Below are 114,991 nucleotides of genomic sequence, written 5' to 3'. Positions count from 1 at the left end.
GTCCATGGTCGTCTCTTTGAGCTGTTCGGCGCGCATTTCGCCAAGGCCTTTGAAACGACCGATTTCCACTTTGCCACGCCCGGTGAACACGGTCCGCAGAAGCTCGTCCTTATGTGCTTCATCACGCGCATAAGCGACTTTTCCGCCTTGGCTCAAGCGGAAAAGCGGAGGAACTGCCAGATAAAGATGACCGTTACGGATCAAATCGGGCATTTCCTGATAGAAGAATGTGATGAGCAGTGATGCGATATGTGCACCATCGACGTCGGCATCGGTCATGACGATGACGCGGTCATAGCGCAGGTCGTCTTCTCGATAGTTCTTACGTGTACCGGAGCCGAGAGCCTGAACCAGATCAGCAATCTGCTGGTTTGCCGTCAGTTTTTCGCGTCCGGCGCTAGCAACGTTCAAAATCTTGCCGCGCAATGGCAGAATGGCCTGATTGGCACGGTTACGCGCCTGTTTCGCCGAACCACCTGCCGAGTCGCCTTCGACGATGAACAGTTCTGCACCGGCCGCTGCGTTCTGCGTGCAGTCAGCCAGTTTGCCGGGCAGGCGCAGTTTGCGTGTCGCGCTTTTGCGAACGGTTTCCTTTTCCTGACGGCGGCGTAAGCGCTCGTCGGCGCGGTCGATCACCCAGTCCAGAAGGCGAGATGCTTCCTGCGGAGAGGCGGCAAGCCAGTGATCGAACGGATCACGGATCGCATTCTCCACGATGCGTTGTGCTTCGACGGTGGCAAGCTTGTCCTTGGTTTGACCGACAAACTCCGGTTCGCGAATGAAAACCGACAGCATCCCTGCGGCTGACACCATCACGTCATCGGTGGTGATGATCGAAGCGCGCTTGTTGTTGGTTAGTTCCGCATAGGCTTTCAGCCCTCGCGTCAGGGCAATACGCAAACCCGCTTCATGCGTGCCGCCATCGCCAGTCGGGATGGTGTTGCAATAGGAGTGGACGAAACCGTCCCCACCAAACCACGAAACTGCCCATTCGACAGCGCCATGGCCACCCTGCTTTTCGGTTTTGCCTGCGAAAACCTCACGCGTGACCTGATGTTCCTTGCCGAGCGATGCCTCAAGATAATCCTTCAGGCCGCCGGGGAAGTGGAACACGGCCTTTTCAGGCGTTTCCTTCTTCGGGTCGAGCAGGGCAGGATCGCAGTTCCAGCGGATTTCAACCCCGCCGAACAGATAAGCCTTCGATCGTGCCATGCGATAAAGACGGTGCGGATCGAACTGCGCCGTCTTGCCGAAAATATCAGGATCGGGATGGAAGCGAACGCGGGTACCGCGACGATTGTGCACTTCACCGAGCTCTTCCAGCCCGCCTTGTGGGATACCGCGTGAGAAGCGCTGGCGATAAAGACGGCGATTGCGTGCGACTTCCACTTCCAGCACGTCGGAAAGGGCATTCACCACCGAAACACCGACGCCGTGCAAGCCGCCTGATGTTTCATAGGCCTTGCCGTCGAACTTGCCGCCCGCATGCAGTTTGGTCATGATGACTTCGAGCGTGGACTTTCCGGGAACCTGGGGATGTTCATCAACAGGAATGCCGCGTCCATTGTCCGAAACCGTTACAAACCCGTCGGCATCGAAGCTCACTTCGATGAAATTGGCATGCCCTGCGACAGCTTCGTCCATCGAGTTGTCGATGACTTCGGCGAAGAGATGATGCAGTGCCTTTTCGTCTGTGCCGCCGATATACATGCCGGGACGCAGGCGAACCGGCTCCAGTCCTTCCAGAACACGGATAGATGATGCATTATAGTCGTCGCCTGCCGATGAAGCAGGTGGCGCCTTGGTCGTCACCTGCTTTGGAACAGAGAGCGACGGCGCTGCCACTGGCTGCGCAACAGGCTGTGGTGCCACAGGTTTTTCCCCCTGGCGTCCCTGTTCTTGTTCCCGTTCTCGGGCCCGGGCATTGTTGACCACTCTCGAGAAGAGATCGTTGCTATCGTCCATTTGTTCCGAAAAGCTCTCTATCTGAATTTCAGGAGGTCTGTGTCGAGCTTGCTCGCCATCGACCGGAAAATACTGTTCGCGAATCACCTGAATGATGCCATGTGCGCTCGCGAAAGGCGAACAAAGTTCGCCTTACGTTCCATTTTCACACTGCTTTTTCAAAGGGTTTTGTTCAGAACCGAAATGATTTGCACCAGAAAGAAGGCGAAAGTCAAACAAGTGGGACATTTCGGATCAAATTGGATGGAAACGCTATCACAGTTCGCATAGAGCGATAGCGGGGAATATTCAGAATACCGAGAGTTTGAAATGCAAAACAGCGCGACAAGTGGCATGGAAGCGCACGTAAAGGGCATGGCGATCATGGTGCTCTCGGTGCTTTTGCTGCCACTGATGGACGCCATCGGCAAATGGCTCGCCATGGTGGACAACATGCCTCCGGCCACTGTCACGTTCATGCGTTTTTTCATTCAGTGCTGGCTGATGTTCTTTATCCTGCTAATTGTCGGTGGTTTCGCTGCACTGCGAACACAATATCTGGCGGGAAATCTCATCCGCGGCGCATTGATGGGGTTCGGTGGGCTCTGCTTCTTCACGGCGGTCAAATATATGCCGCTGGCCGATGCGATGGCCGTCTTCTTCGCCGAACCGCTTATTCTGACGCTCTTTTCGGCAATTTTCCTCAAGGAGAAGGTAGGCTGGAGAAGGTTTAGCGCAGTCGGCATCGGTCTTATCGGCACGATGATCGTGATCCAGCCGAGTTTCGAGATTTTCGGTGCTGTTTCGCTTCTGCCGTTGGCGACAGCTGTAACCTTCGCAATCTACCTGATCCTGAATCGCAAATACGGTGCCAAGGAAAGCCCGCTTGTCATGCAGTTCTATGCGGGTGTTGGTGGCTGGATGTTCGCCGGGGTCGCCATGATTTTCGGAACAGCCGCGGGGCTCGGTGACTTGAGTTTTGGTCTGCCGCACGGCATTCAGCCTTGGCTTCTTCTGCTGCTTCTGGGAACGATCGGAACGGTCAGCCATTTGATGGTCGTGCAGGCGTTCAAGCTGGCACCGGCATCAATGCTGGCTCCGTTCCAGTATCTGGAAATTGTCAATGCCGTTCTGGTTGGCTTGATCGTGTTCGGTGATTTCCCGACACCATCGAAATGGTGCGGCATCGCGATTATCGTCGGATCCGGGTTCTATGTTTTCATGCGCGAGCGCCGCGTGAAAGCCGACGCTGTGGCTTGAGACAGAGTTAAAAGCTATTTGAGCTGACGCGCGCCGAAGACCGTCTCGAACGCTTTTCCCAAAGCGACATCCATGTCGCCCATTGTTACCGGCAATCCAAGGTCTACAAGGCTGGTAACGCCATGTTCCGAAATTCCGCAAGGAACGATGCCGGAATAATGGCTGAGATCGGGTTCGACATTGATGGCGATGCCATGAAAGCTTACCCAACGACGGAGGCGGATGCCGATAGCCGCGATCTTGTCTTCGCACATGCCTCCATTGGCAAGGCGAGGTTTTTCAGGCCGTGTAACCCATACACCGACACGATCTTCACGACGTTCGCCCTTGACGTTAAACTCAGCAAGGCTCTCGATAATCCATTGCTCAAGAGCTGTTACAAAAGCACGCACGTCCTCACGGCGGCGTTTCAGGTCGAGCATTACATAGGCAACGCGCTGGCCTGGCCCGTGATAGGTATATTCCCCGCCGCGTCCCGTGTTGAAGACAGGAAGACTATTTGGGGTCAGGAGATCGTCTGCATTGGCACTCGTCCCCGCTGTGTAAAGCGAGGGATGCTCGACCAGCCACACGAGTTCATTGGCGGTGCCTTCCCGGATGGCCTGGACGCGCGCCTCCATGAAAGCGAGAGCCTCTTCATAATCCGTCAACCCTTCGGCAACGACCCAATCGACGGGAGCCGCATCTGCAACGACAGGCAGGAAATATGCTTCCAGCGCATCGCGCTCACGCGGCTTTTGAGAAGCTGTCTCGAAAATGGGGGAAGCGGAGTTATTTGTCATGATGGCAGCATATGGCGGTTTTGCAGTGTAACCGCCAGATGTCAAAATGCCTCTCCGATCAATGAATCGCGAGCGGCACTTCCTTTTCACAGCGATTGCGTCCTGCCTGTTTGGCCCGATAAAGAGCACGGTCTGCGGCGTTGATGAGATGACTATAATCCGGATGACCGTTGAATGCAGCTACGCCGATGGACAGCGTGACCGTCTGATGTGCGCCATCCGGGAGGTTCAGTGGCTGATGCGCAATCTGTTTGCGCAGTTCTTCGCCAATTGCAAAAGCCTTGTGCTCGTCGGCCTCTACAAGAGCGACCAGAAATTCTTCGCCACCATAACGGAACACGAAGTCGCTCGGGCGGCAAAGCGACAGGATCGCTTCAGCCACCTGCTGGAGAACGGCATCGCCACTACTATGCCCGTATGTATCGTTGATGTTCTTGAAGTGATCGATGTCGATCATCAGAACACTCAGGTTCATAGCCTTCTGCGAGGCCATGCGGACCTCGCGGGTCAGGATCGAAGGCATGAAGCGGCGATTGAGCGCACGCGTCAGTGGATCGCGTCCCGTTTCCATGGCCGCCGCCGTCTGAAACAGTTCGGACAGCAGGAATTTCACTTCACCGATCTTGGTTTGAAACTGTGCGAGCAAAGCGGGGAGTTCAGCCGGGTTATCTTTGCGAGCCTTGCTGATGGCAGCCAGCAGCACTTCATCGATATGCTCTACGTTCCGGCGGATGTTCTCCAACGTGCCAGAGTTGGAAAACATCAGATCAGCCTTATGCTGTAACCACAGCCCGAAATCTGAGCTTGCGAGCGCGTGAAGCGGATTGTCGGAATTGCCATAAAGGTTGAAGAGAAGCGACTGGCTCCATTCCATAAGCGCTGCACGCTGCGATTCTCGCTCCAACGGAAAATCATGGCTTAGCGTGAAAGCCCGATAGGCTTCGTCGGTCTGGGCGCTTTCACGTGCATCTTTCACAAAAGCCTGGCTCATGATTTCAATCGCGATGTCGATGGCATTGCTGACATGCACGATCAGGCGCGCCAGAGCCTCGCGTGATGCAACCTCCAGCTCCAGCTGACGAACGATTTCGTTTTTGAGCAGGCGTGCCCCCTGCATGACGACGTGGATCGGCACGTCGATACGGGCGTGAACTTCGCCAACCTTGCGCTGTTCATGAAGGAATGCATCAACATCGTCAGCGGTTCTTTGAAACATTTTCAGAAGCCAGTCGCTCAACGAATTATGCAGTCGCTCCTGTACTATCTTTTGGGACAGAAATGTTGCCGCATCGCGATTACTCATCAGGCGGTCATAGAAAACGCCGACAAATTGCTCACGGTGACGGTTGATTAAGTCACGGAGAAGGACGGCGTGTTCTTCGGAGAGGCCACCAACCAGTTCGACCCATTCGGCCTGGCTGGCACCCAGCCCGGTTTTCGACCCCCATGTAGCGGTGATTTCAGAGGTCGAATAATTCATGTTCCTACTCCTTGCCATGACCGCAAGGCTCCGCCCGCGACCGGTTTGAAACCAGCGCCTGATCGGCTTTGCGGATTGGAGATTCTGCGGTTTTGCCCTTGCTTTAGATGGGCAGTGTGCGAACTCAACAGGCTCCTGATATCGTGACTTTCTTAAAAATCTTTCCGCAAAATCGTAGCTTAACAATTGGGGTGCTTTCGAAGGCGTTTTTTGTTGGCCGCGCTCGAGATTGATAGAGCATCGTAAGATTAAGTGACTTTACCGGATAACCGATTGGCCTACCTATCTGCGGGCAAGATTCCAATTCTGGCCAACTCTGGAAAGGAACCCAGAATGAGATTGACACTACTTTCTGCGGCGCTCGCGCTTTTCGCGGTGACCGCTTCTGCCGAAGCGGGCGCCCCCGTTGCTCCAGCAGTACCGGCTGTTGCTGTCGATGGCGTTGGCTCCGCCATTCAGGTCGATTATCGCTGCCGTCGCGGGATGGTCCGTACGCCGAGCGGTCGCTGCGTTACTGATCGCCGCTGGCGGGATGATCGTCGCGGGTGGGACCGCCATTCACCACGCTACTATCGCGAACGCGACCGTGATCGTCGCTGGCGCCATGAGCGCGACCGTCATCGTGATCGTGTTTATATCGAACCGCGTCGCCGCGGCCCACATAACTAAAAAGAAAAAGAGCAGCGGTTTCGCTGCTCTTTTTTATACTGGCTCGGCTTGTGTGTCTGAAAGACTGTCGAGTTGCGGAAATACATCCGGTGTCATAGGGGCCAATACATCAATTATCAGTCCGTCTGGTGCAAAATTGATATCGCATTTGGCCCTGAGTTCACCCGTCAGAACGGAATAGAGCAGCCGCTGGCCGAAACCGCGGCGGGTAGGGCGTTCGACCTGGGGCCCTCCGCCTTCAACCCAGCGCATATGAAATTTCCGTTCGCCCTGGTTTTCGACGACATCCCAGTTGAACTGGACCGTGCCGTTATCGTTGGAGAGAGCGCCGTATTTTACGGCATTTGTTGCCAGTTCATACAAGCCAAGCGAGAGCGAGACCGTTACGCGGTCGCTTACAATGAGCTCTGGACCACGGGTTCGGATTCGATGGCCGAATGTGCTGTTGAAAGGAGCGAGTGCGGTTTCACAGATCTGGCCGATCGTTGTGCCCGTCCAGTCCTCCCTGAGCAGCATATCATGGGCCTGACTGAGAGCACGCAACCGCTCGCTGAACAGTTCGTTTGCGGTTTGTGGATCGGTGGCATTCCGCAAGGTCTGGTTGGCGATCGATTGCACCATCGCCATCGAGTTCTTGAAGCGATGAGAAATTTCGCGTGTTACGAGTGCCTTGTCCGCCTCGGCTTTTTTTCGTTCGGTGACGTCGATGACGATGCCCAGAAGCGTAGGCGATTTGCCCGGCAGGGCTTTTGCGCGGGTTTCCACCCAGCGCACCTGACCCAGCCGGTTGGTGATGCGATATTCCACCCGGAAAGACTTGCCGGTCGTGAAAGACTCCTGTGACCGCTGGATTAGCGTTATCCGGTCTTCAAGCACCACCATGTCGATGATCTTGTCGTAGTTGACTGGCTCGTCCGGCGTCAGTCCAAAAATACGCCTGTATTCCGCCGAACAATTGATTTCACCAGTATGATAATCTCGCGTCCAGAAGCCGACATTCGCCACTTCGACGATATATTGCAGCTGGTCATAGCTGCGCTGCTTTTCGATTGAAAGCGTTTCGCGTTCTTTTTCGAGTTCAACGAGTTTTCCGAGTTCCAGCGTCACGTCGAGCTGCGATGAAACGAAGTGATGAAGCTCACCTGCCTCTGTTTTGACCGGGGAGATATGAAGTCTATTCCAGAATGGTTCGCCTGACTTCTTATAGTTCAAAATATCGACATCGATTGACTGTTCCGCTTCCAACGCCGTGCGGATGGTCTCGATATGCTTCGGATCTGTGCCAGGTCCCTGAAGGAAGCGGCAATTCTTTCCGATGATTTCATCGGACTTATAGCCGGTCAGGTTCTGGAAAGCCTTGTTTGCAAAGACGATAGGATTGTCCGGCAGACGGGGATTTGTGATGAGCATTGGCATAGGCGTCAGTTCAACTGCCGCCGTGAAAGGATTCGCTTCCTGGGAAAAGGATGCTCCCAACACTGTTACGGACGGCTGTACTCTTGTTGCCAATGCAAACCCCACTCGCTGAAAACGCTTACAAGCTGCCCTACTTCACGCAAGTTATCCGATTGTCGCTTAATTTGCTAACAAAAATAATGGAATAGCCAGAACGAATTATTGCCTCTTCCGTTAAGCAGCAGAGGAACCAGCTGTGTGTTGCAAGGTGAAAATAAGGTGCGCGCGTAATTTTCCGACAATATTCAGCGGGCATTCATAAACGAACAGCAATGATGGCATCATTGAAATGGAGAAGCACAGGATGAACACCTTCAAAAAGATGATGGTTGGCCTTGTCGGTACAAGCTTTCTGATCGGCGCAATGGTTCCGGTCTCGGCTGCACCTGTCATGCCAACTGCGCCTGCGGCAAGCAATGAAAATGTTCAGCAGGTTCGTGACGATCGCTGGCGTCGTGGGCCGGGACACGGACATTGGGGTGGACACCGACCTGGTTATCGTCCGGGCTGGCAGGGTCGCCCTCACTATCGTCCGGGGCCGGGTTACTGGAATGGCTATCGTGGCGACCGCTATTATCGCCACGGCTATCGCCGCCATAATGACGGATGGTGGTATCCGCTCGCAGCATTCGGTGCTGGCGCAATCATCGGTGGTGCGATTGCCGCTCCGCCACCGCCGCCTCCAGTCTACCGTGCACCGGCTTACGGTTACAGCAACTCGCACGTTCAGTGGTGCTATAATCGTTATCGGTCCTATCGGGCGTCCGACAACACTTTCCAGCCGTATAACGGTCCACGTCAGCAGTGTTATTCACCATACTGATAGTGGAAATTCGTTAAATTCAATGGAGCCGCCCTTTTATGGGCGGCTTTGTTTTTGTGGACTAAGTCTATCAACTGCATCGATCAGTAATTGTCATCCATATCAGTGCATTCTAAAAGGCGGTCGGGGTAAGATTCCGGGGTGCATTTGTTGTATCGCTTTCGGTCTCCCCATTTCATAACGAAGCGCTAGAGGAGACGGGATGCGCCAGATTTTACCCAAAGCATTGGCCGGTATAGTTATACTCGGCATACTGAGCGTAGTACTTGGTTCCTGGTACACGATTGACGAAGGTGAGCGCGGCGTTGTTTTGCGCTATGGTGCTGTTTCCGGCGTTGCACAGCCGGGGCTCGGCTTCAAAATTCCTATGATCGATTCGATTGTGCGTATATCGGTGCAATCCAAGGCTGCGATCTACAACAGCATGGAAGCCTACAGCCGCGATCAGCAGCCTGCCACGATGAACCTGTCGGTCAACTATCGTATTCCACCAGACCGAGTGGAAGAAGTCTATGCGACTTACGGTGGTGAGGAGGGCCTGTTGTCCCGCCTTGTCGAGCGGCGCGTTTTCGAGGAAAGCAAGACCGTTTTCGGCAAGTTCAATGCTGTTGAGGCGATTCAGGAGCGTAGCCGTCTCAATCAGGAAATCGCCGAGGCGATTCAAAACAGTGTTCGCGGTCCGGTTATCATCGATACGGTGCAGATCGAGAATATCGATTTTTCGGACTCCTATGAACAATCCATCGAACAGCGCATGCTGGCCGAAGTTGAGGTGCAGCGTCTCCGTCAGAATGCAGAGCGCGAAAAAGTGCAGGCTGAAATCACCGTGACGCAGGCAAAAGCGCAGGCCGACGCACGCCGTGCCGAAGCCCAGGCTCAAGCCGATGCCGTTCGCCTCCAGGCTGAGGCCGATGCGGAGGCGATACGGGTAAAGGGTGAAGCGGAAGCAACCGCAATCAAGGCGCGCGGCGATGCACTTCGTGACAATCCGGGTCTTGTGGCACTGACACAGGCCGAACGATGGGACGGCCAGCTGCCCAGCACGATGCTGCCGAACGGGGCTATCCCCATGTTGAACCTGAACAGTTCCCAGACACAGCAGAAATCACCCGATTACTGATCGGTGAAGCAAAGAGCAGCGTGGCGGTAATTGTTTGATTTGAAACGCATCTTATCCGCCGCGCTGTTCATAGCCTTCGACTTTTTCCCCATCCATCTTCTGACGCAAGTGCTGCTTGAGCTTATCAAGCTTGTCTGTGTCCCACCCAGTCACGCCGGTGACCTCCAGCCACGCATCGACATAATGTTCTGGAGCATAGACATGCCCGTGTCCTATCGGTGTGGTGGTGCCAAACGCCATGTCGAGCGCCAGTTGCAGCATGGTGACAACCGGATACCATCGTAATTCCGGCGAAACGTCGGGCCCGCGCGGCGTCTGCATCCAGTCAGGCTGACGGTAGAATGATAGGCTGTCGAAGAAAGTCACCGGATCGCTGGCATATTGCAGATAAACCACGCGCATCGGTCCCCAGCGCGTTCCGTTTCCTGGCGCTTCGCCATTCTGATTCATGAAACGCGCAAAGGAGCCGTCACGGAATACGGGCAGCCATTCAGGCGTTCCCGGATTCCTTCGCCTCGTCATGGCTTTCCAATCGCGGCTTGGGAAAGGGGGGCCGCTCCACAAAGCGCCGTTGATTGGATCGTCGAGCATTTCGAAAAGCTCGGAGGAGACTTCCGAGTTCATTGCGCCGAGGCTCAATCCATAAAGATACAGGCGAGGACGCTGATTGTGCGGCAGCTCTTTCCAGTAATTATAGACGGTGATGAACAGGGCTCGGGAAGCTTCTGCTCCGTATTCTGGTTGAAACAACAACGACAAAGGACTGGAAAGATAGGAATATTGCATGGCAACGCTGGCTACATCGCCATTGTGCAGAAACTCCAGTCCGTCCATGGCTGCGGGATCGACCCAGCCCGTACCGGTTGGAGTGATGACGACCAGCACAGAACGTTCAAAGCCACGCTGACGTTTTAATTCCTCCAAGGCCAGTTCGGCCCGTTGTTCAGGTGTATCGGCAACTTGTAGACCCGCGTAGACCCGTATCGGATCGATGGCCTTTTCACCGGTCAACGCAGCAATATCGGCAGCCTTGGGACCTGAGGAAACGAACTCGCGTCCGGCCCGCCCCAGCTCGTTCCAATGCAAAAGCGAAGCGGCGCTACCAGTCTCGTTCGATGCTGTCGGTTGTGGGCGATCCGGTTCGATCAAAGCGTCAAATTCGCGAAACGAACGATCCAGAACCTTGAAAGTGGACTGGATGAGCAGGCCGTTGGAGATGGTCCAGATGAGCACGACTGTGATCGTGACGCCCAGGACATTGGCTAACCGCCGAGGCATGACGAGTTGCACTTTGGCGGAAACGAACTTCCCCAGTCGAATGAGAAGGCGAACCAGAATCAGCAGAAGCAGAAATGTAAGCACAGCCAAAGCAGAGACGCTCATAGGATAGGCGCTCGGCACCGGCTCCATATCCATGACTGCACGAACTGAGTTCTGCCAGCCCGCGGCAAAATAAAGTGCTGCGATGGCGACCGCGAGACAGATGACACCAACAATAAGATTGACCCGGCTGCGTAGCCGGTTTCGGGGTTCTGGCAATTCGAGATAGTGCCAGAGCCAGCGCCACAATACACCGATGCCATAACCGGCTCCGAAGGCAACACCTCCCAAAATTCCCTGCATGACATAGGTTCGCGGGATGAGGCTTGGGGTGAGGGCTGCGGCAAAAAACAGCGTTCCGAGCGCGATGCCCACGCCGGACAAGGAACGTCGGAAATGAGAAAATGCCTTGGTGGCCAGAGACATGAAACACCGCGCTGTTCGATTATCCTGATGAAACTAGCTTTAGCACGACCGCGCGGCAAGGTCCTGCCCCAGGGGAAAGCGAAAGCGGATAGTCTTGTTTGTGCACATCGGGATTCGGAATCGCTTTCCTATCAAGGCGTATTCAGTAGTCCAACCAGCATTAAAAACACCAGTTCTGTAACGCAACGCGATGAGACGTGTCCCTGACCTGTGATTTTTTGAATTTATGTTGGAGAAACCTCATTTTATGGTGTTGACCAATCCGTAAGTCGCCCTTATGTTCCGCCGCACTTCCGGGGGCGATTTGCTCCTTCAGGGAGCGCGTAGCTCAGCCGGTAGAGCAACTGACTTTTAATCAGTAGGTCCAGGGTTCGAATCCCTGCGCGCTCACCACTTCTTCCTCCAGTTTGTTCGTTTCACCTTTGTCGCAGTGACTTTGTTCAGCAAGAATGTCATGAGTTATCATGACCTTGCGTAGACGAATTATTGGCGATCGGTCGGATACAGCCCTTTGGGTCGTATCGATGGCGCTTGTTATTCTTCTACAGGGGCTGGTAACGGCTTATGCGCAAGCTTCCATGGCTGCGTGGAGTGCTGACCCTTCATCTGTGATCTGTTCGGTTCACTCGACGCCGGTCGATGCAGAGGCTCCCCTGAAGGACCTCGCCAGGCATTGCTGCTCGACCCTGTGTCAGGCTGCATGTGCTATCGGAACCGGGCTGATGGAGCAACCAGTCGCGGTATGTTTCGATTCGATTGTTACGAAAGACACTGTCGCTTTTTCTTTGGCCGTTCGTGCCCCTCCTGGCCAGTTTGTTACGGCTACGCGGGCCAGAGGCCCGCCCAGTTTGCACGATCTTTGAAAAACGAAGCCGCCGCTCCGCGACGGCAATTTCATATCGTTTGGAGATATCGATGCAAAACCATCGTCCTATCGTGGTGGCCGAGGCTGGCTGCACACGCAATTGCACAGATCATGCGCTGCGCTTCCCTCTATGTTCAAGGAGGGTTCCATGACGGATATGCTTCTTGAAGGAAAAGGTGAGGCACACGTACAGCATAATGCCACGAGTTCTACGAGCTCCGGCTTCCACGCCTTTGTCACACGACTTCATTTCTATGTCGGCCTGTTTGTAGGTCCTTTTATTCTGATCGCAGCTGTGACAGGCACACTTTATGTCCTCACGCCGCAGCTCGAAAATTATATCTATCGTGACCAGTTGCGTACCGCGTCGCTTGGAACAGTGCAGCCGCTGGCAGAACAGGTGAAGGTGGCCGAGGCATATATAGGCGATGGCCCAAGACTTTTCGCCGTGAGGCCCTCAGCCGGTCCGGGCTGGAACACACGGGTTATGTTCAACCAGCCTGGATTGGGAGAATCTGAAAGTCGGGCAATTTTCGTTGATCCCGTCACACTGGCAGTGAAAGGTGATCTCGTCGCCTATGGCACAAGTGGAACATTGCCGTTTCGCGCGGCAATTGACTATCTGCACCGCAATCTCATGCTCGGAAACTTCGGGCGTTATTACAGCGAACTTGCGGCATCCTGGCTTTGGATAGCAGCTCTCGGTGGTGTGTTGCTTTGGTGGTGGAAGCGGGATATCCGGCGAAAACAACAACAAACGAAAAACCAGCATCTGAAGACCCGCCGTTTTCACGGTCAGGTCGGTATCTGGATCGCTGTCGGGCTTTTGTTCCTTTCGGCAACCGGCATGACGTGGTCGCAACTGGCCGGTGGAAGAATTGACCAGTTCAGAGCAGCGGTTGGTTGGATTACGCCGTCGGTCTCAACCGCCCTGAACAAGGCAACAGATTCCAAGCGAGAACATAGCGCGCATCAAGGCCATGGCGATACGTCGGTGCCGTCCAGCGCGAGTGATGTGAAGGACTATGTTGGACAGCTGGATAACGTTTATCTGGCTTCGCGACAGGCGGGGCTGGACTCACCCATGGTCGAAATTCGGGTGCCCCGTTCATCGGATCAAGGCTGGCTGGTGCGTGAATACGATCGGTCCTGGCCGACGCAAGTAGATACGATTGCTCTGGATCCAAGCGATATGAGTGTTATCAGCCGGGCAGATTTTGAAACCTTTCCCATCATCGCAAAATTGATCCGCTGGGGCATCGATCTTCATATGGGCATCCTGTTCGGGATCGCCAATCAAATTGTGATGGCTGCACTTGGCTTGGCGCTCATTGTGATGATCGTTTACGGCTATCGCATCTGGTGGCAGCGGCGCCCACCGACGGGATCGAAGCCGAGAACATTGATCGCAAGCTGGAAGCGCCTCTCTGTCGCGCAGCAAGTCGGGGTTGTAATCGCTTCTCTTGCTATCGGCTGGGCTTTGCCGCTGATCGGAATCAGTCTGATTGCATTCCTGTTGGTTGATTATGCGCGTTGGCAACTTGACGGTCGAAAGTCCGCTGTCGGCTGAACCCTCAAACTGGCGTCCGTCATGCGGATGCCAGTTTCGACAGAGCTGTCAACTGGCTGGCCGTGGTGGCAATCCGGCGCGGGCACGCATCTTTTCAAGCAAGCTGGCGGCGATAGGCTCATAGTTTTCATCAAAGTGATGACCGCCTGCCAGTTTCATGACTTCCATGCCTTTCAGCTCTGTAGCAGTACAGGCGGTATCGTCTTCTTCTTCGCCGTAAACACAAACCACCCGGTCAAGCGGAATGGTCGAAATGGCCGGAACAACATTCTTGTCGCCATCCATTCCAAGCCAGCCCTCGATGGATACCTGAAAGGTCGTCGTTGTTTCGACACCGAGAAGCCCGATCATTTTCGTCCGGTCCTGTATGGTGGGGTCGAGATATTTCCACGCAAAGGGGAATGTATCGGCACCGAACGAATAACCCAGGACTGCAACCGGCAATTTGTTCGTTGGGTCTGCCTTCTTGATCATGGCCGTCGTGTCATTGGCTATTTCTTCCGGCGTTCGCTCTGACCAGAAATAGCGCAGCGAATCGACGCCAATGACGTGAACGCCATGAGCCTGCAGCCATTCACCAATGGATTTGTCGAGGTCGCGCCAGCCACCATCGCCCGAATAGAAAACCGCAACCATTTCGGCTTTCCTACCCTTTGCGGGAAGGTCTACGACAGGCAGGGCTTCATTCTTGGCATCTTGATCCGCCATGGCAACGACATTGTCGACGGCCATTTTCAGACGTGCCGGAAACTCGGGCGCGGATTGGAGCACGGCGAAATTTTCCTGACGGGCCGTAACCGGATTGTTTGTCGGCGATCCGGCGGGACTGATCACAAGGGCAGGGGCCGGAATGGCGGCATTGAAGCCATAGGTGAAGCCACCATCGGGAGCCTTGGTTGCATCAGCTTTCTCCGTGCACGAAGGCAAACGGGTCTTGGCCGGAACAGGATCAAGCGACACAGCACCAGCAATGGTCGCATCCGGTGAATCCGAGGCAGCCGCGTAAGCGATAGTGCCTCCCTGTCCAATACCTGCCAGGACAGGGTGAAAATAGACGCCTAGATCAAGCCCGCGTAAGGCTTCCTTGGCGATGGCTTCGAAATCGGAGTCCAGATAGTTGCACTCGCCGTCCTCCTTATCGAGCGCGGCGCGCCATGGGCCAAGCTCGACGGGCAGAACGATCATGTTCCGGGCAAGCATGGCATCCATGAACTTTTTTTCGCGATCACCGATGCCGCCGTCGTCGCTCAGCAGAATCGCAAGGCCGACGGGGTCGTTCTTCGGCATATAAACCGGAATATTGGACAGTCTTTCAGCACTTGCATGGATAACCGGTTCGTCGGAATCGGTTATTTTCGTCCAGAGCCTTGCGATTTTACCGGTATGCATCGCGCCGTAAACGCCCGCAGCAGCCACCAGAACCAATCCGAGCACAGTAAAGAGAACACGTCTTTTCGTCATTTGCGGATGAACTCCAATGGGCTGCCATTGATAAGGGTTGTGGCATCAAGAAGTGCGCGCGGGGTATCAAGCCCGCCGGGGCAAACCATGTAATGAGGGGTCCAGACTGGATCGAATTTCTCCTTGAAAGCTTTTAGGCCGTCAAAGTGATAAAGATCGGCGCCGCGCTTGTAGATGAAGGAACCGAAACGGTTCCATCGGGATGCCAGCCTGCTGCCGCTCAGGCCGGAAAGCGGGGCGGCGCCAAGATTGAACCACTTGTAACCCTCTTCCTTGCTGGCCATCAGCAGTTTTGCAAACAGCGCGTCCATCAGGAGCTTGTGCACGTTCGGCATATAGCGCATGAGGTCGACAGTAATTTCATGTTTATCCGCACCACGCCACATATTGGCGAACGCCACGATTTCTCCGTTACTTTTCAAGACGGCGACATCGAAACGTTTCATATATTCGTCATCGAAGTAACCCAACGAGAACCCCTTTTCGCTGCCCGACTTGAAATCGAGCCAAGCGTCGGAAATCTCTCGCAGGCGAGGAATGAGCGGAGGCACGTCGGCTGCCGGGATGATTTCAAACGTCAGGCCGTCCTTGTCGATCTTGCGGGCGGCGTAGCGGAATGGCTGGCGACGGGGGCTGTCGAGCGAGAAATTGGTGAGGTCGACGCGAGCCACTTCACCGAGCTTCAATGCAACCAGTCCCATATCCAGAAACAGCGGCAGGCTTTGCGGGCCAACGCCGTAAAATACGGTTCGTAAGGCAAGCTTGTCAGCCAGCGCGTGAAATGACCATGCAAGCTCCCTGGCCGTCTGTTCGTTGCCGATAGGGTCGCCAAGCGCAATCAGGCTGCCGCCGGATTGCGCATACATGATGAAGGCGCTGTTGTCGGGAGCGAGAAGGAACTGCTTGTCTCCAAGCAGTGCCAGTGCCGCATCTGTGTGCGGCCATCGAGCGACCAGTTCGGGCACGGCATCGGGTATAGAATAATCCACCTTCCGTTTGCGGTGACCGTTTCGGTTGATAAGCGAATAGAGGCCGGCGGCGGCGACCACGGCAAAAACAAGCACAGTCGCCCGCAGGAACCGGGGTGCGTTGCCGTTCCAAGCGAAATCCCACCAGAGGTCATTGGAATATTCCACATGCCGATAGACGAAAAAGCCAAGCCATGTGGAAACGAGGACGGTTGTGCCGACGGTTGCGATCCAGTTCCAGCTCAAGTCGAACGGCCCGGAAATGGGTCGTCGATAGAACGAATCCCTGAACCCCCAGAGCGTGAAGGCGAAAATGCAGAGAATGGTCGCTTCCTCCCAGTCGAGGCCCTTAGCCAGGGAAAAGGCAGCGCCACTGAGGAGAAGGATCAATGCGGCCACCCACGCTCGCGCAAGCCGCTTCGACAGGCCACGCGCCACGATGAGCAGCGCAACGCCGACGAGGCTGGCAGCAAGATGCGACATCTCCATGAGAGATTCAGGAACGATGTCGGAGAGGACTTCCACGCGGTAGCGAAGGTCCGGCGTTGCACCGGAAATGAGAAGGATGATGCCGCCAAGAAAGATGATACTGGCAGAAAGACTCGGGATAAGCGGTTCCACCAGACGTTTGGCGAAGCGCGCCTGTTTGCCGAGCATATGGCGACGGCGCATGATCTCCCATATGAGAATGCCTGCCGTTGCCACAACAAGCGGCAAAACGGTGTAGATAAGCCGGTACGCGAGAAGTCCTGCAATGGCATCCGGTTTTCCGCCCAGGCCAAGGCCCGCAATGATCGTCGCCTCAAAAGCTCCAAGACCACCTGGAGCATGACTGGCAATGCCCAGCACAATGGCGATCACATAAACCAGTGCAAATACTGCAAAGCTTGGCACTGCATCGGCAGGCATGAGGACATAGAGAGTAGCAGCTGCAGCACCCACATCCACCAGTCCGGCAAAAATCTGGGTCAGCGCGCCTTTGGAATTCGGCAGGCGCAAGCTGAACGAGCCTATCATGAAGCTGCGCTGTTCATGCGACAGCCAGTAGATCAGCCAGCCGATACCGCCCAGAATGGCGATGCCAGCGACAATATCTATGCGGGAATCGATGGCGGAGAGCCATGGAACATCTTGCGGGTCAATGAGAAGTGCCGCACCGACCATAATAATCAGCGCGAACCAGATGGCGAACCACGATGTTCCAACGATCTTGCCTATATCGGCGAGACTGACGCCTTCGGCCGCGTAGATGCGATAACGCAGAGCGCCTCCGGTCAGCAGGGAAAAGCCGAGCGCGTTGGAGATGGCGTAACCGGCTGCACCGGCCACGGCGGCAATACGGCGCGGTATCTGGTTGGGCGCAATCGTATCCACTGCCACAACGTCATAGAGAGCAACGGCTGCATAGCTCACCGCCGTGAAGAGCACAGCCAGACCAAGCGTCATCCATGATATGTTGTGAAAGGCTGCGAGCGTTTCCGTGCGAGACGTGTGCTGAAGCAGATTCTCCAGCACATAGATCGCCAGCAATGCAATCGCGATGCCGGCTATCGGAAACAGGAAATGTTGGTAGCGTTTGAACCAGCCCGAATGTCTTGTCGACGCCGCAGATGGTGTTGAAGGCACTTCATCATCAATAAGGCTCATAGGAACGTCGTCCGGTTGGAGCAATATATTATAAATCGCGCAATGATCTCGATTTAGGGCGAACTTGTGTTCGAGCGAGATGCCGCATTGAAAATATTCTAAGTAGAGCAGAAGTTGGTCTATATAAGCCTGCGGTTGGGCCAGACCGCAAGTGATTTGATAGATTGAAAGAGGTATTGGTGCTCGATATTTCATATATGACCGCAGCCGGAGCCGGTGCGTTGTCGTTTCTCTCTCCCTGCGTCCTTCCGCTGGTGCCACCCTATCTGTGTTATATGGCGGGTGTGAGTGTTGAAGATTTTCGTGCAGAGAAGGCGACAACCGTCGCGGCAGCACCTTCTGCGCGCCGTTCCTTGGCATTTGCGGCAATTTGCTTCGTTCTCGGTTTCACAACGGTTTTCGTGGCGCTTGGTGCCGGAGCGTCTTCCATCGGCGCCTTCCTGCGCGCATGGCAGCAGGAGATCGCAATCGTTGCAGGTGTCGTCATCATTTTGATGGGACTGAATTTCCTTGGCATTCTGCGTCTGTCGTTCCTGTCCCGCGAAGCGCGGTTTCAGGCACGCAATGCCCCTGCATCGCCGCTTGGAGCCTATGTCATGGGGCTGGCATTCGCCTTCGGCTGGACGCCGTGCATCGGGCCTGTTCTTGGGCCGATCCTGACGCTTGCAGGTGGCAGCAGCACCGTCGGTGAAGGCGCGTTACTGCTTGCGATCTATTCGCTCGGCCTTGGCATTCCGTTTTTGATTGCTGCCCTTTTTTCCGGCGCATTCATGCGGTTTCTTTCGCGCTTCCGGGTGCATCTCGGCAAGGTGGAAAAAGCGATGGGCGCGCTTCTGGTCGTAGCGGGTATTCTGTTCTTGACGGGTGGCATGCAATCCTTCTCGTACTGGATGCTTGAAACCTTTCCGGCACTAGGACAAATCGAAGGTCTTTTCCTGAAGACCGGCGCGTAAGTTTTCATAGACGCTTTGGTGCTATGAGCGAAGATCATCTCAATTTTCTGGACGATATCATGACAGACCGTTCCTGCCTTTCCATCGTACTTGCCGCTGGTGAAGGCACACGCATGAAATCCAGCCTGCCGAAAGTGTTGCATCAGGTGGCAGGCCTGCCGCTGGTTTCTCACGTGGTCAAGGCAGTTCAGGGCACCGGCAAAAGTGACGTTGCGCTGGTCGTAGGGCGTGGTGCAGAGGATGTGCGTGCTGCGGTGGAAAAAAATGCAGGCCCGGTGTCGGCTTTCGAGCAGAAGGAACGTCTCGGTACAGCACACGCTGTCCTGGCAGCGCGCGTAGCAATTGAGCGCGGCTATGACGATCTGCTGATCGTTTTCGGTGACACGCCGCTGATCGAGGCGCAATCTCTGCAAAAAGCCCGTGAACGACTGTCCGATGGTGCCGATGTTGTTGTTATCGGTTTTCGCCCGGATAATCCGCACGGCTATGGTCGTCTGATCGAGGAGGGCGACCAACTTGTCGCCATCGTTGAGGAGAAGGAAGCAACAGAAGCGCAAAAACTGATCGGTTTCTGCAATGGCGGGCTGATGGCCGTTCGCGGTCAACACGCTCTGGCGCTTCTGGATGCGGTGGGCAATGACAACGCCAAGGGTGAATATTACCTCACCGATATTGTCGCCATTGCCCATGGCAAGGGTATGAACGTGACTGCCATCGAAGTGCCGGTCGATAACGTCATCGGCATCAACAATCGTGTTGAACTGGCCGAAGCAGAAACCATCTGGCAGCAGCGCAAGCGCCGCGATATGATGCTTGCAGGCGTGACGCTTATCGCTCCGGAAACTGTATTCTTTTCGCACGACACGCTGATCGAGGCGGATGTCGTCATTGAACCGAACGTCTTCTTCGGTCCTCATGTGCGTGTGTCGACAGGCGCCTTGATCCATTCGTTCTCACATATGGAAGGTGCCGATGTTGGCCCGAAGGCGGAGATAGGACCATTTGCGCGCCTGCGTCCGGGCGCAAATCTTGGTGAGAAAACCAAGGTTGGCAATTTCTGCGAGGTGAAGAATGCGACGGTGCACAAAGGCGCGAAGATCAATCACCTGACCTATATCGGCGACGCGACAGTCGGCGCATCAAGTAACATCGGTGCAGGCACGATCACCTGCAATTACGACGGTTATAACAAATACAAAACGGTGATTGGCGAGAACGCATTCATCGGGTCGAACAGCTCGCTGGTTGCTCCGGTAGAAATTGGCGACAATGCGTATATCGCGTCGGGCAGCACGATTACCGACGATGTTCCAGCCGATGCATTGGCCTTTGGTCGCGCTCGGCAGGAAACGAAAGAGGGGCGGGCGAAGATCCTGCGAGAGAAGTACGCCGCCATCAAAGCGGCTAAAACCTCCACCAAATGAATCATCCAATTGTTTAAGCGAACGGCGATCCTCTGGGTTGCCGTTCTGCGTTAGAATCTTTAAACCGCGAAGCAACGCGCCTGAACGCTGGATTTGGAGCAGCCTATGTGTGGCATTATCGGCATTATCGGAAATAACGAAGTCGCTCCGCTTCTTGTGGATGCATTGAAACGGCTTGAATATCGCGGCTACGATTCTGCCGGTATAGCTACACTGCAGAACGGCAAGCTCGATCGCCGCCGCGCGGAAGGCAAGCTGGTCAATCTGGAAAAGCGTCTGGCCGGAGAGCCGCTTCCGGGCGTCATCGGTATAGGGCATACCCGCTGGGCTACGCACGGCAAGCCCGTGGAACGCAATGCGCATCCGCATGTTACCGAGCGTCTTGCGGTTGTTCATAACGGCATCATCGAGAATTTCGCCGAGCTTCGCACGATGCTTGAGGCAGAAGGCTACAATTTCCAGACGGAAACCGATACCGAAGCTGTTGCCCATCTGGTGACCCGCGAACTGACAAAGGGCAAGTCCCCGGTTGAAGCCGTGCGCGATAGCCTGCCGATGCTGCATGGTGCCTTCGCACTCGCCTTCCTGTTCGAAGGGGACGAAGAGCTCTTGATCGGTGCACGTCAGGGGCCGCCGCTCGCCATCGGTTATGGCGAAGGAGAAATGTTCCTCGGTTCCGACGCCATCGCACTTTCGCCTTTCACGGATACCATTGCCTATCTCGAAGATGGCGATTGGGCTGTTCTGACGCGCAAGGGCGTGACTGTTTACGACGAAAACAACAGTGAAGTTGAGCGTCCGATCCAAAAGACGCAGACGGCAAACATGCTCGTCTCCAAGGGTAATCATCGTCACTTCATGCAGAAGGAGATGTTTGAGCAGCCGGAAGTGATTTCCCATACGCTTGCCAACTATCTCGACTTCACGACGGGTAAGGTGCGCCAGGAAGCGATTGGTATTGATTTCAGCAAGATCGACCGCCTGACGATTTCTGCCTGCGGCACGGCTTACTATGCGGCATCCGTCGGCAAGTACTGGTTCGAGCAGATTGCGCGCCTGCCGGTCGACAGTGATATCGCTTCCGAATTCCGCTATCGCGAAATGCCGCTCTCGAAGGATTCGCTGGCGATGTTCGTGTCGCAGTCAGGCGAAACGGCTGATACGCTGGCATCGTTGCGCTACTGCAAGTCGCAAGGATTGAAGATCGCCGCCGTCGTCAACGTCACCGGCTCGACCATTGCGCGTGAATCCGATGCCGTTTTCCCAACGCTTGCGGGCCCTGAAATCGGCGTTGCTTCCACCAAGGCCTTTACTTGCCAGCTGTCGGCCATGGCCTCGCTGGTAATTGCGGCTGCGAAATCGCGCGGCGCTATCGATGACAAGCGGGAACAGGAACTGGTACGCCAGCTTTCCGAAGCGCCACGGTTCATCAATCAGGTTCTGAAGCTTGAAGACCAGATCGCAGCGGTTTGCACAGAACTCGCCAAGGTCAATCATGTGCTTTATCTCGGCCGCGGCACGTCCTTCCCGCTGGCGATGGAAGGTGCGCTTAAGCTGAAGGAAATTTCCTATATTCACGCCGAAGGCTATGCTGCTGGTGAATTGAAGCACGGCCCGATTGCGTTGATCGATGAAACCATGCCGGTGATTGTCATCGCGCCGTCTGATCGTCTCTTTGAGAAGACCGTTTCCAACATGCAGGAAGTCGCAGCGCGCGGCGGTCGCATCATTCTTATCACCGACAAGAAGGGCGCTGAAGCTGCAAGCATCGACACGATGGCGACCATTGTTCTGCCGGATGTGCCGGAATTCATTACGCCGCTCGTCTATGCTTTGCCGGTCCAGATGCTGGCTTATCATACAGCCGTACTGATGGGCACCGATGTCGATCAGCCGCGCAATCTGGCAAAGTCGGTAACTGTCGAGTAAATTCAGCTTGTTATAGAAAAAACTTTATAAGTTAATAGAAATGGCGGCGGATTGCCGCCATTTTGCTATCCAGCTCTTAAAAGTCTGATCGCTTCATCGCGCCCGAAAAGATAAAGCAGGACGCGCAACGCCTGTCCGCGCTCGGATTCCAGATCGGGATCGTTTGTCAAAATATAGCGCGCATCCTTGCGGGCGATTTCCAGAAGATCGCCATGCGCTTCAATGGATGCCAGACGGAAACCCGGCGTTCCGGATTGCCGCGTGCCGAGCAACTCGCCTTCGCCGCGCAGTTTCAAGTCTTCTTCAGCGATACGGAAACCGTCTTCCGTCTCTCGCATGACCTTCAGTCGGGCTTGTGCAATTTCACCCAGCGGCCCCTTGTACAGCAGCAGGCAGGTTGAAGGTTTGTCGCCGCGACCCACGCGACCGCGTAGCTGGTGCAGTTGCGACAGACCGAACCGTTCTGCATGCTCGATGACGATGATCGTGGCGTCGGGCACATCCACGCCGACTTCGATCACGGTAGTCGCGACGAGAACCCGCGTTTCGCCTTGTTTGAATGCCCGCATGGCCTCGTCTTTTTCAGCCCCGTTCATGCGGCCATGGATAAGGCCGATGCGCTCGCCGAAGACGGGCTTGAGGCTTTCGAAACGTTCTTCCGCCGAAGTCAGTTCAACGACTTCGGATTCCTCCACGAGCGGGCAAATCCAGTAGATTTTTTGTCCTTCTGCCACGGCCTTTCGGATGCGCTCGACAAGTTCACCCATGCGTTCCATTGGCACAATGGCAGTCGTGATGGGCTGGCGTCCGGCAGGCTTCTCAGTCAGTTTCGACACGTCCATATCGCCGAAGGCTGTAAGCACGAGGGTTCGCGGGATGGGTGTAGCCGTCATGACCAGCATATCCGGTGCGGAACCCTTTGCAGTCAGCATCAGGCGCTGATGCACGCCGAAGCGGTGTTGTTCATCGATGATGACGAGAACGAGGTCGTGATACTCGACCTTTTCCTGAAAAAGAGCGTGCGTGCCGATGATGATATCGATTTCGCCGCTTTTCAATCCTTCGAGAACGGCATTCCGGTCACGGCCCTTTTCGCGACCGGTCAGCAGCGCTGCTTTCAATCCTGCCTTCTCCGCAAGCGGAGCGATGGTTGCAAAATGCTGGCGGGCAAGAACTTCCGTTGGGGCCATGAGTGCTGACTGGCCGCCGGATTCAGTGGCGTGCGCCATGGACAGCAATCCAACGACCGTCTTACCAGAGCCGACATCGCCCTGCAAAAGCCGTAACATGCGCTCAGGCGATTTGAGGTCTGTGATGATTTCGCGGACCGCCTGATCCTGCCCCTTGGTCAAACGATAGGGCAGGTGCCGCATGATCTCGGCAACGATGCGTCCTGTGCCCTCCAATGGGCGACCGGAAAGCCTGCGCGTCTTGGCACGCACGAGGGCGAGCGCCAGTTGTCCGGCCAGAAATTCGTCATAGGCGAGCCTGCGTCGCGAAATGCTTTCAAGCGCGATGTCCGACGGATCTTCGGGCAGGTGAAGCGTGTTGAGCGATTGCTGAAAACTGGTGAAGCGCTCGCGCGTCAGCAAGGATGGGTCGATCCATTCCGGCAGCGGGGGCACGCGACTCAAGGCTTCCTTGACGGCGCGTGCCAGTGTCTTGGGCGATAGGCCCGCAGTCAACGGATAGACTGGCTCGACCATTGGCAGATTGGCCGCATCCTCAAGGCTTGCAATATAGTCCGGGTGGACCATGGAGGCCCGACCGTTGAACCATTCCACCTTGCCTGACACGATAACGGTTTCGCCTTCGGGTAGCATTTTGTGCAGCCATGGCAATTGCGCATGGAAGAAGGTCAGCGCGATTTCGCCCGTATCGTCATGGGCGAAGACGCGATGCGGAACATTGCTACGTCCGGGTGATGCAGGCTGATGCTGGTCGACGGTGACTTCCAGCGTGACGATTGCACCTTCCTGCGCAAGCGCGATGCCGGGCCGATTGCGCCGATCGATCACACTGTGCGGTGCCAGAAACAGCAGTTGCCCGACCCTGGGCTCTGCGCCCGGTATATCTGTACCAAGCAGTTTTCCAAGCAAAGCAGCAACTTTCGGACCAATGCCGGAAAGCGAACGAACGGAAGCAAAAAATGGATCGAGCATGGATGGACGCATGAGGCAGAGCATTAACTGCTTCGCCTCACGGTGCAAGGGCAGTGCATAATCTTTCTGTGCTCTTTTTGTTCTTGTTGGATAAACGGGTTCCCGTTTGCCGCGCAGATGCTATATACCAGCAGCAATTTGAATGATTGGAGCTTACCGAGGATGACTGGCAGCACATTGGCGACGGAAAATCTGGATGTACGGCGCCGCAAGCTTCTATTTCGCGCGTGGCATCGTGGTATGCGCGAGATGGATCTGATCCTCGGGCAATATGCGGATGAATATATTGTGGGTTTCACCGACCCGCAGCTCGATGAGTTCGAGCATATTCTTGAAGTGCTTGACCGCGATCTTCTTAAATGGGTGACGGGTGAAAGCCCGATCCCGGCAGATTACGACACGCCTCTGTTCCGCGATATTGTCGCTTTCCGCGACCGCATAGAATTCTGAGTTCAAGGTTCCCATGCCCGTTTTCAGCAAACTAGGTCTCAAGTCCTCCAGCGCGCTTGGGGCAAATAGTCATATCGTGATCGACGGCGTTGCCGACGGTTACGAGGCGTTCTGCCTTATCCGTCTGGCGGAAGAGATCGGCGAACGTGGGCCGATCATGTATATCGTGCGCGACGGGCAGCGCATTGCCGATCTGGAGCAGGTCTTGAGTTTCGTGGCGCCGGATATGCCGGTTCTGCATTTGCCTGCATGGGACTGCTTGCCTTATGATCGCGTATCGCCCGGTGCCGATGCATCCGCGCGCCGGCTAGCTGCTCTCAGTGCACTGTCCCAGCTTAAAAAGACGCCGCATCCGGCGATCATCCTCACGACTGCCAATGCCGTTCTGCAAAAACTGCCGCCGCAGGAGGCTATTGCCGAACAGGTGATTTCGGCGCGCCCCGGCAACCAGCTGGATATGAACGATCTGGCATCCCGACTGGAGCGCAACGGTTTCGAGCGCGTTTCTACCGTCCGTGACATTGGTGAATTTGCGGTGCGCGGCGGCATTCTCGATCTTTATGCGCCGGGTGCGGAAGAGCCGCTGCGGCTTGATTTCTTTGGCGATACGCTGGAATCTATCCGTGCTTTTGATCCGGCCTCGCAGCGTACCACGGGCACACGCAAGGAATTCGTGCTCCAGCCGATGAGCGAAATCACGCTCTCGCCGGACATAATTAGCCGTTTCCGCAAGAATTACGTTGCGATGTTCGGTGCGCCGCAGCGCGACGATGCGCTCTATCAGGCAATCAGCGAAGGTCGCCGTTTTGCAGGCATGGAACACTGGCTGCCTTTGTTCTATGACAAACTCGAAACTGTCTTCGACCATGTGGGCAATATGCCGGTGGTGTTCGACCATCTGGTGCATGAGGCGCTGACCGAGCGCCACACCATGGTTGTCGATCATTACGAGGCGCGGCTGAGACAGGCGGAAGGCAAGGAGCCGGGCAGTGATGCCGTGCCTTACAAGCCGGTCAAGCCGGAAACGCTTTATCTCACACCGTCCGAGGTCGAGAAGCACGCCGAAACAGGAGGCATGCGCATCGACCTGACGCCATTCGGTGCGCCGGAAGTTACTGGGCGGACGATTGTTCATGCGGATGTGCATAAGGGCCACAGCTTTGCTGAGGAGCGTGCCGCTACCGACGTGAACCTGTTCGAGGCGGTGGTGAAGCATATTGCCGAACTGCGTGCAGCGGGCAAGAAAGTGCTGGTTGCTGCCTGGACTGAAGGTTCTCTCGACCGTCTTTTGCAGGTCCTTGATGAACATGGGCTGGAAAAGATCGAGTCGGTTGACCGGCTTTCTACGGTCAAGGCGCTGTCGCGCGACAAGGTAACGGCGGCTGTGCTGGCCGTCGAAAGCGGCTTCGATGCTGGCGATCTCGTCATTGTGGCCGAGCAGGATATCCTGGGTGATCGTCTTATCCGCCGTTCCAAGCGTCGCAAGCGCGATCAGGATTTCATATCGGAAGTCGCCTCGCTAAACGCTGGCGATATTGTCGTCCATGTCGATCATGGTATCGGCCGCTTCATTGGTCTCAAGACCATTACCGCCGCTGGCGCTCCGCATGACTGTCTAGAAATCCATTATGCGGGTGATGACCGGCTGTTTCTGCCGGTCGAAAATATCGAGCTGCTCTCGCGTTATGGTTCGGAAGGCTCCGATGCGGTTCTCGACAAGCTTGGCGGTGGCGCATGGCAGATGCGCAAGGCCAAGCTCAAGAAACGCCTGCTTGAGATTGCCGGGCATCTGATCCAGATCGCCGCCGAACGGCAGATGCGCGGTGCGCCGGTGATGACGCCACCGGACGGACTTTATGCCGAATTCTCCGCTCGTTTTCCCTATGATGAAACCGACGACCAGCTAACGGCTATCGAGTCCGTGGCGGATGATCTGGCTGCAGGCAAGCCGATGGATCGTCTGATCTGTGGTGATGTCGGCTTTGGCAAAACGGAAGTAGCGCTGCGCGCAGCCTTTATTGCTGCGATGAGCGGTGTTCAGGTGGCGGTCGTCGTGCCGACGACGCTTCTGTCACGCCAGCATTTCAAGACCTTCTCGAAGCGCTTCCATGGCCTGCCGATCAATCTTGCTCATGCCTCGCGTCTTGTCGGCACGAAGGAGCTTGCGGCTGCCAAGAAGGGGCTGGAAGAAGGAACCGTCGATATTGTCGTCGGCACGCATGCGCTGCTCGGCAATTCGATCAAGTTCAAGAATCTCGGTCTGCTCATCATCGATGAAGAGCAGCATTTCGGCGTCAAGCACAAGGAGCGGCTGAAAGAGCTGAAGTCGGACGTGCATGTGCTGACATTGTCCGCTACGCCAATCCCACGCACCTTGCAGCTTGCGCTGACCGGTGTGCGAGAACTCTCGCTCATCACCACGCCTCCCGTCGACCGTATGGCGGTGCGCACCTTCGTCTCGCCGTTCGATCCGCTTGTTATTCGTGAAACGCTTTTGCGTGAACGCTATCGCGGCGGCCAGAGCTTCTACGTCTGTCCGCGCATTTCCGATCTTGGCGAGATCGAAGAGTTCCTGAAAACGCATGTGCCCGAACTGAAAGTGGCCGTGGCCCATGGGCAGATGGCGCCGGGCGTGCTGGATGACATCATGAACGCCTTCTATGATGGTCAGTATGATGTGCTTCTGTCTACGACCATCGTGGAATCCGGCCTCGATATTCCGACGGCTAACACGATGATCGTGCACCGCGCCGATATGTTCGGCCTGGCTCAATTGTACCAGCTACGCGGTCGAGTCGGTCGTTCCAAGCAACGCGCCTTTGCGCTGTTCACCCTTCCGGCAGGTAAGATGCTGACGCAGACGGCGGAACGTCGCCTAAAGGTTCTGCAGTCGCTCGACACGTTGGGAGCAGGCTTCCAGCTTGCCAGCCACGATATGGATATTCGCGGGGCAGGCAATCTGCTCGGCGAGGAGCAATCGGGCCATATCAAGGAAGTTGGATTCGAGCTTTATCAGCAGATGCTCGAAGAGGCGGTGGCCACGCTCAAGGGGACCGGCGAAGTGGAAGACAGCCAGTGGTCGCCGCAGATCGCGATCGGCACCGCCGTGATGATCCCCGAAGCCTATGTGCCCGACCTGCAGCTGCGTCTTGGTCTTTATCGCCGTTTGGCTGATCTGGAAGAGCCGCAGGATATCGATGCTTTCGGTGCCGAACTCATCGACCGTTTTGGTCCGATGCCCGACGAAGTGCAGCATTTGCTCAAGATTGTTTATATCAAGGCGCTTTGCCGCCGTGCGAATGTCGAGAAGCTTGATGCCGGTCCGAAGGGCGTGGTCATCCAGTTCCGCAATGCGACATTCGCAAATCCGGTCGGGCTGGTGAAGATGATCGGCGAGCAGGGCTCTATGGCCAAGATCAGGCCGGATCAGAGCATTGTCTTCATCCGCGACTGGCCGACACCGGAAAAGCGCCTCAACGGTTCTGCCGTCATCATGACGCAACTGGCGAAGATTGCGGCGGGTTAACCCGCCGCTTCGCGCCTTTTAGCGATCTTCAGAAATCCCCGGCTCAAAGCCTTCTGCCGTCTGACGGATGGCGTCAGCAAGGACACCTGCCGTCTGCGCACCCATGACGGCATATTTCTGATCGATGATGAAGCAAGGCACGCCGCGCACGCCAATGCGACTGGCAGTGTCGATTTCCTCGCGAATCGTCGCCTTGTCGGCCTCGCTTTGCAGGAGCCGGGCCACCACTTCGGCATCCATGCCGACACTTGCCGCCGCGTCGATCAGCACTTCATGATCGCCGATATCCTGTCCCTGCTCGAAATAGAGCGAGAACAACATGCCGACCATCCGGTCCTGCGTATCAGGAGCAGCCTGTGCAGCCCAATGGATGACACGATGGGCGTCCAGAGTGTTTGGTGCGCGGGCGATGGCGTCGAAATCGAAGACGATGCCGTTTTCCTCGCCAAGCTGCGTCAGTTGCTTGTGGATGTCATCGATCTTCCCGCCTGTGCCGAATTTCTCGCGCATATAGGTCTGGCGATCCTTACCTTGCGGAGGCAGGGTGGGGTCCAGCTGGAAGGGACGCCAGCGTACTTCCGCCTCCACATCCGGCACCATGGCAAGAGCCGCCTCGAGGCGCTTGCGCCCCAGAAAGCACCAAGGGCAGACGACGTCGGACACGACATCGATAGTTATCTTTCTGGTGGCCATGGCAGTGTCTCCATACTGGAACCAGAGGCGTGGCCTCCGGTTGAATGCTCATCATATATTGGTGCATGTAGAGCGAATTACATCAACGTTAAAGCCCGATCATGGCTTTGCGCGCCACCAGGTTGGCAGTTGATAGCCATAGAGCGAAGTCTTTTTCGGGTGATCGATGCGATCCCAGCGCGCTACCCACTGATAGGGCAGGTGGTAAAGCGGAATGTAGTAATCCCCGGAGATAAGCACACGATCAAGGGCGCGGACCGCACTCACGAAACCGGCGCGGCTTCTGGCTGCCAGCAGCGCTTCGATCATCGCATCTACCGCCGGGTCGGCAACACCCGGATAGTTGAAACTTCCCTGAACGTCACGCGAAGCTGCGCCCCATCGCATCCATTGTTCATTGCCGGGTGAAAGTGATCCGGTCAGCGCGCCGAGAATCATGTCGTAGTCGAATGTCTGGAGCCGCTGCTGATATTGAGCGTCGTCCACAGTGCGTATTTCGATTGTGATGCCCAGTCGCGCGAGATTACGCTTATAGGCCAGCGCTACTTTTTCCTCGTCGGGCGAGCGCGTCATGATCTCGAATTTAAGCGGTTTGCCAGAAGGATCAACGGCGAGGCCGTGTTCAAACTGAAAACCCGCTTCAGTCAGGAGATCATAGGCTTTTTTCGCTGGCGTGCGGTCATGACCGCTACCGTCCGTTACCGGTGGGTGCCATGTACCATTCATGACATCGTCGCGAACTGCTTCGGGGAATGGTTTCAGTAACTGCTTCTCGCGGTCATCGGCAGCTTTGCCGACGGAGGAAAGCTCCGAACCTTCCCAAAAGCTCTGCGTGCGGCGGTATTGATCAGCGAAAAGGTTGCGGTTAGCCCATTCGAAATCGAACAGCAGCCCCAGAGCCTGCCGTACGCGACGGTCGGCGAAAATTGGGCGGCGTGTGTTGAACACGAAGCCAAACATGTTGGCAGGCGTACCTTTTTCAAAGCTGTCCTTGATAACGCGGCCCTGTTTTACAGCCGGGAAGTCATAAAGCTTTTCCCATCGAGTAGGGTTTGCCTCAATGAAGACATCGAGCAGCCCCTTCTTGAAAGACTCAAACAGGGACGTCTCGTTTCGATAATATTCAATCGTCAACATATCGAAGTTGTTGAGACCGCGCTGCGAAGGCAAGTCCTTGCCCCAATAGTCTGGGTTGCGCTTGTAGATGATACGCTGGCCGGGCTGCACGCCGGAGACGAGATAAGGGCCGCTGCCGACAGGTGGTTTCAGGGATGAATTGCCGAAGGTTTCGCGATCAATGCTGTGCTTTGGCAGCACGGGCATCGATGAGGCGATTAGCATCGGAAATTCGCGATCCGACTTGTCGTTGAAGGTGAAGCGAACGGAACGCTCCCCCGTCTTTTCGATCTTATCAACTCGACTCATCCGGTTGTTGTAGGGAGGGCGTCCCTTTTCCGTCAGAATGTCGTAGGTAAAGAGGACGTCGTCCACCGTTACCGGCTGGCCGTCGGACCATTTTGCCTTCGGGTTCAGGGTGAATTCGACCCATTTGCGATCTGGATCGACCGCAACCTTTTCAGCCAGCAGACCGTAAAGGGTAAAGGGTTCATCCCGCGACCGCTGCATGAGCGTTTCATAAACCAGATTGCCGAGGTCAACATCCCCGAACAGACCGCGCGCCGTCGTCCGCATGCTTTTCAGCACAAATGGGTTGAGACTGTCGAAAGTACCGACAACGCCCATTGTGATGGCGCCGCCCTTTGGAGCGTCAGCGTTTGCGTAAGGAAAATGGGTGAAGTCAGCCGGCAACGCCACATCTCCATGCATGGAGAGCGCATAGTCTGGCTGTACTTCGGCTATCGCCTGTACCGGCGTCGCGCCGCCGACTGCTCCGATAAGGCTCGCAAGAACCGATTTGCGGAGAAAGGCAATCAATCCGTTCAACTTCAATCGTCCATTGTAAATAAGTTTGATGGTCGCCGCCGGAAGCGTCGATTCGGAACCGGAAACTAGCATGATCGTACATTAAGTGCGGAATTAGGGCGTGTCCGTCACGCGACAGTAGGGGCTAAAATAAAGATTTTGGCGGATTCCGGGCATGGAATGTCGAAACTCATCTGGATTCATACCCCTAGTCGTTGTAACACGGCTGCGGATTGGGGCCCGGAAGGGTCCGGATGGGGGCTAAAATCCCCAAGGTCACGCTGTTGCCGCATTTTCAAACCAGTGACGGTCTATCGCTGACTTATAATACAGAACGGGAACTATAGATCAGAGCGTTGAAAGGAACCTGTTGATCATGTCCAGCACTAAGACAATCGCTGCCGCATCTGCCATTGCTGGCGCGTTCGCCCTGCTTGCCTCCGCGACGATGCCTGCATCGGCGCAGCAGCCGCCACAGGGCTGGTTCAAGGTCTGCTCGAAGCAGGAAGACAATGATATCTGCAACACGCAGAACATCGTCACTGCAGATTCCGGCCAGCTCCTGACCGCCGTTAATCTCATCGAGATCAAAGGTAAGATCAACCGCAAGATATTCCAGGTGACTGTTCCTATCGGTCGTCTGATTCCTGCCGGTGTCGGCCTCCAGATCGACAACAACAAGCCGGTCAAGCTTGAATACGGCATCTGCTTCCCGGATCGTTGCATCGCAGAAGCTCCGCTGACCGACGATCTCATCAATGCGCTCAAGAAGGGCGGCAAGCTGACCCTGACGTCGGTCAACTATCAGAACAAGCCGAATCCGATTCCGGTTGCACTCACCGGCTTCTCTGGCGCCCTGACCGGTCCGGCTCTCAAGCAGTCGGAACTGGAAGAACGCCAGAAGGAACTTCAGGACGCCGTCCAGAAGCGCCAGAAGGATTTCGAAGCCAAGATGAAGGCTGAACAGGACAAGGCAAAAGGCGCAGCTAACTAAGCTGCTCTCCAGTCTGTTATAAAAAGGGGCGCTTCGAGCGCCCCTTTTATTTTGAAAATTCACTTTAAAAGAAAGCTCTATCTCAATTCGAATGCTGTGATTTTACGCGATATGCGCCATTGTCGAGCCGGTCGAACATTTCTGCGATCTGAGGGTGACGGAGAGGCTCGCCACTTAAATCTGGAACAAGGTTCTGCTCCGATACATAGGCGACATACTCGGAATCCGCATTTTCAGCCAGCAGATGATAGAAAGGCTGGTCGCGATGCGGGCGTGCTTCTTCTGGAATGGACTCGTACCATTCTTCGGTATTCGCAAATTCAGGGTCCACGTCGAAAATAACGCCACGGAATGGGAATAACCGATGCTTGACGACCTGACCGATCTGAAATTTCGCGTGCTTTATCTGTGTCATACCCATGCAACACTATGTAGTTCACCGCGTGACAAATTAAAGTCGGCGGCAACCGGCAATTCTGTCTGTTCGATGTCTCGGATGATCTGAAAACGATCTTAGCTAGAACGTTTCCCGTCGCTTCGTTGCGGAAGGCTCGGCAGTTTCGGAAGAAAATGTGAGAAACCGCCGCCGGGACGAAGCCCCTCACGCATGAAGAATGCACGCAGTGGCGCAAATGAACGAAGCATTTCCAACCCGATTCCACGCACGATCTGGGCTGGAAGCATACCGGAGAGAAGCGAACGATTGAGCGCATCGACCGAACCGGTTCTGGCCAGAATGTCTGGACGACGTGCGCGGTCATAGGCGCGAATGACTCGATCTGAACCCGGATCGACTGGATCGCTTTCGATAGCCTTGACCAGCGTTTCAACATCGCGTGAACCAAGATTGAGGCCTTGTGCGCCAATCGGTGGAAACACATGCGCGGCTTCACCGATCAGGATCGTGCGCTTGGCCGCAAAGACATGGGGCACGAGGCCGGAAAGGGGCCAGGCTTGCGGCTTGATTTCGAGCTTAATCTTGCCCAGCATGGACTGCATCATGTCTTCGATACGCTGAGCGAGCGTCGTTTCATCAAGCGCGAGAAGTCCTTCGGCGCGACCGGGATTCACTACCCAGACAAGGCTTGAGCGCTTGCCTTTCAACGGCACTTGAGTGAATGGGCCTTCTTCGGTGTGGAATTCGGTCGAAATATTCTCGTGGTCGACACTATGCGAGAAGGAAAGCACAACGGCCGTCTGCGGATAGCTCCAGCGGCGTGTGCGGATGCCTGCTGCTTCGCGAGCCATAGAATTGCGCCCGTCTGCAGCCACGACCAGCCGCGTATGCAATGTGTCGCCGCCTGAGAGCGTGATGGTCATATGGTCGCCATTGTAACGATACTCTATGACGGAGGCATTGATGCGTTGAATATTCGGATTGCGTGCGACGGCTTCCGCCAGTTTCTCGTTCAGAACGGCGTTGGGAATGTTGTAGCCAAACGCAGTCTCGTCGATTTCCCCGGCGCGGAAAGTCACGACAGGGCTTCTAACAAGGCGTCGCGTCGCGTCGATAATGCGCATGGAAGCAAGAGCCGCCGCTTCCGGCTCGATATCCGACCAGACGCCCAGTCCCTCCAGCAATCTGATAGCAGGCATCATGAGCGCTGTGGTGCGGCGATCACCCTTGTCGGTCTCCGGTCCCAGCAACACGGTGCGATAGCCTTTTGCGCCGAGCGCCAGCGCGGCCATCATTCCTGCAGGTCCGCTGCCGCTGATGACAATATCAGTGAGAGGCTTGTTCACAACAAGATCGTTCATCGTGTTTCATCCCTGGTCCGACAGTGCGGACCTCGTGCACCGTCTGATGATTCCAGCTGCACTTAAACCGAATTGCAGCCAAAAGGCCATTCTTCCGTGGGATTATGGCGGATTTGCCTCACGCCTTACTTGCTCTTTTGTGCTTATTCAGGGAAAGCTGCTGCAGGATCATGGCTGTTCCTAGAGGAGAAGCTATTCAACGATCTTGAGGGTTGGGGACGTCAGTTTGTTTGGTGTACGCGTTTCCCGTTTGATGAAATGTACTCGCTGCCTTGGGGAATGTCCTGGGCGGGATATGCGCGGCGACAAACTGAAATGGCGGACGGCGTGAAAACCAAACTGACCGGAAAACTCAAAGCCAAGAAAGTCACCGCGCCGCAAGCCAAGGCGTTTTCGGTTCATCTTCTGACGGCATCGGGTTCGTTTCTGGCGTTCCTTTCCATCGTGGCGGCCAGTGACGGGCGCTATACGGCCATGTGGTGGTGGCTGGGGCTGGCGCTTTTCGTCGACGGTATCGACGGTCCCATCGCGCGCAAGCTCGAGGTCAAATATGTTCTGCCAAACTGGTCTGGCGAACTTCTCGACAACATCATCGATTACGTTACCTATGTTCTGATACCGGCCTTCGCGCTTTATCAGAGCGGATTTATGGGGACGTATCTGTCATTCATCTCCGGCGCGATCATCGTGGTTTCGAGCGCGATTTATTATGCTGACACCGGCATGAAGACGAAGGAGAACTTCTTCAAGGGCTTCCCGGTCGTCTGGAACATGGTGGTCTTTACGCTTTTCATAGTCAGGCCGGGAGAGTGGGTCGCCTTTGCAACGGTCGTCGTGTCGGCAATCCTGTCGTTCCTGCCGATCAATTTCCTGCATCCGGTGCGCGTTGTGCGCCTGCGACCACTTAACCTGACGGTTTTCCTGCTCTGGTGTGCCTTTGGTGCGGCTGCCCTCTATTATACTCTGGACGCGCCGCTGTGGGTCCGCGTCGGCATATCCGTGACGGGCCTCTACATCTACTTCATCGGCGCTGTCATGCAGTTTTTCCCGGGATTGGGGCGAACTGCCACCGTCATCGCGGCTGAGAAAGCCGCTGCCGCAAAGAAGACTGGAGAAGCATGATGATCAATGCCATTCGCGTCCATCAGACCGGTGGACCTGAAGTCATGAAGTATGAACAGATTGATATAGGTGAGCCTGGTCCGGGTGAGGCGAAGGTGCGCCATGAAGCCGTTGGTCTCAATTTCATCGACGTCTATTTCCGTACCGGGCTTTACAAGGCGGCCCAAATGCCGTTTACGCCCGGCAACGAAGGTGCTGGCACGGTCATAGCGGTTGGTCCGGGCGTGGGGGATGTTCAAGTCGGTGACCGTGTTGCCTATGTGGCAACGCCGGGTTCTTATGCGGACGAGCGCATTCTGCCAGCCGACCGGCTGGTCAAGGTTCCGGATAATGTTGACCTGAAAACCGCCGCCTCCATGATGTTGAAGGGCATGACGGCGCAATATCTTCTGCGGCGTACATTCAAGGTGGAGCCGGGGCAGACGATACTGTTTCACGCGGCCGCTGGCGGGGTCGGGCTGATTGCCGGACAATGGGCGAAACACCTTGGCGCCAAGGTCATCGGTACGGCGGGATCGGAAGAAAAGATCGCGCTGGCCAGAAAGCATGGCTACGACCATGTCATCAACTACCGTACCGAGAACTTTGCCGAAAAGGTGAAGGAACTGACCGACGGAGCGGGGGTTGACGTCGTCTATGATTCCGTTGGGCGCGATACCTATATGGGCTCGCTCGACGTGCTGAAGCCGCTTGGCATGTTTGCCTGCTTCGGGCAATCGTCTGGCGTCATTCCACCGTTCGATCTTGGCATTCTGGCGCAGAAGGGTTCGTTGTTCGCCACACGTCCAACGCTATTCAATTACATCGCCAAGCGGGCGGACCTCGAAAAGACGGCTGCAGAGCTTTTCGATGTGGTCGGAAGCGGAGCCGTCAAGATCGAGATCAACCAGACCTATGCGCTCAAGGATGCGGGCAAGGCACATGAGGAATTGGAGGCCCGCAAGACGACTGGAACCACCATTCTGCTTCCGTGATAAGGCTGATGATTGCAGCGGTGTGCATATGTCCGCCGCTGCTTGCTTTTAGGCTTTTCAAGAGCAGGCTTGCTGGATAAGGTCGCACAAAAATACAATTGGGGAACAATGACAGCGCCTTTAACCGACCGGCCTCTTCTGGATGTCCGCCGGCTCACGAAAGTATTTGGTCAGCTGCGGGCCTGCGATGGTGTCGATCTCACCATCGGGGAAGGCGAAATTCACGCGCTTCTGGGTGAAAACGGCGCCGGAAAATCCACCTTTGTGAAAATGCTGTTCGGCGCATTGCAACCTCTCGAAGGCGAAATTGTCTGGAAGGGGCAGCCGGTCACCATAGATGAACCCGGTGTCGCAAGAAAGCTCGGCATTGGCATGGTTTTTCAGCATTTTTCGCTGTTCGACTCGCTTACTGCCGCTGAAAATATCGCCCTGTCGCTAGACCGTTCGTTGCCGCTTTCAGATGTTGCAAAGCGTGCGCGTGAGGTTGGCAAGATGTACGGTCTTCCGGTTGATCCGCAGGCCCATGTTGGTGATCTGTCGGTTGGCGAACGCCAGCGTATCGAAATTGTACGCTGCCTTCTTCAGAAGCCGGATCTCATCATTCTGGATGAGCCGACTTCGGTGCTGACGCCGCAGGAAGCGGACAAGCTGTTTGAAACGCTGGAACGCCTGAAAGCCGAAGGCAAGTCGATCCTCTATATCAGCCACCGTCTCGAGGAGGTGAAGCGCCTCTGTGACCGCGCAACCGTATTACGGCATGGCAAGGTCGTTGCGCACTGCGATCCGCGCAAGGAAACTGCTGCATCGCTTGCCCGTATGATGGTTGGTAATGATATCAATGTCGTGGCACGCAGCCCCATTGTGGCAGTAAATGCCGGGAATGATGCGCTTTTTGAAATCCGGTCATTGTCGCAACCGCCGCGTGGACCATTTTCGACGGCATTGAGGGGTATTTCTCTCTCGGTTGCCGCTGGCGAAGTCGTTGGCATCGCCGGTGTGGCAGGCAACGGGCAAGGTGAGTTTTTCGAAGCTGTTTCAGGGGAAGTGCTACAGTCGATTCCATCGAATGTGCGTATTCGCGGAAAGGATGCGGGCAAGGCCGGTATCAGCGAAAGGCGCATGATGGGCGCGGCTTTCGTGCCGGAAGAGCGGCTTGGTCACGGTGCCGTTCCGACCATGACGCTGACCGACAACCTGTTCTTGTCCCGATACAAAACCGATGCAAAAATGTTTCTGCGTGGCGGCAAGATGAAGCTGATCGCAGAGAGTGCGCTTCGGTCGGCCGCAAAACGCATTATTGAACGGATGGATGTGCGCAAGAGCGCTGAAAATCCGCCTGTCTCTGCCCTTTCCGGCGGAAACCTGCAGAAATTCATTATAGGGCGTGAGCTTGACCGCTCACCGTCGGTCATGGTCGTGAACCAGCCGACATGGGGCGTTGATGCCGGTGCCGCGGCACATATCCGGCAGGCGCTTGTCGATCTTGCGCGCTCCGGTTCGGCGGTTCTCGTCATCAGCCAGGATCTTGATGAGCTTCTTGAAATCAGTGACCGCATTGCCGTGATGAATCATGGCCAGCTTTCCGATCCTCTGCCGATTGCCGATGTAACGCTGGAAAAGATCGGCCTTCTAATGGGCGGTATCTCTGGAGAGGCGGGAGCTGCATGATGCGGATCGAACTCGTCAAACGCCCGCAGCCGTCGAGACTTTTCAGTGCCTTGTCACCATTGCTTGCACTGTCGCTGACGCTGATTTTCGGTGGACTTGCTTTTGCGCTGATGGGCAAAGACCCATTACATGCGCTTTACGTCTTCTTTGTCGAACCGTTATTCGACATCTGGTCATGGCATGAATTGCTCGTGAAGGCCGCCCCGCTGATCCTGATCGCGGTTGGTCTCTGCGTCTGTTTTCTATCCAACAACTGGAATATCGGTGCCGAGGGGCAGTTTATCGCCGGTGCCATAGCGGGATCGGTCCTGCCTGTCATGTTTCCCGACCTGCAGTCATGGGTGGTTCTGCCCTTGATGATGCTGATGGGGATGGCGGGTGGCGCGGCTTATGCATCCATTCCGGCATTGCTGAAAGTGCGCTTCAATACCAATGAAATCCTGACCAGCCTCATGCTTGTCTATGTCGCGCAACTGCTCCTCGACTGGCTGGTGCGCGGGCCGTGGCGCAACCCGGAAGGATATAATTTCCCGGAAACCCGTCAGTTCAGCGATAGCGCCATTCTGCCGGAAATCTGGAGTGCATCCGGTCGTGCGCATTGGGGCTTCATTTTCGCGCTCGTTGCAGCGATTTTCGTCTGGTTCCTGCTCAAGCATACGCTGAAGGGCTTTGAGGTCAAGGTTATCGGCCAAAGCCCGAGGGCAGGGCGTTTTGCAGGTTTCAGTGCAGGCAAGATGGTGTTCTTCGTCTTTGCGGTTTCGGGTGCTCTTGCCGGCCTCGCGGGCATCGCGGAAACCTCCGGTGCCATTGGCCAGCTTCGTCCGGTCATATCTCCGGGCTACGGTTTTACGGCGATCATTGTCGCATTTCTGGGGCGCCTCAACCCGCTGGGAGCAATAGCAGCCGGTCTGGTGCTGGCGCTTTCCTATCTTGGCGGCGAAGCTGCACAGGTTGCTATCGGCATCTCCGAAAAATCTGCGCGCGTGTTTCAGGGCATGATCCTATTCTTCGTTCTCGCTTGCGATACACTCATCCTTTATCGCATTCGCTTCATATCCGGTCGCCAAGCGGGAAAGGCCTGATCTCATGGATTTGACGCAGGCTATTCTCCTCACGATTGCAACAGCAGCGACGCCACTCCTGATCGCCGCCATTGGCGAGCTTGTCGTGGAACGCTCCGGCGTGCTCAATCTCGGCGTCGAAGGCATGATGCTGATGGGAGCCGTGTCTGGCTTCGCCATTGCACAAATGACTGGCTCCGCTTGGTTGGGCTTGGTTGCTGCCGTTCTGGTCGGTGTGCTTTTCTCCGCCGTTTTTGGCTTTCTGACGCTCATACTCGTCACCAATCAGGTGGCAACCGGGCTGGCACTGACGATTCTTGGCGTCGGGGCATCGGCCTTGCTTGGCGAAAGCTTTGTCGGGCTTCCCGGCGTCCGGCTTGAAGCTATTCATATTCCCTATCTCACCGATCTGCCGCTTGTCGGGCGGTTCCTCTTCGGTCAGGATCCGATCTTCTATATGTCTATCCTGCTGGTTGCCGGTGTGGCATGGTTTCTGTTCCGCACGCGAGCAGGGCTTACATTGCGCGCCATCGGCGACAGCCATGGCTCGGCCCATGCGCTCGGCGTGCATGTGGTGCGCACGCGCTATCTGGCGGTTCTGTTCGGCGGTGCTTGCGCCGGTCTTGCAGGCGCGCAATTGTCGCTCGTCTATGTGCCGCAATGGGTGGAGAACATGACAGCCGGGCGCGGCTGGATCGCTCTTGCTCTTGTCGTTTTCTCTTCGTGGCGACCATGGCGCGTATTGATCGGTGCTTATTTGTTTGGCGCGGTGACCATCGGCCAGCTTCACGCGCAGGCGCTTGGCTTTGGCTTGCCGTCGCAGTTTCTGTCTGCGCTGCCTTATCTTGCGACGATTGTGGTGCTGGTCATCATCTCGCGCAACAAACGCCTGACGATGATGAATACGCCGGCTTCGCTCGGCAAGCCGTTTGTTCCTGACCGATAGAAAGAACGGCTGAGGGGTAGACGTAAACCGTCCCAAGGGTTTTCGTTTTGGTTAGTGGGTAAAAACAAGGAGTGCAGGGAACATGAAAAACACGCTTATGGCTATGGCCACTGCAGCCAGCTTTATGCTTGGCGGCGCAGCTCATGCAGAAGATAAACTCAAGATCGGTTTCATCTATATCGGACCTCCGGGCGATTTCGGCTGGACCTATCAGCACGATCAGGCCCGCAAGGAGCTTGTCGAGGCGCTTGGCGACAAGATCGAAACCACATTTCTGGAAAGCGTTCCGGAAGGCGCCGATGCCGAACGTTCCATCGAACGTCTGGCACGTGCTGGCAACAAGCTGATCTTCACGACGTCGTTCGGCTATATGGACCCGACCCTTAAGGTCGCCAAGAAGTTCCCGGACGTGAAGTTCGAACACGCAACCGGCTACAAGACCGCCGACAACATGTCCGCCTATAATGCGCGCTTCTATGAAGGCCGTTATGTGCAGGGCGTGATCGCTGCCAAGATGTCGACAAAGGGCGTTGCAGGTTACATCGCATCCGTGCCGGTTCCTGAAGTCGTGCAGGGCATCAACGCATTCATGCTTGGCGCACAGTCGGTCAATCCGGACTTCAAGGTCAAGGTGATCTGGGCTAACTCTTGGTTCGATCCGGGCAAGGAAGCCGATGCAGCCAAGGCCCTGATCGATCAGGGCGTGGACATCATCACACAGCACACCGATTCTACCGCCGCCATTCAGGTGGCGCATGATCGCGGGATCAAGGCTTTCGGTCAGGCTTCGGACATGATCAAGTTCGCGCCCGACACGCAGCTTACCGCTGTCGTGGACGAATGGGGGCCGTATTATATCGATCGCGCCAAGGCTGTTATCGACGGTACGTGGAAAAGCCAGAACATCTGGTGGGGTATGAAGGAAGGCCTCGTGAAGATGGCGCCTTATACCAACATGCCGGACGACGTGAAGAAACTGGCCGAGGAAACCGAAGCCAAGATCAAGTCGGGCGAACTGAAGCCTTTCACTGGCCCGATCAAGAAGCAGGACGGCTCCGTCTGGCTGAAAGAAGGCGAACAAGCTGACGACAAAACCCTGCTGGGCCTGAATTTCTACGTCGCTGGCGTGGACGACAAACTACCGCAGTAAGTTTCTCCATACTGAAACAGAAAAAGGGCGCTCAAAGCGCCCTTTTTATTTTCTTACAATGGATTAAATCTGCCTGTTAAAGCGATAGCTTAAGGCCATCGTGACTATCCGTGAAGCCGAGCGACTGATAGAAACGCAACGCGTCGGAACGCGATTTATCCGTCGTCAGTTGTACGAGACCACAGCCGCGCTCACGGCACTGCTCGATTGCCCACCCGATCATCTGGCGGCCTATTCCACCGCCACGAATGTGGCTTGCAATCCGCACACTTTCGATCTGTCCGCGCCACATGCCCATTCGCGACAGGCCGGGTATGAAGCTGATTTGCATGCAGCCTATGATCTCGCCATCATGTTCAACGACAGCCAGAAGCTGATTGGGATCAGCATTGATTGCTGCAAAGGCGTTGCGATAAGAATCCCGCAAGGGGAGGCTCGCATCTTCGCGCTGTGCACCGAGTGCGTCGTCTGCAAGCATGGAGACAATCGCCGCCAAGTCAGCCGCTGCGGCTTTTCTGATCGCTATGGCAACTCCCGCCGCCATCAGACCGCCATGCCATGCAGGTCGTAAGCGTCGCTCGCTTCGATCTTCACCGTCACGATGTCGCCGACGCGAAGCGGACGGCGCGACTGGATGTGAACGCTGCCGTCGATTTCCGGAGCATCGTAGCGCGTACGGCCCTTGGCAATCGTGCCGTTTGTCTCATCGACAATGACAGGCAGGCGCTTCCCGACCTTCTTCTTGAGGAGATTGGTCGAAATCTGCTGCTGCTTGGCCATGAAACGATGCCTGCGCGCTTCCTTGATTTCTTCCGGAACCTGCTCAAGGCCGAGATCATTAGCCTTCGCGCCCTTCACCGGCTCATATTTGAAGCAGCCAGCGCGCTCGATTTTGGCTTCGTCGAGCCAGTCGAGAAGCATCTGGAAATCTTCTTCCGTTTCGCCGGGATAGCCGACGATAAAGGTGGAACGCACGGCCAGATCCGGGCAGGTTTCACGCCAGGCCTGAATGCGGCGCGAGGTCTTTTCCTGATGTGCCGGACGGCGCATGTTTTTCAGAACTGCCGGTGAGGCGTGCTGGAAAGGAATATCCAGATAAGGCAGAATCTTACCTTCAGCCATCAGCGGAATGACTTCATCGACATGCGGGTAGGGGTATACATAGTGCATACGCACCCATACGCCCATATCGCCCAGCTCGCGCGAGAGGTCGAGGAACTTGGTACGAACCGTGCGGTCCTGCCACATGGCTTCCTGATATTTGATGTCGAGGCCGTAGGCACTCGTATCCTGCGAGATGACGAGGATTTCCTTCACGCCTGCGTTGACCAGCTTTTCCGCTTCACGCAGCACCTGATCGATCGGGCGCGATACCAGATCGCCACGCAGCGCCGGGATGATGCAGAAGGAGCAGCGGTTTGAGCAGCCTTCAGAAATTTTCAGATAGGCGTAGTGGCGCGGGGTAAGCTTCACGCCCTGTGGCGGCACCAGATCGACAAAGGGATCGTGCGCGGGAGGGGCGGCTTCATGCACCGCGCTCATCACGCTTTCATAAGCCTGGGGGCCGGTGATGGCCAGCACGTTCGGATGGCGCTCACGGATGACATCGGGTTCGGCGCCAAGACAACCAGTTACGATGACCTTCCCGTTCTCGTTGAGTGCAAGGCCGATCGCATCGAGCGATTCATCACGTGCGGAATCGAGAAAGCCGCAGGTATTGACGATGACCAGATCGGCTCCGTCATGCTTGCGGGAGATTTCATAGCCCTCGGAGCGGAGGCTGGTGATGATGCGTTCCGAATCGACAAGCGCCTTCGGGCAGCCGAGTGAAACGAAACTGACGCGCGGTGCGCTCATGGTGATACCTTGCGAATTTCGGAAAATTGGGCGCGCAATATCACGATAAAGGGGCAACGGTAAAGTTGAGATGATAAAAAAAGCCGGAGCGCAAAGCCCCGGCTTTTGTTTACTCGGCGAGTTTGGCTTATTCAGCCTGATCGGCCGGAGCTGCGTTGAGCTGGCCGTAACGCTCTTCGCCGATCTTGGCGAGGAGGTCGAGCTGGGTTTCAAGGAAGTCGATATGACCTTCCTCATCAGCCAAGAGTTCATCGAAAAGCTGTTTGGAAACATAGTCGCCCAGTTCGTCGCAGATTTCGCGAGACTTCTTGTAGGAAGCGCGTGCGTCGTATTCACCTGCAAGGTCGGCTTCCAGAACTTCCTTGACGTTCTGGCCAATGCGCAGCGGAGCTACGGTCTGCAGGTTAGGAAAACCTTCGAGGAAGATGATGCGGTCAATCAGCTTGTCAGCATGATGCATTTCTTCGATGGATTCTTCACGTTCCTTCTTGGCAAGACGCGTGAAGCCCCAGTCGTTGAGGAGGCGGTAGTGAAGCCAGTATTGGTTTACAGCGCCAAGCTCGAGGAACAGTGCCTCGTTAAGCCGCTCGATGACCTTTGGTTCGCCTTTCATTCCATGAACTCCCGAATTTGTCGCGTAGAGAACGTACACGATCCATGAACTGGACCACGTTTTCGTCCATTTGGTTATGACGAAGATGATACTCTTCAGTCACCCTTATGATCGTTTCCACGACGTTTGGGAAGCAGCCACAGCAACGGCCGCGCTTGGACATGATATTATAGACGGTGCCGGGAACGATAAGTTGCCAGCAATCCTGATCGAGAAGCTCGATAACAACGGCTTCAATGTCTTTATCGGTAATAACGTTGCAGCTGCAAACTAGCATGAGAAACTATCTCCCATGCCTGTAAAGCAGAAACCAGATGCAAAAAGCACCAAATGGAGAGACTTTACCGGCTCACTGCGTATTTCTACTATATTGCTGGCCTGAAAAATGGACAGCTTTATTTCACTTGTGGCGCAAGGCCGAACTGAACCGGTCAATGGTTCCTCCAACTGCAAGGGTTAAAGGCCCGAACATTAAAGGCATTACTTAAGTGGTGTTTATAAAACCCACCAAATTAAGTCAGGTTATGGCCGGTGAGGCTCCAATCTGTCAATTTTTATGTTTTTGAAACGTTCTAAAAATCAATAAGTTAGAATCATTCTAAATATGAGTTAACTACCCATCTTTAAACGATAATTGTCATTTTAGTATAGCCATGGCAGCGTTCCAATGGCGCCGCCATGCCATTATGCGCTATTTCGCCGCACCTTGTGGACAGGCGTTTCTCCCGAGCGTCAGGAGCCAAGAACGGAGCTGAAGCCTTCGAACTGCGGAGGTCCGAGATAGATCGGCTTGTTGTCTCCAGCATTGCGATGAGCATCGCGGAACTGTTCGGACTTGGTCCAAGCGACAAAATCATCGCGATTGCGCCATACCGTGTGCGAGGCATAAAGCGTGTAGCCTTCCTCTTCGTTGGTCGCACCGCGCAGGAGGTGAAAGCTTTCAAAACCGGGAAGTTCGGACAATTTGGAGTCTCGGTTTTTCCACACAGTCTCAAAATCGGTTTCGCTGCCGACGCGAACTTTGAAGCGATTCATGGCTATGAACATTGCTGATCCTTTTCCATCAGGTTTGGGACTGGCTACTTTATATAACTTTTGGCGAGTGCAGCGGTAGGGGCTGCACTCGCCGCGTCACATCTCGGGATCAGAAGGCCGCCGCGGTCAGGTTGGTCGGTCTTCGAAGATGCGACGATCATGAACGAGAGACGAGAACGCCTCTCAAAGGTTTAGAACTGGAACTGTGTCGAGACGAGGAAAGTGCGTCCGCGACCAGAGCCATAAGTGCTGAGAGCAGGAGTATATTCCTTGTCAGTGATGTTCAGCACCTGAAGCGAAAGATCAACCGTGTCAGTGAACTTGTACTTCGCGAAGACGTCCACCAGCGTATAGGGATCGGTATCATTTCCTGTGATGCTTCTGCCGCTCGAAACATGCTGAACGCGCAGACCGCTCTCAAGCTTGCGTTCGAAGAAGCGTGCACCAGCCGTAACTGTTACGACATCTTCGGGCAGATACTGGTTTGCCCCGAGGCCCGCCGTCTGTTCCGGGAGTTCGGAGGTGGAGTGCGTGTAAGCAATGCCACCAAAGGCGAAGCCGGCATCGTAACGGGCATCAAGTTCGAAGCCTTTCACATCGGAAGTGCCATCCACATTGATGAACTGGCTGTTCGTGCTGGAGGCGGTGATGTAGTCCTCAACACGCATCATGTAGTAGTTGGCTTTGATGCGCAGGCCGTCTTCGGCTGTAAATATGCCGTCGCGTGCGATATTGACGCCGAACTCCCATCCGCGCTGCTTTTCAGGGCGTAGATCCGGATTGCCACGCAAACCTGTTGTACCCGCATGGGCCACGCCACCAAGGAAGGTTTCCTGCAAGGTTGGCGAACGCATGGAATGCGCATATGTAATATAAGGCTGCAGCCAGTCGGTCACGTTATAGGCAACTGTGACCTTGGGGCTGAGTTCGCCATCGCTGTTCGAAATGGAGCTGTCTTCGCTCTCAAGCTTGAAATAATCGTAGCGAAGGCCGGTGATGACCTGCAAGGCTTGATAGTTCCAGGTCGCTTCCGAGAAGACCGCGCTGCGATTGGAAGTGGCGTCTGTCGGGTTGACACCAGTAATGTTGCCACCAGCATTGTCGCGATTAATTTCAAAGCCGTTCTTCCACGCGACAGCTACATCACCAAAGGTGAATCGTGACGTGTTTGAGGCGGTCATCCCTGTGGTGTCTGTTGAAATTTGACGCCCGACGTAGCTGCCATTGCCGCCCACCCAGTTCTGCAGCGTGCTGTTGTGGTAGAGGTTGACGTCGAGGTCGATGAGATCGTTGTCGGACGGGTTGTAGTTATATTGTGCGAAGAACGTGCGGTTCTGCAGGAACATATCGTAGATCGTATAGGTTCCCGGACGGTAGCCGTTGGCATATGTTCCGTAGTGGTTGTTGTAGAGGACACCGCCAAGCGTCAGCTTCTGGTCTTCGCCAAGACCGAACTCAGCCTTGAACAGACCGGAGGTCAGTTCCTCGCCGGACTTCTCGACAGTCGCGCCGTCGCCGTTTTTGTAATCGCTGGAATCGTGACGGCTGATGGCCGCAACAATCCCGATGGAATTGACGCGGGCAGCACCTGCCAGCATTTCAGAGAAACCGGTGCCATTGCTGCCCCAGGAAGCGCGGCCGAGGACGCCCTTGTCCTTGCCATCCAGAATGACATCATCAACGCCGAGCGTGCGGAAATTGACGCTGCCGGCAAGGCCGGTTCCGCCTTCGGTCGTCACGGCGCCGCGCGCCACATCGATTTCCGACAGCAGGTTCGGGTCAATATAGGCATAACCCTGCGCATCGTGCGCGGTGTTGCGATAGCTTTGCGGCACGCCGTCGATCATCATGTTGACGCGGCCGGAGCCTTCGAAACCACGAATATTGACCGCGACACCCGGATTGGACGCATTTTGCAAGGTGAACACGCCAGCCGTGCCACGCAACACATCATCGAGCTTCGCGCCACCGAAACGATTGATCTCTTCGCGGTCGACCCTACCGACCGGTGCCGCCTCGGACGTCGGTGCCTGCGCCTCTGTCGCCCGGCGAATGGTGATCGTCTTCAACGCAACGCCAGCTTCTTCTTCAGAGGCTTTCTGTTCCTGCGCAAAGGCTTGTGACGTCATCGCCACTAGAATGACAGCAAGCCCCGTGCTCGCCAGAATTGACCGTTTGTGAACCCCACCAGTCGCCCGCATTTCCAATGTTTCCTTCATTAACCAGACACGCTTCATCGACCCGACGGGTGACGAAGAAACTAGAAAATTCAATTGTTTATGACTTCCCCCTCAAGAGAAGGCCGCGTGCTGGCTGGGAAGACGGTTTCTTCCGGGCTTGCGCTGAAAAAGCGAGATTTAAACTTGACTCGATTATTCCAGTAATGCAGTGATTAATAAACATGACTATTGATGTCAACAAAACAAATTTGCTGTCATCACCGTGTGGAAAGTCGATGCTGAGGCGAGAAAATGAACAGGCGAATCCATATCGACATGCAGGTGCGGTTACCGCGCGGACCCGTTTCCGACAGAACTGCAAATCGCATTCCTGAAAGCCAGCTCAGCGGCGATTCAACCGGGTCTGTCCCGGCTCAGATAAAACCTCGCTTCGGCGAGAATGCACTTGAGCCGCAACTGAAAACCTATGGCAGTCGCGAACTCTTCGACGGCTCCCGGGAAGTGGGCATAGAGCACGGCGGCTCGCTCTATCGCCTCAAGATCACCCGCCAAGGCAAGCTCATCCTAAACAAGTAGGCAACCATCAGATGACGACTCATTCCAAGCCCTCCCCAGAGCAGATTCTCAAGGCACGGGCTGATAATCCGAAAATGCGTGAACGCGATTTTGCGCAGAGCCTCGGTATATCAGAAGCCGATTTCGTAGCAGCGCATTGCGGACAAGATGCAACGGCACCGATTTCGGCGCGGCGTGTTCGCGCCGATGTCGAAACGCTGTTGAATCGTATTGGGGCCGTCGGCGAAATCATGGCGCTGACGCGCAATGAGAGTGTTGTCCATGAGAAGATCGGGCCTTTTGAAAAGACGATCTGGGGGCCACATGCTTCGCTGGCGCTCGGCAAGGAAATCGATCTTCGTATTTTCCCGAAGCATTGGGTTCACGGTTTTGCGGTTTCCAAGCAGGATGGCGAAGCAACGCGCCGCAGCCTGCAGTTCTTCGACGCCACGGGCGAGGCGGTCTTCAAGATTCATCTGCGTCCGGCTTCCAACGTTGAAGCCTACGAGGCGCTCGTCAACGATTTGCTGCTGGACGATCAGTCCCCAGTCATTGAAACTAGCGTTCTCGCGCCAAAAGGACCGAAGGTCGACGTATCGCTTCTCGATATCGACGCATTCCGTGAACGTTGGGGCGCTCTCACCGATGTGCATCAGTTCGTTGGCCTGTTAAAGGATTTCGGCGTGGATCGTCATCAGGCCGTGCATCTTGCCGGCCATGATTTTGCCTGGCGTGTCGATACGTCGTCGGTCGAGGCTATGATGAACCATGCTGTGCAGGAAAAGCTGCCGATCATGTGCTTTGTCGGCAGCCGTGGCTGCATCCAGATTCATACGGGTCCGATCCTCGAGATCAAGATGATGGGCCCATGGCTTAACGTACTGGACCCGACGTTCCATATGCACCTGCGCGTCGATCACATTGCCGACGTCTGGGTGGTGCGCAAGCCGACGAAGGACGGTCATGTGACATCGCTGGAGGCCTATGATGCCAATGGCGAACTGATTGTTCAGTTCTTCGGCGAGCGTCATGAAGGCGAAGCGGAGCTGGCCGACTGGCGCATGATCGCGGAAAATCTTCCGCGTCTGCCGCAGTCGTCTGCTGCATGAGGTGACGGCAATGTCGTTCATTTCCTTGCGCTTCACGCGCGGAGCTGCTCTGGCTGCCGTGGCATTATCGCTGGCGGCTGGTGGTGCTGCAGGTGCCGAGACTGTCGATCATTTCGGCGACACGTCGCGCATTGTTTCCGTCGGCGGCTCGCTGACGGAAATCGTCTACGCTCTCGGTGCGGAAAAGATGCTCGCCGCGCGTGACCAGACGAGTATCTATCCCGATGCCGTAAAGAAGCTGCCGGATATCGGCTATATGCGCCAGCTTGCGCCCGAAGGCGTGCTCTCGGTCAATCCGACCGGCATTCTGCTCCTTGAGGGCAGCGGTCCGCAGGACACGCTGGATGTTTTGAAAAAAGCATCTGTGCCGATGATCGTCGTGCAGGAAACTTATACCGGCGAAAGCGTCGTCAAGAAAATCGAGATCGTGGGCAAAGCTCTCGGTCTGGAAGATAAGGCCAAGACGCTTGCCGCCGAAGTTTCGCGCGATATTGACGCCGCTGAGAAGGCCGCGTCCGGCCACAGTTCACGCAAGCGTGTGCTTTTCGTGCTGTCGGCTCCTGGCGGGCGCATGATGGCATCGGGCACAGGCACGGCGGCCAACGGCATGATCGAGCTTGCCGGTGGCGAAAACGTCATCACCGAGTATCACGGATATAAGCAGCTGACCGACGAAGCTGTCGAGAAAGCCGCGCCCGACATGATCCTGATGATGGATACGGGTTCGGACGGGATGACGCCGGAATCGCTGTTGAAAAATCCCGTTATTGCCGCGACACCGGCGGGCCGCGACAAGAATGTCGTGTCGATGGAAGCAACCTATCTGTTGGGATTTGGGCCGCGGACCGGCGCTGCCATTCGTGACCTGTCAGCAAAACTCTACGGCGCTTCCTCAGCGCAATAACATGATCGGGCTTGCACGTTTGAAGGACATGCAAGCCTGATTGCAAGGAATATTCGAAATGACCAGCCAAGGTCGCGTAGCGAGCGAACAGCGCTTTGCAGCGCGTCATTCAGATAATGAAGTCACTACCTCCGAACGTGATGTCACGGGGGACCGGGCGGCTCGTGCACGGCTCACCATCCTATTGCTCGCCGTGGCTTTATGCATTGCGGCACTGTTCAGCCTGACAGCAGGTGCTTCGGATGCGTCCGTGCTTTCTGTGCTGCGCGCTCTGACCTCCTCCGGCGCAGCCGAAGGTGCGGATGCATTTCGTCGCGATCATCTGATCATCATGGAAATCCGCCTGCCGCGTATCGTCATGGGCATGTTGATCGGGGCTGGGCTCGCCGTTTCCGGGGCTGTGATGCAGGGCCTGTTTCGCAATCCGCTGGCCGATCCGGCGCTTGTCGGTGTGTCTGCCGGTGCCGGCCTTGGCGCAGTATCGATGATCGTTCTGGGTGGCACTTTTCTTGCACCCGTTATTGCGATCCTCGGTGTCTATGCGTTGCCTCTGGCCGCATTTCTGGGCGGTCTTGCCAGTACTTTGCTGCTCTATCGTGTCGCGACGCGTCGCGGACGCACATCTGTTGCAACCATGCTGCTTGCAGGTATTGCACTTGGTGCCCTGGCGGGCGCTGCGACCGGCGCGCTCATCTATCTGGCCGATGACCGGCAGTTGCGGGATCTGACATTCTGGGGCCTCGGTTCGCTTGCTGGTTCTACCTGGGCAAAGATTGGCGCTGCAGGGCCAGTCATCGCCATCATTCTGGTGGTTTCACCTTTGCTCGCTCGTGGTCTCAATGCACTGGCTTTGGGTGAGGCTGCTGCTGGTCATCTTGGCATTCAGGTGCAGCGCATCAAAAACATCGCCATCGTCACGGTGGCTGCTGCTACCGGCGCAACGGTGGCCGTTGCAGGCGGGATCGGCTTTATCGGCATTGTTGTGCCGCATATGCTGCGCCTCAGCATCGGGCCGGACCATCGTTATCTCCTGCCAGCGTCAGCTTTGTTGGGCGCTGCGCTTCTGCTTCTGGCGGATGCGGTAAGTCGCACGATTGTGGCTCCGGCAGAATTGCCGATCGGCATCATCACCGCGCTTTTCGGCGCACCGTTCTTCCTCTGGATATTGCTGCGCCAGCGCGGCCTGCTTGATCTGTGAGGCTATCATGATTGAAACAAAGGCATTGGGCGTAAGCCTGTCGGGCAAGACCATCATCAGCGACATCGCTTTTTCGGCGGAGCCGGGCGAGGTGACCGCCATCGTGGGGCCGAATGGTTCCGGCAAGACCACGCTGTTGCGCGCACTTTCCGGCGACATCGCTTACAAAGGAACCGCCTATCTGGATGGCCAGTCCTTCGCTGAAATCAAGCCGTGGCAGATGGCGGCGCGCCGGGCAGTGCTTCCGCAGGCAAGCGCCTTGTCGTTTCCCTTCACGGTTCGCGAGATCGTAAAGATCGGGCTTACCGGCGGCTATAGCGGCGTTTCTCGTGATGAAGAAAAGCGCTTGCCCGATCTCGCCCTGCAAAGGGTTGATCTCGCTGGCTTCGGTGGTCGGCTTTATCAGGAACTTTCCGGCGGAGAACAGCAGCGGGTACAGCTTGCACGCGTTCTTTGCCAGGTCTGGAAACCGGTCGTGGACGGCAAGCCGCGGTATCTCTTTCTGGACGAGCCGATTTCAAGTCTCGATATCCGTCACCAGATCGTGGTGATGGAGATTGCGAAGGATTTTGCCGCAGCAGGTGGTGGGGTGATCGCCATCCTGCATGATCTCAACCTGACTGCCATGTTTGCCGACCGTATCGCGGTCATGAACAGGGGCAAGCTCGACGCGATGGGCACGCCGCGCGAAGCATTGACCGACGAGCGGCTCGAACGTGTTTATGAATGCTCGTTGCGCGTGGGCGTTCCGCCGGAAAAGGGTGTTCCTTTCGTATTGCCGCAATCTGCGTATCGCGCAGCCGCAAAATAAGAAAGTCCGGCATAAAGCCGGACCTTTTCGTTTCTGGTCTTGCGGTGAACTATCAGCTAGCTACGCGCTCTTCTTCCATTTCATCGAGACCAAGCAAGTGCCGCACATTCGGGCGCGCCTTGACGAGGTCTGCAATGCTGTACTTCATCAGCACGCCGAAAAAGGCATTGAGCGCTTCGCGGAGCGCTGAATTTAGCGCGCAGCTATCAACGAGCGGGCATTCGGTGGCTTCATTTTCGAAGCACTCTGCCATGGCGAAGTTTTCTTCGGTTACACGCACGACGTCGAACAGCGAAATGTCTTTTGCGGCACGTCCGAGGCGCACGCCGCCATTGCGGCCGCGTACAGTTTCCACGAGTTTATGCTCAACCAGTGGCTGAAGAATCTTGAACAAAAACAGTTCAGAGACACCGTAGGCACGCGCAATTTCTGGAATGCGGCTGAGCTTGCCGTCATTGGCAGCGCAGTACATGAGCATACGAACGGCATAATTCGTCTGGCGGGTAAGACGCATCACTGTTCCTTTCAACACGTCTCGGAGCGATTCCATGCCTCGATAGTGAGGACGATGATGCTCCAATCCTTGAGTCCGCAATTCCTAACCGAAAGCGGCGTATTCCTTGTTTCGGTTTGTTTCGGAGTTGCTCCAAAATTCTGGTCTTGTCGCATTTTCGATCCAGAAAGGTTCAAGGCTCAATCGGATCATGCGCTAAAGCGGATATCTGTTTCTTAACCCACTTTAGAATCATTCTTAAAATATATGAAGTCTTTTCTCACCTTTAAAGGGGAAAAGTTGTTACCGGCATCAATTAACTGCGAGTTCCTCCCAGATCCGCTGCGACAGCCCATTTCGGCCTACTGGCAGACGTCTATCCATTCGGCACTGACCAGTTCCGCCATTTTGTGCGGAGCAATGCGTACGGCGCTGTTGGTCGCCCCGGCGGCAGGCACGACTTCCTCGAAACTCTTCAATGATACATCGCAGTAAACGGGCAGGGCGCTTGGCAGACCGAATGGACATACACCGCCGACCGGATGGCTGGTTTCAGCAAGAACGGTTTCGGCATCCAGCATGCGCGGCTTGGTTCCAAACTGATCCTTGAACTTGCGATTATCGATACGCGCATCACCACGCGTAACGATGAGTATCGTCTGGTCCTTGGCCGAAAAAGAAAGTGTCTTGGCAATCTGCCCTGGTTCAACACCATGGGCTTCGGCGGCAAGAACGACTGTGGCGGTGCTCGTCGGCAGTTCGATCACTTCGATTTCAGGCGCTTTTGCTGCAAAAAATGCCTTTACGGAATCCAGACTCATAGCTTCCCATCTTCTTATTTTGATTATTATACTCATGTTTAAGCTGCAATATGGCGAAGGACAAGCCCGGTCGCTTCCTTGCGGCGTTTTGACAATAAATTTCTATCAGATCGAGGTCTCGAACTGCAACAATGCAGAAAACCGGTGGGCAAGGCAGATGAGGTGGAAGGGGCTCATAACACGGCAGCCTTTGGCCGCGTGTTATGAGCAGGTATTGAGACTGGCTTCAGAGATCGACCGGACGGCCTGAGGCTTCTTCCTCCAGGGTTACCGCTACATCGGCATTGGCAGAAAGTCTCACCTTGTCGCCTTCGACGTCGGCAACAAAACCGAGTTCGATATAATGATGGTGGTCGCTGTGCAGGCCGGAATTATCGGTTTTTTTCAGCTTGATGCGGTTATCTTCAATGTGGTCGACTGTGCCGACATGCACGCCATCGGCGCCGATGACTTCCATGTCTTCCTGGATTTTGTGTTGCATGGGGATTCCTCCGTGTTGAATCATGCCGGAACGGCAATCTGCGATTGAGGCTGCTTGAGAGAATCTAGCGCGGTTTCTACCGCTGGCCATGGCGCTGGCATTGAAAGTTGCATTTTCGACGGCCGGATCAAGTTCCTGAGATCTAGTCCTGCTGCTAATTTCGTTTGCCGGGACAGAATGCTAGCAAATGAAACAGTGCACGTTGACGCGAGAAGAAAAACTGCTAAGAAGTCACTCGCTGAGCGATTGGGCGCAAATCGATAGCTTGCTTCGGTTTGCTGCTTTTGCACAATGCGGAAAAGCATAGATAAAACAATTGCCTGGAGGGGTGGCCGAGCGGTTTAAGGCACCGGTCTTGAAAACCGGCGTGCAGGAGACTGTACCGTGGGTTCGAATCCCACCCCCTCCGCCATTGTTTCTCACATATTGCTCATGATGCTTCTTCTTCGATCACATTCTGTGCGACCTGCTCAATACCGCCGTTGAAGCGTTCTGCGGCGAGAAGTCCGAGCCATACGGCGATCAGGCAAAGCACGACCGAAAAGCCGATATTGAATAGAGCTTTTCCGGGTTGGCCAGCGCGTAGAAGATCCATTGTCTGCAGACTGAAAGACGAGAAAGTGGTGAAACCGCCGCACACGCCAACCATAAAGGCGATGCGCCAGATTTCCGGTACAGGAAAACGGCCCTGTTCCAGCGTCAATGCGCCGAAGAACGAAATTGCGAAAGAGCCGACAATATTGATGACGATGGTTCCCCAGGGAAGCTCACGGCTTATAGGTAACATCAACACGGCCAACCAGTATCGCGCGACGCTTCCGATCGCTCCGCCGAGCGCCACCATCAGGGTTGCTTGCATTGTTCTGTGTCCATTTGCTCATGATGCTTCTTCTTCGATCACATTCTGTGCGACCTGCTCAATACCGCCGTTGAAGCGTTCTGCGGCGAGAAGTCCGAGCCATACGGCGATCAGGCAAAGCACGACCGAAAAGCCGATATTGAATAGAGCTTTTCCGGGTTGGCCAGCGCGTAGAAGATCCATTGTCTGCAGACTGAAAGACGAGAAAGTGGTGAAACCGCCGCACACGCCAACCATAAAGGCGATGCGCCAGATTTCCGGTACAGGAAAACGGCCCTGTTCCAGCGTCAATGCGCCGAAGAACGAAATTGCGAAAGAGCCGACAATATTGATGACGATGGTTCCCCAGGGAAGCTCACGGCTTATAGGTAACATCAACACGGCCAACCAGTATCGCGCGACGCTTCCGATCGCTCCGCCGAGCGCCACCATCAGGGTTGCTTGCATTGTTCTGTGTCCATTCAATAATGGATAGAGCTTCGGTCAGTTACCTTTGGAAGCTTGACATGGCATCCCGCTTCGAGAGGTCTTGCGACGCACTCTTCTCCTGTTTCAATTCAAGCAGGAGTCATCAGCCAATTGGTGGCAGTTTCGGGAGAACCCCATTCCCATCATGCACGGCAAGTACCGCTGTGCGTTTATACAGAATAGTGACGGCAGCCGTCAATCTGAGGGGCCACGATCAGCGCCGCAACTATTATAAGCGGTCGTCAGGAGAGGGCGCCCCTTTGCTGCGTCCCAGGCGCCGTCTTGCGGCATCGCTCGCCCGATAGATGAATGATGCGGGCTCTGGCAAGGTACGTCGCATGAAGGCGACCTTACGCAGATAGTTGTCGATTTTCCAGGTTGCCCATGTACCGCCGCGGAAATAGGCAACGTCGCCAGCCCGCAAAGTGCGGGTCCCGCCATCTGCGTCGGTAACGTGTACTTCGCCTTCCAGAATATAGACGGTTTCATCCCAGCCGAAATACCAGCGGAATGTGCCCGCAGTGCAATCCCAGATCGCGGTGTAGGCGGCGCGATCTTTGCTTGCCGATTGCTCGCAGGCTCGCGCCTGCGGATTACCTTCAAGTATCCAATCGGGATTGATTGGCGCGGACTTGAGTTCCATCTCCATGGCATTGTCGGAGGTCACAGCTGGTCCGGCAGGTGCAACGAAGACTCGCGGCATTGTCCGAGCTATAGCAAGGACGGCACTTGCAAACATGAATTTCCAAGCCATGGTTTTCCCCGATAGATAGGCGCATTTCAGGATAGCGGCTATTTGTCAGAAATAGGTTAAACTATTGAGGAAAATTGCTCTTTCCGGGGAGCTAATTCGTTACTTTGGGGCGGCAGAGTTTCCACATCAGCGGGACAGCGAAAATCGCGATCGCACCAAAGCAGGCAAAGAACGGCCCATATCCGAAATGCTGCGCCAGAAAGCCAGATGCGACGCCACCCGCCATGCTGACAAGAGCATCCATGCACTGGAACAAGGTGAAGTCCACACCTGCTTGTTTTGGATCTGACCAATGCATGAATTGGGCATAAAGAGCGACAAAACCGAGTGCTACCACACCTGACGAGCTAATCACTGCAACGGCAATGAGTGCAATGCCTGCGTTCTTGTCAGCTGAATGCAGAGCAAAGAACAGGAAACAGAACGCCTGAAGCAACAGAGCCGCCGCCAGAATGCTGCGAACTCCGAAAGCGCGAACCAGCCCGCCGCCTGCCAATGCAGCAGCAAGGCCCAAAAACATGCTGCCGGCTCCGTTCAGGATACCGACGGTGGTGAGATCCAGACCTGCATCGATGAGAAATGGTCCGAGCATTGCCAGACCAGTCTTTTGCGCAATCACGTAGACTGCTGCAGCTGCGAGACCGCGTCTGATCTCCGGTCGCCGCCACGCGGCCAGCAGGGAAGGGGTGTGCGAACGGTCTTCTGCTGTGTCCCGCCCGCGTGACAAGAAAGCGAAAGGCAAACCAAGCATCACCAGAACTGCTGCCATCGTCCAGATCGCAATATGCCATCCAAACCTGTCGACAAGGATGAGAAAGGCGCCGGCACCGATGGCCGACCCCAGATAGGCACCACCCACCTGAGCCGCATTGCCCCAACCGTAGTTTTCCGGCGACAGGCTTTGAACGGCATAGCTGTCGCAGGCTATGTCGACGGTGGCTGTGGCAAAGGCCACAACCGCTAGAATACCGAGCAGCAGATAGACTTGACCCGGATCGATGAAGCCGATGACAAGCAGGCAGAGAACGGACAGGAATCCGCCGCCCAGAATGATGGTGGCGGTTCGGGTTCTACCTGCTGGCGGCAGCCGGAAACGTTCCACTGTGGGTGCCCAGAGAAATTTGAGCGCCCAAGGCAGAATGATAAGCGAAACAAGGCCGATTTGGTCGAGCGATACGCCGTTGTCGCGCATGATCGCCGGTAAGCCCGTCCACGTCATGCCGCCAATTACGCTTTGGGCAATATAAAGCCCGCTGATCGTCGCGAACACGGCGACCGGCGATGGTGCTTTGTCGATCCGTTCCATCTTGTTCATCAGAAGCGGTAACGCAGACTACCGAAAACCTGACGGCCATCCTGCTGATAGCAATAGCCCGAGGTACAGACCGGATCGCGATTGTCGAAGATATTCTTGGCATTGACCTGCAGCAGAACGCCTTCAAGCTTCGGATTCTGATAGCCGAAATCGTAGGAAACGGCGGCGTCGACCATGATGCGTGAATCGTTCTTGAAGCTGTTCTGGTCGTCGCCGTAACTTGAGCTGACGTAGCGAACGCCGGAACCAAGACCAAGACCCGCGAGAACGCCATTTTCGATCTTGTAATTGCCCCAAAGCGACAGCACGTCATTCGGTGTGCCGGAAAGTTCGTTTCCAACGGTGCCTTCGGCTCCCTTGTCGATCTTGACCCGCAGGTGTGTATAGGAGGCGATAACACCGATGCCATTATCGAGCGTGGCATTGGCTTCAAGCTCGAACCCGCGTGAGTTCAGGTCGAGCTGGCGCTGTTTGTTGATGCCCGAAGACGCATCGAGCACGATGCCATCCTTTTGGTCGATATCGAAGAGGGCAGCGCTAATAACGGCATTGTAGCCGGGAATCTCGTATTTGACGCCGATCTCTTTCTGCCGACCTATGGTCGGATTTGCGACGCGCTTGTCGTCACTCATAACATCGTCATAGACGAAACCGATATTGGGCGAGAACGAGGTCGAATAGTTGACATAGGGAATGAAACCCCATTCGGTCTTGTAAGCGACACCAATGCGGCCGGAGAATGCGCTGTCGTCCTGTTTGCTGTCGGTGTAGTCAGCGTCCGTGGTCGTAGACTTCACCCAGTCATAGCGGCCGCTGCCGAACAGGGTCAGGTTGTCCCATTCGATCTGGTCGTGTGCATAGACGCCGACCTGATTCATCTTCTGCGCGCCGTTGAACGGCACATCCATGGCGCGAATATCTTCGACGGACACATAGGAGAGGCCGCTATAAGCCTTGTAATCCGACCACGCATAATCAATGCCAGTAATTGCCTTGTGGGTTAGAGGGCCGGTTTCGAAATCGAATTGCGCCATCGTATCGACGACGAAGTTCTTCATGCGCTCCTTGTAGTGGCCCCAATAGCGGGCAAGGTCGGCGCTGCCTTCCTGCGGATAATGACCGCTATATTCGAGGTCGGCGTCCACGTCGCTATAGCGGACATTCTGACGAACCGTCAGCAGATCGTTGAAGCGATGCTCGAACTCGTAGCCGATGCGACCCTGCTTTTGCACGAAGTCATTATAGTTTGGATCGCCTTCGTAAAGGTCGGAAACCTCGCCATAGGACGGATTGTAGAATGCTGCGGTACCACCGGTGACAGAGCGGGAGAATTCGCTGAGGAATGTGAAGCGCGTATCTTCATCCGGCTTTATCGTGAAGGCTGGCGCGATGTAATATTTGTCGTCTGGATAGCCGGGCAGTTCCGTATCGCTTATGCGACCTAAGCCAGTAACGCGATAGAGAAGCGTTTTGTCTTCATTGGCAGGACCGGATACGTCGAAAGCCGCCTGATAGCGATTGTGATTGCCGAATAGCAGTTCGACTTCACGGAACTCTTCATCCTTCGGGCGCTTGGTGACAACGTTGACGATGCCACCGGGACCGCTCACACCGTAAAGAGAGGAGGCAGGTCCTTTCAGGACGGTTATGCCCTCAATACCGTAAGGTTCGGTTTTCAGCCAGGCGGACGGGCCATTGATGATGCGCAAGCCATCCCTGAACATGCCGGTATAATAGGCGGGGAAACCGCGCAGATAGAACGCGTCGTAACGTGTGTCGAAACCGAAATTGTTCGGGTTGGCGCTTGCCGTATAGCTCAACGCATCATTGAGTGTGACTGGTTTCTGATCTTCTAACTGGCGCTGCGTGATGACCGAAATGGATTGGGGGATCTTGACGATGTCCGTGTCGATCTTGGTGCCTTCTCGATCCTTTTTGGCAACGTAACCGTCCTGCACGAGCGTGTCGTTACTTTGTGACTGGATCGTAACCGTATCGAGAATGAGTGGTTGTGCGCTATCCTGAGCAAGCGAAATCGCAGTCGATGCCAAAAGGGTGGAGCAGGTCAAAGCAAGATTCAGCCGACCATGATAGGAATTGAAGCGCATACGTTTCCCTCTGATTATAGGCTTATACGCCGTGAGAGCCCCGTTCCAACGACGTAAATAGGAGTTCGAGACTCCACTATAAAATGGAGTGTAAAAGTCAACAATAATTAGTGGGCAATCTATCGCGAAATGGGAGGTCAATCCGATCGTTGCGATCAATCTGCAACAGTTTGCCTGCATGGCCGCAACTCTGTCTGGTGAGGGCATAATTGCTTGCGAACAGAGGTTGTGGTGCATGCTCGACACTGATTCCGGTTTTTTCTGCCGGTAAACGTCAAAGAAGCGCTCTCCGGCAACTTAAACCGCAATGTAGCCATTTAGCGTCAGCCAAAAGTGTAGGATAGGCAGCCAAGTCAGCCACGAAAATTAGGACCATTTGGTCGAGAGCCGGGTTCCCGCGCAAACCCATTCTAAATTAAATCTATAATATCTATAGACATTGAAAACTAATTCCAGCTGCCGTAAGAATTTAAAAGATCCCTATCGTTTCAAAATCGGTATAACCATATGAAAAGACGAGATTTTATCAAGCTTTTGCTTGCGGTTGCACTGGCGGGTACGTTTCAGGTTACTTCCCATGCGCAGACGAACAATTCGACAAAACTGGTCGTCGCGGATCAGAGCGAGTTCGTGCGTAATCTGCTGGATGCAAGCGGAGAGAGAAGCAAGCTCCAGTTTGACATCGAGTTTCCCAATTTTGCCGGTGGTCCAGCGATCTACGAGGCAATCCGCGCCGGTGCGCTGGATATCGCCTATGTCGGCGACACGCCGCCCATTCAGGCACGCGCTGCAGGAACGCTTCTGCCTATTATCGGTACTTTCACCCGAGAACTGGCCACATATCGGCTGACGACCAGACCCGGTCTCGTCATCAACAAGCTCTCCGAACTGAAGGGCAAGAAGGTCAGTTATATTGAGGGCTCGGGGCGGCAGGTGTACCTGACCGAGGCGCTCAACCGTGCCGGACTCAGCCTGAAGGATGTGGAACTCGTCAATCTCCGCGTCGCAGATCTTCCCGATGCCGTTCGTTCCAGCACGGTCGATGTGGCGGTGCTGCAGGAGCCGCACATAACGCGGTTGGTGAAACAGGTCGGTGCATCTCCGGTCCTCGATCCGGAAGAACGTCGTCTTCTTCCCAGCACTTCCTATTTTTATGCCCGTCCCGATGTTCTTGCCGACCCGGAAAAATCCGCAGCAATCCGCGAATTCCTGGCGGCATTTGTCAGGGCAGCGAAATGGAGCAATGAAAACGAGGAAAGCTGGGCCAAGTTCTACTACACAGATTTCCAGCGCGTCGATCCGGCCGATACGGCAGCGATCCTAGCGGCACAGTCCCCGCTTGTCCTGCAAACGTCTGCAGAGGCAATCCCTCATCATCAGAAGCTGATCGATATTCTTTATCAGGCAGGTTCGATCAAGGAGCGTTTCGACGCCAGGCAATCCTTTGTCGATACCTATGACGACGTGATCGCCGCAGAGCGTTGAGCGCAAGATATCAGCGAGGAGATCCCATGACTGATATGATAGCCAATGTATTCGTCCCCAAGGCCGGCAGGCTACGCTCCGGCAAGGGCGAAACCCGGTCAAGCCGACGGCATGGCGGTCAGTTGGCGCCCAGGCGACTGCCCGGCGGCATGCGGCTTCTTGGACCGATAATCGTGCTGCTCTTATGGGAAGCCACTTCGCGCCTAGGGCTGGTTTCGCCGAGTACACTTGCCGCTCCCTCGACCGCATTTGTCACCGGCTATCAAATGTTTGCCGATGGCACGCTGCTACCGCACCTTCTCGCCTCTGCCGCACGTGCCTATTCCGGTCTGTTTCTGGGCGTGCTCGCTGGTGTCGCGTTGGCGCTTCTCTCCGGTCTCACACGCAGCGGTGAAGCGCTGATCGACGGGCTGGTTCAGATCAAACGGGCTGTTCCCACGCTTGCACTTATTCCTCTGGTCATCATCTGGCTTGGCATCGGCGAGGCGATGAAGGTCTTCCTGATTTTCACCGCCGTCCTGGTGCCGGTCTATATCAATACCCATGCAGCGCTTCGCGGTATCGACATCGCCTATATCGAGCTTGCCCGCACGCTTGGCCTTACCCGCAGCGAATTCATTCGCAAGGTCGCACTTCCAGGGGCATTGCCCGGCTTTTTTGTGGCTCTGCGACTGGCCGTCGCTCTTTGCTGGACAGCCCTGGTGGTGCTGGAACTCATCAATACCCAGACGGGCATCGGCTATCTCATGAACCGTGCCCGTGACTGGGGGCAGACTGATATCATCGTCGTCGGCATCATCATTTATGCCGTGCTTGGTCTCGTATCGGATGCGGTTGTTCGCTTTGTCGAAGCGCGAGCTCTGTCCTATCGGAGGTCGCTCGGTTCATGAACACTCACATCAAGACACCTCCGGCAGTCGTTCTGCGGAATATCTCGCGCGGCTTTCGCGGCAAAACCGTCCTCGAACATATTTCGCTGGAAATCCCGCAGGGGCAGTTCGTTTCGCTGCTGGGTGAATCTGGTTCGGGCAAGACAACGCTCCTGCGCGCATTGGCCGGTCTTGATGATGATGCGGAAACTGAAGGCCATTTCGTGGTTCCGGTCAGCATGTCGGTTCTCTTTCAGGATTCACGGCTGCTGCCATGGATGAAAGTGCTGGACAATGTCACCTTGGGACTGCGCAGTCCCGATCCGGCGGAAGCCGCCCGTGCCATGCTGGAAGCAGTCGGTCTGGGCGACAAGGCCGACGTATGGCCAGCCACCTTGTCGGGCGGCCAGAAACAGCGGGCGTCGCTGGCACGTTCGCTTCTGCGCGAACCGGAACTGTTGCTGGCTGATGAACCCTTCGGCGCACTCGATGCACTGACGCGCATGCGCATGCATGCCTTGCTGTTCCGGCTGATCGAGACAAGAAGGCCAACCGTCATTCTGGTGACGCATGATGTCGATGAAGCCTTGCTGCTCTCGGACCGCATTCTGGTCCTGAAAGATGGGCGTATCGCCGAAGATCACGCAGTTGATCTGCCGCATCCGCGCCGTACCCACCTCGATAAATTCACCGCTCTCCGACAGAGGCTACTGCAAAGTCTCGGTGTGGAAGGCAATGCTCTTTAAAGGAACTCGCCATGTCGAGAAAACTGCACCTGAACCTGTTTCTCATGTCTCGTGGCCATCATGAGGGCGCGTGGCGGCATCCGTCGTCTTCGCAAAAATCCCTAACCGATCTCGAACTTTATATCGAAGCGGCCCGGATCGCCGAAGCGGCCAAATTCGATGCGGTCTTTCTGGCGGATACGCTTGTTGCCCCCAACAGCAGCGGGCTCGCGGCTTCCGGGGCACTCGAACCGATAGTGTTGTTGTCGCTTCTCGCCGGAAAAACGCAACGCATTGGTCTTATCGGCACGGCTTCCACGACCTATAGCTTGCCCTATACGCTGGCACGCCAGTTTGCGACGCTGGATCATCTTTCCCAAGGACGCGCTGGCTGGAATATCGTCACATCCTGGGCTGCCGAGGCTGGAGCCAATTACGGCCTGCAGCAGAATGTCGACCATGCCGACCGCTACAAGATTGCGGAGGAGTTTGTCGAGGCCGTTGACGCGCTGTGGCGCAGTTTTCCGGCCGATGCCGTTCAAGACGATAGGGAAAGTGGGCAATATCTCGACCCTTCGCGGATAAAGCCAGTCAATTTCACCGGACGCCATTATCGGACTGCTGGACCGCTCAATGTGCCGGAAGGGCCGCAGGGCAGACCTGTCTATATTCAGGCGGGGCAATCGGATGCTGGTCGCGGCTTTGCCGCCAAATGGGCGGAGGCAATTTTCACCGCTCACATGACCAAGGAATCGGCGCGTGACTTCTACACGGATGTAAAGGGCAGGGCTGCGGCCTATGGACGGCAGAACGACGATATCGCCATTCTGCCTGGCCTGAGCGCTGCAGTTGGATCAACTGAAGCAGAAGCGGAACGTGTATGGGAAGAGCTTGATGCCTTGACCAGTACCGATGTCGGCCTCTCACGGCTGTCAGCTCGCTTTGGTGGTCACGACTTTTCTGCCGTACCTCTGGATCGTCCATTGAAGGCTGGAGATTTCCCCGATCCGGAAGCCGTGCAGGCATCAAAAAGCCGCGTCATCGGCTATATCGAGATGTCTTTGCGCGAGGGCCTCACATTGCGGCAGCTGTTGCGCAAACTCGCCGGTGCGCGTGGCCATTTCGCGACGGCTGGCACGCCGGAACAGATCGCGGGCACAATCGAAGACTGGTTCAGTTCGGGCGCTGCGGACGGCTTCAACGTAATGCCGCCAATCATCACCAGCCAGTTCGAGCTTTTCACGACGGAGGTGGTCCCGATTTTGCAGAAGCGCGGTCTTTTCAGGGAAGAATACGAGGGTTCGACGCTTCGCTCGCATCTGGGTCTGAAGCCGGTAGGCCCAAGGGAACTGCTGGCCAAGTCGGCTTGAGCCGTGCCGCCGTCAGTATTTTCGGTGTTAAAGCAAGCATATCCGCAGAGATAGCGCAGTTTTCTAAATTTCTTTCGAACTATGGAAAGAACAATCTCGGTCGGCATTTCCTCGCATGCTAGAAATTGTCGAGTTCGGTTTATGAGAGGACCTGGCGTGGTATCAACGGTGACATATCTGCGCGACAGCGCGTCCCGCTATATTGATGAACCGGAAGATATTGAGGTTTCTCCTGGTGAACTGAAAGCTGCAATGCGCCAACTTGCCGGTGGTGTCAGCGTCGTCACGGCAGGTTATGACGATGGCCGCACGGGTGCGACAGTGACATCGGCCACTGCTCTTTCAGTTGAGCCACCGACGATCATCGTAAACATCAATCGCGGTTCGTCGGTCTGGTCGGCGATTAGTCGCCACAACCATTTCTGCGTGAATGTTTTGTCCTCCGGCCAGCAGTCGATTGCTGATCGTTTTGCCGGCAAGGGCGGCATCAAGGGGAATGCCCGGTATGCAGGTGCTGAATGGTATTCGCTTGAAAGCGGAGCGCTGGCGCTGACAGGCGCTCTGGCGTCGGTCGATTGCGCGGTGGAAGACGTCATCGAGCGTCATACCCATGCAATCGTGATCGGGCGTGTTCTGAAGATCGTCACCGGTTCCGGTGAACCGCTCCTGTATCACAATGGCAGCTATCGGCTTCTGGACGTCGTATCAGGCGCTTAACCGGGCCCAGGTCGGCGCGGAACTGTCGTCTTCCAGTCCACCGTTGCGGGTAAATTGTTCAAGCGTCATCGTATCGAGAACGCCTGCTATTGCTTCGCGCACGAGCAGCATGGAGCGACGTACCTGGCAGGCGCGGTGATCCTCGCAGTCGTCGCAAGGCTCATACGCTGTGCGGCTGGCACAACGGATCGGCGCCAGAGGTCCGTCCAGAACACGGACGACTTGTCCGATGGTGATTTCGGACGCGGGCTTCGACAGGCTATAGCCGCCTCCGGGACCCTTTTTGGAGCGCAGAATGCCATTATTGCGCAATTCCAGCAGGATTGCGTCGAGAAATTTCTTCGAAATATTATTCCGTGCGGCAATTTCAGCGACGAAGGCGCTTTCACCCGGCTCAAGCGCGGCGAGATGAGCCAGAGCCTTCAAACCGTATTTACCCTTCTTGGTAAGCATGCGCACTCCGCCGATGTTTCGCCGGGATGCTTTTGCATGAAATCGAGAGAATTGATAGTCTATTGCAATTGGCCGAGTGTCGCAGGAGCGCGAGCGTTTCAACCGATTTCGCGCGATGCAACAGGTGTATGATAGTAAAGCGGAAAGATCAGGCCGTAAGGAACGGTTACGACATCCGCCATTTGATCGTCGGTTGGGCGATCATCACTCAACTTTTCGCGGCCCGAATAGCTGGCGTCCATGTCAGCTTCCGACAGCAGGAAGATAAACGCGCTCCAAAGCAGAAACGGGAGCAGGGCGATGGCGATATAAACGTAGCTCGTATCCATGCCGTGATGGTGGGCTACGGGGCCTTGTTCATCAAGGAACAGACTTCTCAAGTTTGATGGCTTTGAGGTCGGATTTTGCTTTTGTGGATCGCCACCGGAATTTTCTCCGGTGACGAAATCTCATGCGCCGACTATGCCGTCACTATGGGCAGGCAGCTCGAAGAGGCGGGCGCCATTGTCGGTTCCCTTTTCTTCGTAACCGATAATTTTGAACCATTTCACGATATCGGAACGGTCGAGCCAGCTTCGCGAATGAATAGGCAGATCGCCCGCCAAAGCCTGAATCTGCCGGATGTGCTGTTTGCAGAAGCGCACCGTATTTCGGTTGAAGAACTCTTCCTTCGCCGCAAAAAGCGTGTCAGTGGCGCCATCTCCCTCGTGCCAGGCGATGATTGCGACAACCTTGTCGTTCTGTAGTAAAGCGTGCGCCCGGCCTTCCCGCAAGTTCATCATCAGATTGTCATAGGCGGCCTTGGTATCTTTGCCGGCTGCGATGTACTCGATTGCCATGCGTCTTGAAAGGTCGTGAAAAACGCTCTCAAGATCACCGACAGTCGCTGTGCGTGCCTTCATTTTTCTGACCTCCCTTCGTTTCACTTCCGTCGCGTAGAAATCGCGACGCACCATAATGGCCACTTCCGGCCATCGCTTTCAACGTGAAAAGTCCTTGCCGGTTCCGGCTAGGCGAAGTGAATTTTGCAGTGAGAGGGGCTCGAAACCGCAGGTCTGGGAAAATAGGCAGTGAACTAAGCCGGCATTCACGCGATTGTGAAAACCGTGCTCGAAGTGGTATCACGAGGCCTGATTTTCGTCGTTCTTCGGGCCTTTCCGAATTGCGCTAAGGCTCTAGTTTTATAATGAACTCCGGTTGGTTATGCACAACTAGGGTACAAGTTATTTGAACTATTCTGGAGGTATGTGTATCCAGCGTATATGTTTCTCGTCTGCGTATCGTGGAATTTTCTCGGAAACACCTCAAAAAGTCTTACCCACCAAATCGGCAGGAAACGACAATGACCGACCTTCCCGGATATCCGAGTCGGCGCAGTTTTCTGAAAGCCTCCGCGGCAAGCGTGATGCTTTCAGGGCTCGCTGTCTCAGCCAAAGCGGAGCCACAAACTCCCCCGGTTCCGCTTGAAGAATATGAACGTCAATATTTCAATGAAGTTGAATGGGCTTTCATTCTCGCCGCGACGGCGCGACTGATCCCGTCCGAAGGGGATGGCCCCGGCGCCATCGAAGCCCGTGTTCCCGTATTCATCGATCTCCAGCTTGCCGGCGATTTCGGTCGCGCGGATGATTGGTACATGGTCGGTCCCCACGATCCTTCCGCCGATCCGACGCGTGGCTGGCAGACACCCCTCAATCCGGCGCAAATTTACCGGCAGGGCATTCCTGCCTTCAATGCGTGGTGCGAACAAAAGCATGGCGCAGCTTTCTCTGCCCTGACGGCTGAACAGCAGGACGCCGCTTTGACCTCGTTGCAGAAGGGGGAGGTCGGCCTACAGCCTGAACTGCGCGACTTCTTTACGCTTCTCTTGCAGAACACCAAGGAAGGCTATTTCGCCGATCCGATGTATGGCGGCAATCACGGCATGCAGGCGTGGAGCTATATCGGCTTCCCCGGTGCGCGCGGCAGCTACAAGGAATGGGTCGAACGCTATAATGTTCGCTATCCACTAGGCCCGATTTCGATCAAGGGCGAGAGGGCTTAACGATGGCACGTCAGGAAAAGAAAAAAGACGTGGTCGTCGTCGGCCTCGGCTGGACCGGCGCCATTCTGTCCATGGAACTGGCTCAGGAAGGGCTTGAAATCGTCGCGCTTGAGCGCGGCCACGACCAGAACACGGTCCCCGATTTCAAATATCCCAACATGATAGACGAGCTGAAATATGGCGTGCGCCTCAAGCTGATGCAGCGCGCCAGTCAGCAGACAGTCACGATCCGGCGCAACGAGAACGAAATTGCATTGCCTTATCGCAGCTTCGGCTCGTTCCTGCCGGGCAATGGCGTCGGCGGAGCGGGTACGCACTGGAACGGGCTGAACTGGCGTCCGCAGCCGGAAGAGCTGCGCCTGCGCTCCTATGTAAGGGAACGCTGGGGTGAGCAGATCATTCCGGAAGACATGCTCCTGGGCGATTATCCAATCCATTACGACGAGCTGGAACCGTTCTTCGACCGCTTCGAGCGCATTGCCGGCATTTCCGGCAAGGCTGGCAATCTCAAGGGCAAGACCGTCGAAGGCGGCAATCCGTTCGAAGGATGGCGTTCAAACGACTATCCGATGCCGCCAATGCACACGACCTGGGACGGACGGAAATTTGGAGATGCCGCCCAAAGCATGGGGTATCACCCGTTCCCGTCGCCGGGTGGTATCGCGTCGACGGCCTATGTCAACGAATATGGCATGCAGATGGGGCCGTGCAATCATTGCGGTTTCTGCGAGCGTTTCGGCTGCTACCAGTATTCCAAGTCTTCGCCGCAGACGGCAATTCTCGATGCACTGAAACGCATGCCGAACTTCTCCTATCGCACGGAGTCGGAAGTTCTGCGCGTCGAAATGGCGCCGGATGGCAAGACGGCTACAGGCGTGACCTATTTCGACGAGGCGACGCAGGAAGAGGTGTTCCAGCCCGCCGATATCGTTATTCTTGCGTCCTTCTCGCTCAACAATGTGCATCTGGCGCTGCTTTCCGGCATCGGCCAGCCATACGACCCGGCGACGGGCGAAGGTGTGACGGGGCGTAATTATGCCTATCAGATGAATGGCGGCGTGACGCTCTTCTTCAAGGATGAAGAGTTCAATCCGTTCATCGGCACCGGCGCGAACGGCATGTGCATCGACGATTTCGGTGTCAATCAGATCGATTTCGGACGGGAAGGCTTCATCGGCGGTTCGTACTGGCGCGCAGGCCAGACCAACGGCCAGCCGATCCGCAGCATGCCGCTTCCGTCGGGCACTCCAGCTTGGGGTGGGGCATGGAAAAAAGCCATCGCCGAATGGTACGGCCACGCCATGTCCATCGGCAGCCATGGTTCGCATATGTCCTACCGGACCAACCATCTCGATCTGGACCCGACCTACAAGGACCGTCACGGTCGCCCGCTTATGCGCATGACCTTCAACTGGAATCCGAACGATATCCGGATGACCCAGTACATGAAGACCAAGATGGAAGAGCTGGCGAAGACGATGAATCCGGACCTGCTGCAGTCGTCGTTCAAGAAGGAAGGCGCTCAATACGACGTGCGCCCATACCAGACGACGCACAATACGGGTGGCCATATCATGTCGGAAAATCCGCGTGAGGGCGTGGTCAACCGTTACTCGCAGGCCTGGGACAAGCACAATGTGTTCATGACCGGCGCAGGCAATTTCGTGCAGAATACGCAGTACAATCCGACAGGACTGCTCGGCGGGCTTGCCTATTCGACTGCGCATGCGATCCGCACGCAATATCTGTCCAATCCGCGTCCGCTGATCTGAGGAGAATGGTGATGAAAACTTTTCTTCGCATAATCGGCGTTCTGGTCGTTATCGGGATTATCGCGCTGCTGGCCTTCATCTTCGTGCCGGTACAACTGACCAAGCCGACCAAGGAACTGGCCGCAGACTGGAAGCCCGCTGAAGGGCAGGGCCAGTATGTCATGTATGCCTCCGACTGCATGGCTTGCCATACGGCGGAAGGCGGCAAGCCCTTTGCCGGTGGTCGCCCGATTGCAAGCCCGATGGGCACGATTTGGACGACCAACATCACTCCTGACAAGGAGACCGGCATTGGAAACTGGACACTGGATCAGTTTCGCGCCGCTCTTTATGACGGCATTCGTGCCGACGGCTCGCATCTCTATCCGGCAATGCCATATGAGAACTATCGCAAGCTGACGGAAGAAGACGTCCGTGCGCTGTATGATTATTTCATGCATCAGGTAGAGCCGGTAAACAATGTCGTTCAGGAAACCAAGCTCGGCTTCCCGTTCAACATGCGTTTCGGCATTCGCGCCTGGAACTGGCTGGCTCTTGGCCAGGAAGCAGGCTTCAAGGCCGCCGGCAAATCGGAAGCAGAGGATCGCGGACAATATCTGGTCGAGGGACCGGCGCATTGCGCCGCCTGCCATAGCCCGCGTAATCCGCTGATGGCGCAAAGTGGCACACAGGTCGGTGACAAGGACTTCCTGACCGGCGGTGTTGTCGATGGCTGGAATGCACCGTCCCTGCGCGGTGCCAATTCCGCTCCACAGAAATGGAGCATCGAGGAACTGGCGACCTACCTTGCGACGGGCCGCAATTCATACTCCACAGCCAATGGCGAAATGGGCCTTGCGGTCGAACATTCGTTGCAGCATCTCACCGACGCCGACAATCTGGCGATTGCCGCCTTCCTCAAGGGGATCGACGGCGCAGCCGTCGAAGTGCCGCAGGGTTTTGCTTCAAAGGCGTCGATGGCATTGCCGGCGGCTCCGGCGGATGCCGCCGGTGAAGCAACGACAAAGATGCTGACGGAAGCTTCTCCGGATATGCCTCTTGGTGCGCGTCTCTACATCGATAATTGTGCCGCGTGTCACTTCGTGACGGGCAAGGGCGCGCCGGAAATCTTCCCAGAGCTTGCCGGGAATGATCTTGTGACGGGTTCGGAAACGAAGCCGCTGATCTCGATCATCCTGCACGGTGCCGAGGTTCCGTCCACGGCGAAGCGTCCGATGCGTCTGGTGATGCAGGGTTATGCCGACCGCCTGTCGGATGACGAAGTTGCCGAACTGGCGACATTCGTGCGCTCGGCATGGGGGAACAGCGCAGGACCGGTAAAGGCGGCAGATGTCGCAGCGGTCCGCGGCAGCCAGACCCACTGAGAATAAAGTAACGGCGGAACACAAGTTCCGCCGTTTCTATCTATGCGGCTTCGATGTCGCGCATGGGCGGGTTTCCATAGAAGCGGCTATATTCGCGGCTGAATTGCGAAGGGCTTTGATAGCCGACGCGATGACCCGCCGTACCAGCATCCAGCCGCTCGACCAGCATCAGCCTGCGTGCCTCGTTCAGACGCAACTGCTTTTGATATTGAACCGGCGTCATAGCCGTAATCGCCTTGAAATGATGATGAAATGACGACGCACTCATATTGACGTGTTCGGCAAGCTGTTCGATCCGCAATGGCGCTGCGAAGTTCTGCCGAAGCCACCCGATGGCGCGGGCTATCCGGTTAGCCTGGCTGTCGGCGGTTGCGATGTTGATCAGGCGCTCGCCGCCCGGACCTGTCAGAAGGCGATAGAGAATTTCCTGTTCGATGAGGGGTGCCATCACCGGAATATCCTCCGGGTTGTGGAGGAGGCGCAGCAGGCGCAAGGCTGCATCCAGCAATCCCGCTGGTGCAGCATTGACGGTGATGCCCCATTGATCGCCGTCGGTTATCATATGCCTGCGAACGTCGGCGCGCCCTATCAGGTCGACGAGCTTTTCGCTGTCGATAGCGAGAGCCAGACAAAGATGCGGCGCTTCCGGGCTTGCTTCCACCACCCGCCATGTGACGGGCAAGTCGAGTGACGTCACCAGATATTCGCCCTTGGTGTAGTTGATCGTCTCGGAACCGAGACGCAGGGATTTCGCGCCCTGCAGAACCATGGCGAGACAGGGCCGATAGCTGCTATGGCAGGGTATGCTTGGCGTTGTCCGCCTGCTGATCCCCAGACCTTCGATTGGCGTGCGATATTCACCGTCCTGTCCGGTGAAACGCTCAGCCAGAGCGGCCAGCTCTTTATAGGTGTCTGTCAGTGAGGTCATAGGTTATCCGCTTGAGATGAGATAGAATACAGAAATTATTGATCAGACAGGCATGCATCAGCAATCGTGAAGCAGGCAGTTTTGCAGGATCGTGCAAGAAGCTTGCAGGATCGGTCTACCGCTTCTGCCCTCGCTTCCTGCATATTCCGCTTGCTTCCCTAATCCAATAAATGGAGTCTATCATGGCCATAGCAAGAGGTTACGCTGCTACGGATGCAGATGAACCGTTGGTTCCGTTCACTTTTGAACGACGTGAACCCAATGCGGATGACGTGGTCATCTCGATCCAGTATTGCGGTGTCTGCCATTCCGATATCCATACCGTCCGCAATGAATGGAAGAATGCCGTTTATCCAATCGTTCCGGGGCATGAAATCGCGGGCGTTGTCACTGCAGTCGGCGATGCGGTTACCAAGTTCAAGGTCGGCGACAAGGTCGGCGTTGGCTGCTTCGTGGATTCCTGTGTCGGATGCGCCAGCCGTGATGTCGACAACGAGCAGTATCTTCCGGGCCTCATCCAGACCTACAATACATTCGATGCGGAGGGAAAAGAGCGGACGCAGGGCGGATATTCCGACCATATCGTCGTCAAGGAAGGCTATGTCCTTTCCATGCCCGACAATCTTCCACTCGATGCGGCAGCGCCGCTGCTTTGCGCAGGCATTACGCTCTACTCGCCATTGCGCCACTGGAATGCGGGCCCCGGCAAGCGTGTCGCCATCGTCGGCATGGGTGGGCTTGGGCATATGGGCGTCAAGCTCGCCAACGCCATGGGCGCGCATGTGACCGTTCTGAGCCAGTCGCTTTCAAAGAAGGAAGATGGCCTCAAACTTGGTGCCCACGAATATTATGCGACCAGCGACGCAACCACCTTCGAGAAGCTGGCAGGATCGTTCGATCTCATCATCTGCACGGTTGGCGTTGCCATCGACTGGAATGCCTATCTTGCCCTGCTCAAGGTTAATGGCACGATGGTTGTCGTCGGCGTTCCTGAAAACATGGTGCCGGTGCATGCGTTCTCGCTCATTCCCGGTCGCAAGTCGCTTGCGGGATCGATGATCGGTTCGATCAAGGAAACGCAGGAAATGCTGGACTTCTGCGGTCAGCACAACATCGTTTCGGAAATCGAGAAGATCACTATTCAGGACATCAACGAAGCCTATGAGCGCGTTCTGAAAAGCGACGTGCGCTACCGCTTCGTCATCGATATGGCTTCGCTGGCAGCTTAAACCGATAAACTGCGCGGCTCCTTCCTGGTGCTGCGCAGGCTATTTTTATTCAGCCTTGGTTACATCGTTATCGGCGCCGGAGATCGAGATTGTCGGTTCGGTGGAGCCGTCGGCAAGTGACCAGGTCACCTGATGGTTCGCGCCGCTGACGTCGAATTGCGAAGGCCCGTCGACCTTTACATTGACGATATTCGCTGCGCCGGAAACCTCCAGAATTGAAGGGTCCGTTCCTTCCTTCAAGGTGGCGGATACCTGATTGTTCGACACTTCAACAATCAGATTTTGCGTTGCTCCGCCCGACACCGTGTTGTCAGTTCCCGATATCGAGAGCTTCTGGGCGTTCTCAAAGGTCACGGTATGGGAAACGCCATGAACGGTGACATGGCCGCATTCTCCCTTGAGCTTGACGTTATTTTCTGCACCGTAGATTCCGACCTCGCCGGAGGTGCAGGTGATTTCCCTGCCGAGGCCTACGCCTTCGATTGTCTGTTCGTCTGCGAACGACGATTGCGCCGCAAGAAGTGTCAGGCTGCCTGCCAGCAATGCAATTTTCAACATCTCGACCTCTTTTACCAAAACCCCGCGCGCTGATTATTAACCATAGCTCATCTGTTCTGTATAGATATGGCATCCAATGGGACGATGCCTGTCTGATGGGAGCATATTGCTTATCGCTTATTTTCAAGAGCTGAATTACACTTGGTTTCATCGCGGGCATGCGGTGGGGGAAAGGCAGCTTTGGGACTCGACCAGAACACTTTGTTTTTTGCGACTGGTATCTGCTCGCTGGCAGTAGGCCTTACGATTCTCAGCGTCTGGTATCAGAATTCGCGGGACAAGTTTTTGCTTTGGGGCTGCCTTGGCATGATCCTGCTCGGCACGGGAGCAGTGCTTTATTATGCGGGGCCTTTGTCGCTGGCTACGGCCTCGATTGTTGCTTTCAGTCTGGAAAGTATAGGTTTCATATTTCTGATTATTGGTTCTCGGCAGATTTCCGGACGTCCGATACAACGCAGCTTTCTGGTCGTTCTGGCGGTTGCCGTCATATGCGCAACGACGCTTCCTATTCTGGCCGGGCAGACGGGTACCGGCACGGCGATCTTCAATCTGACTTCGGCTCTGCTGCTCCTGCTGACGGCGAAAGAATATTTCCTTGTCTATCGGGAAGCGCCGGTCCCTGTCATAGGCATGATCGCTCTATATACCCTGACGGCGATTTCGTTTTTTCTGTGCGGCGCTGTCATCCTGCATGAACAACAGTGGGTCATGACTACGATCCCAAGCAATTGGGCCGAAGATATCAATGCCATTACCGCCATCATAGGCATTACGGGCATTGGCGCGCTGTCACTGAATTTCACCCAGTCGCGCATTGCCCGCCGTCATGCCAATGAGGCACGCACCGACAGCCTGACCGGATTGCTGAACCGGCGCGCGCTTTACGACGTGCTGGACGATAATGAACTGCAACTCGGGGATTCAGTCGTGATCTTCGATCTCGATGCATTCAAATCCATCAATGATACGCATGGGCACATTGTGGGCGATCAGGTGCTGGGCACCTTCTCCGACGTTCTGCGTAGCCATGTCAAAGGCGCGGCTCTCATCTCCCGTATCGGCGGCGAGGAGTTTGTTCTTATCTTGAGACAGAAACACAATAGCGATGTTCTCGCTCTGGCCGACATGATCCGCAAAGCCTTTGCGGCGATTGCATTCGCGGCCCCGGCGGGGGACTTCTCAACGACGACCAGTGCGGGGATCGCTTTCTGCACGCCGGGAGACGATGATTTCCAGACTGTTTTCCGCAGAGCCGATGCCGCGCTTTATCGCGCCAAACATATGGGCCGCAACAAGGTTTGCACGGAACTGCACAGCGTCGCCTGAGCTCTTCCGCATGAAAAGGGCCTGAAATCAGGCCCTTTTCGCTTTTTATTCCGTCACGACATCACGTACCAAAGCGTTCTTCGCTGAGCGCCGCCGCCATCAGGGCCTTGGTATAGTCCTCGCGCGGGTGATCGAAGACCTGTTCGGTATCGCCCTGTTCGACGATCTTTCCGTTCTTCATCACGATCACATAGTCCGAGACCGCACGCACGACCGCCATATCGTGGCTGATGAAGAGATAGGACAGGCCGTGGTCTTTCTGAAGGTCGCGCAGCAGGGTAACGATCTGCTTCTGCACTGAGCGATCCAGCGCACTCGTCGGCTCATCGAGCACGATCACGCGCGGTTTCAGGATCATCGTACGCGCAATGGCGATGCGCTGGCGCTGGCCGCCGGAAAATTCGTGCGGATAGCGATTACGCATGGCCGGGTCCATGCCGACTTCCCGCAATGCTTCTTGCGCACGACGATCACGCTCTTTCGCCGAAAGATTTGGTTCGTGGATGAGAAGCCCTTCTGTGATGATGCGTCCCACGGTCATGCGCGGGCTGAGCGAGCCGAAAGGATCCTGAAAAACGAGCTGCAATTCGCGGCGCTTCGGGCGCATCGCCTGCGATTCTGTCGGCAATTCCTTGCCGAGATAGGCGATACGGCCTTCTGACGGGAGAAGACGTAGAATGGCGCGACCGAGCGTTGACTTGCCCGAACCGGATTCTCCCACGATACCGATGGTCTGGCCTTCCTTCAGCGTCAGCGAGACATTGTTGACGGCTGTGAGATAGTTCGCAGCGCCGAGCCATGGCTTGTTGATGAGGAAGTTGACCTTCACATTGTCGGCGCGAACCAGCACCGGCGCGTCTTCACGGGGAGGCGCCTTTTCGCCTTCCGGCTCCGCATCGAGCAGCATCTTCGTATAGGGATGCTCAGGCGCAGTGAAAAGTTTTTCCGTATCGTTGGTTTCAACCACTTCGCCGGAACGCATCACATAGACCCGGTCGGCAAAGCGCCGCACGATGCCGAGATCATGCGTGATGAAGACCACCGCCATGCCCAGTCGCTTCTGCAGATCGGCCAGCAGGTCGAGAATCTGCGCCTGAATGGTGACGTCGAGAGCGGTGGTTGGTTCGTCGGCAATCAGGATGTCCGGTTCGTTGGCGAGCGCCATGGCGATCATGACGCGCTGGCGCTGTCCGCCCGACAGTTCATAGGGGTAGCTGTCGATACGGCGCTCCGGTTCTGGAATACCAACCAGCTTGAGCAGTTCAAGAATACGGGGGCGCGCCTGCTTCTTGTTCATGCCGCGATGATAGCGAAGCGGTTCGGCAAGCTGGTCGCCAATGCGGTAAAGCGGATCGAGCGACGTCATCGGCTCCTGAAAGATCATGGTGATCTTTGCACCGCGGATATTGTTCAGCTTCTTTTCGGACATGCCGATCAGATCCTGACCGCGATAGAGCGCCTGCCCGGTCGCCTTGCCGTTCTGGGCCAGAAGCCCCATCATCGCCATTGTCGTCTGGCTCTTGCCGGAGCCGGACTCGCCGACGATGGCGATGGTTTCACCGGCTTTGACATCGAGATTGATGCCGCGCACTGCCTGCACCGGCCCGTCATGCGTGTCGAAAGTGACCTTCAGGTCGCGCACGCTCAGAATGTTTTCACTCGTCATCTCAGCGGTCCTTCGGGTCAAGGCTGTCGCGCAGGCCGTCGCCAAGGAAGTTCAGCGCAAACAGGATGATGGTCAGCGTTGCGGCAGGCCAGATCAATTGCCAGCTTGCTCCGCGCATGTTCTGGGCGCCTTCGGAAATCAGCAGCCCCAGAGAGGTGAGGGGGTCCTGAACGCCGAGACCGAGGAAGGAGAGGAGACTTTCGAGCAGGATTGCCTTTGGTACCAGAAGCGTCACGAAAACGATGACCGGGCCGAGCGCATTCGGAATGATGTGGCGGGTAATGACGCCGCGCCGCGTCGCGCCAAGCGCTTCTGCCGCCTGAACGAATTCCTGACGTTTGAGGCTTAATGTCTGTCCGCGCACGATGCGCGCCATATCCAGCCATTCCGTCGCGCCGATGGCGATGAAGATGATGAAAATGGATCGCCCGAAGAAGACGAGCATCAGTATGACGAAGAAGATGAAGGGCAGCGAATAGAGAATATCCACCAGCCGCATCATCACGTTATCGACGCGTCCGCCCAGATAACCGGAGATGGCACCGAAGGACACGCCCAGTATCAGAGACATCGCCGAAGCAAGCAGGCCGATGGCAAGCGACATGCGCACGCCGATGAAGATACGCGTCATCAGATCGCGGCCAAGATTATCAGTGCCGAGCAGGAAGTAATTGCGCGTCACGTTGAGGGTCAGCTTGCCCGACAGCCCATCGGAAGCGATGTCAATCTTCGGATTGCTGAACAGGTCGGAGCGCTGGAAATAACGCAGCACACGTTCATCCGTCGGGCGCTGTGCGGTGAAATCGACAACGACATTGTTGCCGCTCAGTTCCGGTTCGCCGGCAGCTTTCAATCGCGCGCGGGCAAGTTCGCGGTCAAGGCCCGGCAGGATGGTATCCGCACGCGGATAGGCTTCCAGGCTTGGGGCCACACGCACGAACTGCGGATAAATCTTGTCGTAAGGATGCGGGCTCAGCATCGGGCCGAATATGCCCAGAAAAGCCATCAGGAAAAGGACGATAGCGCTTGCCACCGCAGCCCTGTTCTTGCGCAGACGCAACCATGCGTCCTGCCAGAGCGAGCGGCTTGGAACTTCCAGCCGGGCTGTTTCCGTCGGTACAGAAAGATCAGTCATAGCGAACCCTCGGATCAAGCCATGCATAAAGAAGGTCGACAATCAGGTTGAACACCACGACGAAGACCGAAATGACAACAACGGTACCCATGACGAGGGTGTAATCGCGGCTGAGCGCGCCCTGCACGAAATAGCGACCGATGCCGGGAATGCCGAAAATCGTCTCGACGACGACCGAACCCGTGAGCAGGGCTGCAGCCGTCGGGCCGAGATAGGAGACGGCGGGAAGCATGGCGGCGCGCAATGCATGCACGCCCACAACCACACGCGATGGTAGGCCATAGGCGCGCGCGGTGCGCACGTGATTGGCGCGCAAAGCTTCGATGGTCGCTCCGCGTACGAGACGCGCAATGACCCCGACCTGCGGCAATGCAAGTGTCAGAACCGGTAGTATCCAGTAGGTTACATTGGCCGACGACCAGCCGCCTGCCGGAACCCAGCCGAGGATGACACCGAACAAAAGGCTGAGGAGAGGGGCCACGACGAAGTTCGGTGTGGTGATGCCGAATGTGGCCAGTGCGACAACGAAATAGTCGACGGCTGAATTCTGCTTCAGCGCTGCCAGTGTGCCGAGAAACGTTCCGATAATTGCCGCAAGCGTCAGTCCGAGCGTGCCGAGCATGATCGAAACCGGCAGGCCGGAAGCGAAAAGGTCGTTCACGGTGAAATCGCGTCGCGTGAAGCTTGGTCCAAGATCGCCGTGCAGAAGATTGCCCAGATAAATCAGATACTGCTGCCACAGCGGCGCATCCATATTATAGGCCTTCTTGAGGTTCTCCAGGATCAGTGGATCAATCGGCCTTTCAAGGTCGAAAGGTCCGCCGGGCGCAAGCCGGATCAGAAAGAATGTCAGCGTGATGATGATAAATATCGTGGGTATCGCACTACCCAATCGTCGGAGCGTATAGCCCAGCATGTTCTCTTCCCTTCTTTGCCGGATCGCTTTCAAACGATCCGGCAAATCCCACTAAGGGCGTGTTTCATTTTTGTTTTTAATTCTTTGTCGATAGCCAACGCGTGCCGTGCGAATTCATGAGGTTGTCTTCGTAACCCTGAACGCGGTCGGCAACGAGAGCGGTGGACGAATAATACATCAGGGGCACGACAGCCCCGTCGCCGAGCAGTATCTTCTCTGCTTCGGCGAGGATTTTTGCCCGCTCTTTAAGATCGGTCGTAGTTGCGGATTTCGCCATCAGCGCGTCGTAATCCTTGTTCGACCATTCGGCATAATTGAAGTAATTGCCGGTGGTATAAAGCTCCAGGAACGAGTTCGGATCGTTGTAATCGCCGATCCAACCGTCGCGGGTGATGTCGAACATCCCCTTTTCCTGAAGGTAGTTATAGAAGGTGGCGCCTTCGACTTCATTGAGGGTCGCCTTGATGCCGATATTGCCCAGCATGTTGGCAAGCGCTGCCATGGTATTCTTGTGGTTTTCCGAGGTGTTGTAACGCAGGGTCACAGAAAGGCTGCCCGGCTGGACACCGGCTTCCTGCAGCAGTTCCTTAGCCTTGTCCTCGCGGTCCAGCACATCCTCGTCGGCGAAATCCAGCTTCGGCGCATCCTTGACGTAATTCGCAATGCCGGGCGGCACCATCGAACTAGCTGGCAGCATCACACCGCGCCAGACCTCATTGGCGAGGAACTCGCGATCGACGGCCATCGATATGGCCCGACGCACACGCGGATCGCGCAGCTTGCTCGAGGGCTCGCCTTTGATGTCGACATAATAGATGCCGAGATAGGGAGCGAGGCGGAACTGGCTGCTGAGGTTCTTCTTCACATAATCCATCTGTTCGGCAGGAACATCGGAACAGATGTCGACCTCTTTCGCCTCGAAGCGACGCATGCAGCTTGCCCGGTCTTCAAACGGTATCCAGTTGACCGCATCGATCTTCACATTGGAAGCGTCCCAGTAATTCGGGTTCTTCTTCATGGAGATCTTGTCATTGGGAGTGAAACCGACAAGCGTGTAGGCGCCATTGGTCACCATATTGCCGGGCAGGGTGAACTTGTCGCCGAACTTCTCGACAGCCTTCCTGTTGACCGGAAATCCCGTCTGGTGCGTGAGAAGCTCAAGGAAATAAGGGGCAGGGTTCTTGAGGCTTATCTGAAGGGTCTTGTCGTCAAGCGCCTTCACGCCAAGCTGATCGACTGGTATCTTGCCGGTGGCAACTTCCTCGGCATTCCTGATGGCATAGAGGACGCTGGCGTAACCGGCAGCCGTCTTCGGGTCCATGATGCGGCGGAAGGAAAACTCGAAATCGCCCGCGGTGACGGGATCGCCATTCGACCATTTGGCATTTTCGCGCATATGGAATGTGTAGGTGAGACCGTCTTCGGAAATATCCCACGATGCAGCCGCGCCGGGGATGGCCTCGCCCTTCTCGTTCTGCGCGAGCAAACCTTCATAAAGGTCACGCAGAACACGGTTTTCCGAAACGGTGGTCGTGTGGTGCTGGTCCAGCGTGGCGGGGTCGGTATCGTTACCCCGGTTGAGCACTGTTTCTGCCGATGCAGCGCCGCTGAGCGCCATCAGGCAAATGCCTGTCATCAGGAATCCGCGAACCATTGTAAAAACTCCCATATACTTTTTAGAAAACGTTTGCCCCGACAAAAGAGGGCCCTCCGGAACAGCCGGAAGAAAAAGGGCCGCGCCGAGAAGCGCAGCCCAAGCTGAAAATTTATTGTTTAAACGAAAGCCAGCGCGTCTTGTGGCTATCCATCAGGTTGTCGTTCCAACCGTCGATCTTGTCCGAAACAAGGGCGCGCGACGAATAATAGAGGATCGGGATATTGCTCATCTCATCAAGCTTCAGCTGTTCGGCTTCTGCCAGTGTCTTGGCACGCTCGTTGAGATCGAGGATCTTTTCGGCCTTCGCCATCAGCGCATCGTAATCGGCGTTCTTCACCTTGGAATAGTTGAAGCTCACATTGCTCTGGCTGATGAACAGGAAGTTCTGCGGATCGTTATAGTCACCGATCCAGCCTGCACGGGCGATGTCAAATGGACCGTCGTCGCGCATGAAGTTGAAGTAGGTCGCACCTTCCGTTTCGTTGAGCGAAGCCTTGACGCCGATATTGCCGAGCTGATCGGCGATGGCAGCCATGGTGTTCTTGTTGTTTTCCGAGGTGTTGTAGAGCAGTTCGATCGAAAGCGTATTCGGCTCTACGCCTGCTTCCTTCAGCAGTTCCTTGGCCTTGTCTTCGCGCTCCAGCATATCGTCGGAATAGTTGAGCTTCGGCGCATCCTTCACATAATTGGCGATGCCCGGAGGAACCATCGAATAGCCCGGCAGCATGGTGCCTTGCCAGACCTGATCGGCAATGAAATCACGGTCGATGGCCATGGAAATCGCCTGGCGGACGCGCGGGTCCTTCAGCTTGCTGTCCGCCGTCTTGCCCTTTACCGGCAGGTAATAGACGCCGAGATAAGGCGCCATGCGGAATTCCTTGGAAAGGTTCTTCTTCACATAGTCCATCTGCTCGGCCGGAACGTCGGAGCAGATCTGCACTTCCTTCGCCTCGAAACGGCGCATGCAGCTTGCGCGATCCTCGAACGGTATCCAGTTGACCGTATCGATCTTCACCTGATCCGCTTCGTAATAATACGGATTCTTCTTCATCACGATCTTGTCGTTCGGCGTGAAGCTTTCCAGCATATAAGCGCCGTTCGTCACCATCTTGCCGGGCGTGGTGAACTTGTCACCATTTGCCTCGACGCTTTTCTGGTTCATCGGGAAGCCGGTCTGGTGGGTCAGAAGCTCAAGGAAATACGGAGCAGGGGCGTTCAACGTGACCTTGAGAGTGTGGTCATCGACGGCTTCGACGCCGAGCTGGTCGGTCGGCTTCTTGCCTCCGGCAATGTCTTCGGCGTTCTTGATGATGAACAGCATGCTGGCATAACCGGCGGCTGTCTTCGGGTCCATCAGACGGCGGAAGGTGAACTGGAAGTCACCGGCGGTGACGGGATCGCCGTTCGACCATTTTGCGTCATCGCGCAGATGGAAGGTGTAGACGGTGCCATCTTCGGAAACATCCCAGGATTTTGCTACACCCGGCACTGCTTCGCCATTTGCGTTCTGAATAGTCAGGCCGTCATACAAGTCGCGCATGACATTACCTTCAGCCACCGTCGAGGTGCGATGATGGTCCAGTGTCGCGGGATCGGTGTCGTTGCCGCGATTGAGAACGACTTCAGCCGAAGCTGCTCCGGCCAGCGCCAGAAGACACACACCTGTCAGTAGAAATTTACGATACATTTGAGAACCCCTCCTTTGAAATTTTTGAAATGTCCCGCATCTTATGGATAAGCACGCCACTTGCAAGAGAACTTATCAACGCTTTGACTTAATTAACATATTCACAATTTCTTGAGCAATTTATATGGTGGTTTTCTGGTACGGAAACACGCATTTTCATCGAATTTACAAGCTCGAAATGCCGTCCATATGTGCCAGAAAAATGCCGTAAATTCCGGCATTTGCGACGTTTGAATGTCAGCTGAATTGACGTCGGGCTTCACCCGATTCGCTGAAAGTTACATACGCGGCTTTTGGCGCGCGATTCTGTGATTGAATTGTGCTGTGAAGTCGTAATGGTAGGCTTGGAGTGCGAGCTTCAACGAGAAGCGCCGCTGGGTCGCGTTCTCAAGCAGTAAGAGGGCGTTCGGCGCGCTTCAGCAAGCGCACCGCTCGTTTGCCCAGGGAGGATCGGACTGAATGCCTGCGTTGCCGTCTCAGGGATGCCCAACAGGAATCTGGTTCAACAGCGCGAACAGAATGGCCGAGAGGATTGCGGCAGCAGGAACCGTTACCACCCAGGCAGCTGCAATCGTCAGTGCGTGGGAGCGGCGAACCAGCTTGCGACGGCGGCGCTCCTCAACCGGGATAGAATCCAACGGCAGGGCCTGGCGCGCCTTCTTCAATCGTCGTTCAGTGTCCCATTCGCGGAAGAATCCAACGCCAAAGATCGCTCCAATGGCGATGTGGGTCGAACTGACCGGCAATCCCAGCCAGCTGGCCAGAATGACGGTGATTGCGGCTGACAGTGACACGCAATAAGCACGCATCGGGTTCAGCTTGGTGATCTGATTGCCAACCATTCGAATGAGCTTAGGGCCAAACAGACACAAGCCGAATGAAATGCCACATGCGCCGATCAGCATAACCCAGAGCGGAATCTCAACGCCGTCGTTTAACGCGCCGGTCTGCGATGTCTGGACAATTGCCGCGAGCGGCCCGACGGCATTTGCCACATCATTTGCACCATGGGCAAAGCTGAGCAATGCCGCCGAAACAACGAGAGGAATGCTGAACAGGATCTTGAGTGACTTATTGCGGTTTTCGAGCCCGTATGACTGGCGGCGGATGACCGGGATCAAGATCAACCAACTTCCGACGCCAACAGCCAATCCACAGATCAGAGCTACCTCAATCGATACGTCGATCAGCTGTTTCAGCCCTTTCATGATCAGATATGTCGCGAAGGTTCCCGCCATGAGACCAACAAGGATTGGCACCCATACGCGAGCGGCAGCAATCTTATCTGCACGATAGACAATGCGGGCTTTAATCAACCAGAGAAAACCAGCCGCTATGATCGCACCCAGGACTGGCGAGATAACCCAGCTTGCCGCAATCGCCGCCATTTGGGACCAGTTCACCGCTCCGAAGCCAGCTGCGACGATGCCTGCACCCACGACGCCGCCGACGACGGCATGCGTTGTTGAAACAGGAGCGCCGATCCACGTCGCAAGGTTGACCCAAAGCGCGGAGGCGAGCAACGCTGCCATCATTGCCCAGATGAACATGATCGGTGTTGCAAGTGTGTCTGGCGCAATGATGCCGGTTGCGACCGTTGACACAACATCGGCTCCGGCGATGAGTGCGCCAGCACTTTCAAACACTGCGGCGATTGCAATCGCGCCCCCCATGCTCAGTGCATTGGCACCGACAGCCGGTCCCATATTGTTGGCTACGTCGTTGGCGCCAATGTTCAAAGCCATGTAGGCGCCAAAAACGGCCGCGGCCACAACGATGAGCATTTGGCTGGTCTGGCCCAGCAGCATGGCCGCGCCAAGTCCGGCAAGCATGATGAATACGAGAGCAATGCCCGGAGCCACGAGCGGACGTGAGACGTAACTCGCCGCCGTTTCCAGCTTGACGAAGCGGCCCAAGTCCCGGTCCAGAGTCTCCAGATGCCGAGCTTCGAGATCTTCGTTTGCCATGATTTACTCTTGATTTCTAACGCAGCGTACCAGTCGATACGGACGCTTGGGGATGATCCAATTCAGGAATTTGACCGGTGTTTAAATGCGGCCATTTTGAAAAGTCAATGGTTCGAGGTCGAGATGACCAATATGAAGGGCCGCTCGGCAAGCTATGGGGGGAGTCCTAATCTGATGCACGACCCGACAACGGGATAAAGCTCTCTGCCATTTAAGTCAGCGTATTTGCTGAGATATCCTCCGGTTAAGGAGAATGTGTTGCTGGCCGTTGATGCCAGCTCGGACACAATGGGCTGGGGACAATTCTGCGCTTGCGCAGCAGCGTGGAAACGAAAGGGCTACTACCCAGCACAGCGCCTCGAATATAACCGTGATTTCCAATCTCCAGGACCTATGGCCTGGGGAAGCACGGATGGATATACCGCGGCATAGCATAGCATTGCCTGTATATCGAAGGTCAGATAGGAGAAGCGGTGAGTTCGGGGTGGGTTTATCGTTTCCCGATTCCGAGTCGTAATCCACGAATATGCTGAGGGGCTTCAATGCCTATTTATGAGCTGGCAGCGCTGGGGGCTGCTATCTGCTGGGCGTTCACGGGCCTTATCTCGGCCGGGCCTGCTGGCCATTTGGGTGCGCTGACCTTCAATCAGGTGCGACAGATATTCGTCAGCTGCCTGCTTGTCATCTATGTGATGGCGACAGGAACGTGGCAGCAGATCCATTCTGGCAATGCTTTTCCGCTCATCCTGTCGGGCTTTATCGGCATCTTCCTGGGCGACACGATCCTCTTCGTGACCTTGAACCGGCTTGGGCCACGCCGATCCGGAATTCTGTTTGCGATGAATGCCCCCATTGCTGCCCTTCTGGGTTGGGTCGTGCTCGGTGAAAGACTTTCTACTTCGGTTGTGATCGGCATCGCTTTCACCATCATGGGCGTATGCCTGGCAATATTTTTCAGCAACCGCCGGACCCAGCTTCATCCCTGGGAAACGGTAAAAGGCTCTCTGATCGTTGGCTTGATGTTCGGTTTGCTTGCCGCGCTCGGGCAAGCGGTTGGATCGATCATCGTGCGGCCGGTTATGGCTACCGGCATCGATCCGTTTCTAGCCTCACTGCTGCGCGTGGGTACGGCAGCCTGTTGCCTCAGCTTCATCTCGATGTTTCCCGTCGCAGCCTTTCGTCCACGCAATCCGCTGACATGGCAGGCAACCGCCATGACGGCCTTTTCCGGTTTTCTGTCGCTCGCCATTGGAATGACGTTGCTGCTCTTTGCCTTGTCAGGTGGGGAGACAGGCGTAGTCTCAACGATCTCGGCAACCACGCCAGTCATCATCCTTCCGCTGCTGTGGGTGCGAACCGGGCAACGCCCCACAGCCGGAGCTTGGTTAGGAGCCTTGTTTGTGGTCACCGGTCTCGCGTTCATCATGTATCGATAGTTCAGTCATCCGCCTGAATTTTCCGTCGCGTTGCTTTGCCAAAATGCGTTGCGGCGTAAAAAATGTGCCCACAGGCGGATTAAAAATGGATGACCGGTGTTGATGCTGAAGACGGTAAACACGGGAGGTCGTCATGTTCCGCCCCTTAGCTATCATAATGGTCCTCGCTGCCATGCCCGTCTCATCGCATGCCGACACGTTCGGTGTTGCCAGCGGGCATTATACTATTCAGCAATCATCACACATCGCCTTTACCGTGAGCCAGGTCGGTGGTGGCGGACTGGGGGGCTCATTTGGTGAGTTCACTGGCAATCTGGAGCTCGATGCACAAAACCTCTCCAGATCCTCTGTATCGTTTCGGCTCCGGCCTGCAAGCGTCGATGCCAAACAATCCCGTATCACGGACTTTCTGAAGTCTTCGGCAGTCTTCGATGTGCAGGATTATCCGGTTCTGACTTTTGAATCGACCCGGATCACGCAGACAGGCCCGCGCACGGCCCGTATCGATGGAATGTTGACGGCACGGGGTAAAACCCATGGTGAAACATTCTTCGCGGCCCTTGTCAGCAACGACGCGAGAACCGTTACATTTCACGTGACAGGCGACGTGCTTCGTTCCCCATACGGCATGGATGTCGGCACGCCGATCTATTCCAACGTGGTTAAATTCGAGATGAATTTGCGCGGAGCAAAATAATGTCTCCGGCTACGGATTAATTTCGCGGGCGTGGTGTTGTCGTGATTGGAAGCAACGACAACACCACAAAGGAGGATTATCATGTGCAGACCCACAACACTTTTCGTAGCTGTCACGCTTATGACTGGCTTGCCATTCGTTGCGCATGCTGAAGATTACGCATCGGGAACCATAAAAACGATGAAAACGGCGAAAGGGGAGGAGGTCCTCACGAACGCCAAAGGGATGACGCTTTATGTTTTCGACAAGGATACCAAAGGGACATCCAACTGTTACGACGACTGTGCGAAGAAATGGCCGCCGCTGAAAGCCGACGGAAAGGCGACTGCTAGTGAAGAATTCAGTCTTATTGCTCGCAAGGACGGCACGAAGCAATGGGCCTATGAAGACAAGCCTCTCTATCTCTGGCAAGGCGATAAAAAGCCGGGTGACGTTTCCGGCGATGGTGTCGGCGGCGTCTGGCATGTCGCGAAGGATTGAGGAGGCCGGGTAAAAGGAAATGTCGCGCTTCCTGGACGAAATGGAGGAATGTGTTCCAGCGCTCCGGCGGTACGCCCGGGCGCTGACGCATGACGCTGACCAGGCAGACGATCTCGTTCAGGATTGTCTGGAGCGCGCCATTCGCAAGCGCAGTCTTTGGCAACCTTCCGGGCCGTTGCGTGCATGGCTGTTTCGAATGCTCGTCAATCTTTGGCGAAACGAATTGCGCCACAGGCGACGCGCCCCGGATAATGCGCCGCTATCGAGCGTCACGACAGAACCGCAGGTTGCCAGCGCATCTCCCTCCCGGCTTGCTTTTGCCGAAACTGCGCGTGCGATACAGTTGCTGCCTGTCGAACAGCGGGAAGCGCTTCTGCTTATCGCCATCGAGGGAATGAGTTACACGGAAGCCGCCAACGTCTTGGATATTCCGCTCGGCACACTGATGTCGCGGTTGGGGCGTGCACGGGCCACATTGCGCAGGCTTACAGAGGAGACGGGTGCGCAATTGAGGGTGGTGAAATGAAGAGCAACCTGATCAGCGACACCGAATTGCAGGCCTATGTCGATGGCTTTTTAAGCGAAGAACGCCGCCAGGCAGTGGAGAAGGAGCTATTATCCAATCCATCTGTGCGATCCGAACTTGATATCTGGCAAAGGCAGAATGAGACGTTGCGGGCATTATATGCTCCTGTCTTGGAGGAACCGCTGCCCACGCGACTTCTCCCCGACAAAGTCAGCAAACGGGTTCTCGAGGCGCGACGAAGATGGTGGCGCATGGCCGCAGCGGCGGTGTTTCTGGTGGCACTGGGCGGGCTCGGCGGTTGGTTCGGTCGCGATTTTCCGGGCAGCGCGCCGACACCTTCATGGCCACTCGCAAGTGAGGCTATGGCAGCTCACAACCTTTACGCCAGCGAAATCGTGCATCCTGTGGAAGTGAAAGCCGAGCAGGAGCAACATCTTTCTGCGTGGCTCTCCAAGCGGCTGGATCGCCCCCTTAATATTCCCGACTTGCGGACGGAAGGACTTTCCCTCGTTGGCGGGCGTCTATTGCCTGCCCAAGGCGGACCTGCGGCGCAACTGATGTATGAGGATCGGGAGGGCAAGCGCGTCACTTTGTTCATCGTGCCTTCGGACAATATGAAGGAGACGTCCTTGCGTTATCTGTCTCAGGATAATCTGGAAGCGCTTGTATGGACCGACAATGCCATCAGTTGTGCGCTTGTCGGCGACCTGCCGCGTGCGTGGCTCCAGGAAATTGCATTGAGTGCTTATAAACAGTTCGAGTGAAACAGACTTGAGGTCTTTCGGAAAGATCGTGATGTGGCGCAATACTGAAACCACATACGGATTTGTGGCGCAGCTCCTGCATTGGCTGATCGCCTGTCTGTTTATTGTCCAGATCGGTCTCGGTTTTCTGACACAGGCAACGGGTTCCGATCCGGCACTCCAGTTCACACTCTATCAGTGGCACAAGTCACTCGGCTTCGCGATTTTCGGTTTGGCACTCATCCGGGTGTTCTGGTTTGTAACGAGCATTCACCCGATGCCCTACAAGAACACGAACTGGCTGGAGGTAATGCTTGCGGGAGGCGCTCATCGAATGCTTCTGGCGATGACTATCCTTGTTCCACTCACAGGATGGGCGGTCGTTTCCTCGTCGCCTCTCGACATACCGAGCTACGTCTTCGACCTGTTCGTCATGCCGAATTTGCCATTGACCGTTTCAGACGCCGACGAAGCGTTCTGGTCGTGGCTGCACGCCACACTTGTTTATGGCACCATCGCTATTGTCATGTTGCATGTTATCGCAGCACTTTATCATCATCTCATCCGGCGCGATGGAACCCTGCGAAGAATGGTGAGTTTTCCATCGCGTTCATCTAAAATTGGCGCAACATCCCAATCGCATCGGAACAAGCCTTCATAAAAAGATTGAGAATGATGAACTGTCAGTCCACCAAGAGGCGAGGGCGGTTTCTTGTCACGGTTCATCGGTTTTCCGTGTCCAGATGCCATCCGCTGGGTGGCCAGCTTTCAGGCAGGCGGGCAGGCGGCTCTACTTTGGATGGGGATGTATCGGATCAACCCAATAAACTTCCTCAGGATCTTCAACCGGATTGACATCCGTAATGTTCACGACGACCGCTTCGTTGTCGGATCGAACCAAAACGCATTCCAGTACGTTGTCAGGATCGGCATTTATCTCCTGATGGGGAACATAGGGCGGTACAAAGATAAAATCGCCCGGTCCCGCTTCGGCCACATATTCCAGATGATCTCCCCATCGCATCCGCGCCTTGCCCCGAAGAACAAAAATGACGCTTTCAAGCGCGCCATGGTGATGGACACCGGTTTTCGCATTGGGTTCGATTGCTACTGTTCCTGCCCAGATTTTCTGTGCTCCAACGCGCGCGTGATTGATCGCCGCCTGACGGAACATACCCGGCGTTTGCGCGGTATTCGGATCAAGCTGATCCCCTTTGATCACGCGTACGCCGTCGTGCTTCCATCGATCCGAATGTTCATGATGATCCTCACTCATGGTTTGCTCCTCGGCGCAGATCAAAAAGGTTCAGATGTTGAGTATCATGCTCAATCGGTCTCCGTTTTCCGTCAAGAGGGGCCGATTCAATAAAACGGAAAATGATCTAGATACCATGTCGGGGCCGACGAACGACCCGCACTTTTCCACTGCTTCCGCCGCCGCAGAAAAAACGGTCGTTCCCATCGGATTCAAGGCCCGAAACTCCAGTTCCGGCCGGCATGTCCAATCGCTCGAGCACGGCGCCTGTTTTCTGATCGATATGGCGAATATCACTGCCGGTGCCTTCCCACGTGCCGTGCCAGAGTTCGCCATCGACCCAGGTGACACCGGTGACGAACCGGTCGGATTCGATCGTGCGCAGCACTTCTCCGGTCTCGGGATTCACCTGATGTATCTTGCGACCGCGATGCTGTCCGACCCAGAGCGATCCCTCTGCCCAAGCCAAGCCGGAATTCCCGCCATCTCCGGGCGCTGGAATTGTGGAGACAATCTGGCCGGTGCGGGGATCGATCTTGCGGATCATGGAATCGCCAATCTGGAACAAGTGCTCGCCATCGAATGCGGTTCCCGCATCGGCGGCGACATCCAGCGAACGCTGGATTTCCCCGCTATCGGGATCAAGGGCGTTCAGTCTATTGCCCGTCGCGAACCAGACCTGATTGCCGTCGAAGCTGACCCCGGCCACGTCATCTGCATCGGGGAAGGGGCCATATTCACGGATGATTTCGGCGGTTGAGTGTTTCATGTCTTCATCCTAGCTGTAAATCCGCGTGGTGGGGAGCAACAAGCTTGTCGGGAATCCGGGTACGCTCGCCGCGATCCAGCGGCGCGCTCTTCCGCGCCCGAACGCCTCGACCTTACCGTCGCGGGCAAGCTCCTCGAGTGCTCGCTGTACTGTACGCGGGCTGACATTCAACGCCAGAGCCAATGCGGAACTCGACCAGGCTTCCCCATCGCTGAGCAGCGCGAGGACTCCCGCGCCGTCACCTTCTACGTGCGGTGCCAGCACGGCAATATTTCGGGCGGGGTGAGGTTGCAGAACGAAACCGTCTGCGGTGGCATTCAGTGCTGCCAGCGGTTTGACCGTCTCACGCAGCCGCGCGACTTCAACACGCAGTCGCGCCCGATGCGACGCATCGACGTGTCGTGCATTGAAAGCACGTTTGAGGAGCGTTTCGCGCGCTACATCCTTCGGCCAGGCTTCCGCCAGAGCGCGCATGAGTTTAAGCAGCACCGGACGAGTGGCGAGCGGAATGATCGTTGCCCCTCCACGCACCACATTGCGGCAGGTGTCCACTATCAGCGTGTCGGTGGCCAGAAGCCTTTCGACGTCTTCTAGATGAAGAGAACGCTCGGCTTTGTCGGTGACCAAACGGGCTGCCGGCATTCCGAATGCTCGTATCGCCCGGTCGACCTCGGCCGAGAGTGCTGGAATACGTGCGTCTTCTGCGGCCTGCCTTGCCCGTTCCAGAGCTGCTTTCGCCGGTTTTGTCTTGATACGACGAATGGCTATGCCAGCCGCCACCAGTTGGCGCCCTGCCATCGAAGCGCGCGGCAGAGCGCTGTCATCCAACTGACCGAGCAACGTTTCCGCTTCATCAAGGCGGCCGATCAGGAGGAGGTGCCGGGCTTCGAGATAGCCGGCATGAGCAGCATTGCTGCGGTCACCGAATGCTTCGAGAAGCAGACGGGCTGCGTTGAGTGTTTGCAATGACTGGCCCAAATCGCGTGAAACAAGGGCGATTTCGGCTTCGGCAACGGCACAACGCGCGCGGGCTACGAGTTCTTTCGGACCGAAGCTACGCGCCGCGCTTCGCAGAAGCTCTCTGGCGCGCGTGAAGTCGCCGAGTTGTGCCATTGCTATGCCGCGCAATGCCAGCGCTGGCGGGTCATTTCGCAGGGCAACCCTTTTCAGCGCAGCGAGGGGATCGCCAGCCGAGAGAGCGCCTGCAGCGGCGGCGATCAGTGGGTCCATTGAAATCCCGTCACACTTGTAACTCTCACGCGCCCCTCCATCCGAGTTAGCTTCATTGTATCGCAACAGCTGGAAACGGCAATTCGATGGGAGAAGCAGATATGCCAATGCGCACAGTGACAGAGAAAGCCGGTTCTCCACCCGAGCCGACGAGCGATGCGTCCAGTTTGATCGGGCTTGCCGCCACGCCGACCTTCGCGCTGATGGCGTGGATTTCTGCTGTCGGTTCACAGGACATGACGATGTGCTCGGGTGCATCGACTTTCGTTCCCGTCAACGACATGGCGCTGATGTACGCGCTGATGAGCCTCTTCCATCTAACACCGTGGATGAAGCTTTTTGCCGCCCGTTTTCAACTCCCCAATACCAAACCATAGGAGACTCCAATGCAACGCGCTATTGTTTCACATGATGACTGGCTGATTGCCCGTCGAGACTTCCTGAAAGCGGAGAAGGAGCTGACACATCTTCGCGATAAAGTTGCCCGGCAGCGGCTCGCCTTGCCGTGGGTACGCATCGACAAGGAATATGTCTTCGATGCGCCGGAGGGCTTACGCACGCTGGCTGATCTCTTCGAAGGCCGGTCGCAACTTCTGGTGCAGCATTTCATGTTCGCGCCGGGATGGAAGGAGGGTTGCCCAAGCTGCTCCTTCATGGCTGACCACACCGATGGTATGAACAAGCACCTTGCGCATCATGATGTCACCATGATCGCTGTTTCCCGCGCGCCGCTTGCCGACATCGAACGTTACCGCCAACGTATGGGCTGGCAGTTCAAATGGGTGTCGTCCTTTGGCACCGACTTCAACTACGATTTCCGAGTGAGCTTCACGCCGGATGAGATCGCCAGCGGCAAAATCGATTACAATTTCGGCGAATGGGGCGAAGTTGGCGGGGAATGGCCGGGCGTCAGTGCCTTCTACAAGGATGATGCGGGCGAGATCTTCCGCACCTACTCCACCTATGGACGCGGCGTTGAAGTGATGATGGGTACCTACAATATGCTTGATCTCGCTCCGAAAGGTCGCAACGAGGCCGGGGGAATGGACTGGGTGCGCCGTCACGATCGCTATGAGCAATCGTTCCAGACGGCATAACAACCGGTCAGCAACGAAAAAACGAGGCTGCAGCCAACCCCGCTGGGGCGAGCTGCGGCCTTTTCGTTGCTGTGATACTGAGGTTCGGTTTCATGGTCGGCCCGGTAGTGGCGACAATAGGAAGACCAGTGGATCATAGGGCCCTTGCAGTACATTCAACTGCCTTCAGGCAATGGGTGAAAACTGCTTTTCCAGGCATGCTGGCGGTGGACGGACCAAGACGCTACCTTGCGTATTTCAACAGACATGTATTGGCGAAAGGATTTCATCAGTCATGAAGCCGACACTTGCAGACTTGGAAGCCTTTGCAACGGTCGCCAACGAACGCAGCTTTCGCCGAGCTGCCGATCTTCTTGGCGTATCGCGCTCTGCGCTAAGCCATCGCATGAAGAAACTTGAAGCACAACTTGACATCAGACTGCTGCACCGCACCACGCGCAGCGTTTCTCCCACGGAAGCTGGTGCACACCTGCTACAGAGGGTTTCCCCAACGCTTCGGGAACTTGACATAGCGCTTGATAGCCTTGCCGATGAGCGTGGCCATCCGAGCGGCCTTTTGCGCATCAATGCCAGCAAGGGGGCTGCCCGCGTCTTGCTTCGCCATGTCGTGCCGACCTTTTTGACCCGTTATCCAGAAGTGGAACTGGATCTGGTCAGCGACGGGAAACTGGTCGATATCGTGGAGCAGGGTTTTGATGCAGGTGTCCGGCTGGGAGAAACGGTGCCGCAGGACATGATTGGCGTCCGCATCAGCGACGAGCTTCGCTTTCTTGCGGTCGTCGCTCCTGCCTATCTGCGCGATTTCAATCGGCCTCTGGTTCCGGATGATTTGCGCAATCATCGCTGCATCCGCCAGCGTTTACCGAGCGGCAAACGGTATCGCTGGGAATTTGAGAAGCATGGTCAGGAGATGACGATTGATGCTCCGGGCACGCTGACATTGGACGATAATGACCTGATGATCGAGGCGGCTGCCGAGGGTCTGGGTATTGCCTACGTGCCGGAGAACCTGGCACATGATTTGTTGGTCGCTGGGGACCTTGTGACAGTGCTCGAAGACTGGTGCCCTCCGTTCTCGCCGTTGATGCTTTATTATCCCGGTCGCCAGCATGTGCCGTCAGCCCTGCGGGGTTTTATCGATGTCGTGAGAGCTCCCTATATCAGAGCGCGATTGTCAGCAAATTCGTGATGAGGAAACTGGGTAATTCTGGTGCTCATACAGGACGCATCGCCCGATTGTTGAAAAGATTTCACTGGATCATGCATCGATGACTATCTTATCGGGCGGGTCTTTCTTTTTTAGTTTCATCCAGGCGGAGGGCGAAGATTGTCGTTGTAAAGGATGAGATATGACACTGCGTCGAGATGAATTGATCAAGCGCCTGATCAGAGCTGGCGAACTCGAGGTTTCTGGTGCGGATCAGGCAGAGACGGACACCTATTTCAATATAGACGAATTTCGCTTCCATGGCCCCGATGGGTTCGAGACGGACTATGGAGGACTTACTGCATATTTTCAGTCGCTTCGCGCCGCTTTTGACGATCGTTCGATCAGGCGTGGGATCATAATCGCCGAGGATAACACTATTGCCTGTCAGACCTGGATCGAAGGGATATTTGTCCGGGATTTCACCATGTCTCCGGCAGGACCACTGCCACCCAATGGACAACGCATTGTAATGGACCTGATCAATATATTCCGTTTCGACGGGGAAGGACGATTAACCGAAGAATGGGTTCGGACGGATTACCGGAGTTTTCTCCGCCAGCTTGGCGCACCGGGGCAATAACGGGCAGCGAGGCAATTGCAAGGATTGGGCCGCTCACAAGGCCGCCAAATCAACGTCGGATCTATATTGGTTAGTTCCATAATACATATTATCTGATTTGATCTTATAACAGCAACATACAGATGCGACAGATGGGCAAGATAGAGATGCGACATTTTTAGGTCGCGTGCCCTGTTCAGATCGAACGAGGAAAGGAAGACTGGGCGGCTCTTCACACGTATCCGTTTAGAGAGTTGCCATGTCTTGTTTGATTACGATGTCGCAGAAAGAACTCAATAGATTGGAAGTCATTCAGAAGATTCGAGATCGTCGTCTGACGGTTATCCAGGCGACTGCATTGCTGGATCTCAGCCGCAGCCAGATCCATCGTCTTTTACAGGCTTACGACAAGCTTGGGCATTCGGGTCTGATTTCGGGACGACGCGGACGCCCGAGCAATCGTCGTTACAGCGAGGATTTCCGGAATGCGGTGCTGGATCTGGTACGGGCTTATTATCGGGATTTTGGACCGACACTGGCCTGTGAGAAGCTTGCCGAACGCCACCGGCTTTCGGTCAGCAAGGAGACGCTGCGGCAATGGATGACGGTGGCGGGTTTGTGGACGTCACGGCGCGAACGCAAGCGACAACTGCATCAGCCGCGCGGTCGGCGTGATTGCTTTGGTGAGCTGGTACAGATCGATGGTTCGCATCATTGGTGGTTTGAGGAGCGGGGTCCCAAATGCGCCCTCCTCGTTTATATTGACGATGCCACGGGCAAGCTCCTGCATTTGCGCTTCGCTGGATCAGAGAACACGTTTGATTATTTTCATGCGACGAAGGCCTACCTGCAGCAATGGGGCAAGCCGCTGGCCTTTTACAGTGACAAACATGGTGTGTTTCGCACGACCCATGGTTCGCAGAAAGATCGCACGATCGGTCTGACCCAGTTTGGCCGGGCGCTTTATGAACTCAACATCGACATTATCTGTGCCAATACCCCGCAGGCCAAAGGCCGTGTCGAGCGGGCAAACAGAACTTTGCAGGATCGTTTGGTCAAGGAATTGCGACTGCGCGGCATTGATACGATCGAAGCAGCCAATGCTTATGCGCCGGAATATATTGCAGACTTCAATGCCCGTTTTGGAAAGGATCCGCGCAATCCCAAAGATATGCACCGACCGCTGGCCGCACATGAGAACATCGATGGTGCGATGTGCCGGAAGGAAGTGCGGACACTGTCGCAAACACTGACGCTGCGTTACGACAAGGTGCTGTTCATCCTGGAGCCGACGGAGCTTGCAAAGCGGCTGGCTCGACAAAAGGTGATTGTCTGCGACTATCCCGATGGTCGTCTGGAGATCATGCATGGTACGGACACCCTGCCCTATACAACGTTCGACAAGCTTCGTTCTGTTCACCGGTCGCCTGTTGTCGAGAACAAGCGACTGGATGACATGCTTTCGATTGTGGCCGAGATGCAGGCGGGCCGGGAATTGCAACGCAGCAAGAGCGGTCCCCGTCGCACAGGTCAGACGAACCATCTGTTTGGCGTGCCTGATGGCAGTGTCGGGAACGGGTATCAGAAGCGTGAGCGCAAATCGCGCACCGCTTACATGAACGATCCTGACGTTATCGCGCGCCGGGAGAAGGCACTGATGAGGCGGACAGCAGCCGAATAATGATCGTCAATGCACCTCAATGTCGCTTTGGGTATCCGATTCCAGCTGCAGGCAAGCTGCCCAGAGCGGCGAAGAAGCTTCAGCTGGCGGGTGATGTCGTGCATGACCCAAAGCGACGGAATGATTGTTACTAAGAAAGCTCACATGAGGATTTCGTCGTCAAGATCAATCATTGTTCCATAGCTTGTCCCCTTCGATTTTGTATCGAACCCATGGTCTGAGCCATCTTGCTTGACGCGGCACGTTTCCGTCACCGGTTCAAACTCACATACGGTCGCCGTTTTGTCCGGCAGCACCATCATCCCGCTTGCGTAGCGGCAAGGCTCAGGAGAACGGGACCAATCTAAAGCGCGGCATTTGAAGCCCGACTTTGAGGCGGTTCGCTCACCTGGATCCGCCAGGAGTGATCAGTCCTGGAAGATTTGTGTATTCGGTAATTTTTTGGTCGTCACGCAGTCTTCATGACAGCCCCCTCGATGACAACACCCGCAGTGACAAACTTCCACAGCGCGATAAGGAGTTTGCGCGCCAGGGCAACTATCGCGGCTTTCTTTAAGCGTCCACCATTCGACTGAACCCGATCCACAAACCAACGGCTGAGCGCTGATGCTGGCTGATTGCGTAGCCACAACCAAGACAGTTGAATCATCGTGGTGCGCAGCCGAGGGTTTCCTGCTTTTGAGACACCCTGTTCGTGATCGATGGTCCCGCTCATCCATGGGGTTGGTGTCAAACCGGCATAGGCGGCAATCTGCCGCCTATTATCAAAACGCCGGGACAGGGCTTCGGTCCAAAGGACGGCGGCAAACTCAGCGCCAATCCCCTTCAGGGACAGCAGCATCGCCGCGGGCGAAGTTGCCTCAACCGCTGGCTGCTCATACGTTGACAGGAGAGAATTCCGCTCGCTCTCCACTGCAGCAATCTGTTCCAGCAGCAAGTCGAGACGGTCGAGTTCGCGATTAATTTGAGCCTTCAGGTGTTTCGGTAACTCACGCCCATCTCCGGTCTGGAGCTCCTCCAGCCGCCGACGGCGATCTTTACGGAGCGGTTGATAGCCGCTGACGCCTTGAGCAAAGAGTAGCCCCTTAACGCGATTGACATGCCTGACCCGCTCAGCAATCAAAACTTTGCGTTCCCGGCATATCCGACGCCGATCTTCGTCCTTCGGATCTGGCGCTTTAACCATCGCACATACGCGTGGCTCGCCGCGCTTGAACGCAAGCAATGTGCGCGTCAGAGCCTCTCCATCAATCTTGTCGGTCTTGGCACGCCGACGTCGACGAGACGTCGCGATCGAAGCTGCGTCTACGACGTGACTCTCGATACCATTGGCCTCCAGCACCCGGTGTATCCAGAAGCCGTCCAATCCTGCCTCTTGGATTGTTACGATAGGAAACAACGTTCCTGTTCTCAACCGCGCTTTGTGCTGTAGCTGCTCAAATCGATCCAGCAGCTCTGCCACATTGCCACCGGCCACTACATGCTTCGACATCTTCTCGCCACTGCCCGGCGACAACGAAGTGATCAACCAAGTCGATCGGCTTAGTTCCAATGACACAAAAATTGCGCCAAGATCAGTGCGGACAGCGGTCGGATGAATGGATGCGGGTTCCATAAATTGCTCCTCCTGAGCGAGTGTTTTGATGCAACCTCACTCTGCCAGAGCGACGGCCGCTGTTCACTCCTCATGGGATCTAAAGCCGAAGGGCACCTATCGACCCGCCCCCATTCCTCGCTTGCAACCCTGACCAGCCACTCGGCATGGGGGCTGAACGTCAGCACCTGTCGCATCTCTAACTTGCTAAAAACGTCGCATCCCTAACTTGCCAAAACAGATCTGGCGCCAAGGTGGGTTCAAGCCTGAAATGGGCTTTGTAAATGCAGGCTCATTGGGTTTCCACTACCACATCGCTTCTGCAAATGCCCTGAACGGGCATCAGTCAGCGTCTTGCGCCAGACGTGATGGAGTTGCTGTCCGCGCAGTCCACTCCAGTTCTCACGGTCCGCAATAAAATTTCGTATAGACTTATTTTTGTCGATAGTTTGAAATGCGCTGTCCGCTTTTCGTTGCATGTTCTTGCCGGGACGTTATACGAAGGGACTCTATCGCAAATTTTTGCGTCTCACTTTAGACGGACAAGATCTCGCATCCTGTCTGTTCCCCCATTCATGAGGCGCTACCCGAAGAGGAGCGGATATATGAGCCGTTATGGCACCGCACATTGTCAGTTCATCGGATGTGCTGAACGATGAGCGCCGAACCAAGCCGTATTCAACCGGAAGAAGCGCGCAAGACCGCAATAGCGCTCAAGGATGTGCAGATTTCATTCAAGCTGGCCGATGGTGGTCGCTTCGATGCTGTTGCCGAAAGCAATCTGGAAGTTGCTGAAAACGAATTCGTGGCGATTGTCGGTCCGACGGGCTGCGGAAAGTCTACATTGCTCAATGCCGTTGCCGGGCTTCTGGTGCCAGCCAGTGGTACTGTCGAAATCAGCGGCCAGCGGCTGCAAGGCCTCAATCGCAAGGCAGGTTATCTCTTCCAGCAGGATGCCCTCATGCCCTGGAAGACAGTGCTGGACAACGTCTCCATCGGGCTGGAAATCGCTGGCACGCCAAAGGCCCGGGCGCGCGAGCAGGCGCGTGAGTGGCTTGGTCGCGTCGGGCTTGCAAGTTTCGGTGACCGTTATCCGCATATGCTGTCGGGTGGACAGCGCAAGCGTGTTGGTCTCGCGCAGGTGCTGATCCGCAATCCGAAATATCTGCTGATGGATGAACCCTTCGGCCCGCTCGATGCGCAAACCCGCGTCATCATGGGTGACCTTTTGCTCGATCTGTGGTCGCAGGACAAGAAGGCCGTCATGTTCGTGACCCACGATCTGGAAGAAGCCATCGCGCTGGCGGATCGCGTTGTCATCATGTCTGCCGGGCCGCGTGCCCGCATCATGGCGGAATATAAGATTCCCCTCGCCCGTCCGCGCGAGATTTCCGAAATTCGCCTCGATGACAAGTTTCACGAAATTCATCGTGAAATATGGAGTGCGCTCAAGGAAGAGGTTCTCAAGGGCTATCAGCAGACGAGTGGGGAAAAGAAATGAAAAAGCCTGTTATGCTGTTTCTGGCGCAGCTCAGCGTGGCTGTCGTCGTTATTCTGGTCTGGCACCTCTTCACCGCTACCCATTTGCTGGGCAATCCGGCCAAGGCGAAATTCTTCTTTGCGACACCGGGCGATGTGGCGCAGCGCATCTATAAATGGTTCTCCGATGGGACGATCTGGTATCACCTCGGCATCACCCTGCTTGAAGCCATGCTGGCTTTTGCCATTGGCTCAATCGGCGGCGTTCTGATCGGGTTCTGGTTTGCCCGCAAGCCCCTCCTTGCAGCAATCTTCGACCCTTATGTGAAGGCGGCCAACTCGCTGCCGCGTGTCGTGCTGGCGCCGATCTTCGCCTTGTGGCTCGGCCTCGGCATCTGGTCAAAGGTGGCGCTCGGCGTCTCGCTGGTCTTTTTCATCGTCTTCTTCAACGTCTACCAGGGCGTGAAGGAAGTGAACCAGACGGTACTCGCCAATGCGCGTATGCTGGGCATGAACGAGCGCCAGCTCCTGCGCAATGTCTATCTGCCATCGGCGCTGTCTTGGATGTTCTCAAGCCTGCACACGGCCGTCGGCTTTGCCGTCGTCGGCGCGGTTGTCGGCGAATATCTCGGTTCGTCGGCGGGGCTCGGCTACCTGATTCATCAGGCGGAAGGCGTGTTCGACGTCACCGGCGTCTTTGCCGGAATGCTGGTGCTGACGGCATTCGTGCTGGTCATCGACTGGGGCGTATCCATCGTTGAAGCGCGCCTGCTTGTCTGGCGTCCGAAAGCTGCAGGTCACAACGGTTAAAAAGATTCAAGGAGGAAACCATGACGACAACGCGTAGAGATATATTGCTGGGCGCCGCAGCCTTCGGGCTTGCGGGTATAGCCTCGCGCCTTCCCGCCTATGCGCAGGATGCATCGGCAACGCCGGAAAAGCCGGAGCTGATGTTCGGTGTCGGTGGCAAGCCGCTCTTCTATTACCTTCCGCTCACCATTGCCGAGCGCAAGGGCTTCTTCGAGGAAGAAGGCATCAAGGCGACTATCAATGATTTCGGTGGCGGCGCAAAGTCCTTGCAGGCATTGATCGGCGGTTCGGTCGATGTGGTGACCGGCGCATACGAGCACACCATTCGCATGCAGAACAAGGGGCAGGACATTAAGGCCGTCTGCGAGCTTGGCCGCTTTCCGGGCATCTGTATCGGCGTGCGCAAGGACCTTGCCGGTGAAATCAAGACGATTGCCGATCTGAAGGGCCAGAATGTCGGCGTCACGGCGCCCGGCTCGTCTACCTCTCTGCTGCTGCAATATGCGCTCATCAAGAACGGCCTCTCCGAAGATGCTGCTTCGATCATCGGTGTCGGCGGTGGTGCAAGTGCTGTCGCAGCCATCAAGAAGGGCGAAATCGCCGCCCTCGTTCATCTCGATCCGGTCATCACGCGACTGGAAGTCGATGGCGACATCACGCTGCTACTCGATACACGCACCGAAGAAGGCACCCGCCAGCTTTTCGGTGGCACCAATCCAGCCGCGACCGTCTACGTGCAGCAGAGCTTCATCGATGCAAATCCGGTAACCACGCAGCGGGTCGTCAATGCGTTCGTCAAATCGTTGAACTGGATTCACAAGGCTTCTGCCGATGACGTGGCAGATGCTGTGCCGGAAGAATATCTGCTCGGCGACCGCGAGCTGTACAAGACCGGCTTCGAGAAGTCCCGCGCCATGTATTCCGAAAAGGGCCTGATCGCGGAAGACGGCTTCAAGAGCCTGTTCGAGATGCTGAAGGCGCTCGATCCGGAACTGGCAAGTGCGGATATCTCATTTGCGCAAACCTTCGATCCGCGCTTCGTGGAAGCTGCAAAAGTATAAATCCGCTTTGGGCAGGGTTGTGCCCTGCCCTTTGCATCTTCTTTATCAAAAGTTCAAAAGCGGCTCTTGGCAAAGCGCTCCTGCAGCCATTGTGCGGCTGACCCCTGCCGTCGCCGCTTGTTCCAGATCAGCTCCAGCGCGACCGGATGCGCACCTTCGTCGAACTGCAGTTTCGGAATGACAAGCTCCGGCGCCAGCGGTGAGTCCTTCAAGATATGTTCTGGAATGAACGCCCAGCCGATCCCTCGCGTGAGGATTTGCAGGATGACCCAGTGGCTTTCCACCCACCAGACCTCGGCACCGACCCGCAAACGGCGGCTTTCCGCCGTATCGCTGTGCTTTCGGGCCATGATCTGGCGAAACGACCTCAAATCTTCCCAACTGACCGCAGTATGTGCTAGCGGATGCTCGCGCCCGCAGACCAGCACCAGAGGCACCCAGCCTATGGTATGGAAGCCAAGCTCATCAGGCATCTGCTCGGCGCGCCACATGACGCCGAGGTCCGCCCTTCCTTCCAGCACAAGCCCGCTTATCGCGGTTGAAGGCGGAAAGGTCAGTTCAAGCTCTACATGCGGAAACTCCTGTGCAAAGGCTGCAAACAGCGTCGCGATGGCCGGTTCGGGGTAAAGTTCGTCGATTGCAACCACGAGACGGCTTTCCACATGATCGCCGAAATTTCTGGCGACGGAAATCAGATGCTCCCGCCTTGCAAGCAGCAGCCGCGCTTCCGGCAACAGCCTCGCTCCCGCTTCCGTCAACACAGGATTGCGGGATGCACGGCTGAACAGCTTGACGTCGAGATCGTCTTCCAGCGAGGAAACCAGCACGCTGACCGCAGACTGTGCCTTGCGCAAATATCGAGCGGCGGCGGAGAATGATCCGTGATCCGCAGAGGCCACAAAGGCCTCGAGTTGCTCCAGTTCGATACTCATCTATCGTAAACCCAGATAATATCTAACTTTTCTTATTGGCATAATAAGATAGAAGCACGCGCATTAACAACAGGGATTAAAGGAAATGCGCAGTTTTATGGACCGTGTCCGCCACGCAACGATGTTTGAAATCATCGGTCTGGCGATCTTCATACCCGGTTCCGCCTTCATTCTGGACAAGCCTGCAGCAGAGATGGGCGTCATCGGCATTGTTTCGGCAACCACCGCAACCGTGTGGAATTTTCTGTTCAATCTGGGTTTTGACAAGGCGATGCTGCGCTTCACCAGCAGCGTCAACAAGAGCATGGCCGTCCGGGTTCTTCACGCGATCCTTTTCGAAGCCGGGTTGATCGTGCTTCTGATCCCGTTCATCGCCTGGTATCTGGGAATTTCGCTGGTGACCGCTCTTGTGATGGATATAGCGATTGTCGTCTTCTATCTGGTCTATGCGTTCGTGTTCAACATCGCATATGACAGGTTATTCCCGTTGCCACTCGGGCAGACTGCAGAAGCGGTCTAGCGTTTTGCAATAGCGATACTGCCGCGCCTTCGAGCCTGAATCCAAAAGCGGCATGTGCGCGCGAAAATGGTGATTTTCGAGTACCGGTGCGCAGTGTACTTAAGGTACATGAGCACCGGAACGGAGAAAAATCGCCATTTGCAGCCACACAGGGCGACTTTTGGAGCAGGCTCTCAACAGGGGGCGCGGCGCTTGCGGAGATTTGCCTGTCGCTGCTCCCAGGCGATGAGCAGCAAGCTTGCCAGCACGATCAGGAATGCACCGGCAAACACATTCGCGGCCGGAACTTCCGCCCATATGAGATAGCCGTAGATAAAGGCCCAGATCAGCCCGCTATATTCCACGGGCGCCAGCGCCGAGGCGGGTGCGTGGCGAAACCCTTCATAAAGAAGGAACTGGCCGAGGGTTGATACAAGCCCCAGACAGATCATCAAAAGCCAGCCGTTGAGATCGGGGTCCTGCCATGTCCACGGAAAGGACAGTGCACAGGCCAGGCCGAACAACAGGCTGGTCGCATACATCTGTGTCATCGTGGTTTCGCTGCGGCTGACAAGCCGGATCAGGATCGTGCTCCATGCCCAGCAGAAACCTGCCACGATACACATGGCGGCGGGAATAAGATTGGGCGAATGGGTCGGGTTCGCAGCAACCGTTACGCCGATGAAACCGATGGCACAGGCGATCCATCTCCCCGGTCCGATCTTCTCCTTGAGGACGAGGATCGACAGGAACATGACCATGATCGGCGCGGAGAAATAAAGCGTCGTCAGTTCTGCCAGCTCGAGATGGCGGGCGGCATTGTAGAACAGCAGCCACGCGCCAAGCATAAGCGCGGCACGCAGAACCACGGTGTTGCGATAAGGGCTTCGGAAAATCGATGGATGACGGCGATAGCGTATCAGCACGCCGGTAATGAGCACGATCACCAGACTGCGCATGAACAATATCTGCGGCACCTGATAGGTCGCCACGAGCCATTTCACCATGGCATCCTGAAGGGCAAAACAGGCGTAACCGCCGCAGGCAAGCGCAATGCCTGCGAGCGGTCTTGAACTAACTGACCCGGTGTCCATGAATTCCTCGATCCGGCCCAGGAATCTCCGCTGCGGGAAGGGCCACGAACGCTGAATTTGCAGGACTGCAGCGCGTAAGCAAGAGGCTGATATATGACGATTGCAGACGGGAGTGCCAATGTAGCCGGAATGCAACAAATTGGGAGGCTAAAACACCAGGGATCGATGCGCCGCAGTTCCTGCCGTCACGCCATCAGCCACAGACCAGGCGACGCTGTGCGCGCCACGAGTAATATCGCCTGCTGCAAAAATTCCGGGCACGGTTGTCGTCTTCAGTCCGTCTGTCTGTATCGTTCTGCCGAGCGGCAGTTCATCCATTGCGCAGCCGAACGTGTCGGCAATCTGGCTGTTCAGCCGATTGCGTGGTCCGATGTAAAGCGCATTGAGTGGGACCAGTCGCCCATCTTCAAGCTCGACCTCTGAAATGTCGCCCCCCTCGCCGTGCAATGCACTGACCGGGCTGTGTTCGATCTTCACGCCGCGCCGTTCCAGTTCTGCGAATGCCTCTGCATCCGGTTCCAGCCCTTTATCGATAAAGAAGGTTGTCGGTCCCCATTCCGAGATCAGCATGGCCTGATGCACCGACATGGGCGACAGATTGAGAACGCCGAGCTGGCGGTCGCTGAATTCATAGCCGTGGCAATAAGGACAATGAATGACGGTATTTCCCCATCGTTCCGCGAGGCCGGGAATATCCGGCAGATCATCCGATATGCCGAAAGCAAAGATCAGTCTGCGTCCCTCAACAATCTCTCCGCTATCAAGTTCGATCGTAAAATTATCGATTTCGCCGCTACCCGAAACGGCCTTGCCTTGCGTGAAGGTCACGGTCGGATAGGCTTCGACCTGCGCCTTCGCCGTTTCCAGCATGGAGAGCGGGTTGCTGCCGTCCTGCGCAAAGAAACCATGCGAATGTTCGGCGAAACGGTTGCGCGGTTTTCCGGCGTCGATCACCCGGACAGATCGTCTGCCGCGCGCCAGATAGGTTGCCGCAGACAAGCCAGCGAAGCTGCCGCCGATAATGATTGCATCATGATGCATGATTGCTCTCCAGATCGAATGTTACGCCGCGCTCCAGCGCGCGTTGATGAAAATCCGCGCTCAGCATGGCAAGCGTGACCTCGCCAAAACGCCCCAGAAGAAGGTTTTCGGCGTCGGTGAATGCCTTGCTGAGTGAAGCATTGACTGCCTGCTCCACCAGACAGCCCGGCATTTCCGTGCGGTTGCCCATGGCCAGAAGCGCCGGCTCCCCGATGGCTTCGTAAATGTCACGCAGGGTAACCTTGTTAAGGTCGCAGGCGATTTCCCAGCCGCCACCGTGTCCCTTTTCCGAGCGAACATAGCCCTGCTCGCGCAGACCGCCCATGACACGTCTCACGACGACCGGATTTGTGGTCATGGCCTTGGCAAGAACCTCAGACGTGACCGGCCCTTTATGTTCGGCCATGTGAAGAAGGACGTGCAGAACGCCCGATAATTTGCTGTCTCTTTTCATGTAACAATAGATGTTACGAGAATCAGTAAATGTCAACACAGCCGGTGAAAAGCACCGGATCAGATAAATGTGATCGTTACGGAGTGGTTTGGATTATCTATAGATTTCAGGCTTGTAACGGCTGCCGAGACGGTAGCGGTTGCCGGCATAGATCAGCTTGTTGACGGTCGCCACCGTCTCGCCTGTCCATGTCCGGCGGTCCAGAAGCACACAGGCGATGCCATCGTCGAGACGCAACAGACGTGCAATTTCTGCGTCGGGTGTGATCGCTGAAATGACCTGCTCAACCTCAGTCATCGGGGTGCTTTTCTGAAGATAATCGTAGGTCGTGATCGCCCGAAAATCCTGCAGCTCATAATGCTGCACGAGGTTTGTATTGACGAAGCGCTCCTCAAGCTGCACCGGCACATCGTTTTCGAGATGTACGATCAGCGAATGGGCGATGGGAATGCTCCTTTGCAGTTCAAACGCATTGAGCAGTTCGGGCGTTGGTTCGATGACGTCGAGGGTGACGACTTCGGCGCGATGTTGCCCGCCGCGCGCCTTGATTTCATTGGCGATATTGACGACTTCGATCAGCGTCGTTTCCGGCTTTGGAGGAGCAACGAAAGTGCCGACGCCCTGAATACGCTTCAATATGCCCTGATCGGTCAGTTCCCGCAAAGCGCGGTTCACGGTCATGCGGGAAATGCCAAGCGCATCCACCAGTTCATGTTCAGACGGCAGGCGGTGATTGCCGGGCCAACGACCGGAGCGGATGTTGTCCAGCACCTGCGCCTTGACCTTCTCATAGAGCGGCCCTGCAGTTTCGGGCAGCTCCATGCCGGTGGCATGATGGGGTTCCGATTTGCCGCCAGCGCCCATGGGTCACATCCCTGTCCGTATGATCGTTTTCAAGCCGTTCGCCTCACCGGCTATCAGCCGTGCATAGGCGGCCGGAACCTCATCGAGCGGGATTTCCCGGTCGACAAGCTGCAGCAGCGGCGCCTCAAGATCGGGCAGAAGCTTTGCGATTTCATGCAGTTCGTCCTGATAGGCATGGCAGCCGATCAGACTGATCTCCCGCTCGACCAGAATGTTCGGATCAAGCTCGATCCTGCCATGGGATATGCCGACCAGTGCCAGCGAGCCGCCGCCGGAAAGCACGTCGAGCGTTGCCTTGAGGACGCTGATATTGCCGGTGGCATCAATCGCATAGCGGATTGGCTGGCCATCGAGTGCGGCTTCAATTGCCGCCTTGTCGAGGGACACCTTGATTGCACCGGTGACAGTCGAAACGAGACCGGCGCGCTGGTCGTTGCGGTCGCAGACCAGTACGGGACCGTCATGCAGGCGGGAGAGAAGAAGCGCTGCAAGCCCGCCGATTGGCCCGCAACCCACAACGAGAACCGCTTCGCCCGACGGCACGCGCTGCTTGCGGATGGCGTGCAGCGCCACCGAAAGCGGCTCGCCCATGGCGGCGGCGACGGGGTCAATGCCGGAATCATACTGAACGAGGAGCCGCGCGGGAAGTGCTGTCTCCTCGGCAAAACCGCCATCACAGACTTCGCCGATAAAGCCGAGCGTTTCACAGACATTGTGTCTGCCGCTTTTGCAGGACGGGCATTTGCCACACCAGTAGCGGGAGTCAGCGATCACCGTATCGCCGGGTTTGAAACCGGTCACGCCATCGCCGATCTCGGTCACGACGCCAGCAAATTCATGACCGGCGACCGAAGGGGACCGGCTGATCCATTGTCCGGTCATGAAATTATGCAGATCGGAGCCGCAGATACCGGCGGCCGACACCTTCAATCGAACCCAGCCCGGCTCCAGATGCGTCGGCGGGTCGATTGTCTCGACCCGCAAGTCCTTCGCCGCATAAAGCCGCACAGCCTTCATCGTCAGCCTCCCCGGCTTTTCTCAGAGGTAATCCTTGCGGATTTCCGACACGGCGTTCTCGTGCGAGGAGAAGCCTTCATAACGCGCCAGCGTGCGGGCGTGCTTTGCAAATTCCGGATAGGCGGATGCCGTCACATAGCCGATGGACGAACGCTTGACGAAATCCGTCACCGAAAGCGGGCCATAGGTGCGCGCCCAACGGCTGGTCGGCAGCACGGCGTTCGGGCCAAGGCCGAAATTACCGATGACGACCGGCGTGTGCGGCCCCATCAGGATTTCGGCAGCTTCGGTGATGTGGCCGAGATGCGCAAACGGATCGGTCGAAAGAAGCTCCAGATGTTCGGGGGCATAGTCATTGATGAACTTGTAGCTTTCCTCCACGGAAGACGTCAGGACGATACCGCCATATTTGCCGGTGAGCACGGTCTTGGAGAAGCCGACGCGCTGTTCGGTCATGCGCGCCCAATGGTCCGGCAATGCGGCAAGCGCTTCTTCCGCGACGCGGCGGCTGTGCGTGACGAGCCATGCCGACGAATCCGGGCCATGTTCCGCCTCGATCAGCAGATCGAGTGCTGCAAGTCCGCCCTTCACCGTGTCGTCGGCGAAAATGACAGCTTCGGAAGGGCCGGCAGGGAGGCCGGGATCGATGACGCCGCCAAGCAGGCGCTTGGCTGCGACCACCCATGGGCTGCCGGGGCCGACGATCTTGAGCGCCGGTTTCACCGTTTCCGTGCCATAGGCGACGGCAGCGACAGCCTGTGCGCCACCGACCTTATAGACGGTTTCCACACCGGCAAGGCGCGCGGCTACAAGTGTTGCGGCATCGACGGAACCGTCCGGCGTGGGCGGAGTGACGATGGCAAGATCAGGCACGCCAGCGACTACAGCCGGAACGGCGGTCATCATGGTGACGGACGGAAACGCCCCCTTGCCGCGCGGAATATAGAGCGCGACGGAGCGGATCGGCGTGAAACGGTCGCCCGCAAAGGCGCCGGGACGCATTTCCTTCAGCCACATGGCCTCCGGCTTCTGTTCCTCATGGAAATGGCGGATATTGTCGATGCCGAACTGGATGGCCTCGATCACGTCCTTTTCCACCTTGTCGAAGGCGGCATCGAACTCGGCTTCCGTCGCCTTGATATTGGCCGGATCGACTTCAGCCTTGTCGAGATCGCGCGCAAAGCGGACAAGCGCCGCATCGCCTTCGGTGCGAACGGCCTCGATGATCGGCTTCACCTTCTCGATAAAGCCCGACAGATCGGTTTCCGAGCGCTTGAGAAGTTCGGCGCGCGCTGCGTCGTCCAGTTTAGCCAGTTCGTGAAAAGAAACATCGGACATGATCGGCTCCTTGCTGGTTGCGGTGGTGGCGCAACCGGTCATTTCGATTTGAGGAAGATGTCGAGCCCGACCAGCCGGTCGAGCAGGAAGATGGCGGCAGCGGCGCAGGCGATGAAGACGACGGAGATCGCCGCAAGGTCTGGCGTGATGATGGACCGGATCGAATTGTAGATCTGCACCGGCAGCGTCACGATACGCGCATCGACCAGAAGCAGGCTGACCAGAAATTCGTTCAGCGCCAGAATGAACATCAGAAGCGAGCCGCTGATGACGCCCGGCACGACGACCGGCAGCGTGACGAAGAAGAAGGTTGAGATCGGCCCTGCCCCGCAATTGGCGGCGGCAAGTTCCAGATCGGCATCGAGATTGGCGGCACTTGCGGTCACAGCCCAGATCATGAAGGGCAGATTGATGACACAGGCCGCAATCCCTACCGGCCAGAGCTGGCCCAGAATGCCAGCCTGACCGAAGATCAGCATGAGGCCAATGCCGGAACCGATCAGCGGAATGGTGAAGGGCAACAGCAGATAAATCTGGATCGTCTTTTCAAACCGCACGGCATATTTCGCCAGCGCTATGCCAGCAAGCGTTCCGACCGGAATGGCAACGATAGTGCAGATGAAGGAGACATAGAGCGAGCGCAGAAATGCATCCCAGAGGTCGCTCGTTCCGGCGATCTTCTGATACCATTTGAGCGAAAACCCTTCCGGCGGAAAGGTAATCATGTTGCCAGACGTGAAGGAGGCTCCAAGCACAACGATGGTCGGTGCGGAAAGCAGCACCAGAACGGCGATAACAAACGTCCATATGACGATGGATTTTGACAGTGGCGAGGTCATTTGCGCGTCCTCCCCATGGCAAGCGTGCCTGCCCCGAACAGCGTGAACACGATCCCGACGAGGATCGAACCGACACCAACCAGAAGCAGCGCCAGCGTCGCGCCGAGCCCTTGATCGGATGTGCGGAAGAACTGGTCATAGATCGCATTGGCGATGAAATCCTGCGATCCGCCGCCTAAGATTGCCGGTACGGCAAAATCGGTGAGTGACAGCGTCATAACCACCAGTCCCGCGCCGATCAGGCCCGGACGGGCCATGGGCAGGACGACATGGGCGAAGGTCCGCAGCCAGTTTGCACCGAGCGAGCTCGCCGCCGCTTCCATTTCTTCCGGAATAGCGGTCAGCGCCGGTGCGAGCATCAGCACGGCGAATGGCAACATATATTGAATGAGACCGAACAGAACCGCCGGATAATTATAGAGGAGCCGCATCGGTGCGATGCCGACAAGGCCAAGCGCCTCGTTCACCATGCCCTGATTGCCGAGAATGATGAGCCAGCCATAGGCGCGTACCACCTGACCGATGAAGAACGGCAGGAACAGCGCGATCAGCAGGAATTTGCGCAAAGCGGCCGATGGCGTGCGCACCATGAGATAGGCATAGGGAAAGGCCAGAACGAGCGTGAACGCGGTCACGACAAGCGAGCCGGACAGGCTGCGCCATGCCACGGTTGCGAACAGGCTTTCCGTCAGCGCGCGCTTGTAATTGGCGAGCGTGTAATAGTCCGACATCAGGAATGTGGAGGTGTCGAGCGTGCGAAGACTGGTATCGCCAATCTGGATCAGGCCCAGCACCAGCAGCCCGACCAGAGCAATCGCCGGAAACAGCATCAGATAGGGCACGGCGCGATTGAACCGCGATGGCCACAAAAAGGCTGCGATTGCTTCCAGCGCGTCCATGATGCGCCAGACAACCGGATAGGCAGTGCGTGCCGCTCGCATGTTTCAATTCCTGAATATTTGTCCGAAATGTTTGCCCGAAGACGCCGGGCACACGGATCGCCCTTTCGGGCGACCCGTCTTGTTTTTATGGAGCTGGATCAGCCCTGCATGATGGCCTTGAACTTCGAGAACCATTCGCTCTCGTTTTCCACCTGCACTTTTGCCGAGATGCGGATGAGGTGTTTGAAATCCTCTTCCTTGGTCGGATAGGCCGGATCATTCACCAGATCGGCGGGCGGGGTCAGGCCCGGCACGACGCCCGGCAGGCCAAGGCCGTCGAGCCAGACCTGCTGCGCATCCTTGGTAAGCGCAAAGTTGATATATTCCTTGGCCCAGTAAAGCTCGTTTTCCGGCAGGCCCTTTGGAATCCAAAGGCCGTCTGTGTCGAACTTCGCGCCCTCTTCCGGAACGGTCCAGTCGATCTTGACGCCGTTTTTCTGGGCTTCGCGCGCATTGGTGGAAATGGTGCAGGCCAGATCGATTTCACCCTTCTGGAACCAGGTGGTGAAATCCGGGTCTTCGCCGAGAAGCGGCTGCTGCTGCTTCACCTTGGTGATGAAATCCCATGCGGGCTGCATATTGCCCGGAATGTCTTCCAGCTTGCCGCCACCGGCAACCTGCGCCGGGAAGTGGAAGCCGATGCCATCATTATAGAGCGCGATGCGTCCTTTGAACTTCGGATCGAGCAGGGCGTGCCACGACTTCGGCGGGCCATCCGGGAAGGCTTCCGGACGATAGGCCAGCACATAGACATAACCGTAGGTGTTGACGATCGGATAGCCGTCGAGACCAACCGGTTTGGCAAGATCGGTGGTGTTCTTGAGATTGGACAGGTCCGACAGGTCTTCGGTCACGCCACGCAATGCCGATTTGGTTGCATTGGTGGTCGTATCCCAGTTGATGTGGATCGGTGGAACACGCTTTTGCGCGACCGCAGCCCAGAGCTTCGGCTGGATTTCGTTGTCTTCCGTCAGGTCGTGGCGGATGGAAATGCCGGTCTTGGCGGTAAACGGATCGGATACGCCAGCTTTCAGCGCGTCCACCCAGCTACCACCCCAGGCGCGCACGATCAGTTCCTTCGGCTTGGCCGGTTCTTCAGCAAATGCGGGCGACAGGCCGAGCGATGTCGTGCCGGCGGCAGCGGCAAAAGCGCCTGCGCTCTGCAGGAAGCGGCGGCGGTCGAGTATCAGAAAAGGCTTCTTCAGATTGCTCATTTTGTTCTCCTCTGGAGTTTCCCCGTAACGTGTTAGTTCATGTGGCAAAGACGATGAGATCGCGGGCGTTCCAGCCAAGATGCACGGTTTCGCCTTCTGCAAACTGGCTGTGGCCGATAGGGTCGTGATCGAAGACGCGCATCAACACGTCTCCCAAGGCAGGAACCCGCAATTCATAGACGATGCGTTCGCCCTCGAAGATCGCATCCGTAACGATGCCTTCAAGCACGGTATCGAGTTCTGCATGCGCTGCGGCGCTGCCGCCGATGCGGATCTGTTCGGCGCGGATTGCGCACGAGACATTTGCGCCGGCGGCAACCGGTCCGTGCCCCTCGCCTGCCATGCCTACGAGAGCCGTTCCCGCGTCGACCCGCACGAGATTGCCGTCGAACGAAGATACCTTGCCGGAAATGAAATTGGTGACGCCGATGAAGTTCGCCACAAAGGCGTTGGACGGGTTGCGATAGGTTTCGGATGGCTGCGCCATCTGCTGGATTTCACCGCCATCCATGACGATGATTTCGTCAGATACGACGAGCGCTTCACGCTGGTCGTGGGTGACATTGATGGTCGTGACGCCAAGCTCCCGCTGGATACGGCGGAATTCGAGCTGCATTTCCTCGCGCAGCTTGCGGTCAAGCGCTGCCAGAGGTTCGTCGAGCAGAAGCAGGTCCGGTTCGAAAACGAGGGCGCGCGCGATGGCCACGCGCTGCTGCTGGCCACCGGACAGCTCGTGCACACGCCGCCCGCCAAGGCCGTTGAGGCGAACGAGGTCGAGATAGCGTTCCACCCGCTCGGGGATGGAACGCGCATCGAAGCGGCGCATTTTCAGCGGAAACGCGACGTTTTCGGCCGCCGTCATATGCGGGAAAAGCGCGAGTTTCTGGAAAACCATGCCGATGGAGCGCTTGTGCGGCGGCACGGCGCTGACAGCTTCATCGTTGATGAAGATTTCGCCGATGCTGGGTTTCTGGAAACCGGCAATGAGACGGAGTAGCGTCGTCTTGCCGGAACCCGATGGCCCGAGAATGGTCAGAAAACGGCCTTTGGCGAGATCGAAAGATGCCGCACGCACGGCATGGAAGCCGTTATAGATCATGCTGACATTGTTGACCGATACGGCAGCCGGTCCGTTGGAGACTTTACGGCCAGTTCCGGTTTCGGTTGTATTCATCGCTGTTTCCCATTTCAGTCAAAGCACCGGAAGGAGCTTTATGAAGTTATTTCAATCCTGTTTCGCAATCTGCTGATGTTTCCCTTGAGAATATCAGATTGATGCGAGATAGCCGCCGTCGATCGGGATCACCTGCCCCGTGACATAGGACGATGCGGCGCTTGCCAGAAACACCACGGCGCCCGCAACATCTTCCATTGCGCCGAAACGCCCCTGCGGAATTTTGGCCAGCATCGCCTTCTGCCAGTCATCGTTTTCGTAAAACACATCCGTCATGGCCGTGCGGAAATAGCCCGGCGCAATGCCGTTGACGCGGATGCCGGAGGGCGCCCATTCGGTCGCCAGAGCGTGTGTCATGCCCATGAGGCCGGATTTGGAAGAACCATAGGGAGCGGCGGTCGGCACGCCGACATAGGAGGTCAGCGAGCACAGATTGATGATCGCCCCACCCTTTCCGCTGTCGGTCATGTGGCGGGCAGCGGCCTGCGCGCAGAAGAACGCGCCTTTGAGGTTGGTCGCCACGATGCGATCCCAGAGCGCTTCGTCCACATCGAGCGAGGGACGGATTTCTTCATAACCTGCATTGTTGACGAGAATATCGAGGCCGCCGAGTGCATCTTTCGCTTGCGCGATGGCGGCTCCACAGGCCGCGACATCGCGCACATCGAGCGAAAGGGATGCCGAGGCGCGGCCATGAGCGGCGATACGGGATGCCGTGTCGGAGAGGTCGTCGGACTTGCGCGCTGTAATGGCGACATCGGCACCAGCCGAGGCGAGTGCTTCGGCAATGGCCTGTCCCAGTCCCCGGCTCGCACCGGTAACCAGCGCTTTACGCCCGCTAAGGTCGAAAAGCGATAAAACCTGCATCATGTTCCCCTGCGGACCTTTGGCAAAACAATATTGTTGCCCGAACTTCTACTTGTTCTGGCCCTAATGTTTAGCAATTTTTTGTGGTCTCCCCAGCATAGGACCATCTTTTTCATAACTTGTCTATACATATATATACAAAATTGGATTTCAGTCTTAGAACTTCTCTCCAAAAGGCGCACGTCATGCGAAACGCTGCACTGGAGGAGAACGTGGATGGCACAGGAAAAAGCCCGGCTTGGCGATCTGATTCGGCCTGAAATTCACTGCCTTAGCCCCTATAATGCTGGTCTCACCATTGCCGAGGTGGAAGCGCGTTATCACCCTCCGTCGATTGCAAAACTGGGCTCCAACGAAAACCCGCTCGGACCTTCGCCGAAGGTAAAGGCCCTCTTTTCCGGTGCCCATGATCTGCTGCGGCTCTACCCTGATCCATCTGGACGCGAACTGACGCGGGAAATCGCGACTGAGTTCGATTGGCCGCAAGATTGCATCATTCTAGGCAACGGATCGGAAGACCTGATCGGCGTTATCTGCCGGACGGTTTTGCGGCCCGGCGAGCGGGTGGTCACACTTTACCCGTCCTTTCCGCTGCACGAGGACTATGCAACGACAATGGGCGCGACCGTCGATCGGATTGAAGTGACGCCGTCGCTTGAGGTCGATATCGATGCGTTGGTGGCTGCGACTGCAACGGCTCCACGTCTCGTGATATTCGCAAATCCGCTCAATCCGGTCGGAACATGGCTGACACCGGAAGCTATGCAGCGCGTTATCGAGGCTGTTTCGCCAGAAACGTTGCTGGTTGTTGACGAAGCCTATGCGGAATATGCGGTTGGTGAGGATTATCCGTCTGCCGCTGCACTTCTGCGCGACAGCGCTCTCAACTGGGTGGCGCTGCGCACTTTTTCAAAGGCTTATGGGTTGGCCGGAGCCCGTCTCGGGTTCGGGCTTGTCAGCGACCCGGAATTGCGCGGGTTTCTGGATCGGGCCCGCACGCCTTTCAACGTCAACGGCATTGCGCAGGCAGCGGGACTGGTTGCACGCCGCGACAAAGACCATCTGGCAAAGGGGATTGCGCTAGCGCTTCGTGAACGGGAGCGTCTGGCCGGCTTCCTGAGCGAGCGGCAAATCCGTTTCGCCCGCTCCAAAGGGAATTTTCTGTTCATCGATGTGAAGTCGGATTCCGTTGCGTTGGCCGAAAAGCTCCTGCGGGACGGCGTTATCGTGAAGCCCTGGAAGCAGGAAGGCTATACGACTTTTATCCGCGTCAGCGTGGGTGCCCCGGAAGAGAACGATCTTTTCATGCGCTCTTTCGAAAAGGCCATGGGGCTGGCGTAAATTTGAAAGCAGGTTTCGGGAGGCTCGCTCCTGATCTCGTGCTAGAAAGGTCGCATGAGAGATCTTTTCGACCAGACTGAGCCGCGTGAAATCCTGGCGCCCGGCGCCGTGCTTCTACGCGGCTTTGCACTTCCGAGCGAGGCCGCTGTTTTGAAAGCGGTGGTGGATGTTTCCGCCGCCGCGCCTTTCCGTCACATGACGACCCCCGGAGGGTATCGCATGTCGGTCGCGATGACGAATTGCGGAGAATTCGGCTGGGTCACTGACCAGACCGGCTATCGTTACAGTACCGACGACCCGGAAACCGGCCTGCTTTGGCCTGCGATGCCGGATGCGTTTCGCACGCTTGCCCAAAGTGCTGCCCATGAAGCTGGCTATCCCGACTTCGAGCCGGATGCCTGTCTCATCAATCGTTATGAACCGGGCGCGAAACTTTCATTGCATCAGGACAAGGACGAACAGGATTTCAACAATCCGATCGTTTCAGTATCGCTTGGTCTGCCCGCGACTTTCCAGTTTGGCGGACTGAAGCGAACCGACCCGATTGCGAAATATATCCTGCATCATGGTGACGTGGTTGTGTGGGGTGGATCGTCACGTCTCTTCTATCATGGCATACTCGCCCTGAAGCGAGGCGAGCATGAAAAACTTGGGCAATTTCGCCTTAATTTAACGTTCCGAAAATCGCGCTGAGAGTCACCAAACGCGATTATCGGAGCGGAAAAGCGACAGAAATCGCCTTTTAATTGTGGCGAACGACCGTTCTTTTTGCGGCAATTTTGTGGCGGATAGCGTTTTTAGTTAAACGCCCCGCCATCGCTTTTGCTCTCCGGACGCTCCTTCGCAACCTTGTCGCGGTAGCCGCTCGCCCTGTAAGCGGCAATCGGTTCGATGGCTCCGCCAGTGCGGCGGCGCGCTTCCGCAAGGATCGGTTCGACATCGGTTCGATAGGCGCGTTTGAGCGTATCGGATGCCATCAGCGCATCGTTTTCCTGCTGGTAGGTTTCCAGCGCTTCGCGATCCACCAGAAGCGCCTGCGCATAGGCGCGGCGGATTTCATTGGCGGATGAGATCAGGCTTTCCAGCGGATCGGTCACATTATGCGACTGGTCGATCATATGGGCCGGGTGGAAGTCCGCCACGCCGCGATATTCCGCATCGACCAACTCATTGAAAACAAGGAACAATCGATACGGATCAATGGAGCCGGCGTCGAGATCGTCATCGCCATATTTGCTGTCGTTGAAATGGAATCCGCCGAGTTTCCCGAACTGGATCAGCCGCGCGACGATCATTTCAATATTGGTGTTGGGCGCATGATGGCCGAGATCGACCAGACATTGCGCCTTCGGACCAAGTGTCGAGGCGATGAGATAATTGGTGCCCCAGTCCTGAACCACCGTCGAGTAGAAGGCCGGTTCATACATCTTGTGTTCGGAGAACAGGCGCCAGTCGTCGGGCAATGCGTGATAGATTTCGCCCATGGAAGCCAGATAGCGCTCAAAGGCGCGGGTGAAATTCTGCTGGCCCGGAAAGTTGGAGCCATCGCTCAGCCATACGGTCAAGGCCTTGGAACCTATGGCTTTTCCGATTTCGATGCATTCGATATTGTGCTCGACGGCCTGCGCCCGCACTGCCGGATCGACATGGGTAAGCGATCCGAATTTGTAGGAAAGCTTCTGGTCTGCGCCGTCGGCAAATGTATTGGAGTTCATGGCGTCGAAGCCGAGACCAAGCGCTTGCGCATGGGCTTTAAGCTTCTTCGGATCGGCCTTGTCCCATGGAATATGCAGGGAAACATTCGGTGTGGCACGGCAAAGCTCGTTGATGACGGCGCAATCGTCGAGCTTGTCGAAAATGCCGCGCGGTTCACCCCTTCCCGGAAAGCGCCCGAAACGGGTGCCGCCCGTGCCGGTACCCCATGATGGAACGGCGACGAAATAGGATGCCACCTTGTCTGTAATCGTGTCGATCTCGATGCCACGGCGCAAAAGCTGTTCGCCGAGCGCCTGATAATCGCTCTTCAATGCATTATCGAAACCGGAATTATGCTCGGCGATGAAATCTGCCGCAATGCGTTGCTCGGACATGGTTCCTCCCAGAATGTCCAGATTATACGATCAGCGCGGAAAGCTCTGCTGGTTTCCGGCGTCGACATTGATGATGTTGCCGGTCGACTTTGCCGAAGCATCGCTTGCAAGGAAGTAGATGGCCTCTGCTATGTCTTCGGGGAAAACATTCAGCTTCAGCATGGAGCGCTTGCGATAATGTTCCTCAAGTTCGGAAACATCAATCTTCGAGGATGCAGCACGCTGTTCACGCCATTCGCCGTCCCAGATCTTGGAGCCGCGCAAAACCGCATCAGGGTTGACCACATTGACGCGAATACCTGCATCGGCGCCTTCCAGCGCCAGACAACGCGCCAGATGGATTTCCGCAGCCTTTGCAGCGCAATAGGCCGAAGCATTGGGCGAAGCTGCAAGACCATTCTTGGAAGCGACGAACACCACATTGCCGCCGATTTTCTGGCGGCGGAACAAGCGGAATGCCTCGCGCGAAACGAGGAAATAGCCGGTCGCCAGAATGTCGATATTACGATTCCACATGGAGAGTTCGGTGGTTTCCACCGGCGCGGATGATGCAATACCGGCATTGGACACCAGAATGTCGATGCCGCCGAGTTCAACGCTGGCCTCGACAAAGGCGTTTACGACGCCCTTTTCGTCGGTCACGTTCAGTTCCACGCTGCGCACCTGATCGGTGCCGAAACGCCTAACGAGATTCTCGTGAGCGGTTT

The 114,991-nt window shown here is 56.1% G+C and carries 105 protein-coding genes, 2 tRNA genes, 1 pseudogene and 1 riboswitch (2 of these 109 cut by a window edge); of the genes and pseudogenes, 52 read left to right on the top strand and 56 right to left on the bottom strand.

The window, feature by feature from the left end; translation table 11 throughout:
* Window positions 1-1,965, bottom strand: partial view of a DNA topoisomerase IV subunit B gene (gene parE, locus MKS82_RS20090; protein ID WP_109986582.1) — the 5' portion only. 153 nt of this gene lie to the left of the window's left edge; 1,965 of the gene's 2,118 nt are visible here — the first part of the coding sequence; its start codon is at window positions 1,963-1,965; its stop codon lies beyond the left edge, outside the window.
* Window positions 1,966-2,274: 309 nt separating this feature from the next.
* Here parE and MKS82_RS20085 point away from each other — a divergent pair, with 309 nt between their 5' ends.
* The gene (locus tag MKS82_RS20085) at window positions 2,275-3,204 is read left to right on the top strand and encodes a DMT family transporter (protein WP_109986584.1); all 930 of its coding nucleotides are present in this window, start codon (window positions 2,275-2,277) and stop codon (window positions 3,202-3,204) included.
* A gap of 14 nt (window positions 3,205-3,218) precedes the next feature.
* Here MKS82_RS20085 and lipB read toward each other — a convergent pair whose 3' ends face one another.
* Together lipB and MKS82_RS20075 are read right to left on the bottom strand one after the other, a co-directional pair.
* Window positions 3,219-3,986: a lipoyl(octanoyl) transferase LipB gene (lipB, locus tag MKS82_RS20080; RefSeq protein WP_109986653.1), complete on the bottom strand. Its 768-nt coding sequence runs from the start codon at window positions 3,984-3,986 to the stop codon at window positions 3,219-3,221.
* A 58-nt stretch (window positions 3,987-4,044) separates the two neighbouring features.
* Window positions 4,045-5,466, bottom strand: coding sequence for a GGDEF domain-containing protein (locus MKS82_RS20075; RefSeq protein ID WP_109986585.1), 1,422 nt, complete (start codon window positions 5,464-5,466; stop codon window positions 4,045-4,047).
* A gap of 333 nt (window positions 5,467-5,799) precedes the next feature.
* Between MKS82_RS20075 and MKS82_RS20070 the strand changes: the two genes are divergently transcribed.
* A complete protein-coding gene (locus MKS82_RS20070) occupies window positions 5,800-6,135 on the top strand; it encodes a hypothetical protein (protein ID WP_109986586.1) in 336 nt (111 codons plus the stop codon).
* Between the two features lie 33 nt (window positions 6,136-6,168).
* On the opposite strand, the gene MKS82_RS20065 is transcribed toward MKS82_RS20070, so the two are convergent.
* Window positions 6,169-7,611 (bottom strand): HWE histidine kinase domain-containing protein, encoded by a 1,443-nt coding sequence (locus MKS82_RS20065; RefSeq protein WP_276313453.1) that lies wholly within the window; start codon window positions 7,609-7,611, stop codon window positions 6,169-6,171.
* Window positions 7,612-7,894: 283 nt separating this feature from the next.
* On the opposite strand from MKS82_RS20065, the gene MKS82_RS20060 reads away from it, so the two are divergent.
* Together MKS82_RS20060 and MKS82_RS20055 are read left to right on the top strand one after the other, a co-directional pair.
* A complete protein-coding gene (locus tag MKS82_RS20060) occupies window positions 7,895-8,413 on the top strand; it encodes a BA14K family protein (RefSeq protein ID WP_109986588.1) in 519 nt (172 codons plus the stop codon).
* A 202-nt stretch (window positions 8,414-8,615) separates the two neighbouring features.
* Complete coding sequence (locus MKS82_RS20055; protein WP_109986589.1) at window positions 8,616-9,533, top strand: prohibitin family protein; 918 nt, start codon at window positions 8,616-8,618, stop codon at window positions 9,531-9,533.
* 51 nt (window positions 9,534-9,584) lie between these two features.
* On the opposite strand, the gene MKS82_RS20050 is transcribed toward MKS82_RS20055, so the two are convergent.
* Entirely contained in the window at window positions 9,585-11,279 is a 1,695-nt protein-coding gene (locus tag MKS82_RS20050; RefSeq protein ID WP_109986590.1) for an alpha/beta hydrolase, read from the bottom strand.
* A 317-nt stretch (window positions 11,280-11,596) separates the two neighbouring features.
* Here MKS82_RS20050 and MKS82_RS20045 point away from each other — a divergent pair.
* From MKS82_RS20045 to MKS82_RS20035, 3 genes are all read left to right on the top strand, one after another.
* Window positions 11,597-11,672, top strand: a tRNA-Lys gene (locus MKS82_RS20045).
* A gap of 71 nt (window positions 11,673-11,743) precedes the next feature.
* Window positions 11,744-12,142 (top strand): hypothetical protein, encoded by a 399-nt coding sequence (locus MKS82_RS20040; RefSeq protein ID WP_146206470.1) that lies wholly within the window; start codon window positions 11,744-11,746, stop codon window positions 12,140-12,142.
* Between the two features lie 150 nt (window positions 12,143-12,292).
* Complete coding sequence (locus MKS82_RS20035) at window positions 12,293-13,714, top strand: PepSY-associated TM helix domain-containing protein (protein ID WP_109986591.1); 1,422 nt, start codon at window positions 12,293-12,295, stop codon at window positions 13,712-13,714.
* 48 nt (window positions 13,715-13,762) lie between these two features.
* Here the strand turns inward: MKS82_RS20035 and MKS82_RS20030 are convergent, their stop codons facing one another.
* A complete protein-coding gene (locus MKS82_RS20030) occupies window positions 13,763-15,175 on the bottom strand; it encodes an AcvB/VirJ family lysyl-phosphatidylglycerol hydrolase (protein ID WP_181394239.1) in 1,413 nt (470 codons plus the stop codon).
* Window positions 15,172-17,790: a bifunctional lysylphosphatidylglycerol flippase/synthetase MprF gene (gene mprF, locus MKS82_RS20025; RefSeq protein ID WP_240579197.1), complete on the bottom strand. Its 2,619-nt coding sequence runs from the start codon at window positions 17,788-17,790 to the stop codon at window positions 15,172-15,174. The genes MKS82_RS20030 and mprF overlap by 4 nt, the downstream gene beginning before the upstream one ends.
* Window positions 17,791-17,969: 179 nt before the next feature.
* Between mprF and MKS82_RS20020 the strand changes: the two genes are divergently transcribed.
* The 3 genes from MKS82_RS20020 to glmS all read left to right on the top strand — a co-directional run bounded on the left by MKS82_RS20020 (window position 17,970) and on the right by glmS (window position 22,096).
* A complete protein-coding gene (locus MKS82_RS20020; protein WP_109986656.1) occupies window positions 17,970-18,743 on the top strand; it encodes a cytochrome c biogenesis CcdA family protein in 774 nt (257 codons plus the stop codon).
* A 59-nt stretch (window positions 18,744-18,802) separates the two neighbouring features.
* Window positions 18,803-20,167, top strand: coding sequence for a bifunctional UDP-N-acetylglucosamine diphosphorylase/glucosamine-1-phosphate N-acetyltransferase GlmU (gene glmU / locus MKS82_RS20015; protein WP_109986657.1), 1,365 nt, complete (start codon window positions 18,803-18,805; stop codon window positions 20,165-20,167).
* Window positions 20,168-20,272: 105 nt separating this feature from the next.
* Window positions 20,273-22,096, top strand: a complete 1,824-nt coding sequence (glmS, locus tag MKS82_RS20010) for a glutamine--fructose-6-phosphate transaminase (isomerizing) (RefSeq protein WP_109986593.1) — start codon at window positions 20,273-20,275, stop codon at window positions 22,094-22,096.
* Window positions 22,097-22,161: 65 nt separating this feature from the next.
* Here the strand turns inward: glmS and recG are convergent, their stop codons facing one another.
* Window positions 22,162-24,270, bottom strand: coding sequence for an ATP-dependent DNA helicase RecG (gene recG / locus MKS82_RS20005; protein ID WP_109986658.1), 2,109 nt, complete (start codon window positions 24,268-24,270; stop codon window positions 22,162-22,164).
* 150 nt (window positions 24,271-24,420) lie between these two features.
* On the opposite strand from recG, the gene MKS82_RS20000 reads away from it, so the two are divergent.
* Entirely contained in the window at window positions 24,421-24,708 is a 288-nt protein-coding gene (locus MKS82_RS20000; RefSeq protein ID WP_061345376.1) for an FAD assembly factor SdhE, read from the top strand.
* 13 nt (window positions 24,709-24,721) lie between these two features.
* Window positions 24,722-28,234 (top strand): transcription-repair coupling factor, encoded by a 3,513-nt coding sequence (gene mfd / locus MKS82_RS19995; RefSeq protein WP_109986594.1) that lies wholly within the window; start codon window positions 24,722-24,724, stop codon window positions 28,232-28,234.
* A gap of 18 nt (window positions 28,235-28,252) precedes the next feature.
* Here the strand turns inward: mfd and MKS82_RS19990 are convergent, their stop codons facing one another.
* Window positions 28,253-28,927 (bottom strand): DsbA family oxidoreductase, encoded by a 675-nt coding sequence (locus tag MKS82_RS19990; protein WP_109986595.1) that lies wholly within the window; start codon window positions 28,925-28,927, stop codon window positions 28,253-28,255.
* 99 nt (window positions 28,928-29,026) lie between these two features.
* Window positions 29,027-30,877, bottom strand: coding sequence for an extracellular solute-binding protein (locus tag MKS82_RS19985; protein WP_109986659.1), 1,851 nt, complete (start codon window positions 30,875-30,877; stop codon window positions 29,027-29,029).
* A 349-nt stretch (window positions 30,878-31,226) separates the two neighbouring features.
* Between MKS82_RS19985 and MKS82_RS19980 the strand changes: the two genes are divergently transcribed.
* Window positions 31,227-31,844 carry an invasion associated locus B family protein gene (locus tag MKS82_RS19980; protein WP_010658835.1) on the top strand — a complete coding sequence of 206 codons (618 nt, stop codon included), beginning with the start codon at window positions 31,227-31,229 and terminating at the stop codon, window positions 31,842-31,844.
* A gap of 82 nt (window positions 31,845-31,926) precedes the next feature.
* Here MKS82_RS19980 and hspQ read toward each other — a convergent pair whose 3' ends face one another.
* Window positions 31,927-32,265, bottom strand: a complete 339-nt coding sequence (hspQ, locus tag MKS82_RS19975) for a heat shock protein HspQ (protein WP_109986596.1) — start codon at window positions 32,263-32,265, stop codon at window positions 31,927-31,929.
* Between the two features lie 92 nt (window positions 32,266-32,357).
* Window positions 32,358-33,602, bottom strand: coding sequence for a UbiH/UbiF family hydroxylase (locus MKS82_RS19970; RefSeq protein ID WP_240579196.1), 1,245 nt, complete (start codon window positions 33,600-33,602; stop codon window positions 32,358-32,360).
* 315 nt (window positions 33,603-33,917) lie between these two features.
* Here MKS82_RS19970 and pcsA point away from each other — a divergent pair, with 315 nt between their 5' ends.
* The 6 genes from pcsA to MKS82_RS19940 all read left to right on the top strand — a co-directional run bounded on the left by pcsA (window position 33,918) and on the right by MKS82_RS19940 (window position 40,523).
* Window positions 33,918-34,724: a phosphatidylcholine synthase gene (gene pcsA, locus MKS82_RS19965; protein WP_109986598.1), complete on the top strand. Its 807-nt coding sequence runs from the start codon at window positions 33,918-33,920 to the stop codon at window positions 34,722-34,724.
* Window positions 34,724-35,698: a quinone oxidoreductase family protein gene (locus MKS82_RS19960; RefSeq protein WP_109986599.1), complete on the top strand. Its 975-nt coding sequence runs from the start codon at window positions 34,724-34,726 to the stop codon at window positions 35,696-35,698. Before pcsA ends, MKS82_RS19960 begins: the two co-directional genes overlap by 1 nt.
* 108 nt (window positions 35,699-35,806) lie before the next feature.
* Window positions 35,807-37,366, top strand: coding sequence for an ABC transporter ATP-binding protein (locus tag MKS82_RS19955; protein WP_109986600.1), 1,560 nt, complete (start codon window positions 35,807-35,809; stop codon window positions 37,364-37,366).
* Window positions 37,366-38,448, top strand: coding sequence for an ABC transporter permease (locus tag MKS82_RS19950; RefSeq protein WP_109986660.1), 1,083 nt, complete (start codon window positions 37,366-37,368; stop codon window positions 38,446-38,448). Before MKS82_RS19955 ends, MKS82_RS19950 begins: the two co-directional genes overlap by 1 nt.
* A 4-nt stretch (window positions 38,449-38,452) precedes the next feature.
* On the top strand, window positions 38,453-39,373 hold the full coding sequence (locus tag MKS82_RS19945) for an ABC transporter permease (protein ID WP_109986601.1): 921 nt from the start codon (window positions 38,453-38,455) through the stop codon (window positions 39,371-39,373).
* 82 nt (window positions 39,374-39,455) lie between these two features.
* A complete protein-coding gene (locus MKS82_RS19940; protein ID WP_109986602.1) occupies window positions 39,456-40,523 on the top strand; it encodes a BMP family ABC transporter substrate-binding protein in 1,068 nt (355 codons plus the stop codon).
* Window positions 40,524-40,599: 76 nt separating this feature from the next.
* Here MKS82_RS19940 and MKS82_RS19935 read toward each other — a convergent pair whose 3' ends face one another.
* The 6 genes from MKS82_RS19935 to MKS82_RS19910 form a co-directional block, all read right to left on the bottom strand.
* Window positions 40,600-41,067, bottom strand: a complete 468-nt coding sequence (locus MKS82_RS19935) for a GNAT family N-acetyltransferase (RefSeq protein ID WP_109986603.1) — start codon at window positions 41,065-41,067, stop codon at window positions 40,600-40,602.
* Window positions 41,067-42,380, bottom strand: coding sequence for a 30S ribosomal protein S12 methylthiotransferase RimO (gene rimO / locus MKS82_RS19930; RefSeq protein WP_109986604.1), 1,314 nt, complete (start codon window positions 42,378-42,380; stop codon window positions 41,067-41,069). The genes MKS82_RS19935 and rimO overlap by 1 nt, the downstream gene beginning before the upstream one ends.
* A gap of 127 nt (window positions 42,381-42,507) precedes the next feature.
* Window positions 42,508-42,993, bottom strand: a complete 486-nt coding sequence (bfr, locus tag MKS82_RS19925; protein WP_006468896.1) for a bacterioferritin — start codon at window positions 42,991-42,993, stop codon at window positions 42,508-42,510.
* Window positions 42,959-43,270 (bottom strand): (2Fe-2S)-binding protein, encoded by a 312-nt coding sequence (locus MKS82_RS19920; protein ID WP_109986605.1) that lies wholly within the window; start codon window positions 43,268-43,270, stop codon window positions 42,959-42,961. Before MKS82_RS19920 ends, bfr begins: the two co-directional genes overlap by 35 nt.
* Window positions 43,271-43,725: 455 nt before the next feature.
* Window positions 43,726-44,040 carry an antibiotic biosynthesis monooxygenase family protein gene (locus MKS82_RS19915; protein ID WP_109986606.1) on the bottom strand — a complete coding sequence of 105 codons (315 nt, stop codon included), beginning with the start codon at window positions 44,038-44,040 and terminating at the stop codon, window positions 43,726-43,728.
* A 179-nt stretch (window positions 44,041-44,219) separates the two neighbouring features.
* The gene (locus tag MKS82_RS19910) at window positions 44,220-46,301 is read right to left on the bottom strand and encodes a TonB-dependent receptor domain-containing protein (protein ID WP_240579195.1); all 2,082 of its coding nucleotides are present in this window, start codon (window positions 46,299-46,301) and stop codon (window positions 44,220-44,222) included.
* Window positions 46,302-46,625: 324 nt separating this feature from the next.
* Here MKS82_RS19910 and hemP point away from each other — a divergent pair, with 324 nt between their 5' ends.
* The 5 genes from hemP to MKS82_RS19885 are packed head-to-tail and all read left to right on the top strand — an operon-like array spanning window position 46,626 to window position 50,785.
* Window positions 46,626-46,784 carry a hemin uptake protein HemP gene (gene hemP, locus MKS82_RS19905; protein WP_306461002.1) on the top strand — a complete coding sequence of 53 codons (159 nt, stop codon included), beginning with the start codon at window positions 46,626-46,628 and terminating at the stop codon, window positions 46,782-46,784.
* An 11-nt stretch (window positions 46,785-46,795) separates the two neighbouring features.
* The gene (locus MKS82_RS19900) at window positions 46,796-47,872 is read left to right on the top strand and encodes a hemin-degrading factor (protein ID WP_109986609.1); all 1,077 of its coding nucleotides are present in this window, start codon (window positions 46,796-46,798) and stop codon (window positions 47,870-47,872) included.
* A gap of 10 nt (window positions 47,873-47,882) precedes the next feature.
* Window positions 47,883-48,776: a heme/hemin ABC transporter substrate-binding protein gene (locus MKS82_RS19895; protein ID WP_109986610.1), complete on the top strand. Its 894-nt coding sequence runs from the start codon at window positions 47,883-47,885 to the stop codon at window positions 48,774-48,776.
* 58 nt (window positions 48,777-48,834) lie between these two features.
* Window positions 48,835-49,974, top strand: coding sequence for a FecCD family ABC transporter permease (locus MKS82_RS19890; protein ID WP_109986611.1), 1,140 nt, complete (start codon window positions 48,835-48,837; stop codon window positions 49,972-49,974).
* Window positions 49,975-49,981: 7 nt separating this feature from the next.
* Window positions 49,982-50,785: a heme ABC transporter ATP-binding protein gene (locus MKS82_RS19885; protein WP_109986612.1), complete on the top strand. Its 804-nt coding sequence runs from the start codon at window positions 49,982-49,984 to the stop codon at window positions 50,783-50,785.
* Between the two features lie 52 nt (window positions 50,786-50,837).
* Here the strand turns inward: MKS82_RS19885 and rirA are convergent, their stop codons facing one another.
* From rirA to MKS82_RS19870, 3 genes are all read right to left on the bottom strand, one after another.
* Window positions 50,838-51,299, bottom strand: coding sequence for an iron-responsive transcriptional regulator RirA (gene rirA / locus MKS82_RS19880; RefSeq protein ID WP_109986613.1), 462 nt, complete (start codon window positions 51,297-51,299; stop codon window positions 50,838-50,840).
* A gap of 341 nt (window positions 51,300-51,640) precedes the next feature.
* Window positions 51,641-52,099 carry a YbaK/EbsC family protein gene (locus MKS82_RS19875; RefSeq protein ID WP_109986614.1) on the bottom strand — a complete coding sequence of 153 codons (459 nt, stop codon included), beginning with the start codon at window positions 52,097-52,099 and terminating at the stop codon, window positions 51,641-51,643.
* A gap of 226 nt (window positions 52,100-52,325) precedes the next feature.
* Window positions 52,326-52,580, bottom strand: a complete 255-nt coding sequence (locus tag MKS82_RS19870; protein WP_109986615.1) for a DUF2171 domain-containing protein — start codon at window positions 52,578-52,580, stop codon at window positions 52,326-52,328.
* Window positions 52,581-52,902: 322 nt separating this feature from the next.
* Between MKS82_RS19870 and MKS82_RS19865 the strand changes: the two genes are divergently transcribed.
* Window positions 52,903-52,992, top strand: a tRNA-Ser gene (locus MKS82_RS19865).
* An 18-nt stretch (window positions 52,993-53,010) separates the two neighbouring features.
* Here the strand turns inward: MKS82_RS19865 and crcB (MKS82_RS19860) are convergent.
* The 5 genes from crcB (MKS82_RS19860) to MKS82_RS19840 all read right to left on the bottom strand — a co-directional run bounded on the left by crcB (MKS82_RS19860) (window position 53,011) and on the right by MKS82_RS19840 (window position 58,084).
* A complete protein-coding gene (gene crcB, locus MKS82_RS19860) occupies window positions 53,011-53,439 on the bottom strand; it encodes a fluoride efflux transporter CrcB (RefSeq protein ID WP_109989978.1) in 429 nt (142 codons plus the stop codon).
* Between the two features lie 18 nt (window positions 53,440-53,457).
* The gene (gene crcB / locus MKS82_RS19855; RefSeq protein ID WP_109989978.1) at window positions 53,458-53,886 is read right to left on the bottom strand and encodes a fluoride efflux transporter CrcB; all 429 of its coding nucleotides are present in this window, start codon (window positions 53,884-53,886) and stop codon (window positions 53,458-53,460) included.
* 108 nt (window positions 53,887-53,994) lie between these two features.
* Window positions 53,995-54,058: riboswitch (Fluoride riboswitch) on the bottom strand.
* A gap of 78 nt (window positions 54,059-54,136) precedes the next feature.
* Entirely contained in the window at window positions 54,137-54,661 is a 525-nt protein-coding gene (locus MKS82_RS19850) for a cupin domain-containing protein (RefSeq protein ID WP_109989387.1), read from the bottom strand.
* Between the two features lie 91 nt (window positions 54,662-54,752).
* Window positions 54,753-55,967: an MFS transporter gene (locus MKS82_RS19845; protein ID WP_240579194.1), complete on the bottom strand. Its 1,215-nt coding sequence runs from the start codon at window positions 55,965-55,967 to the stop codon at window positions 54,753-54,755.
* 8 nt (window positions 55,968-55,975) lie between these two features.
* The gene (locus tag MKS82_RS19840; RefSeq protein ID WP_109989388.1) at window positions 55,976-58,084 is read right to left on the bottom strand and encodes a TonB-dependent siderophore receptor; all 2,109 of its coding nucleotides are present in this window, start codon (window positions 58,082-58,084) and stop codon (window positions 55,976-55,978) included.
* A 507-nt stretch (window positions 58,085-58,591) separates the two neighbouring features.
* On the opposite strand from MKS82_RS19840, the gene MKS82_RS19835 reads away from it, so the two are divergent.
* The 5 genes from MKS82_RS19835 to MKS82_RS19815 all read left to right on the top strand — a co-directional run bounded on the left by MKS82_RS19835 (window position 58,592) and on the right by MKS82_RS19815 (window position 63,250).
* Window positions 58,592-59,569 carry an ABC transporter substrate-binding protein gene (locus MKS82_RS19835; RefSeq protein ID WP_109989389.1) on the top strand — a complete coding sequence of 326 codons (978 nt, stop codon included), beginning with the start codon at window positions 58,592-58,594 and terminating at the stop codon, window positions 59,567-59,569.
* 26 nt (window positions 59,570-59,595) lie between these two features.
* Entirely contained in the window at window positions 59,596-60,459 is an 864-nt protein-coding gene (locus tag MKS82_RS19830; protein WP_181394332.1) for an ABC transporter permease, read from the top strand.
* Window positions 60,456-61,184: an ABC transporter ATP-binding protein gene (locus MKS82_RS19825; RefSeq protein ID WP_109989390.1), complete on the top strand. Its 729-nt coding sequence runs from the start codon at window positions 60,456-60,458 to the stop codon at window positions 61,182-61,184. Before MKS82_RS19830 ends, MKS82_RS19825 begins: the two co-directional genes overlap by 4 nt.
* A gap of 11 nt (window positions 61,185-61,195) precedes the next feature.
* Window positions 61,196-62,533 carry an LLM class flavin-dependent oxidoreductase gene (locus MKS82_RS19820; RefSeq protein WP_240579193.1) on the top strand — a complete coding sequence of 446 codons (1,338 nt, stop codon included), beginning with the start codon at window positions 61,196-61,198 and terminating at the stop codon, window positions 62,531-62,533.
* 156 nt (window positions 62,534-62,689) lie between these two features.
* On the top strand, window positions 62,690-63,250 hold the full coding sequence (locus MKS82_RS19815; RefSeq protein WP_109989392.1) for a flavin reductase family protein: 561 nt from the start codon (window positions 62,690-62,692) through the stop codon (window positions 63,248-63,250).
* On the opposite strand, the gene MKS82_RS19810 is transcribed toward MKS82_RS19815, so the two are convergent.
* From MKS82_RS19810 to MKS82_RS19800, 3 genes are all read right to left on the bottom strand, one after another.
* Window positions 63,239-63,703 carry an RrF2 family transcriptional regulator gene (locus tag MKS82_RS19810; protein WP_109989393.1) on the bottom strand — a complete coding sequence of 155 codons (465 nt, stop codon included), beginning with the start codon at window positions 63,701-63,703 and terminating at the stop codon, window positions 63,239-63,241. The two genes, MKS82_RS19815 and MKS82_RS19810, sit on opposite strands and share 12 nt — an antisense overlap.
* Before the next feature lie 98 nt (window positions 63,704-63,801).
* Window positions 63,802-64,083 carry a hypothetical protein gene (locus tag MKS82_RS19805; RefSeq protein ID WP_240579192.1) on the bottom strand — a complete coding sequence of 94 codons (282 nt, stop codon included), beginning with the start codon at window positions 64,081-64,083 and terminating at the stop codon, window positions 63,802-63,804.
* A gap of 69 nt (window positions 64,084-64,152) precedes the next feature.
* Window positions 64,153-64,605 carry a hypothetical protein gene (locus MKS82_RS19800; protein WP_109989422.1) on the bottom strand — a complete coding sequence of 151 codons (453 nt, stop codon included), beginning with the start codon at window positions 64,603-64,605 and terminating at the stop codon, window positions 64,153-64,155.
* Window positions 64,606-65,045: 440 nt separating this feature from the next.
* Between MKS82_RS19800 and MKS82_RS19795 the strand changes: the two genes are divergently transcribed.
* Genes MKS82_RS19795 through MKS82_RS19785 form a run of 3 tightly spaced genes read left to right on the top strand, consistent with a single transcriptional unit; the run spans window position 65,046 to window position 68,883 of the window.
* On the top strand, window positions 65,046-65,747 hold the full coding sequence (locus tag MKS82_RS19795; RefSeq protein WP_109989395.1) for a gluconate 2-dehydrogenase subunit 3 family protein: 702 nt from the start codon (window positions 65,046-65,048) through the stop codon (window positions 65,745-65,747).
* Between the two features lie 2 nt (window positions 65,748-65,749).
* Window positions 65,750-67,519: a GMC family oxidoreductase gene (locus MKS82_RS19790; protein WP_109989396.1), complete on the top strand. Its 1,770-nt coding sequence runs from the start codon at window positions 65,750-65,752 to the stop codon at window positions 67,517-67,519.
* 11 nt (window positions 67,520-67,530) lie between these two features.
* The gene (locus tag MKS82_RS19785) at window positions 67,531-68,883 is read left to right on the top strand and encodes a cytochrome c (RefSeq protein WP_109989397.1); all 1,353 of its coding nucleotides are present in this window, start codon (window positions 67,531-67,533) and stop codon (window positions 68,881-68,883) included.
* A gap of 40 nt (window positions 68,884-68,923) precedes the next feature.
* On the opposite strand, the gene MKS82_RS19780 is transcribed toward MKS82_RS19785, so the two are convergent.
* The gene (locus MKS82_RS19780) at window positions 68,924-69,811 is read right to left on the bottom strand and encodes an AraC family transcriptional regulator (RefSeq protein WP_109989398.1); all 888 of its coding nucleotides are present in this window, start codon (window positions 69,809-69,811) and stop codon (window positions 68,924-68,926) included.
* Between the two features lie 182 nt (window positions 69,812-69,993).
* Between MKS82_RS19780 and MKS82_RS19775 the strand changes: the two genes are divergently transcribed.
* On the top strand, window positions 69,994-71,040 hold the full coding sequence (locus MKS82_RS19775) for an NAD(P)-dependent alcohol dehydrogenase (protein WP_109989399.1): 1,047 nt from the start codon (window positions 69,994-69,996) through the stop codon (window positions 71,038-71,040).
* Between the two features lie 45 nt (window positions 71,041-71,085).
* Here the strand turns inward: MKS82_RS19775 and MKS82_RS19770 are convergent, their stop codons facing one another.
* The gene (locus MKS82_RS19770) at window positions 71,086-71,598 is read right to left on the bottom strand and encodes a DUF3060 domain-containing protein (protein ID WP_109989400.1); all 513 of its coding nucleotides are present in this window, start codon (window positions 71,596-71,598) and stop codon (window positions 71,086-71,088) included.
* 180 nt (window positions 71,599-71,778) lie between these two features.
* Here MKS82_RS19770 and MKS82_RS19765 point away from each other — a divergent pair, with 180 nt between their 5' ends.
* Entirely contained in the window at window positions 71,779-72,924 is a 1,146-nt protein-coding gene (locus tag MKS82_RS19765) for a GGDEF domain-containing protein (RefSeq protein WP_109989401.1), read from the top strand.
* A gap of 61 nt (window positions 72,925-72,985) precedes the next feature.
* Here MKS82_RS19765 and MKS82_RS19760 read toward each other — a convergent pair whose 3' ends face one another.
* The 6 genes from MKS82_RS19760 to MKS82_RS19735 all read right to left on the bottom strand — a co-directional run bounded on the left by MKS82_RS19760 (window position 72,986) and on the right by MKS82_RS19735 (window position 81,952).
* On the bottom strand, window positions 72,986-74,590 hold the full coding sequence (locus MKS82_RS19760; RefSeq protein ID WP_109989402.1) for an ABC transporter ATP-binding protein: 1,605 nt from the start codon (window positions 74,588-74,590) through the stop codon (window positions 72,986-72,988).
* A gap of 1 nt (window position 74,591) precedes the next feature.
* Complete coding sequence (locus tag MKS82_RS19755; RefSeq protein ID WP_109989403.1) at window positions 74,592-75,725, bottom strand: ABC transporter permease; 1,134 nt, start codon at window positions 75,723-75,725, stop codon at window positions 74,592-74,594.
* Entirely contained in the window at window positions 75,718-76,641 is a 924-nt protein-coding gene (locus tag MKS82_RS19750; protein ID WP_109989404.1) for an ABC transporter permease, read from the bottom strand. Before MKS82_RS19750 ends, MKS82_RS19755 begins: the two co-directional genes overlap by 8 nt.
* Before the next feature lie 76 nt (window positions 76,642-76,717).
* Complete coding sequence (locus MKS82_RS19745; protein ID WP_109989405.1) at window positions 76,718-78,295, bottom strand: peptide ABC transporter substrate-binding protein; 1,578 nt, start codon at window positions 78,293-78,295, stop codon at window positions 76,718-76,720.
* A 112-nt stretch (window positions 78,296-78,407) separates the two neighbouring features.
* Window positions 78,408-79,985, bottom strand: a complete 1,578-nt coding sequence (locus MKS82_RS19740; protein ID WP_109989406.1) for a peptide ABC transporter substrate-binding protein — start codon at window positions 79,983-79,985, stop codon at window positions 78,408-78,410.
* A 476-nt stretch (window positions 79,986-80,461) separates the two neighbouring features.
* On the bottom strand, window positions 80,462-81,952 hold the full coding sequence (locus MKS82_RS19735; RefSeq protein WP_109989407.1) for an inorganic phosphate transporter: 1,491 nt from the start codon (window positions 81,950-81,952) through the stop codon (window positions 80,462-80,464).
* A 542-nt stretch (window positions 81,953-82,494) separates the two neighbouring features.
* Here MKS82_RS19735 and MKS82_RS19730 point away from each other — a divergent pair.
* From MKS82_RS19730 to MKS82_RS19705, 6 genes are all read left to right on the top strand, one after another.
* A complete protein-coding gene (locus MKS82_RS19730; protein WP_109989408.1) occupies window positions 82,495-83,388 on the top strand; it encodes a DMT family transporter in 894 nt (297 codons plus the stop codon).
* Window positions 83,389-83,521: 133 nt separating this feature from the next.
* Complete coding sequence (locus MKS82_RS19725; protein ID WP_109989409.1) at window positions 83,522-84,085, top strand: YceI family protein; 564 nt, start codon at window positions 83,522-83,524, stop codon at window positions 84,083-84,085.
* 81 nt (window positions 84,086-84,166) lie between these two features.
* The gene (locus MKS82_RS19720) at window positions 84,167-84,565 is read left to right on the top strand and encodes a COG4315 family predicted lipoprotein (RefSeq protein ID WP_235969038.1); all 399 of its coding nucleotides are present in this window, start codon (window positions 84,167-84,169) and stop codon (window positions 84,563-84,565) included.
* A gap of 19 nt (window positions 84,566-84,584) precedes the next feature.
* On the top strand, window positions 84,585-85,091 hold the full coding sequence (locus tag MKS82_RS19715) for a sigma-70 family RNA polymerase sigma factor (protein WP_109989410.1): 507 nt from the start codon (window positions 84,585-84,587) through the stop codon (window positions 85,089-85,091).
* A complete protein-coding gene (locus MKS82_RS19710; protein WP_109989411.1) occupies window positions 85,088-85,855 on the top strand; it encodes an anti-sigma factor family protein in 768 nt (255 codons plus the stop codon). Before MKS82_RS19715 ends, MKS82_RS19710 begins: the two co-directional genes overlap by 4 nt.
* Before the next feature lie 31 nt (window positions 85,856-85,886).
* The gene (locus MKS82_RS19705) at window positions 85,887-86,495 is read left to right on the top strand and encodes a cytochrome b (RefSeq protein ID WP_109989412.1); all 609 of its coding nucleotides are present in this window, start codon (window positions 85,887-85,889) and stop codon (window positions 86,493-86,495) included.
* A 129-nt stretch (window positions 86,496-86,624) separates the two neighbouring features.
* Here MKS82_RS19705 and MKS82_RS19700 read toward each other — a convergent pair whose 3' ends face one another.
* From MKS82_RS19700 to MKS82_RS19690, 3 genes are all read right to left on the bottom strand, one after another.
* Window positions 86,625-87,110, bottom strand: a complete 486-nt coding sequence (locus MKS82_RS19700) for a cupin domain-containing protein (protein ID WP_109989413.1) — start codon at window positions 87,108-87,110, stop codon at window positions 86,625-86,627.
* Window positions 87,111-87,216: 106 nt separating this feature from the next.
* Window positions 87,217-87,858, bottom strand: coding sequence for a PQQ-binding-like beta-propeller repeat protein (locus MKS82_RS19695; protein ID WP_240579191.1), 642 nt, complete (start codon window positions 87,856-87,858; stop codon window positions 87,217-87,219).
* Between the two features lie 9 nt (window positions 87,859-87,867).
* On the bottom strand, window positions 87,868-89,088 hold the full coding sequence (locus MKS82_RS19690) for an HTH domain-containing protein (RefSeq protein ID WP_240579190.1): 1,221 nt from the start codon (window positions 89,086-89,088) through the stop codon (window positions 87,868-87,870).
* A gap of 101 nt (window positions 89,089-89,189) precedes the next feature.
* Between MKS82_RS19690 and MKS82_RS19685 the strand changes: the two genes are divergently transcribed.
* From MKS82_RS19685 to MKS82_RS19665, 5 genes are all read left to right on the top strand, one after another.
* The gene (locus tag MKS82_RS19685; RefSeq protein WP_176036115.1) at window positions 89,190-89,465 is read left to right on the top strand and encodes a hypothetical protein; all 276 of its coding nucleotides are present in this window, start codon (window positions 89,190-89,192) and stop codon (window positions 89,463-89,465) included.
* 9 nt (window positions 89,466-89,474) lie between these two features.
* Window positions 89,475-90,185, top strand: a complete 711-nt coding sequence (locus MKS82_RS19680; RefSeq protein ID WP_109989417.1) for a DUF899 domain-containing protein — start codon at window positions 89,475-89,477, stop codon at window positions 90,183-90,185.
* 274 nt (window positions 90,186-90,459) lie between these two features.
* Entirely contained in the window at window positions 90,460-91,374 is a 915-nt protein-coding gene (locus MKS82_RS19675) for a LysR family transcriptional regulator (protein WP_109989418.1), read from the top strand.
* A gap of 181 nt (window positions 91,375-91,555) precedes the next feature.
* Entirely contained in the window at window positions 91,556-91,975 is a 420-nt protein-coding gene (locus tag MKS82_RS19670; protein ID WP_240579189.1) for an ester cyclase, read from the top strand.
* Between the two features lie 238 nt (window positions 91,976-92,213).
* Window positions 92,214-93,635: an ISNCY family transposase gene (locus MKS82_RS19665; RefSeq protein ID WP_240578367.1), complete on the top strand. Its 1,422-nt coding sequence runs from the start codon at window positions 92,214-92,216 to the stop codon at window positions 93,633-93,635.
* A gap of 448 nt (window positions 93,636-94,083) precedes the next feature.
* Here the strand turns inward: MKS82_RS19665 and MKS82_RS19660 are convergent, their stop codons facing one another.
* A complete protein-coding gene (locus tag MKS82_RS19660; protein WP_240578266.1) occupies window positions 94,084-95,250 on the bottom strand; it encodes an IS110 family transposase in 1,167 nt (388 codons plus the stop codon).
* Window positions 95,251-95,884: 634 nt separating this feature from the next.
* On the opposite strand from MKS82_RS19660, the gene MKS82_RS19655 reads away from it, so the two are divergent.
* From MKS82_RS19655 to MKS82_RS19645, 3 genes are read left to right on the top strand one after another with little or no spacing between them, the layout of a single operon-like run.
* Window positions 95,885-96,730 carry an ABC transporter ATP-binding protein gene (locus MKS82_RS19655; RefSeq protein WP_109988719.1) on the top strand — a complete coding sequence of 282 codons (846 nt, stop codon included), beginning with the start codon at window positions 95,885-95,887 and terminating at the stop codon, window positions 96,728-96,730.
* Window positions 96,727-97,518 (top strand): ABC transporter permease, encoded by a 792-nt coding sequence (locus MKS82_RS19650; protein WP_109988720.1) that lies wholly within the window; start codon window positions 96,727-96,729, stop codon window positions 97,516-97,518. The genes MKS82_RS19655 and MKS82_RS19650 overlap by 4 nt, the downstream gene beginning before the upstream one ends.
* A gap of 20 nt (window positions 97,519-97,538) precedes the next feature.
* Window positions 97,539-98,579, top strand: a complete 1,041-nt coding sequence (locus MKS82_RS19645; RefSeq protein ID WP_109988721.1) for an ABC transporter substrate-binding protein — start codon at window positions 97,539-97,541, stop codon at window positions 98,577-98,579.
* 53 nt (window positions 98,580-98,632) lie between these two features.
* Here the strand turns inward: MKS82_RS19645 and MKS82_RS19640 are convergent, their stop codons facing one another.
* Window positions 98,633-99,511, bottom strand: a complete 879-nt coding sequence (locus tag MKS82_RS19640; RefSeq protein WP_109988722.1) for a LysR family transcriptional regulator — start codon at window positions 99,509-99,511, stop codon at window positions 98,633-98,635.
* An 85-nt stretch (window positions 99,512-99,596) separates the two neighbouring features.
* Here MKS82_RS19640 and MKS82_RS19635 point away from each other — a divergent pair, with 85 nt between their 5' ends.
* The gene (locus MKS82_RS19635; RefSeq protein WP_109988723.1) at window positions 99,597-100,031 is read left to right on the top strand and encodes a PACE efflux transporter; all 435 of its coding nucleotides are present in this window, start codon (window positions 99,597-99,599) and stop codon (window positions 100,029-100,031) included.
* Window positions 100,032-100,054: 23 nt separating this feature from the next.
* Here MKS82_RS19635 and MKS82_RS19630 read toward each other — a convergent pair.
* The 12 genes and pseudogenes from MKS82_RS19630 to MKS82_RS19575 all read right to left on the bottom strand — a co-directional run.
* A pseudogene (locus MKS82_RS19630) lies at window positions 100,055-100,208 on the bottom strand (flagellar basal body P-ring protein FlgI); the annotation flags it as partial.
* A complete protein-coding gene (locus MKS82_RS19625; RefSeq protein WP_109988724.1) occupies window positions 100,205-101,104 on the bottom strand; it encodes a DMT family transporter in 900 nt (299 codons plus the stop codon). The pseudogene MKS82_RS19630 and the gene MKS82_RS19625, both read right to left, overlap by 4 nt.
* Window positions 101,105-101,251: 147 nt before the next feature.
* Window positions 101,252-102,145, bottom strand: coding sequence for an NAD(P)/FAD-dependent oxidoreductase (locus MKS82_RS19620; RefSeq protein ID WP_109988725.1), 894 nt, complete (start codon window positions 102,143-102,145; stop codon window positions 101,252-101,254).
* Window positions 102,135-102,599 carry an Rrf2 family transcriptional regulator gene (locus tag MKS82_RS19615; RefSeq protein WP_109988726.1) on the bottom strand — a complete coding sequence of 155 codons (465 nt, stop codon included), beginning with the start codon at window positions 102,597-102,599 and terminating at the stop codon, window positions 102,135-102,137. Before MKS82_RS19615 ends, MKS82_RS19620 begins: the two co-directional genes overlap by 11 nt.
* 93 nt (window positions 102,600-102,692) lie before the next feature.
* Entirely contained in the window at window positions 102,693-103,463 is a 771-nt protein-coding gene (gene hutC, locus MKS82_RS19610) for a histidine utilization repressor (RefSeq protein WP_240579188.1), read from the bottom strand.
* 3 nt (window positions 103,464-103,466) lie between these two features.
* Window positions 103,467-104,480, bottom strand: a complete 1,014-nt coding sequence (locus tag MKS82_RS19605) for a zinc-dependent alcohol dehydrogenase (protein WP_109988727.1) — start codon at window positions 104,478-104,480, stop codon at window positions 103,467-103,469.
* A gap of 21 nt (window positions 104,481-104,501) precedes the next feature.
* Window positions 104,502-105,818, bottom strand: coding sequence for a histidinol dehydrogenase (gene hisD, locus MKS82_RS19600; protein ID WP_010658779.1), 1,317 nt, complete (start codon window positions 105,816-105,818; stop codon window positions 104,502-104,504).
* 38 nt (window positions 105,819-105,856) lie between these two features.
* A complete protein-coding gene (locus MKS82_RS19595; RefSeq protein ID WP_006468850.1) occupies window positions 105,857-106,657 on the bottom strand; it encodes an ABC transporter permease in 801 nt (266 codons plus the stop codon).
* Window positions 106,654-107,598: an ABC transporter permease gene (locus MKS82_RS19590; protein WP_109988728.1), complete on the bottom strand. Its 945-nt coding sequence runs from the start codon at window positions 107,596-107,598 to the stop codon at window positions 106,654-106,656. The genes MKS82_RS19595 and MKS82_RS19590 overlap by 4 nt, the downstream gene beginning before the upstream one ends.
* Window positions 107,599-107,696: 98 nt before the next feature.
* Complete coding sequence (locus MKS82_RS19585; RefSeq protein ID WP_109988729.1) at window positions 107,697-108,812, bottom strand: ABC transporter substrate-binding protein; 1,116 nt, start codon at window positions 108,810-108,812, stop codon at window positions 107,697-107,699.
* Between the two features lie 37 nt (window positions 108,813-108,849).
* Window positions 108,850-109,986 (bottom strand): ABC transporter ATP-binding protein, encoded by a 1,137-nt coding sequence (locus MKS82_RS19580; RefSeq protein WP_109988730.1) that lies wholly within the window; start codon window positions 109,984-109,986, stop codon window positions 108,850-108,852.
* Between the two features lie 93 nt (window positions 109,987-110,079).
* Window positions 110,080-110,853: an SDR family NAD(P)-dependent oxidoreductase gene (locus MKS82_RS19575; protein WP_109988731.1), complete on the bottom strand. Its 774-nt coding sequence runs from the start codon at window positions 110,851-110,853 to the stop codon at window positions 110,080-110,082.
* A gap of 216 nt (window positions 110,854-111,069) precedes the next feature.
* Here MKS82_RS19575 and MKS82_RS19570 point away from each other — a divergent pair, with 216 nt between their 5' ends.
* Together MKS82_RS19570 and alkB are read left to right on the top strand one after the other, a co-directional pair.
* Window positions 111,070-112,194: a histidinol-phosphate transaminase gene (locus tag MKS82_RS19570; protein WP_109988732.1), complete on the top strand. Its 1,125-nt coding sequence runs from the start codon at window positions 111,070-111,072 to the stop codon at window positions 112,192-112,194.
* Between the two features lie 54 nt (window positions 112,195-112,248).
* The gene (alkB, locus tag MKS82_RS19565) at window positions 112,249-112,887 is read left to right on the top strand and encodes a DNA oxidative demethylase AlkB (protein ID WP_109988733.1); all 639 of its coding nucleotides are present in this window, start codon (window positions 112,249-112,251) and stop codon (window positions 112,885-112,887) included.
* 104 nt (window positions 112,888-112,991) lie between these two features.
* Here alkB and rhaI read toward each other — a convergent pair whose 3' ends face one another.
* A complete protein-coding gene (gene rhaI, locus MKS82_RS19560; protein WP_109988734.1) occupies window positions 112,992-114,284 on the bottom strand; it encodes an L-rhamnose catabolism isomerase in 1,293 nt (430 codons plus the stop codon).
* A gap of 30 nt (window positions 114,285-114,314) precedes the next feature.
* Window positions 114,315-114,991, bottom strand: the 3' end of a protein-coding gene (locus tag MKS82_RS19555) for a bifunctional rhamnulose-1-phosphate aldolase/short-chain dehydrogenase (RefSeq protein WP_109988735.1). It continues 1,420 nt past the right edge of the window; 677 of the gene's 2,097 nt are visible here — the last part of the coding sequence; its start codon lies beyond the right edge, outside the window — the gene reads right to left on this strand; the stop codon is at window positions 114,315-114,317.

The sequence above is a fragment of the Ochrobactrum sp. A-1 genome (genome assembly GCF_022488005.1).
Lineage (GTDB): Bacteria > Pseudomonadota > Alphaproteobacteria > Rhizobiales > Rhizobiaceae > Brucella.
This window is presented reverse-complemented; position numbering and strand designations above follow the sequence as displayed.

Coding starts and splice junctions, on each gene's coding strand:
- recG (WP_109986658.1), bottom strand. CDS start 24,270: ATGCGTCCATCCATGCTCGATCCATTTTTTGCTTCCGTTCGTTCGCTT.
- MKS82_RS19570 (WP_109988732.1), top strand. CDS start 111,070: ATGGCACAGGAAAAAGCCCGGCTTGGCGATCTGATTCGGCCTGAAATT.
- MKS82_RS19990 (WP_109986595.1), bottom strand. CDS start 28,927: ATGGCCACCAGAAAGATAACTATCGATGTCGTGTCCGACGTCGTCTGC.
- MKS82_RS19840 (WP_109989388.1), bottom strand. CDS start 58,084: ATGCGCTTCAATTCCTATCATGGTCGGCTGAATCTTGCTTTGACCTGC.
- MKS82_RS20070 (WP_109986586.1), top strand. CDS start 5,800: ATGAGATTGACACTACTTTCTGCGGCGCTCGCGCTTTTCGCGGTGACC.
- MKS82_RS19595 (WP_006468850.1), bottom strand. CDS start 106,657: ATGACCTCGCCACTGTCAAAATCCATCGTCATATGGACGTTTGTTATC.
- MKS82_RS19800 (WP_109989422.1), bottom strand. CDS start 64,605: ATGAAGGCACGCACAGCGACTGTCGGTGATCTTGAGAGCGTTTTTCAC.
- MKS82_RS19970 (WP_240579196.1), bottom strand. CDS start 33,602: ATGAACGATCTTGTTGTGAACAAGCCTCTCACTGATATTGTCATCAGC.
- MKS82_RS19875 (WP_109986614.1), bottom strand. CDS start 52,099: ATGAGTCTGGATTCCGTAAAGGCATTTTTTGCAGCAAAAGCGCCTGAA.
- MKS82_RS20060 (WP_109986588.1), top strand. CDS start 7,895: ATGAACACCTTCAAAAAGATGATGGTTGGCCTTGTCGGTACAAGCTTT.
- MKS82_RS19635 (WP_109988723.1), top strand. CDS start 99,597: ATGCGCAGTTTTATGGACCGTGTCCGCCACGCAACGATGTTTGAAATC.
- MKS82_RS19945 (WP_109986601.1), top strand. CDS start 38,453: ATGGATTTGACGCAGGCTATTCTCCTCACGATTGCAACAGCAGCGACG.
- MKS82_RS19780 (WP_109989398.1), bottom strand. CDS start 69,811: ATGACCTCACTGACAGACACCTATAAAGAGCTGGCCGCTCTGGCTGAG.
- pcsA (WP_109986598.1), top strand. CDS start 33,918: ATGGCGGACGGCGTGAAAACCAAACTGACCGGAAAACTCAAAGCCAAG.
- MKS82_RS19790 (WP_109989396.1), top strand. CDS start 65,750: ATGGCACGTCAGGAAAAGAAAAAAGACGTGGTCGTCGTCGGCCTCGGC.
- MKS82_RS19760 (WP_109989402.1), bottom strand. CDS start 74,590: ATGACGAGTGAAAACATTCTGAGCGTGCGCGACCTGAAGGTCACTTTC.
- MKS82_RS19885 (WP_109986612.1), top strand. CDS start 49,982: ATGATTGAAACAAAGGCATTGGGCGTAAGCCTGTCGGGCAAGACCATC.
- MKS82_RS19835 (WP_109989389.1), top strand. CDS start 58,592: ATGAAAAGACGAGATTTTATCAAGCTTTTGCTTGCGGTTGCACTGGCG.
- MKS82_RS19705 (WP_109989412.1), top strand. CDS start 85,887: ATGTGGCGCAATACTGAAACCACATACGGATTTGTGGCGCAGCTCCTG.
- MKS82_RS19715 (WP_109989410.1), top strand. CDS start 84,585: ATGTCGCGCTTCCTGGACGAAATGGAGGAATGTGTTCCAGCGCTCCGG.
- MKS82_RS19900 (WP_109986609.1), top strand. CDS start 46,796: ATGACGACTCATTCCAAGCCCTCCCCAGAGCAGATTCTCAAGGCACGG.
- MKS82_RS20055 (WP_109986589.1), top strand. CDS start 8,616: ATGCGCCAGATTTTACCCAAAGCATTGGCCGGTATAGTTATACTCGGC.
- MKS82_RS19710 (WP_109989411.1), top strand. CDS start 85,088: ATGAAGAGCAACCTGATCAGCGACACCGAATTGCAGGCCTATGTCGAT.
- MKS82_RS19575 (WP_109988731.1), bottom strand. CDS start 110,853: ATGCAGGTTTTATCGCTTTTCGACCTTAGCGGGCGTAAAGCGCTGGTT.
- MKS82_RS20075 (WP_109986585.1), bottom strand. CDS start 5,466: ATGAATTATTCGACCTCTGAAATCACCGCTACATGGGGGTCGAAAACC.
- bfr (WP_006468896.1), bottom strand. CDS start 42,993: ATGAAAGGCGAACCAAAGGTCATCGAGCGGCTTAACGAGGCACTGTTC.
- MKS82_RS19750 (WP_109989404.1), bottom strand. CDS start 76,641: ATGCTGGGCTATACGCTCCGACGATTGGGTAGTGCGATACCCACGATA.
- MKS82_RS19980 (WP_010658835.1), top strand. CDS start 31,227: ATGTCCAGCACTAAGACAATCGCTGCCGCATCTGCCATTGCTGGCGCG.
- glmU (WP_109986657.1), top strand. CDS start 18,803: ATGACAGACCGTTCCTGCCTTTCCATCGTACTTGCCGCTGGTGAAGGC.
- MKS82_RS19650 (WP_109988720.1), top strand. CDS start 96,727: ATGAAAAAGCCTGTTATGCTGTTTCTGGCGCAGCTCAGCGTGGCTGTC.
- MKS82_RS19825 (WP_109989390.1), top strand. CDS start 60,456: ATGAACACTCACATCAAGACACCTCCGGCAGTCGTTCTGCGGAATATC.
- MKS82_RS19725 (WP_109989409.1), top strand. CDS start 83,522: ATGTTCCGCCCCTTAGCTATCATAATGGTCCTCGCTGCCATGCCCGTC.
- MKS82_RS19660 (WP_240578266.1), bottom strand. CDS start 95,250: ATGGAACCCGCATCCATTCATCCGACCGCTGTCCGCACTGATCTTGGC.
- glmS (WP_109986593.1), top strand. CDS start 20,273: ATGTGTGGCATTATCGGCATTATCGGAAATAACGAAGTCGCTCCGCTT.
- MKS82_RS19700 (WP_109989413.1), bottom strand. CDS start 87,110: ATGAGTGAGGATCATCATGAACATTCGGATCGATGGAAGCACGACGGC.
- MKS82_RS19940 (WP_109986602.1), top strand. CDS start 39,456: ATGAAAAACACGCTTATGGCTATGGCCACTGCAGCCAGCTTTATGCTT.
- mprF (WP_240579197.1), bottom strand. CDS start 17,790: ATGAGCCTTATTGATGATGAAGTGCCTTCAACACCATCTGCGGCGTCG.
- MKS82_RS19605 (WP_109988727.1), bottom strand. CDS start 104,480: ATGAAGGCTGTGCGGCTTTATGCGGCGAAGGACTTGCGGGTCGAGACA.
- MKS82_RS19685 (WP_176036115.1), top strand. CDS start 89,190: ATGCCAATGCGCACAGTGACAGAGAAAGCCGGTTCTCCACCCGAGCCG.
- hisD (WP_010658779.1), bottom strand. CDS start 105,818: ATGTCCGATGTTTCTTTTCACGAACTGGCTAAACTGGACGACGCAGCG.
- MKS82_RS19690 (WP_240579190.1), bottom strand. CDS start 89,088: ATGGACCCACTGATCGCCGCCGCTGCAGGCGCTCTCTCGGCTGGCGAT.
- MKS82_RS19820 (WP_240579193.1), top strand. CDS start 61,196: ATGTCGAGAAAACTGCACCTGAACCTGTTTCTCATGTCTCGTGGCCAT.
- MKS82_RS19735 (WP_109989407.1), bottom strand. CDS start 81,952: ATGGCAAACGAAGATCTCGAAGCTCGGCATCTGGAGACTCTGGACCGG.
- MKS82_RS19665 (WP_240578367.1), top strand. CDS start 92,214: ATGTCTTGTTTGATTACGATGTCGCAGAAAGAACTCAATAGATTGGAA.
- rhaI (WP_109988734.1), bottom strand. CDS start 114,284: ATGTCCGAGCAACGCATTGCGGCAGATTTCATCGCCGAGCATAATTCC.
- rimO (WP_109986604.1), bottom strand. CDS start 42,380: ATGAGCGCACCGCGCGTCAGTTTCGTTTCACTCGGCTGCCCGAAGGCG.
- MKS82_RS19785 (WP_109989397.1), top strand. CDS start 67,531: ATGAAAACTTTTCTTCGCATAATCGGCGTTCTGGTCGTTATCGGGATT.
- MKS82_RS19770 (WP_109989400.1), bottom strand. CDS start 71,598: ATGTTGAAAATTGCATTGCTGGCAGGCAGCCTGACACTTCTTGCGGCG.
- crcB (WP_109989978.1), bottom strand. CDS start 53,886: ATGCAAGCAACCCTGATGGTGGCGCTCGGCGGAGCGATCGGAAGCGTC.
- MKS82_RS20000 (WP_061345376.1), top strand. CDS start 24,421: ATGACTGGCAGCACATTGGCGACGGAAAATCTGGATGTACGGCGCCGC.
- hspQ (WP_109986596.1), bottom strand. CDS start 32,265: ATGGGTATGACACAGATAAAGCACGCGAAATTTCAGATCGGTCAGGTC.
- lipB (WP_109986653.1), bottom strand. CDS start 3,986: ATGACAAATAACTCCGCTTCCCCCATTTTCGAGACAGCTTCTCAAAAG.
- crcB (WP_109989978.1), bottom strand. CDS start 53,439: ATGCAAGCAACCCTGATGGTGGCGCTCGGCGGAGCGATCGGAAGCGTC.
- MKS82_RS19915 (WP_109986606.1), bottom strand. CDS start 44,040: ATGTTCATAGCCATGAATCGCTTCAAAGTTCGCGTCGGCAGCGAAACC.
- MKS82_RS19620 (WP_109988725.1), bottom strand. CDS start 102,145: ATGCATCATGATGCAATCATTATCGGCGGCAGCTTCGCTGGCTTGTCT.
- MKS82_RS19935 (WP_109986603.1), bottom strand. CDS start 41,067: ATGGCGGCGGGAGTTGCCATAGCGATCAGAAAAGCCGCAGCGGCTGAC.
- MKS82_RS19920 (WP_109986605.1), bottom strand. CDS start 43,270: ATGCTAGTTTGCAGCTGCAACGTTATTACCGATAAAGACATTGAAGCC.
- MKS82_RS19745 (WP_109989405.1), bottom strand. CDS start 78,295: ATGGTTCGCGGATTCCTGATGACAGGCATTTGCCTGATGGCGCTCAGC.
- rirA (WP_109986613.1), bottom strand. CDS start 51,299: ATGCGTCTTACCCGCCAGACGAATTATGCCGTTCGTATGCTCATGTAC.
- MKS82_RS19895 (WP_109986610.1), top strand. CDS start 47,883: ATGTCGTTCATTTCCTTGCGCTTCACGCGCGGAGCTGCTCTGGCTGCC.
- MKS82_RS19755 (WP_109989403.1), bottom strand. CDS start 75,725: ATGACTGATCTTTCTGTACCGACGGAAACAGCCCGGCTGGAAGTTCCA.
- MKS82_RS19695 (WP_240579191.1), bottom strand. CDS start 87,858: ATGAAACACTCAACCGCCGAAATCATCCGTGAATATGGCCCCTTCCCC.
- MKS82_RS19810 (WP_109989393.1), bottom strand. CDS start 63,703: ATGCTTACCAAGAAGGGTAAATACGGTTTGAAGGCTCTGGCTCATCTC.
- MKS82_RS19775 (WP_109989399.1), top strand. CDS start 69,994: ATGGCCATAGCAAGAGGTTACGCTGCTACGGATGCAGATGAACCGTTG.
- MKS82_RS19645 (WP_109988721.1), top strand. CDS start 97,539: ATGACGACAACGCGTAGAGATATATTGCTGGGCGCCGCAGCCTTCGGG.
- MKS82_RS19640 (WP_109988722.1), bottom strand. CDS start 99,511: ATGAGTATCGAACTGGAGCAACTCGAGGCCTTTGTGGCCTCTGCGGAT.
- MKS82_RS19585 (WP_109988729.1), bottom strand. CDS start 108,812: ATGAGCAATCTGAAGAAGCCTTTTCTGATACTCGACCGCCGCCGCTTC.
- MKS82_RS20040 (WP_146206470.1), top strand. CDS start 11,744: ATGACCTTGCGTAGACGAATTATTGGCGATCGGTCGGATACAGCCCTT.
- MKS82_RS19960 (WP_109986599.1), top strand. CDS start 34,724: ATGATCAATGCCATTCGCGTCCATCAGACCGGTGGACCTGAAGTCATG.
- alkB (WP_109988733.1), top strand. CDS start 112,249: ATGAGAGATCTTTTCGACCAGACTGAGCCGCGTGAAATCCTGGCGCCC.
- MKS82_RS20035 (WP_109986591.1), top strand. CDS start 12,293: ATGACGGATATGCTTCTTGAAGGAAAAGGTGAGGCACACGTACAGCAT.
- MKS82_RS19655 (WP_109988719.1), top strand. CDS start 95,885: ATGAGCGCCGAACCAAGCCGTATTCAACCGGAAGAAGCGCGCAAGACC.
- MKS82_RS19950 (WP_109986660.1), top strand. CDS start 37,366: ATGCGGATCGAACTCGTCAAACGCCCGCAGCCGTCGAGACTTTTCAGT.
- MKS82_RS19890 (WP_109986611.1), top strand. CDS start 48,835: ATGACCAGCCAAGGTCGCGTAGCGAGCGAACAGCGCTTTGCAGCGCGT.
- MKS82_RS20050 (WP_109986590.1), bottom strand. CDS start 11,279: ATGTCTCTGGCCACCAAGGCATTTTCTCATTTCCGACGTTCCTTGTCC.
- MKS82_RS19615 (WP_109988726.1), bottom strand. CDS start 102,599: ATGAAAAGAGACAGCAAATTATCGGGCGTTCTGCACGTCCTTCTTCAC.
- MKS82_RS19730 (WP_109989408.1), top strand. CDS start 82,495: ATGCCTATTTATGAGCTGGCAGCGCTGGGGGCTGCTATCTGCTGGGCG.
- MKS82_RS19680 (WP_109989417.1), top strand. CDS start 89,475: ATGCAACGCGCTATTGTTTCACATGATGACTGGCTGATTGCCCGTCGA.
- MKS82_RS19625 (WP_109988724.1), bottom strand. CDS start 101,104: ATGGACACCGGGTCAGTTAGTTCAAGACCGCTCGCAGGCATTGCGCTT.
- MKS82_RS19795 (WP_109989395.1), top strand. CDS start 65,046: ATGACCGACCTTCCCGGATATCCGAGTCGGCGCAGTTTTCTGAAAGCC.
- MKS82_RS20085 (WP_109986584.1), top strand. CDS start 2,275: ATGCAAAACAGCGCGACAAGTGGCATGGAAGCGCACGTAAAGGGCATG.
- MKS82_RS19845 (WP_240579194.1), bottom strand. CDS start 55,967: ATGGAACGGATCGACAAAGCACCATCGCCGGTCGCCGTGTTCGCGACG.
- MKS82_RS20030 (WP_181394239.1), bottom strand. CDS start 15,175: ATGACGAAAAGACGTGTTCTCTTTACTGTGCTCGGATTGGTTCTGGTG.
- MKS82_RS19740 (WP_109989406.1), bottom strand. CDS start 79,985: ATGTATCGTAAATTTCTACTGACAGGTGTGTGTCTTCTGGCGCTGGCC.
- MKS82_RS19850 (WP_109989387.1), bottom strand. CDS start 54,661: ATGGCTTGGAAATTCATGTTTGCAAGTGCCGTCCTTGCTATAGCTCGG.
- MKS82_RS19955 (WP_109986600.1), top strand. CDS start 35,807: ATGACAGCGCCTTTAACCGACCGGCCTCTTCTGGATGTCCGCCGGCTC.
- MKS82_RS19580 (WP_109988730.1), bottom strand. CDS start 109,986: ATGAATACAACCGAAACCGGAACTGGCCGTAAAGTCTCCAACGGACCG.
- hutC (WP_240579188.1), bottom strand. CDS start 103,463: ATGGGCGCTGGCGGCAAATCGGAACCCCATCATGCCACCGGCATGGAG.
- MKS82_RS19720 (WP_235969038.1), top strand. CDS start 84,167: ATGTGCAGACCCACAACACTTTTCGTAGCTGTCACGCTTATGACTGGC.
- mfd (WP_109986594.1), top strand. CDS start 24,722: ATGCCCGTTTTCAGCAAACTAGGTCTCAAGTCCTCCAGCGCGCTTGGG.
- MKS82_RS19675 (WP_109989418.1), top strand. CDS start 90,460: ATGAAGCCGACACTTGCAGACTTGGAAGCCTTTGCAACGGTCGCCAAC.
- MKS82_RS19590 (WP_109988728.1), bottom strand. CDS start 107,598: ATGCGAGCGGCACGCACTGCCTATCCGGTTGTCTGGCGCATCATGGAC.
- MKS82_RS19830 (WP_181394332.1), top strand. CDS start 59,596: ATGACTGATATGATAGCCAATGTATTCGTCCCCAAGGCCGGCAGGCTA.
- MKS82_RS19870 (WP_109986615.1), bottom strand. CDS start 52,580: ATGCAACACAAAATCCAGGAAGACATGGAAGTCATCGGCGCCGATGGC.